This is a genomic window from Confluentibacter lentus, from assembly GCF_002806995.1.
Lineage (GTDB): Bacteria > Bacteroidota > Bacteroidia > Flavobacteriales > Flavobacteriaceae > Confluentibacter > Confluentibacter lentus.
The window spans coordinates 230,687-346,029 of sequence record NZ_NIHE01000001.1; the positions used below are offsets into that span (position 1 = coordinate 230,687).

At 34.6% G+C, this 115,343-nt stretch carries 108 protein-coding genes and 4 tRNA genes (2 of these 112 running past the window's edge); 46 read left to right on the forward strand and 66 right to left on the reverse strand.

All coding sequences use genetic code 11. The features are described 5' to 3' along the window. The 4 genes from CDH50_RS01005 to CDH50_RS01020 form a co-directional block, all read left to right on the forward strand. Positions 1-118 carry the final stretch of a Nif3-like dinuclear metal center hexameric protein gene (locus CDH50_RS01005; protein WP_100610032.1) on the forward strand. It extends 977 nt beyond the left edge of the window, so 118 of the gene's 1,095 nt are visible here — the last part of the coding sequence; its start codon lies beyond the left edge, outside the window; its stop codon occupies positions 116-118. A gap of 3 nt (positions 119-121) precedes the next feature. After that, positions 122-898 (forward strand): zinc ribbon domain-containing protein, encoded by a 777-nt coding sequence (locus tag CDH50_RS01010; RefSeq protein ID WP_100610033.1) that lies wholly within the window; start codon positions 122-124, stop codon positions 896-898. 125 nt (positions 899-1,023) lie between these two features. Then, positions 1,024-1,680 (forward strand): peptide-methionine (S)-S-oxide reductase MsrA, encoded by a 657-nt coding sequence (gene msrA / locus CDH50_RS01015; RefSeq protein ID WP_100610034.1) that lies wholly within the window; start codon positions 1,024-1,026, stop codon positions 1,678-1,680. A gap of 3 nt (positions 1,681-1,683) precedes the next feature. After that, the gene (locus tag CDH50_RS01020) at positions 1,684-2,352 is read left to right on the forward strand and encodes a hypothetical protein (RefSeq protein WP_100610035.1); all 669 of its coding nucleotides are present in this window, start codon (positions 1,684-1,686) and stop codon (positions 2,350-2,352) included. Positions 2,353-2,470: 118 nt separating this feature from the next. On the opposite strand, the gene CDH50_RS01025 is transcribed toward CDH50_RS01020, so the two are convergent. After that, on the reverse strand, positions 2,471-2,890 hold the full coding sequence (locus CDH50_RS01025; RefSeq protein WP_100610036.1) for a (4Fe-4S)-binding protein: 420 nt from the start codon (positions 2,888-2,890) through the stop codon (positions 2,471-2,473). Positions 2,891-2,981: 91 nt separating this feature from the next. Between CDH50_RS01025 and CDH50_RS01030 the strand changes: the two genes are divergently transcribed. Together CDH50_RS01030 and CDH50_RS01035 are read left to right on the forward strand one after the other, a co-directional pair. After that, positions 2,982-3,764 (forward strand): SDR family oxidoreductase, encoded by a 783-nt coding sequence (locus CDH50_RS01030; protein WP_100610558.1) that lies wholly within the window; start codon positions 2,982-2,984, stop codon positions 3,762-3,764. Positions 3,765-3,767: 3 nt separating this feature from the next. After that, positions 3,768-4,415, forward strand: a complete 648-nt coding sequence (locus CDH50_RS01035; RefSeq protein WP_100610037.1) for an O-methyltransferase — start codon at positions 3,768-3,770, stop codon at positions 4,413-4,415. 7 nt (positions 4,416-4,422) lie between these two features. On the opposite strand, the gene CDH50_RS01040 is transcribed toward CDH50_RS01035, so the two are convergent. From CDH50_RS01040 to CDH50_RS01065, 6 genes are all read right to left on the reverse strand, one after another. Continuing rightward, positions 4,423-6,672, reverse strand: coding sequence for a tetratricopeptide repeat-containing hybrid sensor histidine kinase/response regulator (locus CDH50_RS01040; protein WP_100610038.1), 2,250 nt, complete (start codon positions 6,670-6,672; stop codon positions 4,423-4,425). Between the two features lie 136 nt (positions 6,673-6,808). Continuing rightward, positions 6,809-7,096, reverse strand: coding sequence for a Sec-independent protein translocase subunit TatA/TatB (locus tag CDH50_RS01045; protein WP_100610559.1), 288 nt, complete (start codon positions 7,094-7,096; stop codon positions 6,809-6,811). A 102-nt stretch (positions 7,097-7,198) separates the two neighbouring features. Then, complete coding sequence (locus tag CDH50_RS01050) at positions 7,199-9,514, reverse strand: M1 family metallopeptidase (protein WP_100610039.1); 2,316 nt, start codon at positions 9,512-9,514, stop codon at positions 7,199-7,201. A 109-nt stretch (positions 9,515-9,623) separates the two neighbouring features. Further along, the gene (locus CDH50_RS01055; protein ID WP_100610040.1) at positions 9,624-10,127 is read right to left on the reverse strand and encodes a DUF6702 family protein; all 504 of its coding nucleotides are present in this window, start codon (positions 10,125-10,127) and stop codon (positions 9,624-9,626) included. A gap of 60 nt (positions 10,128-10,187) precedes the next feature. Continuing rightward, positions 10,188-10,994, reverse strand: a complete 807-nt coding sequence (locus tag CDH50_RS01060; protein WP_232731931.1) for a carboxypeptidase-like regulatory domain-containing protein — start codon at positions 10,992-10,994, stop codon at positions 10,188-10,190. Further along, a complete protein-coding gene (locus CDH50_RS01065; protein ID WP_100610041.1) occupies positions 10,981-11,778 on the reverse strand; it encodes a carboxypeptidase-like regulatory domain-containing protein in 798 nt (265 codons plus the stop codon). Before CDH50_RS01065 ends, CDH50_RS01060 begins: the two co-directional genes overlap by 14 nt. Before the next feature lie 123 nt (positions 11,779-11,901). Here CDH50_RS01065 and pepE point away from each other — a divergent pair, with 123 nt between their 5' ends. Beyond that, on the forward strand, positions 11,902-12,609 hold the full coding sequence (gene pepE, locus CDH50_RS01070) for a dipeptidase PepE (RefSeq protein ID WP_100610042.1): 708 nt from the start codon (positions 11,902-11,904) through the stop codon (positions 12,607-12,609). Positions 12,610-12,753: 144 nt separating this feature from the next. Here the strand turns inward: pepE and CDH50_RS01075 are convergent. After that, positions 12,754-12,826: transfer RNA gene (locus tag CDH50_RS01075), tRNA-Gly, on the reverse strand. Positions 12,827-12,937: 111 nt separating this feature from the next. Here CDH50_RS01075 and CDH50_RS01080 point away from each other — a divergent pair. Both CDH50_RS01080 and CDH50_RS01085 read left to right on the forward strand, forming a co-directional pair. After that, complete coding sequence (locus CDH50_RS01080) at positions 12,938-13,390, forward strand: GNAT family N-acetyltransferase (protein ID WP_100610043.1); 453 nt, start codon at positions 12,938-12,940, stop codon at positions 13,388-13,390. 45 nt (positions 13,391-13,435) lie between these two features. Further along, complete coding sequence (locus CDH50_RS01085; protein ID WP_100610044.1) at positions 13,436-14,221, forward strand: M48 family metalloprotease; 786 nt, start codon at positions 13,436-13,438, stop codon at positions 14,219-14,221. 41 nt (positions 14,222-14,262) lie between these two features. On the opposite strand, the gene CDH50_RS01090 is transcribed toward CDH50_RS01085, so the two are convergent. Continuing rightward, entirely contained in the window at positions 14,263-14,649 is a 387-nt protein-coding gene (locus CDH50_RS01090) for an ankyrin repeat domain-containing protein (protein WP_100610045.1), read from the reverse strand. A gap of 327 nt (positions 14,650-14,976) precedes the next feature. Between CDH50_RS01090 and CDH50_RS01095 the strand changes: the two genes are divergently transcribed. Both CDH50_RS01095 and rpe read left to right on the forward strand, forming a co-directional pair. Continuing rightward, positions 14,977-15,840, forward strand: coding sequence for a sigma-70 family RNA polymerase sigma factor (locus tag CDH50_RS01095; RefSeq protein ID WP_100610046.1), 864 nt, complete (start codon positions 14,977-14,979; stop codon positions 15,838-15,840). 195 nt (positions 15,841-16,035) lie between these two features. Further along, complete coding sequence (gene rpe, locus CDH50_RS01100) at positions 16,036-16,698, forward strand: ribulose-phosphate 3-epimerase (RefSeq protein ID WP_100610047.1); 663 nt, start codon at positions 16,036-16,038, stop codon at positions 16,696-16,698. Here rpe and CDH50_RS01105 read toward each other — a convergent pair. Together CDH50_RS01105 and CDH50_RS01110 are read right to left on the reverse strand one after the other, a co-directional pair. After that, a complete protein-coding gene (locus CDH50_RS01105) occupies positions 16,695-17,114 on the reverse strand; it encodes a CBS domain-containing protein (RefSeq protein WP_317044642.1) in 420 nt (139 codons plus the stop codon). The genes rpe and CDH50_RS01105 overlap by 4 nt on opposite strands. A 95-nt stretch (positions 17,115-17,209) precedes the next feature. Continuing rightward, complete coding sequence (locus CDH50_RS01110; RefSeq protein WP_100610048.1) at positions 17,210-18,028, reverse strand: zinc-dependent peptidase; 819 nt, start codon at positions 18,026-18,028, stop codon at positions 17,210-17,212. 339 nt (positions 18,029-18,367) lie between these two features. Here CDH50_RS01110 and CDH50_RS01115 point away from each other — a divergent pair, with 339 nt between their 5' ends. Together CDH50_RS01115 and dgoD are read left to right on the forward strand one after the other, a co-directional pair. Next, the gene (locus tag CDH50_RS01115; RefSeq protein WP_100610562.1) at positions 18,368-19,921 is read left to right on the forward strand and encodes a carboxylesterase/lipase family protein; all 1,554 of its coding nucleotides are present in this window, start codon (positions 18,368-18,370) and stop codon (positions 19,919-19,921) included. Positions 19,922-19,965: 44 nt separating this feature from the next. Next, a complete protein-coding gene (gene dgoD / locus CDH50_RS01120; RefSeq protein WP_100610563.1) occupies positions 19,966-21,264 on the forward strand; it encodes a galactonate dehydratase in 1,299 nt (432 codons plus the stop codon). A gap of 181 nt (positions 21,265-21,445) precedes the next feature. Here dgoD and CDH50_RS01125 read toward each other — a convergent pair. The 16 genes from CDH50_RS01125 to mraZ all read right to left on the reverse strand — a co-directional run bounded on the left by CDH50_RS01125 (position 21,446) and on the right by mraZ (position 38,072). Next, a tRNA-Arg gene (locus tag CDH50_RS01125) sits at positions 21,446-21,519 on the reverse strand. Between the two features lie 76 nt (positions 21,520-21,595). Continuing rightward, entirely contained in the window at positions 21,596-22,045 is a 450-nt protein-coding gene (locus CDH50_RS01130) for a GatB/YqeY domain-containing protein (protein WP_100610049.1), read from the reverse strand. A gap of 176 nt (positions 22,046-22,221) precedes the next feature. Further along, positions 22,222-24,171 (reverse strand): cell division protein FtsZ, encoded by a 1,950-nt coding sequence (gene ftsZ / locus CDH50_RS01135; RefSeq protein ID WP_100610050.1) that lies wholly within the window; start codon positions 24,169-24,171, stop codon positions 22,222-22,224. Positions 24,172-24,223: 52 nt separating this feature from the next. Then, a complete protein-coding gene (ftsA, locus tag CDH50_RS01140; RefSeq protein ID WP_100610051.1) occupies positions 24,224-25,537 on the reverse strand; it encodes a cell division protein FtsA in 1,314 nt (437 codons plus the stop codon). Positions 25,538-25,540: 3 nt separating this feature from the next. Next, entirely contained in the window at positions 25,541-26,233 is a 693-nt protein-coding gene (locus CDH50_RS01145; protein WP_317044643.1) for a cell division protein FtsQ/DivIB, read from the reverse strand. Positions 26,234-26,249: 16 nt separating this feature from the next. Beyond that, positions 26,250-27,602: a UDP-N-acetylmuramate--L-alanine ligase gene (gene murC / locus CDH50_RS01150; protein WP_100610053.1), complete on the reverse strand. Its 1,353-nt coding sequence runs from the start codon at positions 27,600-27,602 to the stop codon at positions 26,250-26,252. After that, positions 27,599-28,708, reverse strand: a complete 1,110-nt coding sequence (murG, locus tag CDH50_RS01155) for an undecaprenyldiphospho-muramoylpentapeptide beta-N-acetylglucosaminyltransferase (RefSeq protein ID WP_100610054.1) — start codon at positions 28,706-28,708, stop codon at positions 27,599-27,601. The genes murC and murG overlap by 4 nt, the downstream gene beginning before the upstream one ends. A gap of 6 nt (positions 28,709-28,714) precedes the next feature. Beyond that, positions 28,715-29,911, reverse strand: coding sequence for an FtsW/RodA/SpoVE family cell cycle protein (locus tag CDH50_RS01160; protein ID WP_100610055.1), 1,197 nt, complete (start codon positions 29,909-29,911; stop codon positions 28,715-28,717). Between the two features lie 3 nt (positions 29,912-29,914). Next, positions 29,915-31,246, reverse strand: a complete 1,332-nt coding sequence (gene murD, locus CDH50_RS01165) for a UDP-N-acetylmuramoyl-L-alanine--D-glutamate ligase (protein WP_100610056.1) — start codon at positions 31,244-31,246, stop codon at positions 29,915-29,917. A 14-nt stretch (positions 31,247-31,260) separates the two neighbouring features. Next, positions 31,261-31,614 (reverse strand): four helix bundle protein, encoded by a 354-nt coding sequence (locus CDH50_RS01170; protein WP_100610057.1) that lies wholly within the window; start codon positions 31,612-31,614, stop codon positions 31,261-31,263. 40 nt (positions 31,615-31,654) lie between these two features. Then, entirely contained in the window at positions 31,655-32,896 is a 1,242-nt protein-coding gene (gene mraY, locus CDH50_RS01175) for a phospho-N-acetylmuramoyl-pentapeptide-transferase (RefSeq protein WP_100610058.1), read from the reverse strand. After that, positions 32,897-34,360, reverse strand: coding sequence for a UDP-N-acetylmuramoyl-L-alanyl-D-glutamate--2,6-diaminopimelate ligase (locus CDH50_RS01180; RefSeq protein ID WP_100610059.1), 1,464 nt, complete (start codon positions 34,358-34,360; stop codon positions 32,897-32,899). After that, entirely contained in the window at positions 34,357-36,312 is a 1,956-nt protein-coding gene (locus CDH50_RS01185; RefSeq protein WP_100610060.1) for a penicillin-binding protein, read from the reverse strand. The genes CDH50_RS01180 and CDH50_RS01185 overlap by 4 nt, the downstream gene beginning before the upstream one ends. Before the next feature lie 64 nt (positions 36,313-36,376). Continuing rightward, positions 36,377-36,694 carry an FtsL-like putative cell division protein gene (locus CDH50_RS01190; protein WP_100610061.1) on the reverse strand — a complete coding sequence of 106 codons (318 nt, stop codon included), beginning with the start codon at positions 36,692-36,694 and terminating at the stop codon, positions 36,377-36,379. Between the two features lie 24 nt (positions 36,695-36,718). After that, complete coding sequence (rsmH, locus tag CDH50_RS01195; RefSeq protein ID WP_100610062.1) at positions 36,719-37,615, reverse strand: 16S rRNA (cytosine(1402)-N(4))-methyltransferase RsmH; 897 nt, start codon at positions 37,613-37,615, stop codon at positions 36,719-36,721. After that, on the reverse strand, positions 37,602-38,072 hold the full coding sequence (gene mraZ / locus CDH50_RS01200) for a division/cell wall cluster transcriptional repressor MraZ (RefSeq protein ID WP_100610063.1): 471 nt from the start codon (positions 38,070-38,072) through the stop codon (positions 37,602-37,604). The genes rsmH and mraZ overlap by 14 nt, the downstream gene beginning before the upstream one ends. Positions 38,073-38,364: 292 nt before the next feature. Between mraZ and CDH50_RS01205 the strand changes: the two genes are divergently transcribed. Both CDH50_RS01205 and yihA read left to right on the forward strand, forming a co-directional pair. Next, positions 38,365-39,129, forward strand: a complete 765-nt coding sequence (locus CDH50_RS01205; RefSeq protein WP_100610064.1) for an alpha/beta fold hydrolase — start codon at positions 38,365-38,367, stop codon at positions 39,127-39,129. 49 nt (positions 39,130-39,178) lie between these two features. Beyond that, on the forward strand, positions 39,179-39,784 hold the full coding sequence (gene yihA, locus CDH50_RS01210) for a ribosome biogenesis GTP-binding protein YihA/YsxC (RefSeq protein ID WP_100610065.1): 606 nt from the start codon (positions 39,179-39,181) through the stop codon (positions 39,782-39,784). A 74-nt stretch (positions 39,785-39,858) separates the two neighbouring features. Here the strand turns inward: yihA and CDH50_RS01215 are convergent, their stop codons facing one another. The 3 genes from CDH50_RS01215 to CDH50_RS01225 all read right to left on the reverse strand — a co-directional run bounded on the left by CDH50_RS01215 (position 39,859) and on the right by CDH50_RS01225 (position 44,654). Beyond that, the gene (locus CDH50_RS01215) at positions 39,859-41,283 is read right to left on the reverse strand and encodes a carboxylesterase/lipase family protein (RefSeq protein ID WP_100610066.1); all 1,425 of its coding nucleotides are present in this window, start codon (positions 41,281-41,283) and stop codon (positions 39,859-39,861) included. 112 nt (positions 41,284-41,395) lie between these two features. Then, positions 41,396-42,490 (reverse strand): ABC transporter permease, encoded by a 1,095-nt coding sequence (locus tag CDH50_RS01220; protein ID WP_100610067.1) that lies wholly within the window; start codon positions 42,488-42,490, stop codon positions 41,396-41,398. A 7-nt stretch (positions 42,491-42,497) separates the two neighbouring features. Further along, positions 42,498-44,654 carry a carboxy terminal-processing peptidase gene (locus CDH50_RS01225; protein WP_232731932.1) on the reverse strand — a complete coding sequence of 719 codons (2,157 nt, stop codon included), beginning with the start codon at positions 44,652-44,654 and terminating at the stop codon, positions 42,498-42,500. 194 nt (positions 44,655-44,848) lie between these two features. Between CDH50_RS01225 and surE the strand changes: the two genes are divergently transcribed. The 5 genes from surE to CDH50_RS01250 are packed head-to-tail and all read left to right on the forward strand — an operon-like array spanning position 44,849 to position 49,675. Further along, the gene (gene surE, locus CDH50_RS01230) at positions 44,849-45,625 is read left to right on the forward strand and encodes a 5'/3'-nucleotidase SurE (protein ID WP_100610068.1); all 777 of its coding nucleotides are present in this window, start codon (positions 44,849-44,851) and stop codon (positions 45,623-45,625) included. Continuing rightward, positions 45,618-45,902 carry a hypothetical protein gene (locus CDH50_RS01235; RefSeq protein WP_100610069.1) on the forward strand — a complete coding sequence of 95 codons (285 nt, stop codon included), beginning with the start codon at positions 45,618-45,620 and terminating at the stop codon, positions 45,900-45,902. The genes surE and CDH50_RS01235 overlap by 8 nt, the downstream gene beginning before the upstream one ends. A gap of 11 nt (positions 45,903-45,913) precedes the next feature. After that, positions 45,914-47,026 (forward strand): lipid-A-disaccharide synthase, encoded by a 1,113-nt coding sequence (gene lpxB, locus CDH50_RS01240; protein WP_100610070.1) that lies wholly within the window; start codon positions 45,914-45,916, stop codon positions 47,024-47,026. 7 nt (positions 47,027-47,033) lie between these two features. Continuing rightward, positions 47,034-47,615 (forward strand): C40 family peptidase, encoded by a 582-nt coding sequence (locus tag CDH50_RS01245; RefSeq protein ID WP_100610071.1) that lies wholly within the window; start codon positions 47,034-47,036, stop codon positions 47,613-47,615. Between the two features lie 23 nt (positions 47,616-47,638). Then, positions 47,639-49,675 carry a ComEC/Rec2 family competence protein gene (locus CDH50_RS01250; protein ID WP_100610072.1) on the forward strand — a complete coding sequence of 679 codons (2,037 nt, stop codon included), beginning with the start codon at positions 47,639-47,641 and terminating at the stop codon, positions 49,673-49,675. Positions 49,676-49,677: 2 nt separating this feature from the next. Here CDH50_RS01250 and CDH50_RS01255 read toward each other — a convergent pair whose 3' ends face one another. The 3 genes from CDH50_RS01255 to CDH50_RS01265 form a co-directional block, all read right to left on the reverse strand. Beyond that, complete coding sequence (locus CDH50_RS01255; RefSeq protein WP_100610073.1) at positions 49,678-50,232, reverse strand: thioredoxin family protein; 555 nt, start codon at positions 50,230-50,232, stop codon at positions 49,678-49,680. Between the two features lie 89 nt (positions 50,233-50,321). Further along, a complete protein-coding gene (locus CDH50_RS01260) occupies positions 50,322-52,535 on the reverse strand; it encodes an oligopeptide:H+ symporter (protein ID WP_100610074.1) in 2,214 nt (737 codons plus the stop codon). Between the two features lie 5 nt (positions 52,536-52,540). Further along, complete coding sequence (locus tag CDH50_RS01265) at positions 52,541-54,079, reverse strand: peptide MFS transporter (RefSeq protein ID WP_232731933.1); 1,539 nt, start codon at positions 54,077-54,079, stop codon at positions 52,541-52,543. A 232-nt stretch (positions 54,080-54,311) separates the two neighbouring features. Here CDH50_RS01265 and CDH50_RS01270 point away from each other — a divergent pair, with 232 nt between their 5' ends. Continuing rightward, positions 54,312-55,640 carry a hydroxymethylglutaryl-CoA reductase, degradative gene (locus tag CDH50_RS01270; RefSeq protein WP_100610075.1) on the forward strand — a complete coding sequence of 443 codons (1,329 nt, stop codon included), beginning with the start codon at positions 54,312-54,314 and terminating at the stop codon, positions 55,638-55,640. A 9-nt stretch (positions 55,641-55,649) separates the two neighbouring features. Then, on the forward strand, positions 55,650-56,570 hold the full coding sequence (locus CDH50_RS01275; RefSeq protein WP_100610076.1) for a GYDIA family GHMP kinase: 921 nt from the start codon (positions 55,650-55,652) through the stop codon (positions 56,568-56,570). 47 nt (positions 56,571-56,617) lie between these two features. Here the strand turns inward: CDH50_RS01275 and CDH50_RS01280 are convergent, their stop codons facing one another. From CDH50_RS01280 to CDH50_RS01310, 6 genes are all read right to left on the reverse strand, one after another. Beyond that, positions 56,618-58,747, reverse strand: coding sequence for a SurA N-terminal domain-containing protein (locus CDH50_RS01280; RefSeq protein ID WP_100610077.1), 2,130 nt, complete (start codon positions 58,745-58,747; stop codon positions 56,618-56,620). A 185-nt stretch (positions 58,748-58,932) separates the two neighbouring features. Then, entirely contained in the window at positions 58,933-60,225 is a 1,293-nt protein-coding gene (locus tag CDH50_RS01285; protein WP_100610078.1) for a hemolysin family protein, read from the reverse strand. A gap of 261 nt (positions 60,226-60,486) precedes the next feature. Next, the gene (lptC, locus tag CDH50_RS01295) at positions 60,487-61,041 is read right to left on the reverse strand and encodes an LPS export ABC transporter periplasmic protein LptC (RefSeq protein ID WP_100610080.1); all 555 of its coding nucleotides are present in this window, start codon (positions 61,039-61,041) and stop codon (positions 60,487-60,489) included. Next, entirely contained in the window at positions 61,042-62,403 is a 1,362-nt protein-coding gene (locus tag CDH50_RS01300; RefSeq protein ID WP_100610081.1) for a hypothetical protein, read from the reverse strand. It lies immediately after the preceding gene. Between the two features lie 28 nt (positions 62,404-62,431). Continuing rightward, positions 62,432-63,760, reverse strand: coding sequence for a hypothetical protein (locus tag CDH50_RS01305; RefSeq protein WP_100610082.1), 1,329 nt, complete (start codon positions 63,758-63,760; stop codon positions 62,432-62,434). Beyond that, on the reverse strand, positions 63,760-64,488 hold the full coding sequence (locus tag CDH50_RS01310; protein WP_100610566.1) for a type III pantothenate kinase: 729 nt from the start codon (positions 64,486-64,488) through the stop codon (positions 63,760-63,762). The genes CDH50_RS01305 and CDH50_RS01310 overlap by 1 nt, the downstream gene beginning before the upstream one ends. Positions 64,489-64,676: 188 nt before the next feature. Between CDH50_RS01310 and CDH50_RS01315 the strand changes: the two genes are divergently transcribed. Next, positions 64,677-64,749 (forward strand) — tRNA-Phe (locus tag CDH50_RS01315). Between the two features lie 41 nt (positions 64,750-64,790). On the opposite strand, the gene CDH50_RS01320 is transcribed toward CDH50_RS01315, so the two are convergent. Then, complete coding sequence (locus CDH50_RS01320; RefSeq protein WP_100610083.1) at positions 64,791-65,780, reverse strand: type I phosphomannose isomerase catalytic subunit; 990 nt, start codon at positions 65,778-65,780, stop codon at positions 64,791-64,793. Between the two features lie 162 nt (positions 65,781-65,942). Here CDH50_RS01320 and CDH50_RS01325 point away from each other — a divergent pair, with 162 nt between their 5' ends. The 8 genes from CDH50_RS01325 to CDH50_RS01360 all read left to right on the forward strand — a co-directional run bounded on the left by CDH50_RS01325 (position 65,943) and on the right by CDH50_RS01360 (position 72,422). Continuing rightward, positions 65,943-66,278 carry an arsenosugar biosynthesis-associated peroxidase-like protein gene (locus tag CDH50_RS01325; protein ID WP_100610084.1) on the forward strand — a complete coding sequence of 112 codons (336 nt, stop codon included), beginning with the start codon at positions 65,943-65,945 and terminating at the stop codon, positions 66,276-66,278. Positions 66,279-66,368: 90 nt separating this feature from the next. Beyond that, positions 66,369-67,421 carry an arsenosugar biosynthesis radical SAM (seleno)protein ArsS gene (gene arsS, locus CDH50_RS01330; RefSeq protein WP_100610085.1) on the forward strand — a complete coding sequence of 351 codons (1,053 nt, stop codon included), beginning with the start codon at positions 66,369-66,371 and terminating at the stop codon, positions 67,419-67,421. Positions 67,422-67,444: 23 nt separating this feature from the next. Then, positions 67,445-68,119 (forward strand): TIGR04282 family arsenosugar biosynthesis glycosyltransferase, encoded by a 675-nt coding sequence (locus CDH50_RS01335; protein WP_100610086.1) that lies wholly within the window; start codon positions 67,445-67,447, stop codon positions 68,117-68,119. Continuing rightward, positions 68,119-68,931 carry a purine-nucleoside phosphorylase gene (locus tag CDH50_RS01340; protein WP_100610087.1) on the forward strand — a complete coding sequence of 271 codons (813 nt, stop codon included), beginning with the start codon at positions 68,119-68,121 and terminating at the stop codon, positions 68,929-68,931. Before CDH50_RS01335 ends, CDH50_RS01340 begins: the two co-directional genes overlap by 1 nt. A gap of 37 nt (positions 68,932-68,968) precedes the next feature. Further along, positions 68,969-69,937, forward strand: a complete 969-nt coding sequence (gene arsM, locus CDH50_RS01345) for an arsenosugar biosynthesis arsenite methyltransferase ArsM (RefSeq protein ID WP_100610088.1) — start codon at positions 68,969-68,971, stop codon at positions 69,935-69,937. A 25-nt stretch (positions 69,938-69,962) separates the two neighbouring features. Beyond that, a complete protein-coding gene (locus CDH50_RS01350; RefSeq protein ID WP_100610089.1) occupies positions 69,963-70,847 on the forward strand; it encodes a sterol desaturase family protein in 885 nt (294 codons plus the stop codon). Next, positions 70,847-71,548 carry a DUF547 domain-containing protein gene (locus CDH50_RS01355; RefSeq protein WP_100610090.1) on the forward strand — a complete coding sequence of 234 codons (702 nt, stop codon included), beginning with the start codon at positions 70,847-70,849 and terminating at the stop codon, positions 71,546-71,548. Before CDH50_RS01350 ends, CDH50_RS01355 begins: the two co-directional genes overlap by 1 nt. 85 nt (positions 71,549-71,633) lie before the next feature. After that, positions 71,634-72,422, forward strand: coding sequence for a TIGR04283 family arsenosugar biosynthesis glycosyltransferase (locus tag CDH50_RS01360; protein WP_100610091.1), 789 nt, complete (start codon positions 71,634-71,636; stop codon positions 72,420-72,422). On the opposite strand, the gene CDH50_RS01365 is transcribed toward CDH50_RS01360, so the two are convergent. Together CDH50_RS01365 and CDH50_RS01370 are read right to left on the reverse strand one after the other, a co-directional pair. Further along, positions 72,419-73,150 (reverse strand): metallophosphoesterase family protein, encoded by a 732-nt coding sequence (locus CDH50_RS01365; protein WP_198513415.1) that lies wholly within the window; start codon positions 73,148-73,150, stop codon positions 72,419-72,421. The two genes, CDH50_RS01360 and CDH50_RS01365, sit on opposite strands and share 4 nt — an antisense overlap. Positions 73,151-73,236: 86 nt before the next feature. Further along, positions 73,237-74,244, reverse strand: coding sequence for a glycoside hydrolase family 113 (locus CDH50_RS01370; protein ID WP_232731934.1), 1,008 nt, complete (start codon positions 74,242-74,244; stop codon positions 73,237-73,239). A 92-nt stretch (positions 74,245-74,336) separates the two neighbouring features. Between CDH50_RS01370 and CDH50_RS01375 the strand changes: the two genes are divergently transcribed. Next, positions 74,337-75,641 (forward strand): NAD(P)/FAD-dependent oxidoreductase, encoded by a 1,305-nt coding sequence (locus tag CDH50_RS01375; protein ID WP_100610093.1) that lies wholly within the window; start codon positions 74,337-74,339, stop codon positions 75,639-75,641. Continuing rightward, complete coding sequence (locus CDH50_RS01380) at positions 75,638-77,227, forward strand: 4Fe-4S binding protein (protein WP_100610094.1); 1,590 nt, start codon at positions 75,638-75,640, stop codon at positions 77,225-77,227. The genes CDH50_RS01375 and CDH50_RS01380 overlap by 4 nt, the downstream gene beginning before the upstream one ends. Here the strand turns inward: CDH50_RS01380 and CDH50_RS01385 are convergent, their stop codons facing one another. Next, entirely contained in the window at positions 77,228-77,920 is a 693-nt protein-coding gene (locus CDH50_RS01385; protein ID WP_100610095.1) for an NUDIX hydrolase, read from the reverse strand. Positions 77,921-78,024: 104 nt separating this feature from the next. On the opposite strand from CDH50_RS01385, the gene CDH50_RS01390 reads away from it, so the two are divergent. The 5 genes from CDH50_RS01390 (at position 78,025) to CDH50_RS01410 (ending at position 84,774) form a co-directional block, all read left to right on the forward strand. Continuing rightward, a complete protein-coding gene (locus CDH50_RS01390) occupies positions 78,025-79,689 on the forward strand; it encodes a ribulokinase (RefSeq protein ID WP_100610096.1) in 1,665 nt (554 codons plus the stop codon). 8 nt (positions 79,690-79,697) lie between these two features. Then, positions 79,698-80,399, forward strand: a complete 702-nt coding sequence (locus CDH50_RS01395) for an L-ribulose-5-phosphate 4-epimerase (RefSeq protein WP_100610097.1) — start codon at positions 79,698-79,700, stop codon at positions 80,397-80,399. Between the two features lie 25 nt (positions 80,400-80,424). Beyond that, positions 80,425-81,933 (forward strand): L-arabinose isomerase, encoded by a 1,509-nt coding sequence (gene araA / locus CDH50_RS01400; RefSeq protein WP_100610098.1) that lies wholly within the window; start codon positions 80,425-80,427, stop codon positions 81,931-81,933. 26 nt (positions 81,934-81,959) lie between these two features. Then, positions 81,960-83,147, forward strand: coding sequence for an aldose epimerase family protein (locus tag CDH50_RS01405; protein ID WP_100610099.1), 1,188 nt, complete (start codon positions 81,960-81,962; stop codon positions 83,145-83,147). A 61-nt stretch (positions 83,148-83,208) separates the two neighbouring features. Continuing rightward, the gene (locus CDH50_RS01410; RefSeq protein WP_100610100.1) at positions 83,209-84,774 is read left to right on the forward strand and encodes a solute:sodium symporter family transporter; all 1,566 of its coding nucleotides are present in this window, start codon (positions 83,209-83,211) and stop codon (positions 84,772-84,774) included. Positions 84,775-84,856: 82 nt separating this feature from the next. On the opposite strand, the gene CDH50_RS01415 is transcribed toward CDH50_RS01410, so the two are convergent. From CDH50_RS01415 to CDH50_RS01445, 7 genes are read right to left on the reverse strand one after another with little or no spacing between them, the layout of a single operon-like run. Beyond that, positions 84,857-85,192 carry an L-rhamnose mutarotase gene (locus CDH50_RS01415; RefSeq protein ID WP_100610101.1) on the reverse strand — a complete coding sequence of 112 codons (336 nt, stop codon included), beginning with the start codon at positions 85,190-85,192 and terminating at the stop codon, positions 84,857-84,859. Continuing rightward, entirely contained in the window at positions 85,182-86,513 is a 1,332-nt protein-coding gene (gene fucP, locus CDH50_RS01420; RefSeq protein ID WP_100610102.1) for an L-fucose:H+ symporter permease, read from the reverse strand. The genes CDH50_RS01415 and fucP overlap by 11 nt, the downstream gene beginning before the upstream one ends. A gap of 41 nt (positions 86,514-86,554) precedes the next feature. After that, positions 86,555-87,346: an SDR family oxidoreductase gene (locus CDH50_RS01425; protein ID WP_100610103.1), complete on the reverse strand. Its 792-nt coding sequence runs from the start codon at positions 87,344-87,346 to the stop codon at positions 86,555-86,557. 4 nt (positions 87,347-87,350) lie between these two features. Then, positions 87,351-88,178 carry an amidohydrolase family protein gene (locus CDH50_RS01430; RefSeq protein ID WP_100610104.1) on the reverse strand — a complete coding sequence of 276 codons (828 nt, stop codon included), beginning with the start codon at positions 88,176-88,178 and terminating at the stop codon, positions 87,351-87,353. Continuing rightward, positions 88,175-89,035: a fumarylacetoacetate hydrolase family protein gene (locus CDH50_RS01435; protein ID WP_100610105.1), complete on the reverse strand. Its 861-nt coding sequence runs from the start codon at positions 89,033-89,035 to the stop codon at positions 88,175-88,177. The genes CDH50_RS01430 and CDH50_RS01435 overlap by 4 nt, the downstream gene beginning before the upstream one ends. Before the next feature lie 42 nt (positions 89,036-89,077). Continuing rightward, a complete protein-coding gene (locus CDH50_RS01440; RefSeq protein ID WP_100610568.1) occupies positions 89,078-89,851 on the reverse strand; it encodes an SDR family NAD(P)-dependent oxidoreductase in 774 nt (257 codons plus the stop codon). A 46-nt stretch (positions 89,852-89,897) separates the two neighbouring features. Continuing rightward, entirely contained in the window at positions 89,898-90,911 is a 1,014-nt protein-coding gene (locus CDH50_RS01445) for a zinc-binding alcohol dehydrogenase family protein (protein WP_100610106.1), read from the reverse strand. A gap of 290 nt (positions 90,912-91,201) precedes the next feature. Here CDH50_RS01445 and CDH50_RS01450 point away from each other — a divergent pair, with 290 nt between their 5' ends. Continuing rightward, on the forward strand, positions 91,202-93,148 hold the full coding sequence (locus tag CDH50_RS01450; RefSeq protein ID WP_100610107.1) for a sialate O-acetylesterase: 1,947 nt from the start codon (positions 91,202-91,204) through the stop codon (positions 93,146-93,148). A 52-nt stretch (positions 93,149-93,200) separates the two neighbouring features. Here CDH50_RS01450 and CDH50_RS01455 read toward each other — a convergent pair whose 3' ends face one another. The 13 genes from CDH50_RS01455 to CDH50_RS01510 form a co-directional block, all read right to left on the reverse strand. After that, complete coding sequence (locus CDH50_RS01455; RefSeq protein WP_100610108.1) at positions 93,201-94,781, reverse strand: aldehyde dehydrogenase (NADP(+)); 1,581 nt, start codon at positions 94,779-94,781, stop codon at positions 93,201-93,203. A gap of 25 nt (positions 94,782-94,806) precedes the next feature. Further along, the gene (locus tag CDH50_RS01460) at positions 94,807-95,682 is read right to left on the reverse strand and encodes an alpha/beta hydrolase (protein WP_100610109.1); all 876 of its coding nucleotides are present in this window, start codon (positions 95,680-95,682) and stop codon (positions 94,807-94,809) included. Next, positions 95,679-96,512, reverse strand: coding sequence for a fumarylacetoacetate hydrolase family protein (locus CDH50_RS01465; RefSeq protein WP_100610110.1), 834 nt, complete (start codon positions 96,510-96,512; stop codon positions 95,679-95,681). Before CDH50_RS01465 ends, CDH50_RS01460 begins: the two co-directional genes overlap by 4 nt. Before the next feature lie 62 nt (positions 96,513-96,574). Then, a complete protein-coding gene (locus tag CDH50_RS01470; RefSeq protein ID WP_100610111.1) occupies positions 96,575-97,924 on the reverse strand; it encodes a GntP family permease in 1,350 nt (449 codons plus the stop codon). 218 nt (positions 97,925-98,142) lie between these two features. Further along, positions 98,143-99,867 (reverse strand): IlvD/Edd family dehydratase, encoded by a 1,725-nt coding sequence (locus tag CDH50_RS01475; protein ID WP_100610112.1) that lies wholly within the window; start codon positions 99,865-99,867, stop codon positions 98,143-98,145. 35 nt (positions 99,868-99,902) lie between these two features. Beyond that, positions 99,903-101,072, reverse strand: coding sequence for an endo-1,4-beta-xylanase (locus tag CDH50_RS01480; RefSeq protein WP_198513416.1), 1,170 nt, complete (start codon positions 101,070-101,072; stop codon positions 99,903-99,905). A 332-nt stretch (positions 101,073-101,404) separates the two neighbouring features. Next, positions 101,405-101,641: a hypothetical protein gene (locus tag CDH50_RS15070; RefSeq protein WP_157804919.1), complete on the reverse strand. Its 237-nt coding sequence runs from the start codon at positions 101,639-101,641 to the stop codon at positions 101,405-101,407. Positions 101,642-101,753: 112 nt separating this feature from the next. Continuing rightward, positions 101,754-101,924: a hypothetical protein gene (locus CDH50_RS15075; protein ID WP_157804920.1), complete on the reverse strand. Its 171-nt coding sequence runs from the start codon at positions 101,922-101,924 to the stop codon at positions 101,754-101,756. A 71-nt stretch (positions 101,925-101,995) separates the two neighbouring features. Then, positions 101,996-102,475: a DUF4625 domain-containing protein gene (locus CDH50_RS01490; protein ID WP_100610114.1), complete on the reverse strand. Its 480-nt coding sequence runs from the start codon at positions 102,473-102,475 to the stop codon at positions 101,996-101,998. Between the two features lie 68 nt (positions 102,476-102,543). Continuing rightward, positions 102,544-103,362: a hypothetical protein gene (locus CDH50_RS01495; RefSeq protein ID WP_157804921.1), complete on the reverse strand. Its 819-nt coding sequence runs from the start codon at positions 103,360-103,362 to the stop codon at positions 102,544-102,546. A gap of 48 nt (positions 103,363-103,410) precedes the next feature. Further along, positions 103,411-105,774, reverse strand: coding sequence for a TonB-dependent receptor (locus tag CDH50_RS01500; protein ID WP_100610116.1), 2,364 nt, complete (start codon positions 105,772-105,774; stop codon positions 103,411-103,413). Between the two features lie 252 nt (positions 105,775-106,026). Further along, positions 106,027-106,338, reverse strand: a complete 312-nt coding sequence (locus tag CDH50_RS01505; protein ID WP_157804922.1) for a hypothetical protein — start codon at positions 106,336-106,338, stop codon at positions 106,027-106,029. 4 nt (positions 106,339-106,342) lie between these two features. Then, positions 106,343-107,257 carry an NAD(P)/FAD-dependent oxidoreductase gene (locus CDH50_RS01510; protein ID WP_100610118.1) on the reverse strand — a complete coding sequence of 305 codons (915 nt, stop codon included), beginning with the start codon at positions 107,255-107,257 and terminating at the stop codon, positions 106,343-106,345. A 138-nt stretch (positions 107,258-107,395) separates the two neighbouring features. Between CDH50_RS01510 and CDH50_RS01515 the strand changes: the two genes are divergently transcribed. After that, positions 107,396-107,776: a Fur family transcriptional regulator gene (locus CDH50_RS01515; protein ID WP_100610119.1), complete on the forward strand. Its 381-nt coding sequence runs from the start codon at positions 107,396-107,398 to the stop codon at positions 107,774-107,776. 87 nt (positions 107,777-107,863) lie between these two features. Here CDH50_RS01515 and CDH50_RS01520 read toward each other — a convergent pair. Then, positions 107,864-107,945, reverse strand: a tRNA-Leu gene (locus CDH50_RS01520). 101 nt (positions 107,946-108,046) lie between these two features. On the opposite strand from CDH50_RS01520, the gene CDH50_RS01525 reads away from it, so the two are divergent. From CDH50_RS01525 to CDH50_RS01545, 5 genes are all read left to right on the forward strand, one after another. After that, on the forward strand, positions 108,047-109,435 hold the full coding sequence (locus CDH50_RS01525) for a dipeptidase (protein WP_100610570.1): 1,389 nt from the start codon (positions 108,047-108,049) through the stop codon (positions 109,433-109,435). Positions 109,436-109,461: 26 nt separating this feature from the next. Further along, positions 109,462-110,328, forward strand: coding sequence for a DMT family transporter (locus CDH50_RS01530; protein ID WP_100610120.1), 867 nt, complete (start codon positions 109,462-109,464; stop codon positions 110,326-110,328). 212 nt (positions 110,329-110,540) lie between these two features. After that, a complete protein-coding gene (locus CDH50_RS01535; RefSeq protein WP_100610121.1) occupies positions 110,541-110,906 on the forward strand; it encodes a BlaI/MecI/CopY family transcriptional regulator in 366 nt (121 codons plus the stop codon). A gap of 2 nt (positions 110,907-110,908) precedes the next feature. After that, the gene (locus CDH50_RS01540) at positions 110,909-113,149 is read left to right on the forward strand and encodes a M56 family metallopeptidase (protein ID WP_100610122.1); all 2,241 of its coding nucleotides are present in this window, start codon (positions 110,909-110,911) and stop codon (positions 113,147-113,149) included. Between the two features lie 116 nt (positions 113,150-113,265). Continuing rightward, on the forward strand, positions 113,266-114,366 hold the full coding sequence (locus CDH50_RS01545; RefSeq protein ID WP_100610123.1) for a DUF4407 domain-containing protein: 1,101 nt from the start codon (positions 113,266-113,268) through the stop codon (positions 114,364-114,366). On the opposite strand, the gene CDH50_RS01550 is transcribed toward CDH50_RS01545, so the two are convergent. Further along, the gene (locus CDH50_RS01550; protein WP_100610124.1) at positions 114,367-114,642 is read right to left on the reverse strand and encodes a hypothetical protein; all 276 of its coding nucleotides are present in this window, start codon (positions 114,640-114,642) and stop codon (positions 114,367-114,369) included. A gap of 208 nt (positions 114,643-114,850) precedes the next feature. On the opposite strand from CDH50_RS01550, the gene CDH50_RS01555 reads away from it, so the two are divergent. Then, a complete protein-coding gene (locus CDH50_RS01555) occupies positions 114,851-115,279 on the forward strand; it encodes a YybH family protein (RefSeq protein ID WP_100610571.1) in 429 nt (142 codons plus the stop codon). 7 nt (positions 115,280-115,286) lie between these two features. Here CDH50_RS01555 and CDH50_RS01560 read toward each other — a convergent pair whose 3' ends face one another. Beyond that, positions 115,287-115,343 carry the end of a PorP/SprF family type IX secretion system membrane protein gene (locus CDH50_RS01560; RefSeq protein WP_100610125.1) on the reverse strand. The gene runs 948 nt beyond the window's last position, so the window shows 57 of its 1,005 coding nt (coding positions 949-1,005); its start codon lies off the right edge, out of view; the stop codon is at positions 115,287-115,289.

Sequence of the window (115,343 nt, forward strand, 5' to 3'; positions counted from 1 at the left end):
ACATTATGAAAGTGAGCAATTCACAAAAAATGTTTTAGTTGCATATCTTACAAAAAAAATCACTAATTTTGCAGTCGTTTTATCAAAGACAATTACCAATCCTGTTAAGTATTTTTAAAGTATGGCTAAAAAAGAACAAACTGTTGAAGAGCGCCTAAGAGCTTTATACGATTTACAACTCATCGATTCGCGCATTGATGAAATAAGAAATGTTCGAGGAGAACTTCCTTTAGAAGTGCGTGATTTAGAAGATGAAGTTGCTGGACTAAATATAAGGTTAGAGAAACTTGTATCTAGTTTACAAGTGATAGATAATGATATCGTTTCTAAAAAGAACCTTATCGAAGAATCTAAATCTTTAATGAAAAAGTATGCTGAGCAACAGAAAAATGTTAGAAATAATAGAGAGTTCAACTCGCTTACTAAAGAAATAGAATTTCAGGAATTGGAAATTCAATTAGCTGAAAAACATATTAAAGAATACAAAGCTCAAATTGAGCAGAAAAAAGAGGTTATTTCTGAAACGAAGGAACGTTTAAAAGAGCGTGAAAATCACCTTAAACATAAAAAAAGTGAACTTGACGCTATTTTAGCTGAAACTGAAAAAGAAGAGCAAGCTTTAATTGAAAAATCTCAAGATTACAAAGAACAAATTGAAGAGCGTTTAGTTGCTGCTTACGATAGAATTCGTAAAAACGTAAAAAACGGTTTAGCTGTTGTTGCTATTGAAAGAGGTGCTTCTGGAGGTTCGTTTTTTACCATTCCGCCACAAATACAAGTAGAAATTGCTTCTCGTAAAAAAGTAATTACAGATGAGCATAGTGGTAGAATTTTAGTTGATGCCGTATTGGCAGAAGAACAAAAAGAGAAAATGGCTAAATTGTTTGCTAAATTTTAATCCATTAAAAAAATTATATACTCAAAGCCTTCATAAATTATGAAGGCTTTTTTATTTGTGAAAACTTTCACAAATAAAAATAAAAAGGTTTTCTAACTTTATACGACTACATAAAAAAACTTATAATGAAGAATATTATTTCAGCCATAGCACTTACTATTTTATTCAGTTGCCAAAACAAGGCACAAAATAATAATAGCCAAAAAGTTACAGATGCTAGACCAATACAAGTCCCATTACAAAATGGCAAAGCTAGAGCTTATTTTGCCAGTGGTTGTTTTTGGTGTGTGGAAGCTGTCTATGAAAGCATACAAGGTGTCGACGAAGCTATAAGTGGCTATGCTGGTGGCCATACTGATAACCCAACATACGAAAGCAGCAATACCGGAAGAACTGGACATGCGGAAAGCGTAGAAGTTATTTATGACCCAAAAATAGTAAGTTTTGAAACTTTGGTAGATGCTTATTTCGCTTCACAAAACCCAACGCAGGTTAATGGTCAAGGTCCAGATAACGGCTCACAATATCGCTCCATCATTTTTTATCAGAATGACGAACAAAAGCAAATCATTTTAAAGAAGAAAGAAGCCTTAGCTAAAAAATTAAATGCAAAAATAGCTGCTGAAGTTTATCCTTTTCAAAAATTCTGGAAAGCTGAAGACTACCATCAAAATTATGAAAAGCTTCATCCGAACAATAGTTATATTAGAAACGTATCTATTCCCAGATTAAAACGTTTTCAAGCTAATTTCCCAAAAGAATTACTAAAAGAAAATCACTAATCAATGAAAAATGCTATTCTAATTATCTTAACAATTCTATGTGTTTCTTGTAAAGAAAACCAAAAAAACATAAGTGAAACCAAAGAATTAACCATAGCTGAAAAAATTGCTAATGCGCATGGTTACGAACATTGGAAAAACGTTTCTAAAATAGAGTTTACTTTTAATGTAGATAGAGATAGTAGCCATAGCGAGCGGTCATGGATATGGGAACCAAAGAATAACTATGTGTCATTTTTAGCAGATAAGGATTCCATTGTCAGTTATAGCAGAACCAAAATAGATTCAACAAAAATAAATTTAGATAAAAGCTTTATTAATGATAAGTTTTGGCTGCTCATACCATTTCAATTGGTTTGGGACAAAAACACAACCATTTCAGAGCCTATTAAAACGGAAGCACCCATTAGCAAAACACAAATGAATAAAATTACATTGACGTATCCAAACGATGGTGGTGGCTACACTCCTGGAGATGCTTACGATTTATATTATGGAGACGATTTTTTAATAAAGGAATGGGTGTTCAGAAAAGGAAATACTGAAAATCCATCCCTCATAAATACCTTTGAAACGTATCAAGTTTATAATGGTCTAAAATTAGCAACTGAACATAAAATGGCTAATGGTATGAATATAAACTTTACCAATATAAAAGTAACACTAGAATAATTTTCCTAGAAAATAATCCAAACTTAAACTTCAGTCGTATATCATTATAAATATCCCGCTTTAAGCGTCTATATATATTTAAAAGCTCTTTAACCCAAAGTTAAAGAGCTTTTCTTTTTCAGCCTTTAAAAGATTCCTTTATGTGGGTACCATCGCAATAAGGTTTATTGCTTGAAGCACCACATCTACAAAAAGCGGTTGTTTTATTTTTAATCTCTTTGCTGCCATTTTTATGTGTAATACTTAAAGTACCGTAAACCAATAAAGGGCCATTTTCAATAACCTCTACTTTGGTTTCCAAGTGCTCAGCTTCATTATTTTCTTCACCATTCATATAATAACCCAAAGCGCCAGACGGGCATTGCTTTATTTGATTTACCAGGGCTTCGGTTGATGCAGCATCTATAGTGATCCAAGGGCGTTCTCTAGGTTTAAATACCATTGGCAATCCTTTGGCACAAATTGCAGAATGTATACATTTCTCAGGCTCCCAAGTTATGGTAACTTCTCCGTTTGAGTATTCTTTGATTTTGCTCATTTTTAAAAGTTTAAATAAATATACAAAAAATGAATATAGAAGTAAAGGTAAATTCTACTGCCCATTTCTTATTTTTGTTGTAAACAAAATTATGAATTTAAACTTAAAGAATAAGTATGCTTTGGTTTGCGGAAGCACACAAGGTATAGGAAAAGCTACAGCAATAGCGCTAGCCTTAGAAGGTGCCTATGTTACTTTGGCAGCTCGAAATGAAGAAAAATTAAAGCTGGTTTTATCAGAATTGCCGAATCCAGAAAACCATACTTATATTGTGGCAGACTTTTCAAATCCGGAAGATTTACATTCCAAAGTGGTTTCATTCATTCAAAAAAACCATGGATTCCATATTTTAGTCAATAATACTGGCGGCCCTAAAAGTGGTACTATTTTAGACGCTTCTATTTTAGAATTTGAAAATGCCTTCACACAACATATCAAGTGCAACCATTTATTGGCTCAAGCAGTCATTCCTTTTATGAAAACGGAAGGCTTTGGTAGAATTATAAATATCATCTCAACGTCTGTGAAAGAACCCATTCCCGGACTTGGCGTTAGCAACACCATAAGAGCAGCCGTTGGCAATTGGAGTAAAACTTTAGCTAGTGAAGTTGGCGCTTTAGGAATCACGGTAAACAATGTGCTTCCTGGTTTTACTGATACCGAACGCATTGCTGAAATAATAAAAATAAAAGCAAAAAATGAAGGCACTTCCATTGAAGAAATGACTACAGTAATGAAAAACTATTCGCCCGCAAAACGATTTGCAAAACCTGAAGAAATTGCGAACGCTGTTGTTTTTTTAGCAAGTGAAGCCGCCAATTACATAAACGGTATTAACCTGCCGGTTGATGGAGGCAGAACTAAAAGTTTATAAAATATGTATTTCATCCCAGAAGAATTAGATGATTATGTTGTAAAACATTCTGAAGACGAACCAGAACTATTACAACAACTTAGTAGGGAAACTTATCAAAAAATATTGCAACCACGTATGCTGAGTGGACATTATCAAGGGCGATTGCTTAGCATGATTTCTAAATTGGTAAATCCAAAAAACATTTTAGAAATTGGCACTTATACGGGTTATTCCGCTTTATGTTTAGCTGAGGGCATGCAAACTTCAGGAACATTGCATACTATAGATATTAATGAAGAGTTAATTGATTTTCAAAGGAAGTATTTTGATAAATCTGATTACGGAAAACAAATTTTCCAGCATTTGGGAAATGCCATGGGAATTATACCAAAACTGGATAAAACATTTGATTTGATTTTTATTGATGCTGACAAAGACAATTACCCAAATTATTTTAACATCATTATTGACAAATTGAATGTTGGAGGCATTTTATTATCTGATAATGTTTTATGGAGCGGCAAAGTCATTGAACCTATAAAAAAAGATGACACTTCAACAAAGGCGTTATTAGAATACAATACACTTTTAAAAGAAGACAAACGTATAGAAACGGTTATTTTGCCGATAAGAGATGGTTTAACCATCAGTCGGAAAATAGCCTTATAAGTATTCTTTAAGAAGCCTGAGTAAACTTAGCGATTTCTCTTTGTCTGTTAATATTGGCAGAAACAATTTGGAAAAACTCATAATTATCAAAAGGCTTAGTGATAATATCGTCGTAACCTATATTTTTATGATCTACTTTAACATCTTCAATATCTGCGGCCGTTAATGCTATAACAGGGATGGTGTCATTAAATTGTCTAATGGCCATCGTAGCTTCATTTCCATTCATCAAAGGCATATTGATATCCATCAAAATAAGATCAAAATTATTATTTTTAATTTGCTCAATGGCTTCCAATCCATTGTTAACTATCGTACATAAATAACCTTCTTTATTCAACAAGTTTTTTGTTACAATCTGGTTTATTTTATTGTCTTCGGCAACTAGAATCCTACGTTTTTTAGTTTCAGCAACTAAATTGTTTTGTTTATTATCAGAATCCGAAATACTATTGGTTCTACCATTGTCTATTTCAAAATTCACATTAAAGCTAAATTTTGAGCCCTTTCCTACTTCACTTTCAAGTTCTATTTTACTTTCAAACAACTCAATCAATTTTTTCGTTATGGAAAGCCCCAAACCAGTGCCTTGATAATTGAAATTGTTTTCAGCTTCCAATTGTGAAAAATTATTAAATATGGTGTTAAACTTTTCTTCTGGTATTCCTATGCCATCGTCTTCTACTTCAAAACGCAATCCTACTTTATGGTCATCTATACTTATCAATCTAGCTCTTAAATTAATCGTGCCACTTTCTGTAAATTTCACACTGTTGCCAATTAAATTAATTAAAACTTGGGACAACCTAACATTATCACATTTAATATATTCTGGAACGTAATTATCTATAGAAATTTTTATTTTGTTGTTAGTTTCTTGAAGTCTGTATTCGAATGTATTTGCAATGCTTTCCAACAAATCTTTTAAATTGACGGATGTATTTTTCAATTCTACTTTTTGGTTTTCCATTTTACTTACTTGCAAAATATCATTTATTAAATTCAAAAGATAGTCTCCCGAATATTTTAAAGATTTTAACAATTTGGTGTCTCTATAACTCAAATTATTATTGCTAAGCAAAAGTGACGTTATTCCAACAACACCATAAAGAGGGGTTCTTAATTCGTGGGACACATTAGAAATAAATTTCGATTTTAACTCTGATGATTTCAAAGCTTGTTCTTTAGTCATTTCTAGTTCACTGTTACGAATCTCTAGGATTTTGCTTAATTTCCTTTTGGAAGTATAACTTATATATAACGTAATTAATGAAGCGAACAACAATAACAATGTGATTGAAATAATAAGGTTTATTACTTTAATATTGTTATTTGCTTGTTGTTGCTCGAGTTTTTCAATATTAGCAAGATGCGCATTGTTTTTATAATCTTCAATAAGAAATTTGGATTTAGTAACTATATCTTCTTTTAATTTCTCTTCATTTAAAAACCTATCCCTATACTTATTATGATTTATTAAAGCCAAGTAAGCTTCATCATTGTTTCCTGATTTGGCTGATGACAAAGACAACTCCTCGTACGCTTTACTTAAAAATTTTAGATTTTTATTGTCTTCCTCCAAAAATGTTATGGCTTCTTTAAATCTTGTGTTTGCATTATTATACAAATCTTGCTTAACAAAATAAAGTCCATATATATAATTGAAATACCCCTTTGAATAACTACTTGCTGTATTAATTTTTAAATTTTCTTCAACTTTCAACAAACTAATCAATGCCTGTTCTAATTGATTATTATTTATATACGCTTCGCTCAAATTAATTCTTATATCAAACAAAAAAGCTTGTGTTTGTTTCTTTTCACTATCATTAACAATGTTTAAGCCATATTTTAACGCATTATCAAAGTACGAAATGGCATTTTCAAATGCTTTATTGTTTTTATAAAGTTTCCCTAAACTGAGATAAGCGTTCGCAATTAAATAATCATCTTTTGTAAGCTTTGCAGATTTTAACATAGCCTTATAACAATTTTCTGCTGCATTATCATTTTGCATCAAATTGTAAATATTGCCCAAATTATAATTTGCAATGGCATTTCCATAACTATCATCTATAGTTTCTGATAATGCTTTAGCCTTATTGAAACCCTTGAAAGATTTTACAATATCATTCTTATCGTAATAAATTAAAGCAGTGGAATTTATACTATCAATTTGTTTGATAATTTCTCTATCTCTTTGACCAAAGGTCAACGAAGCGATAGATAGAAAACAGATTAGCAGGTTAGTTTTCATTTGTTTGTAAAATTAGATTTGGGATTACCAAAGTATTTTATTTTGCAAACAGATTTAAATAAAATCGTTAAAATGTGCCTTATAAAAGTTTAATAGATGAACGGCACTGTGTAAATAGGTATAAAAATAAAATCGCCTAAAGCTTTCGTTTTACCGAACCTGTAAAATCATCCAAATTCTCTTTTGCTTCGTTAAGCTCTTTGGTGATATCTGAAGTGAGACTAGTATCTATGCCGTTTTTCTCGGCGGTTTTTGTAATTTCATGCTTAATGTCGTTGGTAGCATCTTTGAGAACACGCATACCTTTGCCCAAACCACGAGCAATTTCTGGTAATTTATCGGCACCAAATACCATGATGGCAATAAATAGTATGAATGCTATTTCGCCGCCGCTAATAAATAATAATGTAGGTTGTAATATCACAATACAAATATATGAAGTTGCATCTACACAATAAAAAAAATCTTGTTTATTAATAAAAACATTAACAAACAAGATTTTACAAATTTGTTGCGGGGACAATGATTAACTTCCGGCCTTATCTTTAAAGGTATCGAAATCACTCTGTTGAGCCTGTTTGGGCCACGAATTATTTGAAGTATCAATATCGGCAGTTTCCAAATTAGGATCTACAACAATACCAATAATTTCCTTTTCAGAAGCTATTGCTTTATTAACTTCTTTATCATTCAGTCTCCAAACCTCAGCAGGATAGGTCTCCATTTTCGAAGTTCCATCAGCATATTTATATTCAACAATAAGAGGCATGACCAGACCCCCTGGTTTTTCAAAAGTTATATTATAGAAATATTTAGGCATTTTTAACTTACTAAGCGCTTCTCGATTAAAATTATTCATTAAATAGTCATTAAGCGCCTTTGAATTATCTGCTAAAGAACCCATTTTCAAATCATCACTATAATCTTCACTTCCTTCTTCAACCAAGTACACCAAAGGACGTAAATTGCTTTCCACAAGACCTCTTTCTCTCATATAATCCCTCATATACTTATTGGGCTTTGAGGATACATAATATTTTTTCACATCTTTTATGCCAATATCTACCCAGTCGGTTGTATAAAACCAACCACGCCAGTACCAATCTAAATCTATCGCCGAAGCATCTTCCATAGTACGGAAAAAATCTTCAGGAGTTGGGTGCTTAAATTTCCATCGATTGGCATATTCCTTAAAAGCATAATCAAAAAGTTCATGGCCCATAACCGTTTCCCTTAAGATGTTAAGAGCAGTTGCTGGCTTGTAATAGGCATTGTTGGCAAATTCACCATACTTACTGAGATTCTGGCCTTTAGTCATGATAGGGTTTATGAAATCTTGATCACCAGACATATAAGGTATAATTAAAGGTGCTGGACCCGCATCAGAAGGATAGCTTTTGTGTTGTGGTGACAGTGCTGAAGGATAACGTTTTCCAAATTCCTGTTGGGCCAGATATTCAAGAAATGTATTAAGACCTTCATCCATCCAGGTCCACCTACGTTCATCGCTATTAACAATCATGGGGAAAAAATTATGACCCACTTCATGAATAACCACTCCAAACATACCATACTTTACGCGGTCGCTATAGGTACCGTCTTCATTTGGTCTACCATGGTTCCAACAAATCATAGGATACTCCATACCTTGATTTTTGGCGTGCACAGATATGGCCTTATGGTATGGATAATCAAACGTCATATTAGAATAGGTCTTTAAAGTGCTTGCCACTACCTTAGTTGACCAATCTCCCCAAAGCGGATTACCTTCTTTAGGATACATTGAAACCGCCATAACATCTTTATCTCCTATTTTAACGGCCATCATATCGTAAACAAATTTTCTAGAAGTAGCAAAGGCAAAATCACGAACATTTTCTGCGTATAATTTCCATGTTTTCGTTTCTGTAGAAAAACTTTTTTCAGCTACTTCAGCTTCCTTTTGAGTGACAATTAAAACAGGTTCATCATAAGATTTCTTAGCTTGCTCGTAACGCTCCATCATGGTTTTAGAAAAGACATCCTTTCTATTCATCAATGTCCCAGTGCCATCCAAAATATGATCGGCAGGTACCGTAATGTTTACCTCAAAATTCCCAAATGGCAAAGCAAATTCATCATTACCAAAAAACTGCATGTTTTGCCAACCTTCAACATCGTTATATACTGCCATTCTTGGGTAAAACTGTGCTATGACATAAACCCTATTCCCATCTTTAGGGAAGTATTCATAACCCGATCGGTCTCTTAAAGGCACATGGTCATTTATGTTATACCACCATTTTATATTGAATGAAAATTTGTCACCAGTTTTCATGGGTTTTGGCAATTCAACTCGCATCATGGTATTGTTCACCATATAATTTAAAGCTGCCCCATTGGTCTCTTTAACTTCTTCAATATTGAAACCGCCATCAAATGGATCTTTCAAATAATTTTCAACAAATTCGTCCGGAAAAATGTAAGGATTAAAGCCAGTCGATTCAATTAAAGGGGTTTGAGATTTTTTCGACCTTTTATTTTGGTCTAATTGAACCCAAAGATATTTCAGCTCGTCTGGGGAATTATTTGTATAGGTGATGGTTTCGAAACCTGATAACTTAGCATTTTTATCGTCTAAAATGATATCCATTTTATAATCGGCCTGTTGTTGATAATACGATGGCCCAGGTGCCCCTGATGCTGTTCTATATTGATTAGGCGTAGCAAACTCTTCATCTAACTGCCGGAATTTATTTGTATTTGTATGTCCAGGTTTTCGTTCGGTTTTCTGCTGTTCTTGAGCAAAAATACCAGTCGCTATAAAAAAAAGCATTGAAGTATAACATAGCAATTTTTTCATTGTGATCTAAATTTATTATTGATGAATAATTCGCTTTTAAGCAAATTGATTGAATTATTTTTAGTTAAAAGTTAGGCAAAGTAATAATTTTTAAAAAACCTTCCTACCATTAATCAAAATTTAACATGGCATTATCATTTTGGGATGTTAGTAGATAATTCTTAAATATAGAATTCATTTTTAGCTTAACCATATTCTGTTGGTCTTCAAATAAATCGAATAAAACCTTATTGGTAATTTGAAAAGAATGGATGTCTTTTACTCCTTCTATTTCCAGATAAACCTTCATAACATCTAAATCAGTTTCTTTGCCAATAAAATTGAAAGTCACATCCTTTCCGTTGATTTTAATCTTGATTCTTTCAGCTAAATACTTTTTAATATGAGCATCAACAACTGCTGCGTTTTTAGTATCATCCAAGTTGATAGTTTTATCATAGCGTTGTCTTAACAGATTTTCAAAATCGTCCATAAAAATTCTTGATATTATTTGAACGGACTTCTTCTCTTTAATATAATCTACCTGAGTAACACTTAAATAAAATTTATGAATCGCAGTAAATGCCGAAACGGATAACACAACCAATAAAATCGTGACTTTTATAAGCTTCATTTATATAAATTATTTGCAAATTTACTTTTTTAAAACGTTTCTAAAAACAATACAAAACTATTAATCTTCAGTATCACTTCTATTCTCTAGATACTGTTCATATTTCATTCTTAAAAATTCTAAAATCTGAAAATCAATTTGATTTTTACACTTTTCAATAAAACTTTCATCATCTGCACAGAAATAGAAAAATTCCATTCTTAAATGTTCTTCTAAAGGATTTGAAGCAAAAAAATCATTACCCAATCGCCCTTTTATACTTTGTATTAATACTTCCCTTTCTTCAAATTTTACTCTTTCTTTTAGCATTTTGGTTCTTCCTGAAATAGCATTTATAAGAGCTGTCGCAGATATTGACCCACCTATGCCTCCTAAAGAACCTCCTCCTTTTAGTTCTAAATCTGAGGCTTCGCTCAATCGTCTTTCACTTTGCGTTGCTATTTTACCTGTATAACCCTGTATACCAACATCATAAAAATTAATGGGCGGTTCGCCTTTAATATTTTTAATATCTTTAAGTAAATCTCCACTAAGCCTATTGCCTACGGTCACTTCTCTAAGCTCATTAACATGTTCATCTAAAGTAACCTTGATTGCTTTTTGAGATAGTATATTTTTATCTACAACCACATATTTTGTTTTATGTAACATGGAAGAAAATTGTAAAGTATCATGAAATTTTGCCATAATTGTAAATTCACCATTAGCATTTGTTATGGCATAATTATAGGTAGTTTTGTTTATAATATTAATATTCTCAATTCCAATAGTGCTTTCTACAGTTCCTTTAATTTCAACAGATTGTGACATTCCCATTTGAAATGATAGCAAAATTAAAAGCAGTACAGCATGTCTATTTTTTAACATGCTGTTGCTTTAAGAACAATTCGCTTTGCCTCACTAAAAAATCAATTCTTTTAAATTCTTGTTCATCATTCAACAATTCTTGGGATAAGCCATTATTTTCAACAAAAGAAATAAATTCGTCTACATGTTCCATGGGAATACTAAATGTATCACTAATGAATTTTCGGGAATATAAGTCTAACAACAATTTGGGTTTTGCAAATTTGGGGGTATCGTCTATATAGCTACGCTTTTTAGGTTTAAAAAGCATGTTTGCTATTTTCACAAAATCAACTCCATTATAAAGTTCATGATTATTCATTACTGCATTTAATTCTCTTGAAACCTTAAAATCATTATGTCCCTTTTCGTCATACATTTCCAAAGCATTCATATTTCCTAAATCCATTTCTATCTTGGGAGGGATTACGGCATTTTCTATATCAACCACTAAGTTTCCTGACAAACCATGTCTTAATATAACCGCGTTTAATTGATTGACGTGTTCCACTAAATAAATTTTAAGTGATTTTGATTCAATCACTTCTTTTGTTATAGTGACTTTTTGGGTTTCAAATTGTAATGCAGAAATTTCAATGACATCGTTTTCAGTAACTTCTAAAAAAAATTCTCCTTTTTCGTTTGTTATCGTGCCTTTATTGGAAGATCTATTATAAATGGCAACTGCTTCTACATCATTAGCATTTGCATACATAAACCCATGAACTTCTACCCTTTTAATGGTTTGACCAATCAAGGAATTGTATGTAATCAAAAATGCTATAAAAAGTATTTTTTGCTTCAAGCCTCTAATTTATTGATACCTAAAGATAAAGAACGCTTTTCAAATCTTAAATAAAATGTAAACTCTCTATAAATTTTTGTTAAAGTGAACATTTAGTTAGCTTTACACAAAACTTGATATGGCATGAAGAATATGATTATTGCTAGCACCTCCACACTACACGGAAGCGATTATTTAGAATATCTTTTAGATGATTTAACAACACTTTTTAAAGATGCTTCTGAAATTATATTCATTCCTTACGCAAGACCAAGTGGCATTTCCCATGATGATTATACCGAAAAAGTCTCGGAAGCTTTTTTTAAAATTAACAAACAAGTAAAAGGTATCCACACATTTAAAAATCCAGTAACAGCTATTAAAAATGCGGAAGCTATTTTTGTTGGTGGCGGAAATACCTTTGTTTTACTTTATCAATTGTATAAAAATAATTTAATACCTATCTTAAAAGAAAACGTTGCTAGCGGAACACCCTATTTAGGAACCAGTGCTGGAAGTAATATTTGTGGGTTGACTATAAAAAGCACTAACGACATGCCTATTGTATATCCACCAAGTTTTAACGCCATTGGTTTAGTGCCATTTAATATCAATCCACATTATTTAGACCCCGATTACAATAGCAAGCACATGGGCGAAACTAGGGAAACAAGAATACATGAATTCCACCATTTTAACACGCAACCAGTTATTGGCTTAAGGGAAGGCAGCTGGCTTCAAGTAAAAAACAATTCCATCATTTTAAAAGGAGATTTAACCGCTAGAATATTTGAACAAAATAAAGCGGCGTACGAAGCAGCGTCTGGAACAGAATTGAATACCTTAAAATAAAAAAGCCCCACTATTTAAGTGAAGCTTTCGAGCGGGAGACCGAGTTCCCTTCGACTGCGTTCAGGATAAACTTCTCACCCTAAAATTTAATTGACTACAAAAATTTAGCATAAAAAAAGCCTCACCGTTTAAGTGAAGCTTTCGAGCGGGAGACCGGGTTCGAACCGGCGACATTCAGCTTGGAAGGCTGACGCTCTACCAACTGAGCTACTCCCGCAATTCCACCGCAAATATATATAAACTACACTTTCATTTGCAACAAAAAATGTAACTTTTAAATCCGAATTGTTATTTTGTTTAAGTTTGAAAAAATATTTATCCATTACGAATGATAGGAAATCCAAATTATAGAACTGAGTTAATAACTTCAAAAGAAGCTTGGTCCATAAGACAGCCTGTATTACGTGAAGGAAAGCCTATTGAAGCCTGTATTTTTGATGGAGACGATTTTGAAACCACCTTTCATACGGGCTTATTTGTTGATGACAATCTTATTGCAGTCGCCACATTTATGAAGAATCCCCACAAATTGTTTTTAGAAAAAAACCAATTTCAGTTACGAGGTATGGCTGTATTGAAAGAATTTCAAGGAAAAGGTTATGGCCATGAAATTTTGAAATTTGGGGAATCTATTCTCATAAAACAAGATGTAAAATTGATTTGGTGCAATGCTAGAAAAATTGCTGTCAATTTTTATCAAAAAAACCACTATACCGTAAAAGGAGACTCGTTTATTATCCCAGAAATAGGGATTCATTATGTTATGGGTAAAACTTTGTAAATCAATCATAAAAAAGCGTATTTTTATTAATATAAAAATTCTTTAATGAGAAGTAGAAATTTTAAATTCAGGTTATTGATTGGTGTTGCGATCGCTTTATTTTTTGTTTTTAAAAGATGTAGCCAACGAGAAGTGAACCCCTACACAGGTAGAACACAAACCATATCTATGAACGCAGATAAAGAAATTGCGATTGGTTTACAAAGCGCCCCGCAAATAGCTCAAGAGTATGGTGGTTTGTATCCTAACAACGAATACCAAGCTTTTGTAGATAATGTAGGCAACAAATTAGTTAACAATAGTGTTGCAAGAGACACGCCGTATAAATACGAATTTCATTTATTATCAGACCCGAATACTATTAATGCATTTGCGCTTCCTGGCGGACAAATTTTCATAACCTATGCCCTATTTTCTAAATTAGAAAATGAAGATCAACTGGCTGGTGTTTTAGGTCATGAAATTGGGCATGTTATAGGGCGACATAGTGCCGAACGTATTGCTGAAAGTGAATATTGGCAAGGTTTGGTTACCGCTGGAAATGTTGGAGCCGATATAGGAAACGTGATTGGTGGTATTGGACAAAACACGCTTCTCACCAACGGTAGGGATGATGAATTGGAGAGTGACGATTTAGGTGTTTTGTTTATGCTAAAATCTGGTTATAACCCGGAAGAAATGATTGATGTTATGGAGATACTCAAAGCGGCCGCGGGCCCCAACAGATTACCAGAATTTAAAAGCACGCACCCCGATCCTGAAAACAGAATAGAAAAAATAAAAGAAGCTATTGATAAATACAAAAAAAACCCTGAAATTCAGGGTTTGTAATGATTGACTAACTCAAATAATTTATATTATATATAAATTATTTATTTTTTCATGGCTTCTTCTAAAATAGCTTTAGCATCATTGGCTTTGTGCAATTCAGCATATTTTAGAGCCGTCATACCTTTGTCCGATTTTGCTTTTAAATCTGCCCCATTAGCGATTAATAGTTTTAAAATATCGGTTCTGTTGTATTTAGCAGCATACATAACTGGTGTCATACCTTCAGATTTTTGATTAACATCGGTACCAAGTTCTACCAATTTTTTTACTGTTTCAAAATCGCCTTTAGCAATAGATACGCAAAAAGGACTGACTTTTACTTTTGAAGAAGATTGATAGGTGTTCGGATTTTTAATTGATGTTTCGGCATGTAATGTTACTACTGAAAAACATAATGCCAGTGCAGAAATAATGATTGTTTTTTTCATGATGAATGATTTTAAATTGATTTTAGTGATTGTTTATTGATATAGTTAAGAGACGATAAAATTTGAAACCTGTTACACCAAAAAAATATTATAACACATTTTTAACATTTAACTTACATATTATTAATGTGTTAATAAAATTTAAATTCTTTTATCAAAAGAACAATTACTTGTAATTGATTTTATTGTCACAATTAATCTTTAAAAGAATATGTCTTGACCAACAAAAAAGTTAATTAAAATTTAATTTCCTGTAACATTATTTGTTGTTTGTACGTATAACTACTGAATAATAATATTCATATTAAAAACACAGGAGAACTTTAGATGAGACAACTTAAAATTACGAAACAGGTTACCAATAGAGAAACCGCTTCGTTAGATAAATATCTTCAAGAAATTGGAAAAGTTGACTTAATTACCGCAGACGAAGAAGTAGAATTAGCACAACGCATTAAAGCTGGCGATCAAGCGGCTTTAGAAAAGTTGACTAAGGCTAATTTACGTTTTGTCGTATCGGTAGCTAAGCAATATCAAAACCAAGGTTTAACATTACCCGATTTAATTAATGAAGGTAATTTAGGTTTAATTAAAGCAGCACAACGTTTTGATGAAACTCGTGGTTTTAAATTTATATCGTATGCTGTTTGGTGGATTCGTCAATCGATTCTTCAAGCGTTAGCTGAGCAATCTCGTATTGTACGTTTACCATTAAACAAAATTGGTTCTATAAATAAAATCAATAAAACGTTTGCCTTTTTAGAGCAAAGCCATGAGCGTCCACCAAGTGCTGAAGAAATTGCCAAAGAGTTGGATATGACCATTAACGATGTTAAGGAGTCTATGAAAAACTCTGGTCGCCACGTAAGTATGGATGCCCCATTGGTAGAAGGTGAAGATTCCAACTTATATGATGTATTGAACAGTGGTGAATCACCAAACCCAGATAGAGAATTATTGCATGAATCGTTACGTACAGAAATTGAGCGTGCTTTAGAAACTTTAACGCCTCGTGAAGCCGACGTTATTCGTTTATATTTTGGTTTAGGAAACCAACATCCAATGACTTTAGAAGAAATTGGTGAAACGTTTGATTTAACTCGTGAACGCGTACGTCAAATTAAAGAAAAAGCAATTCGCAGATTAAAACATACCTCTAGAAGTAAAATATTAAAAACATATTTAGGTTAGTAATTACATAGAATTACGACTAAATTAAAGTTACAAACAGTTACAACATAACTGTTCGTTTTTTGATTGATGAAAGAACCCACGGCTGATTACCGTGGGTTCGCTTTTTAGCCCATTCTTAAATCCCTCTCCAAAGGAAAGGCACTTCTAAAAGACTTTTCTATATTTGCAGAAACAAACCAATAATTCCAAATAATGGGCTCTAAACTAATAGCACCTTCATTACTGGCAGCAGATTTTGCAAACCTACAACGCGATATAGAAATGGTAAACCAAAGTGAGGCCGATTGGTTTCATATTGATGTGATGGACGGTGTATTTGTACCAAATATTTCTTATGGAATGCCTGTACTTGAATCTATTACAAAGCATACAAAAAAAACAGTTGATGTTCATTTAATGATAGTCGAGCCTGATAAATACATAAGCACGTTCAAAAAATTAGGAGCGAATAATTTAACGGTACATTATGAAGCGTGCACACACTTGCATAGAACCTTACAAGCTATAAAAGCTGAAGGCATGAAAGCTGGTGTGGCATTAAATCCGCACACAAACATAAATCTTTTAGAAGATATTATTAATGATATAGATTTAGTGCTTATTATGAGTGTTAATCCTGGTTTTGGCGGACAAAGTTTTATTGAAAACACCTATAACAAAATAAAAGCACTTAAAGAATTAATTATACGCAAAGATGCCTCGACACTTATCGAAATAGATGGTGGGGTAAGCTCCTCAAATGCCAAAGTGCTTGTTGATGCCGGAGCAGATATTTTAGTTGCCGGTAGTTTTGTTTTTAAAAGCGAAAAACCTCTTCAAACTATTAAAAAATTAAAAGAGATAACAAATTCCTAAAATTGCTTTAAAAAGTAATTTAGTAAATCGGTGCTTGTTACAATTCCTACTAAAATAGATTCATCTACAACGGGCAACGCATGAAATTCCCTTTTTGCTAAAATTTCGGTAGCTTCTTTAATAGTTGTATTACTGTCAATGCACAAGACATCTTTGGTCATAACTTGTTCAATAGTAAATGAATTATAAACAACAACCTCTATATCATGTTCATCGTTGGTTGTATCGGCATAGCTAATTTTAAGTAAATCCGCATAGCTTAACATACCTATGATAGATTCTCCTTTTACTACTGGAATATGTCTTATTTTATGCTTCTTAAAAAGCATTTCAGCTCTAGTTAAGTCATCAGACCTCGTTAAAGCAACAATGTTTGTTGACATTATTTCTGAAACTGGAGTATTTCCTATCATCATTAATAAATTTTAATTATGCACTAAAATAATACCAACAAAGGGAATAAACCATGACTTAAGTCATGTAATAAAAATAAAAACTATTAAAAAAGAGATTAATACCCAGAAATATTAAAGTTGAGCATTTGCCTAACCTTTCCATAGATTTCTGGAAATTCGGACTTAAAATCCTGAGGTGTTTCAATAAAGTTTTCGATGGCGACGGCTAAAAACTCAAACTGATTGGTAAAGGCATATTTCCGAAAGTATTTTGATGCCATCAATCTATTTCTTAAATCCTCTTCTACAGCTAACAACTGTGAAAGTTCATTAAATGAATCACTAAAAATAGTAGAGCTAATATCACGTTCTTTTATACTGTTCAAATGTATGGCATGTGTAAATTCATGAATACCTAAATTTAAATTATCATTTTTCACATCAAATCCTTGTTTAAAATCCTCCCACGACAACACTAAAGTTTGAAATTTTGGGTTAAACTCCCCTTTATGATAGGCCTTGTTGGTATTAGAATAAAATTTATTTGGGTAGACCACTATTTTTGAAATAAGGGCAATATAAAAATCCCTAAAACCAAAAGTGAGCATAACGGCTGTAGCTGATATCAAAACCTTTATATCATCGGTAATTACAAGACCATCCCTACCAATAAAGTCTTTATCCTTAATAAAGGAAGCCACGCGATGTTCAAAATAAGATTTTTGTTTATTCGATAGTTTCTTATAAAAAGAAAAATTATTTATTAAAATATGCTTTTGCTGTTCATTGAGTTTCTTTAAAAAAGGATAAAAATGAATATAAAAAGGCTTTCTGTATTTTAGAACATAAGCTACCTCAATCATTTTTGCAGCAAAATGAAAAATTAAATAAACCGAAACCGCGACAAAAATTCCTATAACTGTATTACTCCCCATAAAAATCTATGTTAAAACATTTTGAACCACCTAAATATCGGTTTACTTAAATTAAAATTACAAAACATTAGTGTAAAACCTTGCCTTAATTTTAAAGTTTAAAAAAATTCTGTAAATACACCTCTTTTAAATAACTGGTTTGCCTATAAAACAATAAAGATTTTGTTTAAAAAATGTATCTTTAAATGCAATTTTTTTATAAAAAACATTGAATAACATTACACCACAATTTAAAACTACCAAGATTTCACTATATCAAGGCATAAGTTTTTTATTATTGACCATAAAAATAAAAAGTTATTCTTGGCCAAAAACCAACAAACTAAACACATTCTAATTATGAAAAAAATCACAATCTATTTAGTGGCTATATGTATGACATTTGCTATTATATCTTGTTCCAAAGCAGAACCAGGACAAGTAAAAACAGAAGATGGATGGGTGCAAGGAACTGTCAAAGACAGTTTAACCATTTTTAAAGGCATCCCTTTTGCCGCACCACCCATTGGAGATTTACGTTGGAAAGCGCCTCAACCCGTTGAAAAATGGGAAGGCATAAAACAAACCACGGAGTTCGCTCCAGGACCCATGCAAGGCGGAAATCCACCTTCAGGAAAAAGCGAAGATTGTTTATACTTAAATATTTGGACGCCAGCCCAAAAAGCCGATGAAAAAATTCCTGTACTGGTTTGGATTTATGGCGGAGGCTTTGGTGCAGGTGCCACCTCAGAAACTGTTTATAATGGTGAAAAACTAGCAAAGAAGGGTGTTGTTCTTGTTAGTATTGCCTATCGTGTCGGCATACTTGGCTTTATGGCTCACCCCGAATTGAGTGCAGAAAACCCCAACAAGGTATCTGGAAATTATGGCCTGCTTGATATGATTGCTGGCTTGGAATGGATACAAAAAAACATCGCTGCATTTGGAGGAGACCCCAACAAAGTAACCATTTTTGGGGAATCCGCCGGAGGTATAGCCGTAAGCATGTTAAGCGCTTCGCCATTGGCGAAAGGCTTATTTCATGGGGCTATTTCACAAAGTGGCGGGTCGTTTGGGCCTTCCCGACCAACCACCTATCCCGGGGAAAATCAAAAAACATTACAAGATGCCGAAAAAGATGGCGTGGTTTATGCTGAAACCGCTGGCGTTTCCTCTATAGCTGAGCTAAGAGGCATTGTAGCAGATAGTCTTCCGGGTGGCAGAGGATGGCCCATCATTGATGGGTATGTTATACCAGATGACCAATATACCTTATATGAATCTGGGAAGTTTAATGATACGCCTATTTTGGTTGGCTACAACTCGGATGAAGGAGCCAGTTTTACCCGTACAAAAGATCCACAAGAATACATTGCCAGTGTGAAAGAACGGTATGGTGATTTTGCAGAAGACTTGCTAAAGGCCTACCCTGTTACCGACAGTACCGTTCCTAAAACTGCCCGCGACTTATCTCGTGATGCTGCTTTTGGATGGCATACATGGAGTTGGGCAAGATTACAAGCTAAAAAAGGGCAACATAAAGCCTATTTTTATTATTTTGATCAACATCCAGATTATCCTAAAGATTCTCCTCGTTTTGGTTATGGATCGCCACACGGACAAGATGTTGCCTATGTATTTATGAATTTAGATGCTTACAATCCTGAAATCACCAAAACCGATCTTGAACTTTCCGAAGCTATTGGCACCTATTGGACAAACTTTGCTAAATATGGGAGTCCAAATGGCGAGAATGTTCCTGAATGGCCCGCCTTTAGTGATGCCAATCCCGAAGTGATGTATTTGGGTCCAACACCATATCTTGGCCCCGTACCAAGTGCAGGATCACTCGAAGTATTGGATGATTATTTTGAATGGCGACGAACACCAGAAGGCGAAGCTTGGGCTAAATAAATTTAAGCATCAAAAAAATGAACCACTAAACTAATCACATGGATATGAAAAATTTAACACGCCGTCATTGGCTTAAAGGCATCTCAATGGGTGTTGCTGGCCTTTTGGTACATGAGCAGGCTACCGCCAAAAGCAGTGAAAAAATCAATTATACAACTGCTCTTATAAATCCAAAGGATGATTTGAAAATTACAAAACTAGAGATTATCCCTGTAAATACGCTTCGTACTATTTTTATAAAACTGCATACAAATGCAGGAATTGTAGGTTTAGGAGAAGGCACTGTAGAAGGCCGGATAAATACCACTATGGCTGCAATAAAAGAGTTAGAAAATTATCTTATAGGCAAAGATCCAAGGTTGGTGGCTCATCATTGGCAGGCCATTTATCGACACGCTTTCTATCGAGGTGGTATTGTTCTAACTTCGGCTCTTTCAGCTGTTGATATAGCCATGTGGGATATAAAAGGCAAAGCCTTAGGTGTTCCCGTTTATGAATTGTTGGGCGGACTTACCCGGGATCGCATACGTGTGTACGGCCAAGCTCAAACACCCGAAGAAGCTAAAAAAATTATGGCCGAAGGTTATACATCCATGAAGGTTGGCGTAACTTCAAGTCGTGGACGTTTATCTAGGTATGTGGAAAACCCTGATTTTGTTCAAGGAGTGGTTGAAAATATCCAAGCAATACGTGATGTTATAGGTCCAAAAGTAGATATGGGTATTGAACTTCATGGCGATCATGAACCCCAAACCTCCATGCTATTAATAAAGGCGTTAGAAAAATTTCAACCGTGGTTTTATGAAGAACCAATACAGTTTCAAAATTTACCATTAATGGCAGAAATGGCTAAAAAAACACATATTCCATTTGCAACTGGAGAACGTATGGTTACTAAATGGCAATTCCGTGATCTATTGGAACTTAAGGCTGCATCTTTATTGCAACCTGACATAACGCATTGTGGTGGCATTACAGAGATGAAAGCTATTGCAAATTTAGCTGAAGCACATTATGCAGGTATGTTACCGCATGCTAAAGAAGGCATGATAGGTGCAGTTGCATCTATGCATGTTGCTGCCACGATTCCTAATTTTGTATGCCATGAACTTCCCAGTCTTCAAGCCGCCCCTAATGATGGTGTGGAACGAAGTTATTTAGGCAAAAGTTACATAACCAAACCTTTAATCATGAAAAATGGTGAAATTATGATAGCTGGTAATTTTGATGGTCCTGGATTAGGTATTGCTCTAGACGAAAATATTATTGAAAATGAAAAAAACGTACCAGAATGGGAATTTCCTGAAATGTGGGATACTGATGGGTCTGTAAAAGACCATTAAAGCTTTTGTAGTCAATATTTGCCCTTGTTTGATTATAGTATTTTTATAGAATCATAGTATGTATCCCCAATTTAGAAAAGAAACGGATAACTACCATTTAAACTAAAACCTAGAGCACAAATTAGCAAACTTCTAGAAACCAAAAACCATGTAATTTTCTAATTACATGGTTTTTATTTTGTGACCGCGAAGGGATTCGAACCCCCAACCCTCAGAGCCGAAATCTGATATTCTATCCAATTGAACTACGCAGCCGAAATATTGATTATTTTTTATTCGCTATTTATTATTGTAACACTTAATATTACAACTAATATTACAACTCATATTTTTACGACAACTTAGCTTTTACAATGTTGGAAATGGTTTTACCATCGGCTTGACCTGCTAATTCTTTATTGGCCAATCCCATGACTTTGCCCATATCTTTCATGCCTTGAGCGCCGACTTGGTTTATAATGTTTACAACTACTTTTTCAACATCTTCGTCACTTAAAGCTACTGGTAAAAATTGACTGATAACTTCGGCTTCTGCTAATTCTGGTGCTGCCAAATCCTCACGTCCTTGCGCCAAATAAATGGCAGCACTGTCTTTACGCTGCTTCACTTGTTTTTGAAGTATTTTAAACTCTTGATCTTCTGTTAACTCCGCTTGCGCGCCTTCTTCTGTTTGAGCCAATAAAATAGCGGATTTTACAGCTCTTAATGCCGTTAAAGCTGTTGTATCTTTTGCTTTCATGGCGTCTTTTAATGCCGACATGATACCTTCTTGTAAACTCATAATATAAATTGTATTTAGAATGCGAAGATAATAAGAAAAAAAGATTCCTGCCTACGCAGGAATGACAAATAACTTTTGATTTATCTTATTGAGATTCCCTCCTTCTAGGTAATAAAAAACCCGAAAAGCTGAGGGATTCTTTTCGGGTTCATAACTAAGTTAGGCTAGCATATATTTTAATCTACGTTATCGTGTAAATAAGAATTGTTTGTTCTTAATTGAATATCATCATTATCATCTACGCCAATACTGGTTCTAGACATGTCTGTTTCTGATGAATGTTTGGCATCTTCAAGATTAACGCCCTGACGTTTGTAAGCAGGTACTTTTTCAAAATCATCAATTTTCGAACTATTGAATTTATAATTAAAGTCTTTCATTTTACGTCTTCGCTCTTGGGCACGCTCTTTAAGCATATCTGAAATAGGGCTATTCATAGGGTCTATCTCATCACAAATGTCTTCAGTAACCTCTTTTGCTATAATTTTCTTTTCAAAAACCACATTATAATCTTCTTCTTCAGCAATATCTTTAAGTGACACTTGTTTTTTGTTCATAGATGATTCTACTTCAATATAATCTTCTAGCGTATAACGAATATCACCTGCTTCATTAGATTCTGTTACAGTAATAAGTTCTACATAATCATTTACCGGCATTTTTTTAACCTCCTCGCTAGCTTCATACGACATCATATCATCCTCTGCAACTGCGCTGGTAAGTGGCAAATCAAAAGTGAGCGTAATTTGTTGCTCTTCTTCAACCTCAACCTCTTTTGCCTTATTTGACATTTTAGTGACAGGCTTTATAATAAAGTCATCTTCTTCTTTAATGCTTGCCTTTATTTCTTCATAAACAACTTTAATATTTTTTATAATATCGGTTGTTGGAATTAAATTGATATCTCTTAAAAAATATTCTTGCTTTGGTTTAATCTCTTGTTTTTTAGTATCTGGTTGAACCAACTCTTCGTCAACTTCAATATCTAAAGTATGGCGAACTACTGGAGTTTCTTTTTTAGTTTCAAGTTCTATAACCGGAGCAATAATTACTGGCTCTTTTTCTTTTGGGCTTAATTCCCTTTCATCAACTAAAGAGTGAATTACTTTTTTGGTTTCACTATTAGAAATTTCATCTTGTTGCTCAACGTTAAATCCCGTAGCTATGATAGTAACACCAATAGATTCTTCCAACTTTTCGTCTTCACCAACTCCCATTATAATATTAGCACCATGACCAGCTTCATTTTGGATATGATCGTTTATTTCTCCAATTTCATCAATGGTTATTTCATGAGTACCAGAAACAATAAGCAGCAATACATTTTTGGCTCCGGTAATTTTATTGTCATTCAATAATGGTGAATCCAATGCTTTTCTAATAGCTTCTTGTGCACGGTTTTGACCCGATGCTAATGCAGACCCCATAATAGCTGTACCACTATTGCTTAATACCGTTTTAGCATCACGTAAATCGATGTTTTGCGTGTAATGGTGCGTAATAACTTCGGCTATACCACGAGCAGCAGTAGATAGCACTTCATCTGCCTTCGAGAAACCAGCCTTAAAACCTAAATTCCCGTATACTTCACGAAGTTTATTATTATTAATCACAATCAAAGAATCTACAACGCTTCTTAATTTTTCAATCCCTATTTGAGATTGTTCAATACGCATTTTACCCTCAAACTGAAAAGGCATGGTTACAATCCCTACTGTTAAAATATCTAAGTCCTTAGCCATTTTAGCAATAATAGGTGCTGCACCTGTGCCTGTACCACCACCCATGCCGGCCGTGATGAAAACCATTTTGGTATTTGAATCTAACATATTGGAAATGTCTTCATAACTCTCAACAGCAGACTGCTCTCCAATTTGTGGATTTGCTCCCGCTCCTAACCCTTCGGTTAAATTGAGACCTAATTGGATTTTATTTGGGACACCACTGTTTTGAAGTGCTTGTGCATCTGTATTACAAATGTAAAAGTCTACTCCTTTAATGCCTTGTTGGAACATGTGATTGATAGCATTGCTACCACCACCGCCAACACCAATAACTTTAATGACATTTGATTGATTTTTTGGTAAATCAAATGCGATACTTTCGAATTCTTTTTTGCTGCTCATAAATTCTGTTTTACTGGGGTTTGATACTTAATATTTTAATTCTATGGATTTATTATTCTGCGTTATCTAAAAAATCTTTAACCCTTTCGGTTAACTTATCTAGAAACGAACGTCGTTCTTTTGTTGGTTTTTCAACTGGCTTCTCTTCTTGTTTTTCCTCTACAGTTTTGGGCGATAATTTTTCTTTCAGTTCTACTTTTTTTCGTTCATTACGTTTGATGCCATCTAAAACCAACCCAACAGCTGTTGCATACAACGGACTTGTTATTTCCTCATCACTATCTCCTGCCAAATGTTCATTAGGATAACCTATTCTGGTGTCCATCCCCGTAATATATTCTACCAATTGCTTAAGATGTTTTAATTGTGCGCCACCACCTGTTAAAACAATCCCGGCTATTAGCTTTTTCTTTTGTTCTTCATGTCCATAGTTTTTAATTTCCACGTACACTTGCTCAATAATTTCTACAACACGAGCATGGATGATTTTTGAGAGATTTTTGAGGGTTATCTCTTTTGGTTCTCTGCCTCTTAATCCTGGAATAGAAACAATTTCATTTTCTTTATTTTCACCTGGCCATGCAGAACCAAATTTTATTTTTAATAGTTCGGCTTGCTTTTCTATAATGGAGCAACCTTCCTTAATATCTTCAGTAATAACGTTACCTCCAAACGGAATGACGGCTGTATGCCGAATGATGCCATCTCTAAAAATGGCCAAGTCGGTAGTTCCTCCACCTATATCTATCAATGCAACACCTGCTTCTTTTTCTTCTTGACTCAAAACTGCGTTTGCTGATGCTAATGGTTCTAATGTGATACCCTCTAAATTCAAACCGGAACTTTGAACACAACGACCAATGTTTCTAATAGACGAAACTTGCCCAACGACCACATGAAAATTAGCTTCCAAACGACCACCATACATACCAATCGGCTCTTTAATTTCAGCTTGCCCATCCACTTTATATTCTTGTGGCAATACATGAATTATCTCTTCTCCAGGCAACATCACTAATTTATGTACCTGATTGATAAGTCTGTCTATATCCTCTTCATCAATAACCAAATCGGAGTTAGGCCTTGTGATATAATCACTATGTTGTAAACTACGTATGTGCTGACCTGCAATACCAACCGTGACGCCTTCTATTTTCATTTCAGCAGAAGCTTCTGCCTCTTGAATAGCTTGTTGTATGGATTGAATAGTTTGTGTAATATTATTTACCACACCACGGTGCACGCCCAAGCTTTTAGATTTGCCAATACCTAAAATTTCAAGCTTGCCGTATTCATTTTTACGACCAATCATTGCCACAATTTTTGTGGTTCCTATGTCTAATCCTACTGCTATATTATGATCCATAGTCTACGTTTTGGTACATACTACTTGATTATCAAATTGTAAATTAACTTTACTGTAATTATTAAGTGTTTTTTCTTTTAAACTCTTTTGGTAAAATGCTTTTAGGTTATTTACTTTTTTATCAAGAAAATCAACACTCCCCAATTGAACTAAAAAATGACATTGCCTCAATTTTAAATAAATAACTTTATTCTCATCTTGATGGATTTCAACAACATTCTTTTTTAAAAACTCATCACTTTCAATTTTACTTGCAACAGCAAATACATTCTTTAAATTATTTTTTTCAACATATCCCGTAACAAGTGGCACTCTGGACGAATAATTTGATGACAATGGCATATAAAAACCTTCGTCATCAATATAATACGACGCATTGGTACACACTCTAGCGATTGGTCTTTTTTGTTCGATTTCAGCGGTAAGTGTACCATTTACAGTGACATACACTTCAGCCGATTTAATCATTGGGTTAGAATTCAGGGCGCGCTCTAATACATTCAAATCTAAAGTTTCTTTAGGCATATTTTTTACATCGCCATAATTTTGTATTAACAATTTACTAACAGTTTCGTAGGTGATAAAAAGATTGTTGTCCCCAACAAATTGTATGTTGGGTTGTGATACTTTTCTAACGGCATTTCTACTGGACGCAAAAGCATACAAGAAAACCACTAAAGCTAGTAGCACTATCATTTTTATGTAATTCCAGTTAACTCGCAACGCTTAATTCTTTTTTAATTTGTTTTACTTCTTCACCGATATCACCTGCCCCAATCGTTAAAATGACCTGGGCGTGACTTTCTTGTATTTTGGAAATTAGTTCAGCTTTACTAACTAATTGTTTATTGTTATTATTTATTTTACTTAACAACCATTCTGAGGTTACACCTTCAATGGGAAGTTCCCTTGCAGGATAAATATCCAATAATAATACTTCATCAAACTGTGATAAACTTTTGGCAAAATCGTCTATAAAATCTCGTGTTCTACTGAATAAATGCGGTTGAAAAACAGCCAACACTTTTTTATCAGGATACATTTCCGCGACCGCTTGGTGCACGGCATTAATTTCTTCTGGATGATGTGCATAATCATCAATATAAACCAGATTTTCTGTTTTTATTTGATATGTAAATCGTCTTTTAACCCCTTTGTAAGATGCTAAAGCTTTGGCGAGCTGTTGGTGCGGGCAACCATATTCTACAGACATCGCCAAGGCTATTAATGCATTCGACAGATTATGTCTACCAGGCAGGTTAAATTTTAAATTTTCTAGCACTGTTTTTGGCGTCTTCACATCAAAAACATAGGTGCCGTTTTCTATTTTTATATTTTGAATAGTATAATCTGAATCATCTTCAATACCATAGGTAATACCTTTTATGGGCAATCCGTTTTTAACAAATAATTTTCCACCTTCCTTAACTCGTTTTGAAAAAGCAACAAACGATTCCTTTAAAGCTTCCGCGTTTCCATAAATATCCAAATGATCGGCATCCATAGAAGTGATGCAAGCAATGTTTGGTGATAAGGTTAAGAATGAACGATCAAATTCATCTGCTTCAACAACCGAAACCTCTGTTCCGTTTAAAATCAAATTAGAATTATAATTTTCACTAATGCCTCCTAAAAAAGCAGTTAACGGAACGTTACATTCCTTCATTAAATGCCCAAGAATACTTGTTGTGGTTGTTTTGCCATGTGTACCAGCAACAGCCAAACAAAATGTGTTCTCGGTGATTAATCCTAAAATTTGAGAACGTTTTAAAACATTAAATCCGTTATCTATAAAATATTGTAATTCAGAATGGTTTTTAGGAATGGCGGGTGTATAAACCACGAAAGTGGTCTCTGGATTTAAAAATGATAATTCAATATTTTCAACAGCATCTTCAAAATGAATTTGGATACCTAAATCTGTTAAATCATTTGTAATATCTGTTGGTGTTTTGTCATAACCTGCAACTTGCTTTTTGTTGGCTTTAAAATATCTAGCAAGCGCGCTCATGCCTATGCCGCCTATGCCGATAAAATAAACGTTATGTATAGTGTTTAGATTCATTTTTTTCCTTCAAGTAATTTTACAACTTCATCTACAATTTCATTTGTTGCATTTACCAACGCTAGTTCTTTAATATTTTTTCCTAATTGCTTTTGTTTCTCTGAAGATACTATAAGCTGAGAAAATTTATTCTCAAAATCGGCATCCAAATCTTCTTCTTTAATTATTATAGCTGCATCTTTATCTACAAGCGCCATGGCATTTTTTGTTTGATGGTCTTCGGCAACATTTGGTGATGGAATGAAAATCACTGGCTTACCTACCATACATAATTCTGAAACCGAAATAGCACCAGCTCTAGAAATCACAATATCTGCCGCCGCATATGCAAAATCCATATTGTTTAAAAACTCATAGACCTGCACATTTTTTGTGTTACCGTAAATTTTATATTGCTGATAATATAGCTTACCACATTGCCAAATAACCTGAACATTTTGGGTGCTTAGAAAGTCCAATTTACTTTCTATCAATTGATTGATTCGTCTAGCACCTAAACTTCCACCTAAAACCAAAAGCGTATGTTTACCATGTTTTAAATTGAAAAAATCTTTAGCTTCCACCGTTTTTGTATCAATATCCAACAATCCTTTGCGCAAGGGATTACCAGTTTTTATGATTTTATCTTTCGGAAAAAAACGTTCCAAACCATCATAAGCCACACATATTCTATTTACTTTTTTTCCTAATAATTTATTAGTTATTCCAGGATATGAATTTTGTTCTTGAATAAGAGTTGGTATTTTTTTAGAAGCCGCAATATTTAATAATGGCCCACTTGCAAAACCACCTGTTCCAATAACCACATCTGGTTTAAACTCATTTATAATACGTCTAGCTTTCAATAAACTACTAATCAATTTAAAAGGAAACATCAAATTTTTCATGGTTAGCTTTCGCTGAATACCAGAAATCCACAAACCTTTGATTTTATAACCAGCTTGTGGCACTTTTTCCATTTCCATTCTATCTTGGGCCCCAACAAATAAAAACTCTGCATCAGGAAAACGGGATTTTAATTCGTTAGCAATGGCAATGGCTGGGTATATGTGACCGCCGGTACCGCCCCCTGAAAGAATGATTTTATATGTTTTGTTATTTGTCATATATTCTTAAATTGTTTCCGACAGAATTTCTAACGGATTCTCTTCCATATATTCTTGTTCCTTAATCTCTTCTCGTTTGGCGCTCACGCTCAAAATGATACCTATTGCCAAACACGTCATCCAAATGGACGTTCCTCCACTACTAATTAGCGGAAGTGTTTGTCCCGTAACGGGAAACAATTCCACCGCTACTCCCATATTTATTAATGCCTGAAAAATGATGGGCAAACCAACCCCTAAAACCAAAAGTTTACCAAATACCGTATCTGATTTTTGGGCGACAATGACAATTCTGAATAATAACCACAGATATAATACTACCAAAACAACACCTCCAATGAGTCCATATTCTTCAATAATGATGGCGAAAATGAAATCGGATGATGATTGTGGCAAAAAATTCTTCTGAATACTTTTACCTGGCCCTAAACCTTGAATACCTCCTGAGGCAATGGCAATTTTTGCTTTTTCTATTTGATAGTCGGCTTCGGTATCTTCATCATTGGCATAATTTAAAATCCTGTTTTCCCAAGTAGTTACTTTCACGTTTAAGGGTCCAGTTGTTAATTTTGCAACCATCACAAAAAGCACTAAAGCAATGAGTCCAAAACCTATAATAACTCCTAAATATTTTATAGGATATCCACCAATAAACACTAATATCATCACCATTAAAAATATAATAGCCGCTGTTGAAAAATTTGATGGCAATATCAATGCTAACACAAAGAAAACGGGTATCCAAAGCGGAATGATGGTTGACGTAAATGTTATTTCCTTATCTTTTATTTTCGACATATAACGTGCCACATATACCATAAGCACCACTAAAGCAAAGGTTGATGTTTGAAACGACATGCCAACAATAGGTATTTGAATCCATCTACTCGCACTCGCACCACCCATAACGGTGCCTTGCATCATGGTTATAACCAATAAAACCAGTACAACTGGCATCATGACTAAAGACAACCCTCTAAAATATCGGTACGGAATTTTATGCACACCATAAATAATCCCGAAGCCTAAAAACAGATGCATAAAATGCTTTACAAAGAACACGAATGTATTGCCTTCTCCTCTATCGTAAGCCAAATCACTGGAAGCACTATAAACAGGCAAAAAGGACAAAATTGCCAATAAAGCAACGATGGCCCAAATAAGCCTGTCTCCTTTTATATTTTCAAATAGTGCTTTTAACATCTTTTATAAATTTCTAACGGCATTTTTAAATTGACGCCCTCTATCTTCGTAATTTTCAAACAAATCGAAACTCGCACAAGCAGGCGATAACAACACCGTATCTCCAGCCTCAGCTATTTTGTAAGCTATTTTTACAGCTTCGCTCATAAATTGTGTCTCCACAATAATATCAACCATATTGCCAAATGTGTTAAACAGCTTCTCATTATCAACACCCAAACAAATAATGGCCTTTACTTTTTCATTAACAAATGGGAACAATTCCTCATAATTATTGCCTTTATCTACACCCCCAACAATCCAAACCGTTGGCGTATCCATGCTTTCTAAGGCATAGTAAGTAGAATTGACATTAGTAGCTTTAGAATCGTTGATGTACTGCACTTTATTAATTTTCAGCACATGCTCCAATCGATGCTCCACACCTTGAAAATTCTCCAAACATTCCCTAATAGTTTGCTTTCTTATTTTCAATAAATGGGCAGCTGTTGATGCAGCCATGGCATTTTTAATATTGTGCTTACCTTCTAATGCTAGATTTGTTGTTGGCATAATTATTTGGTTATTGTCTATCGTTATTATTATGTTATTATCTTTTAAATACGCGCCATTTTCAATGATTTTTGTTAATGAAAAAGGCAATAATTTTGATTGAATTGGGTGTTCCTTTAGGTGATTATTTATGACTTCATCATCGCCATCATATATCAAATAATCATCTTTAGTTTGATTCATTGTGATCCTAAATTTAGAAGCGATGTAGTTTTCAAACTTGTAATCATATCTATCTAAATGATCGGGTGTTATGTTGGTTATTACTGCAATGTGCGGTTTAAAATCTATAATATCATCTAATTGAAAACTGCTTATTTCCAAAACATAATTTGGATAATCCTTCTCTAAAATCTGTTTTGCAAAACTGTCGCCAATATTCCCTGCCAAGCCCACTTCCAATTCTTGTTTTAAAATATGGTGCGCCAACGTTGCTGTGGTGGTTTTTCCATTACTTCCAGTTATTCCAACAATGGTTGCATTGGTATATTTGGCAGCGAATTCAATTTCAGAAACCAATAAAATCCCTTTTTCACGAATGGTCTTTACCAAAGGTGCTTTATCTGGAATTCCTGGGCTTTTCATAACTAAATCAGCGTTCAGAATTTTTTCTTCAGAATGTTTTTCATCTTCCCATTCAATCTCATTATGTATAAGAACTTCTTTATATTTTTCTTTAATTTTTCCCTTATCGGAAATGAAAACATCAAAGCCTTTTTCCTTTCCCAAAAGTGCTGTTCCAACACCGCTTTCGCCTCCTCCTAATATGACTAATCTCTTCATTTACAATTTTAGAATTACGATTTACGATTTCTCATCGTTTTAATCGAAGCAACAACTATTGATAATATTTCATTAGCCTCTTTATGTAACCTTTCCGTTTCATTAAATTCAACTTCACCTACTTCAAGTAACAACTCCAAGAAATACATGCTTTCATCTGCTTCTTCCTCTACAATTTTCAATTTATTAATGAAGTCAGCATCCGACTTTGCTCTAGAAGCTGCTCTATAGTTAGCTCCTACTGAACTTGAACACCTAATTAATTGGTTACAATAGGCATTATACTCTCTAGAAACCGGAAACTTTGCACATAACCTCCAGCAGTCTGCTGCAAATTTCTTAGTTCTATTTTTTAATATTTCCTTCATTCCTAAATCGTATATCTAAAATCGTATATCGTAAATTAGCTTATCTAATTTTCAACGTTACTATCGATATAATGGCTAGTAAAATGCTAACTATCCAAAAACGAGTGACTATTTTACTTTCATGATATCCTGATTTTTGATAGTGATGATGCAGCGGTGACATTTTGAAAATTCTCCGCCCTTCACCATATTTCTTCTTGGTATATTTGAAATAGCTCACCTGCATGACCACTGATAGATTTTCCGCTAAAAAAATACCGCATAACACAGGAACCAACCATTCTTTTCTAACCGCAATAGCTATAACCGCTATAATACCACCGATAGTTAAACTACCCGTATCACCCATAAATACTTGAGCCGGATAGGCATTATACCAAAGAAATCCAATAAGCGCACCTACAAAAGCTGCGATATATATGGTTATTTCCTCTACCCTTGGAATGTACATGATATTCAAATAATCAGAGAAGATAATGTTACCCGATACCCAGGCGAAAATCCCTAGAGTAAGCACTACAATTGCCGAAGTCCCAGCTGCCAGACCATCAATACCATCTGTTAAATTGGCACCGTTTGACACAGCAGTAATAATAAAAATTGAGATAATAATGAATATAGCCCAACCATAATCATTTAATTTCGGACTTATCCAAGTGATGATATCAGCGTAATCAAATTCATTTCCTTTAACAAACGGTATGGTTGTTTTAGTTGACTTTTGTTCTTCCTCAAAAAACGCTGAAGCAGAAATATTTGGGTCAGCCGCAAGCATCTGCCGTTGTACCTCAAGAGGTAATTTCTCTTTAATAGTGACATTCGGATTAAAATACAAAGTGGCTCCAACAATAATCCCTAGACCTACTTGCCCTAATACTTTAAACTTACCTTTTAAACCTTCTTTATCGTTTTTGAATTTTTTAATGTAATCGTCTATAAAACCAATAGTCCCCATCCAAAGTGTTGTAACTACCAACAAAATGATATACGTGTTGTCTAATTTTGCTAACAAAAACACAGGAATTAACGTGGCTAAAATGATGATGATACCACCCATGGTTGGTGTTCCTGCTTTTTCTTTTTGACCTTCCAGGCCTAAATCCCTGATGGTTTCTCCTAATTGTTTTCTTCTTAAAAAATTAATAATCCGTTTACCATAAATAGTAGAAATAAGCAATGATAAAATCATTGCCAATGCTGCCCTAAAGGTTATAAAACCAAAAAGCGATGCTCCAGGAAGCTGGAATTGTTTTTCTAAATATTCAAATAAGTAATACAGCATTTATTTTTGTAATTGTTTTAAAAATTCTTGAACTGTTTTATAATCATCGAAATCGAAACGCTCTCCTTTAATTTCTTGATAGGTTTCATGACCTTTGCCCGCAATTAAAATAATATCGTTCGGCTGTGCCATTTGACAAGCTGCTTTAATAGCTTGACTTCTATCTGTAATGGAAAGAGCCTTTTTAAAATGTTGCGGTTCTACGCCTTGTTCTATCTCTTTGATAATAGCTTCTGGCTCTTCACTTCTTGGATTATCACTTGTAAAAATAACCTTGGTACTTAATGCCGAAGCTATTTGCCCCATAACAGGTCGCTTGGTTTTATCCCTATCGCCACCACAACCCACAACCGTGATTAATTCTTCATTATTTGTACGAATGCTATTGATGGTTTCCAATACATTTTTTAAAGCATCGGGTGTATGGGCATAATCGACAATAGCCGTTATTTTTTCAGCCGAAATAAAATACTGAAACCGCCCACTAACGCTTTCCAAACCACTTATTAATCGGAGAATTTCAACTTTTTCTAGTCCCAATAATTCTGCTGTAGCATAAATAGCCAGTACATTATAGGCATTAAAGTTTCCTATAAGGCGAGTCCAAACTTCACTTTCATTCAACTTTAATAATAATCCACCTAATTGATTTTCTAAAATTTGCGCTTTATAATCCGCATAGCTTTTTAAAGCATAGGTATATTTTCTAGACTTGGTGTTTTGAAGCATGACCAAGCCATTTTTATCGTCAATATTTACAAGTGCAAAGGCTTTCGCAGGAAGACCATCAAAAAATGATTTTTTAACATCTCTATATTCTGCAAACGTGTTATGATAATCCAAATGATCATGGGTTAAATTGGTAAAAATACCTCCTTCAAAATGCAGACCTTCCGTTCTATGCTGATGGATCCCATGTGAACTCACCTCCATAAAGCAAAATTCCACGCCAGCTTCATTCATTTCCTGTAAGTACTTGTTAATAGTCAAAGAATCTGGCGTCGTATGGGTTGCTTTATATTCTTTAGTATCGACTAATATTTTTACGGTTGAAAGCAAGCCGACTTTGTACCCAGCATTTTTAAATAATTGATACAATAAGGTTGCAATGGTTGTTTTTCCATTAGTTCCTGTTACACCAACCAGTTTTAAATTAGCCGAAGGTTCTTCGTAATAATTGGAAGCCATAATAGCCAATGCCTTACTGGAACTATCAACTTCCACATAGGTTACTCCTGTAACTAATTCATCAGGCAAGGTTTCACAAATCACCGCAACTGCACCTTGTTTAATGGCTGAATCGATATATTTATGCCCGTCAGCAACACTGCCTTTAATCGCAACAAACACATCATTTTTTGTAATGTTTTTCGAGTTGAAATCAATAGCATTAATGGCTACACTTGTGTTACCGACCACAGCGTTTAGAGTGACTTTATACAATATGTCTTTTAGTGCTATCATGATACCTCTAAAACAACAGTTTGATTTTTATTTACTTTTTGCCCAGATGTAAGCGACTGTTTTTTAACGATTCCAGAACCATTTAACTTTACTTTAAGCCCCATGTTTTCCAACAATGAAATAGCATCCATTGCTGGCAAACCAACAACATTTGGCATCACCGTTTTGTAGGTTTGTGCTGCCGCATAGTAGCTTTCAAATTCCTTTTCGGCAGATGCATTTTTAACTACCAAAGATTTTACCTCATCAACAATAGGCGTGTCCGTAAATATTTTTTGAGCTATTTTTTTGAATACGGGACCAGATACATCGGCTCCATAATAACCAACACTTTTATCGGGCTCATGAATGACAACAATGCATGAATATTTAGGGTTATCCGCTGGGAAAAACCCAGCAAATGATGATATGTAGTTTATTTTATCTTTTTTAGCATAATCCTTTTGGCAAGTCCCTGTTTTGCCTGCCATAGAAAAATTTTCCGAATACAATCTGTGACCCGTACCATGATCTTTCTCTACAACATTTTTAAGTAATTGCTTAACTTTTGCTACGGTTTCCTCAGAACAGATTTGTTTATTGATGACCTCTTTTTTAAAAGGCACAATGGTTTTATCAAACTCCTTAACTTCCTTTAAAAATTGTGGTCTTACCATTTCGCCCCCATTAGCAATGGCGTTATAAAATGTCAATGTTTGCAAAGGAGTAAACGATACACCATAACCATAAGCCATCCATTGAAGTGCGATACCGCTCCAACGCCCGTTCTTTATCCTTGGGTCTGGAATGATTGGCTTGGGTTCTCCTATAAAGGGAATATCTAACTTATTATTTAGGTTCATGGCATACAATCTATCAACAAATTTTGAGGGTTGATTTCGATACGCCTTATCTATGGCTTTTACAATACCTGTGTTTGATGACACTTCAAAAGCTTTCGACAAGGTGATTTTACCATAGCCACCTTCATGTGAATCGCGCACTTTCTTTCCATAAAAAGAAATAATACCTTTTTCGGTGTCAACCACATCACTAGTGTCTACTACTTTATCCTCTAAAGCTGCGGTAAGTGCCATCAATTTGAATGTAGAACCAGACTCATGACTTTCACCTATAGCGTAATTCCGCCGTTCATAATAATAGCCATCACTATTTCTTCCTAAATTTGAAATGGCTCGAATTTCTCCGGTTTTGGTTTCCATAACTATCACACAACCATGATCTGCTTTATACTTTTCTAATTGTTCTAACAATGCATGGTGCGCAATATCCTGAATATTTATGTTTATGGTTGTATATACATCATAGCCATCCTGTGGCTCAATTTCGTTTGCATCACTTATTGGTTTCCATTGGCCTTTGCCTATTTGTTGTTTGGTTCTACGCCCATCTTTTCCTCTTAAATATTGCACACCATAAGCACCATCTATACCCGCCCTGGTTACATTGCCTTCATCATCAAACCGCTCATAACCAATGGAACGTTGCGCAATGCCACCCATTGGATGTTCGCGTTTTGTGGTTTGCTCCACAACAAGACCTCCTCTAAATGCGCCAAGGTTTAATAAAGGGAAATTCCTGATGCGTATATAATCTGAATAACTAATATTTCTAGCCAATAGATAATACCTGCTTTTATTTGCTCTGGCTTTTCTAAGTTCATTCTTATAATATTCTGAAGGCTTACCTGAATATTTAGAAAGTGAATCGCTTAACGGGTTTAAATACTTTTCAAAATTTTTATTAGACGGGGTTATCGCATCAAAACGGATGTCGTATTTAGGAATAGAGGTTGCCAACAGATTACCATCTACCGAATACACATTACCCCGGTTAGATGGAATCACAAAATCCTTTACGATACGCTGACTTGCCATAGCCCTGTATTTTTCGCCATCTACAAATTGGATATTTACTAATTTAAAAACAACACCAAGCCCGAAGATGAACATACATCCTGCTATAAAATACAATCGGTTTAATATGTTCTTTTCGTTTATTGCCAACTTTCGAACTTTAATTTTGGGATTTAACTTTTATTTTTTTTGGTGGAATTACAGATTGTGACAAGCCTTTTTCTTTCATCTTATTGGCTATCTCAGATTCCATTTTTAACCGCATTAATTTCGACCTACCATCTACAAAAGCCGAACGCATTTCTTTTGCTTCATTGTCCAAACGCGCAATCTTATAGACCTTTTTGTCTGCACTGTGGGAACTTGCAATCATGATAAGTGCTAGACCTGAAATAAAAATGATAAAACGCCAATTCTTAAAAGAGTCATCATTAACCAGAAATGTTCCTTTTAATATGCTATAGATGTTTTTTTTCATTCCTTATTGTAAAAATTAGAAATGTTATAATTTTTCCGCAATGCGAAGTTTGGCACTTCTTGCTCTATTATTATTTTTAATTTCTTCTTCTGATGGCACTATTAAACCACTTACTTTTTTTAATGGCACTTCGAACTTTCCAAATACATCCCGTTCTGGCTCTCCTTCAAATAAGCCACTTCTTATAAACCTTTTTACCAATCTGTCTTCTAATGAGTGATACGATATAAAACTCAAGCGTCCACTTGGATTTAATAAATCTGGCGTTTGTTCCAAAAACTCTTTTAAGGCTTCTATTTCTTGATTTACCTCAATCCTAATCGCTTGATAAATTTGAGCCAACACTTTATTCTCATGTTTTGGTGGCAAAAACTTTTTAAGAACGTCTTTTAATTGGGTACTGGTTACAATTTTTTCTACAGCTCTATGCTCCACAATAAGTTTTGCCATAGCGGGGGCTGCTCTTAACTCACCATATTGCCAAAACACTTGCTTCAACTTTTGCTCTTCGTAATCATTGACCACATTATAAGCAGACAAAGTGTTTTTCTGATTCATTCTCATGTCTAAATCTGCATCAAAACGCGTTGAAAATCCGCGTTCTGCCACATCAAATTGATGAGATGACACCCCAAAGTCAGCTAAAATACCATCCACTTTATTGACTCTATAAAACTTTAAAAACCGTTTTATGTGTCTAAAATTTTCATGAATCAGCTTAAACCTACTATCTTCAATTGTATTTTTAAGAGCGTCTTCGTCTTGATCAAAAGCGAACAATCGCCCATGTTCACCAAGTCGTTTTAATATTTCCTTACTATGTCCACCACCACCAAAAGTGACATCTACATAAATGCCGCCTTCTTTAATGTTCAACCCATCAACAGCCTCTTTAAGTAAAACAGGGTTATGATATTCCATGATCGTCATCATCTTGTCCCATTACTTCTTCAGCTAAATCCGCGAAATCTCCAGTCGCATCATCAATAGCTTGTTCATACTTATCTTTATCCCAAATCTCAATGATGTTTATGGAAGGCGAAATCACTACATCCTTTGTTATACCAGCAAATACCGTTAAGTCTTTAGGGATGAGCAAACGTCCATTGGCATCAATCTCAACAATCTTAGCCCCGGCACTAAAACGACGAATGAAATCGTTGTTCTTTTTCTTAAACTTGTTCAGTTTGTTCATTTTCTGCATTAAGAGCTGCCACTCTTCCATAGGATATAACTCTAAACAAGGCTGAAATACCGACCGTCTAAGCACAAATCCATTTTCCAAAATAGAAGACAATTGCTTTTTAATGCCAGAAGGCAACATAAGTCGCCCTTTGATATCTACTTTACAATCGTATGTGCCTATTAATGAATTCAAACCGTTTTTTTTCCTTTTTGGGGTTTAAGTTTCAAATATATTGAAAATTTTACCACATTTTACCACTTTATACCACTTTGTTAATAATTTTTACATGAACACTCCTTTTATCGAGGTTAATATGCCCTAAATCTCACTATGCACTTACTATCAAATTATTAGATTACTATATTTTTAAATCAAATCCACTGTTAATATCTATTTAAAGTATTTTTTTGAGAATCAATTAAACTTGCTGAAATATCAATGAAATAACTATATTTGTTTTTTAACGAAAAGGACTAACTGTTTAATGACGCATCGTTTAAAAAAAGAAAAAAACTACAGCTATATTGAAGCTGGAGAAGGCACTCCTATTATTGTTTTACATGGTCTAATGGGAGGTTTAAGTAATTTTGATTCTGTTATAAGTTTTTTTAGCAGTAAAGGTTATAAAGTTATTGTTCCAGAATTACCTATATATACCAAACCCCTTCTTAAAACCAATGTTAAAAACTTCGCAAAATACCTTTATGATTTTATAGAATTTAAAGGTTTTGAAAAGGTTATTTTATTAGGAAATTCTCTAGGAGGCCATATAGGTTTATACCATACAAAATTACACCCAGAAAAGGTAAAAGCACTTATAATTACAGGTAGCTCAGGACTTTACGAAAGCGCTATGGGTGGAGGCTATACCAAAAGAGGTGATTACGAAGTGATTAAAAAGAAGGCTCAGGACGTTTTTTATGATCCTGCTGTAGCTACAAAAGAGATTGTTGACGAAGTTTACGAAACAGTAAATGACAGAAATAAATTAATAAAGACATTAGCCATTGCCAAAAGTGCCATTAGGCATAATATGGCTAAAGATTTGCCTAAAATGACCATTCCAACCTGTATTATTTGGGGGAAAAATGATACGGTAACCCCGCCAGAAGTTGCTGAAGAATTTCATGGTTTGTTACCAGATTCCGACTTATTTTGGATAGACAAATGTGGGCATGCGGCCATGATGGAACATCCTGATGAATTTAACCAAATTCTTGATGGCTGGTTGCAAAAAAGAGGGTATTAAAAATCTAAAATTTAGATAACCCCAAATACCAAACACAAATTATATAGCCATGGATATTAAATCTGCTGAATTTGTTATGAGTAACTCTGATGTTGCCAAATGCCCTAAGGCGTTGCTCCCAGAATACGCATTTATTGGCAGAAGTAATGTAGGCAAATCGTCTTTAATAAACATGCTTACCAACAAAAAGAGTTTGGCAAAAACCTCTGGCAAACCCGGAAAAACTCAATTAATAAACCACTTTTTAATCAACAAAAACTGGCATTTGGTTGACTTACCGGGCTATGGTTATGCTCGTGTTTCTAAGTCGTCTAAAAAAACATTTCAAAAATTTATTACCCAATATTTTGGTTTACGGGAACAATTGGTATCTGCTTTTGTCTTAGTAGATATCAGGCATGAACCCCAAACTATTGATCTGGAATTTATGCAATGGCTTGGCGAAAACGGCGTGCCTTTCTCCATTATTTTTACTAAAGCTGATAAACTAAAACCAAAAGCGATAGACAACCATATTGAAGCATATAAAACCATTATGCTTGAAACTTGGGAAGATATGCCAAATTACTTCATTACTTCCGCCACGAACGATATAGGCAAAGACGCTGTTTTAAATTATATTGACGGGTTGAATGGAAACATGAAAATCCATTAAATTTTGAATTCTCAAAACGAAAAAAGGTGATACTGTTTTGAGTATCACCTTTGTTTTATCTAAATTATATGCTCTTACCTCCTTAATTTATTTCCTTTAAATTCTGGAGTTGCTGACATTTTTAAGTCCGCTTTATCACCATTTACATCCAATAACATGAATTCAGGATTGTCTTTGGTATAAGGTTTCCAAGCGCCACCATCTTTACCATTGGGATCTCCAAACTTGGCAAAGTTTGTCCAATAATCAACTATTTGATTAGCTAAAGCTTTATCACCAGATGTAAAAGGCCTCCAACTGTGCTTGAAAGAATTGAATACATACCATAAATCGGCTGAATGAAATGCGCCACTTTCATCTCCAGGCAATTGACGTTGGAACAAATAAGCATAAGTAGGTTTACTACTTTGCTCAGCTCTTAAAGCAGCAAAATCATTCACTGGTTTAGTCATATCACTTAAATCATTGGCAGTAAAACCAATCATATAGGGTATGTCTGGTATGTTATTAGCCAATGCTTCATCAGAAAATGTATTATTTAAGAAATAGCCATCAATAACTGGACTCCAGCCAACACGGGTTTTTGTGGTGTCTGCATATTTTTGAGACATACTTATGAGTTCATCAAAAGACAGCTTACGCATATCGTCTAAGGTTGATTTTTCAAAAAAGTCCATGAACTTTTTGTTATTCACTTGAGCTGTATCAAGTGGTGTTCCAGGTCTTGAACCTAAACCGCCACCACTCATGCTTATCGCTTTACTGATTAAGTTTTTTGACTGAGGAGACGCACATAACGACTGTACACTCCCTGCTCCGGCACTCTGACCAAATATGGTAATATTATTTGGGTCACCACCAAACTGTGCAATGTTTTTGTTAATCCATTTTAATGCTGCCGCTTGATCCATAAGTCCGTAATTACCTGAGACTCCATTAGGACTTTCAGCCGATAAAAGGGGGTGCGAAAAGAATCCCATCACTCCAAGACGATAGGTTACGGTTACTAAAATAACACCGCGCGATGCCCAATCTTCACCACCATCCATTTCTGGTTCAAAAGCAAAACCTTCACGATATCCACCACCATGTATCCACATAGCCACTGGAAGCTTTTCATCTAATTTACCAGCAGCTGGCGTCCAAACATTTAGATAAAGACAATCTTCACTAAACGGAACAGAACCACTAGCCTGCCATTCTTTACCGTAAAAACTTTCTGGATCCCATGTGAGTTGAGACGCAGCATCGCCATAAGCATCTGCAACTTTAACCCCTTCCCATGGAATAACGGGTTGTGGCTCTTTCCAACGCAAATCACCTACTGGCGGTGCAGCAAAAGGAATACCTTTGTAGGCAACAATGCCTTCGGTTGGTGTTAGCACACCTTGAATTTGACCACCTTCAATAGTTAATACAGGGTTTGAATCAGTTTTTTCTTTACATGACACAAATGCCAATGATAAAACTGCTAAAATGAGTAACGCTGATTTTTTCATAATAATTAGTTTAGTTTAGAATATATATTTAGTTTAAAAATGTGGTGAATCAAATATAACAATAAACAAAAGAATACCAATTATTTGGCATCATGCAAATAACATTTGAACATTATCCTTTCACATCCAATGCATCACGAAGCGCATTACCAATCAACATAAATGCCATTACCAAACTCATAATACAAAGTCCCGGTATAATAGCCAAAAAAGGTTTTCCTAAAATGATATAATTATAATGGTCTTTAATCATAGCACCCCAACTAGACATGGGTGGTTGGGCGCCAATACCTAAAAAACTCAATCCGCTTTCCACCAAAATGGCTGAAGCAAAATTAGCTGCTGAAATAACGATTACAGGCGCCATAATATTGGGCAAAATATGCTTTATTATAATTCTAAAATCGTTAAAACCCAAAGCTCTAGCGGCTGTTACGTATTGCATTTCCTTAACGCTTATTATTTGCCCTCTGACCACTCTCGCCACTTCAACCCACATGGTAAGCCCCACAGCTATAAATACCTGCCAAAAACCTTTTCCTAATGCCAATGTGATAGCAATGACCAATAATAATGTAGGTATAGACCACGTAACATTTATAACCCACATGATAAAAGCATCTATTTTTCCACCAAAATACCCTGCGATACTTCCCATGAAAATACCAATTACCAAAGATATAAATACGGCGACAAACCCAATAAAAAAAGAAATTCTAGCACCAACAAGCACTCGGCTCAACAAATCCCTGCCATATTTATCTGTGCCAAAAAGAAAGGTTTTTTGTTTTATAAAATCTTGAGGATTATTGTTTGAGAACACACTTAAAGATATTGCTTTTTCAATCCCTTTCAAACCATCGGATGCATATTCTGTATATGATAAAGTATCTTTGTTGATGGCGAAACTTGAAATAGGAATTTCTGTATCTGCGTTTTTTGTTCCAAAGAAAATTTTATCAAAAACATTTTGATCCAAATCCATCCCAGATGGAATTGTAAGCATAGAAACCGTAAATCCAGGCTTTTTGGAATGAATAGACAAATGCATTTGATTGGCATATTGCGAATTATCTGGAGCCAGTACATAAGCGAATACAGAAACCACCCCAACTAAAAGAATAAAGCAAAAACTAAAAACGCCCCAAAAGTTTTTTTTAAACTTTTGGAGCGCTAATTGTTTTAACGATTGTGATGTAAGACTCATGCTTTAGCTATTCTTTTACTTTAGCTACTTTTTTAATATTATACGATGTTTTTAAGTCTTGAAGAACATTTAAAGCTTCTTCAATATATACATCCTGACTTAAAGTAGCATGCCATCTGTCACGTTTTTCTTTTAGGCCGCCTGTATCATTCTTAAATAATTCTTTTTCGTATGCTGGTGATTCAAAAGTTAAATTCGTTTGATATTTGGCCATCTCATCAAAACGTTTTGATTCCTCATCATTTAAAGTTAACCTCTCTTTATATTTTGCATAATTTAAAGGAAAAACGGTTTCGTCAATTTGACTTTTCACCCATCTAGCATTATCTTCAATCAGCTTTAACTGGGTATTTTTAGCCATACGCTCATTACTTTTTCTAATTGTTTCTTCATAATCAAAATGATTGTCCCAAGTGGTATAGTCTGCTGAATCTATTTCATCCCATGGCAATGCATTCGATTTATCTTTTTCACCAACTTCAATAAAACTAAATTTATCCGGTACTTTCACATCGCTTTTAACACCTTCAAGCTGAACGGAACCACCACTTATTCTATAATATTTTTGTGTAGTTAATGCCAAAGCTCCTAAATCACCACTAGCATTATTTCTAACCAAATTATTAAGATTTAGTACATTTTGAACCGTCCCTTTCCCATAAGTTTGTTTACTACCTATAATAATGGCTCTTTTATAATCTTGCATAGCAGCAGCCATGATTTCGGAAGCCGAAGCCGATAATTCGTTTACTAAAATTACTAAAGGACCGTCCCAAGTGATGGACTTATCCCTGTCACTTAAAACTTCTTTGGGTTCTCCCGTAGAACGCACCTGTACAATAGGGCCATCTTTAATAAATAATCCAGCCATATCTACCACAGTTGGCAAAGATCCGCCACCGTTATCACGTAAATCCAATATAAGCCCTTGCATGCCTTCTGCTTTTAAATTCTCAATTTCACGTTTCACATCGGCAGCGGCATTTAATTTTTTATAGTCTTCAAAATCAACATAAAAAGAAGGTAGATTTATAACACCAAACTTAACACCATCTTTTTTAACTACTGAAGCTTTAGCGTAGGTTTCGTTTATTTCTACCACATCCCTAACCAAGGTAACATCTTTAATAGTACCATCTACTTTCTTAATAGTTAAAGTTACTTTGGTGTCCTTAGGCCCCTTAATATATTTAATGGCATCATTAATACGCATACCAACTAAATCTACAGGGAATTCTTCGTTTTCCTGTTTTACTTTTAAAATAACATCCTCTACTTCTAGTTCTTTACTTCGCCAAGCTGGACCACCAGAAATTAAACCTGTAATTTTAATATAGTCCATACGTTTTTGTAATTGAGCCCCAATACCTTCCAATTTACCAGACATACGTTCATCAAAATCTTCTTTGTTCTTAGGCGCTAGATAATAAGTATGAGGATCGAACTCTCCAACAATGGCATCAATGTATATAGCAAACCACTCTTCTCGTTTTACATCTTCTAAATTGTCATTAAAATAAATGTCCATAGATTTTAATGTTGCTTCTCGAGCCTCTTCTTCTATCTGGCTCTCAGTTTTCATGACATAGGATGCATCTTTTTCTTTTTTCTGTTTTTCTTCTGTGTAGATGTCATCATAATAGGATAATGCAGAGAATTTAAGCTGTTGCCTCCAACGCTCTTTCAACTCTTTCTTATTTTTTGCATACGGACTTTTCTCATAATCGGTATCAAATGCTTCTTCTTTGGAATAGTCAAAAGGCTCTGACAACACTTCACTGTACATTACTTTAGCTTCTGTAATACGCTGCATTAATCGCTCATGGGTAATATTGAAAAAAGTAATGTCCGACACTTTTAATTGATCATCAAGAGTCGTTTTAAATTTTTCAAAATCCTTATAATCAGATTCATAGAAATATCGTTTAGTAGGATCTAAACTTTCTAAAAAATTTGAAAACAATTCCTCAGAAAACGTATCGTCCATGGCTATGGGATCAAAATGTCCCTGTTGTAACACAAATGTAATTACCTGTACAAGCAACTTATCTTTATCAGGATCACTAAACGTTTTTGTTGTGAAACTGCAAGAAGCAAATGCTAGCAATAACAACAAGACTAAAGCTTTATAATTCCTTTTCAACATATTTTTCATAATTTTCATTCTATGCCTTTTTTATAAAAACGTAACTAATCTAATTTTAGTTTTTACAAAAATACATATTATATTTTTCACTAAAATAAAGAAAAAACCATGCCAATAAACTCATGCGCTACTAATTTTTTGTTAAACTAAACAAATTGAAACGTTAATCGGATTTTATGTAATTTAGCAACACTAAAAATTAAACCCTCATTATGGCAAAAAAACCACTTATTTTAGTTACCAATGACGATGGCATTAGCGCACCGGGCTTAAGAACTTTAATAAAAGTAATGAATACCCTTGGAGATGTTGTGGTAGTAGCTCCAGACAGTCCGCAAAGTGGCATGGGGCATGCCATAACCCTCGATTCCATGCTGTATGCGGAACGTGTAACTCTTGATGATGGACCGCAAAAAGAATATAGTTGCTCTGGAACACCAGCTGATTGTGTAAAACTCGCCATTAGAGAGATTTTAGACAGACGCCCAGATTTGTGCGTTTCGGGTATTAACCATGGCTCTAATTCCTCCATAAACGTCATATATTCCGGAACGATGAGTGCTGCCATTGAAGCTGGCATAGAAGGTATTCCAGCAATTGGATTTTCATTATTGGATTATGCTTGGAGTGCCAATTTTGAGGCTTGTAAAAACTTTGTAAAAACCATAACCGAAAATGCTTTAAAACAAGGACTGCCCAATGGGGTCGTTCTAAATGTGAACATTCCAAATCTTACTGAAAAACAAATTAAAGGCATTAAAGTTTGCAGACAAGCTAAGGCTAATTGGGTGGAAGAATTTGATAAACGTAAAAATCCGCAAGGAAAGGATTATTATTGGCTTTCAGGAAAGTTTGTAAATTTGGATGGCGGTGAAGATACTGATGAATGGGCTTTAGAAAATGGCTATGTATCTTTAGTGCCTGTACAGTTTGATTTAACAGCGCATCATTTTATACAAAATTTAAACTCTTGGGAATTAAATGATTAAAAAAAATATTTTTATCGGCATGTTAGTGGGGTTGATTGCCAATGCCATCGGATTGATTATTGTATCAACATTATTAGGGCAAGGTGATGATTTTATAACCGTCATTGAAAATGCCTCCAAAGAAGGTTTTTTAGGCAAACTAATTAGCCTTGGAGCTATTTTAAATTTAATCGCTTTCTTTATTTTTATAAAGAAAAAACAAGACTACAGAGCAAGGGGCGTTTTATTAATAACCATTTTAGTTGCTATTTTCACATTTGTATTTAAAATGCTATAATTATTTAATTAATGAAGTATTATATTATTGCAGGAGAAGCGTCGGGCGATTTACATGGCTCAAACCTAATGAAAGCATTACTAAAAGAAGATGTGAATGCTGATTTTAGGTTTTGGGGCGGTGACCTCATGCAACAAGTTGGTGGCTCTTTGGTTAAACACTATAAGGAACGTGCATTTATGGGGTTTGCCGAAGTCATTAAAAACCTTCCTAAAATCTATAAAGATATTTCGCTATGTAAAACGGATATTAGAAATTACAATCCCGATGTCATCATTTTTATTGATAATTCCGGATTTAATTTACGCATTGCGAAGTGGGCAAAGCAACAAAAATACAGAACCAATTATTATATTTCTCCTCAAGTATGGGCGTCTCGGGCTAGCAGAGTAAAAGCCATAAAACGGGATATTGATGCCATGTACGTTATTTTACCTTTCGTGGAAGCATTCTATAAAAAGTATGATTACAAAGTAACTTTTGTTGGCCACCCTTTAATTGATGCTATTGCCGATAGAACTCAAGTTGACGAATACGAATTTAGGGCTGCCCATGAATTAAACGAAAAACCCATTATTGCTCTATTACCGGGAAGCCGCAAACAGGAAATTAAGAATATGCTTTCTGTGATGCTAAGTTTGGTTGATAAATATCCAAATTACCAATTTGTTATAGCGGGTGCCCCTAGCCAAGATTTTGATTTTTATGCTCCATTTATTAAATCTCCAAACGTTAAGTTTATCGCTAATAAAACCTACGATTTGCTAAGTGTTTCAACAGCAGCTTTAGTGACTTCTGGCACCGCAACTTTAGAAACCGCTTTGTTTAAAGTGCCTCAAGTGGTTTGCTATAAAGGCAATAATATTTCTTATCAAATTGCCAAAAGAATAATAACCCTTAAGTTTATTTCGTTAGTGAATTTAATAATGGACAAAGAAGTGGTAAAAGAACTCATCCAAAATGAATTCAATTCCGAAAATTTAAAAAAGGAATTAGATATTATTCTTGACCCAAATGAACGAACCAAATTCTTTGTTAATTATTACGATTTAGAGAAAAAACTTGGTGGCAAAGGTGCCAGTGCAAAAACAGCTCATTTAATTTTTAAATCTTTACAAGCCTAATTTTAGCATGAATAAATTCATACTCTTTTTAATTATTATTTTTAGTTTAAGTAGTTGCAAATCTTCAAAACAAGCTATAAGCAAAAACCCAACTTCTTCAAAAATTGTTATTGGAACAAATTCCAATGAGGAAGTTTATACCGATAAATCCATTACAACAAAAAACGTCAATACAAGTTCAAAATCTGTCAACACCACAACTTCCAAAGCTTACAATATTGTTGAGTATGCCAAACAGTTTAAAGGTGTCCGATACAGATTTGGCGGTGCTACAAAAGCTGGAATGGATTGTTCTGGCTTAGTATTTGAATCTTTTAGAGCCCACGATATTATTCTTCCGAGAATTTCTAGGGACATGGCAAAAAATGGCGAAAAAATCCCATTAAGCAATGTTGGTATCGGTGATTTAGTGTTTTTTAAAACTGGGAACAGACGAGATGATATTAGCCATGTTGGATTGGTTGTCTCATCGGATGAGGATGGAAATATTGAATTTATTCACTCTACCACAAGCGCTGGTGTTATTGTATCTTCTATTACTGAAGATTATTGGGATAAGACATTTGTAGAAGCACGAAGAATTTTATAAGAAATTTTATATCTTTCGGTGAAATGAAGCTACTTAATTTCACCATAATAAAACTAACTATCTGCCTTATTACGGGCATACTCATTGGGTATTTTTTTGATTGGCCATTAACACGGACTTTGTACATTACCTCAGTACTTTTAATATTTTTATCCTTCTCTTTTTTAATTGCTAAAAAACAATTTTTAAAAACCATTTGGTTTGGTCTTTTTGCTTTTTTGACCATAATTTTTATAGGTATATTAACCATAAATGTACATGATGAAAAGAATTTTTCAAATCATTACACGCATTTTAATTCTGAAAATGATTCTTTAAAAACAATCACTTTTAGGGTTAAAGAAGTTTTAAAATCGAATGCTTATTACGATAAATACATTATAGAAATTTTAGAAATTGATAATTTAAGCGTCCGTGGAAAATTGCTACTCAACCTTCAAAAAGATTCCATTCAAATCCCCTTAAAAGTAGACGACATTCTTATTACAAAAACTGTTTTAAAAGATATTGACCCACCATTAAATCCCAATCAATTTGATTATAAAAAATTTTTAGATAAAAAATATATTTACCATCAGCTCTTTACCAACACACCATCACTTTTTAAAGTTGCATCTGAAAAAAATTCCTTTCTTGGTATAGCGAATAGCATTAGAAACCATATAAATTCAAAACTAAAAGCGTATCCATTTAATCCAGATGAACTTGCCATTATCAATGCTCTTTTATTAGGACAACGGCAAGACATCAGCGAAGAAGTTTACTCCAATTACACCAATGCCGGTGCCATACATATTTTAGCTGTTTCTGGATTACATATAGGTATCATTCTATTAATCTTAAGCTTCATATTAAAACCTTTAGAATCTTTTAAACATGGGAAACTTATAAAAACCATGTTGCTTATTTTCATGTTGTGGGGATTTGCCATCATTGCCGGACTCTCCGCATCTATATGCAGAGCCGCTACCATGTTTAGTATTGTGGCGATCGCCATGAATTTAAAAAGGCCAACGAGCATTTTCAACACCTTGTCAATATCCATATTTGTATTGCTCCTTATAAAACCCATGTTTTTATTCGATGTTGGTTTTCAATTAAGCTATTTAGCGGTTTTCTCCATTGTAATTATCGATCCTTTACTCTACAACTTATGGAAACCAAAAAATAAAATCATCGACTTTTATTGGCATACGTTAACCGTTACTGTGTCTGCACAATTTGGTATTTTACCTATAAGTTTATATTATTTCCATCAATTGCCGGGTTTATTTTTTATTTCCAATTTGGTGATTATACCTGTCCTAGGGGTTATTTTAGGTTTCGGCATCCTTATTATTTTTTTAGCCCTCTTTAATATGCTTCCCGTTTTTCTGGCAAAAACATATGGATATGCCATACAGTTAATGAATCGTTTTGTAAGTTGGATTTCTCATCAAGAACAATTTCTATTTAAAGACATCGCGTTTAGTCTCTTGTTTGTTTTCGCTTCATATTTATTAATTATTTCCTTGATACATTTTTGGAAAGAGAAACATTATAAAAATTATAGCCTCCTACTGATGGCTGTGTTGGTAATACAAAGTGCTTTCATATATACAAAATACAATAGCCCAGAAAACCAATTTATAATATTTCATAAAAGTAGATTTACCTTGGTTGGAAATGCATCACATAACGCCATTCATGCTGATAGTGATTTTGACAGCTTAACGTTTTCAAAGGACAGAATCATTAGGGATTATGTGGTTGGCAACCATATCAAAACCATTCAAAATAATTCGTTGAAACCAATTTATATGTTGAATAACAAAATACTCTTGGTAATTGATAGTTTGGGTGTTTATAATATTAAATCATTCCAACCAGATTATGTATTGCTAAGGCAATCACCACAAATAAATTTGAATAGATTGATAGATTCCATAAAACCAAAATATATTATTGCAGATGGTAGCAACTATAAATCGTATATAGAACATTGGGAAGCCATTTGCCAAAAAAGAAAGCTCCCTTTTCACCAAACAAGTAAAAAGGGAGCTTTTATTATTGATTATTAGACTTATTGACTTACCACAAATTGAGGCGTAAATGCTTTGTAGTAGGTATTGAATTTTTCTTGGGTATCAATGCTTTTATGATGATCCTGTTTAAACATTTTTAAATACAACTCCAATTGTGGAGGTGTTTGATAACCTCTAATTGGTGCTATAACATTTCCTTTTTCATCAAAAAACACAATAGTAGGATAGGCACTAATTTGAAGATAACTAGCTAATTGATGTGCAGAGTTACGGCTATTGGCCCGCGATGCATCATAATTAGGATTTTTAAATGTATTCCCGTTAAAAGTAATAACATCATTCCCTTCGCCATTAAATTTAACCGCATAATAGTTTTTATTCACATAATTGGCCACATCTTTATTTTGAAAGGTATTCTTATCTAACATCTTGCATGGTCCACACCAATTGGTGTAAACATCCATCATGATTTTTTTCGGAACTTTCTTTTGAAGTGCCACTGCTTCTTGAAGTGACATCCATTTTATTTCTTGTGAAAATCCTTTAACCGACATTAAAATGGTTAAAAGAAATATGTATTTTATATGTTTCATAAATAAATTTAATTACAAAATTTGTCTCGAAATTACAAAAAATGCTCTAAAAGTGCTTTTTTTTGATTTTATTTTAACTACTTTTCCGATTAACGGATACCGTGCATGAGTTTTTTAAATAATGGTGTTGTTAATAAAGCCACGCCACTAAGCACCAAAGAAATAATAGTTAATATCCAGAAAAATGTGCTTAAGCCTTTTTCTGCTGCTATAGTTTCCGAGTATTCACCAAACATACCTGCTAATTTCATACCTATGGCAACAGCTAAATACCAAATACCAAACATCATGGCAATCATTCGTCCCGGCACCAATTTACTTACATAAGATAAAGCGACAGGAGATATGCATAATTCGCCCATAGTGTGAAACAGATATACCAATATAAGCCAAATAATACTAACCGATGCAGTTTTTGCCCCCGGTGCAATCCCGCTAGCCCCAATGGCCACAGCTGCCATTCCTAAGCCTAACAATAACATGCCAATAGCATATTTACCATTGGCACTAGGATTATATTTACTTTCCCACCATCTTGAAAACAATGGTGCTAATGCAATAATGAATAAAGAATTCAATATAGAAAACCACGTAGCACCAATTTCAACAGCACTTTCTTTTGCCGTTACTATGGCTTGATTTTTATCGGACTCTTTAATATCATATCCAACATTATGTGTTATGAATAATTGTAACTCTGAACCTTCTCCATATGTCTGCAAATCATCCTTGCTAAGCTTTATGATTTTACTTTTTGTTTCTCCTTTAGAATTGGCAAAAACAACTTCAGCTTTATTAATTTGAACCCCTGCCCCAATTTTATCTTCTTTAAAAACCCTTGCTATTTTAGCTGAAAATAGTTCTCCCATTTCCACGTCGTTGGAATCAAAAAGCACATTATTTTTTACAACTTTATCTTTATTACTTTCTGAAATTGGATCATATAAGGAAATGGATTCGTTATCAATAATAGGTAATGGCTCTCCTTCATTAAATGATTTGGAAGTGACCACTTTTGCTGTTTCAATATCTCCATTATTATTAACATACTCGACAACGTATGATGAGGATTTAAAATCATTAGAAACTTTCCAAAGGGCAATACCCCAAACGATGATAAAACTAAAAGCTAAAATAATATTAGCCAAAGCAAACCTTTTAAAAGTTTGTTTAAACAATAAAATCAATACATACGTAATAATACCTAATGGAACAATGGTCATTAGAGAATCGACAATTTTAAAAATTAACCCCATATTTCCTTCAAGAATTCTTTGGGTATAATCTCTAGCAAATAACGTTAACGATCCTGGAGATTGTTCAAAAATGGCCCAAAAAAACATGGTGATGAATGCAAAAAAAACAATGGCCAACATCCTATCTCTTACAACGGGAATATACTTTGGTATTCTTAAAATTAAGAGCAAGATAAAAAGTCCTAAAGCTGTTAATATGATGACATTATTACCATCAAAACCATTAATATCAAAGCTGTAAAGATTTGTTGCACCTTCAGTAATTTTTGAAATTGGATCATTAAGTACCCATGTTAATCCTAAGAATGAAGACACGGCAATAATAGCCAATTCCAATTTTGTGAAAGGATTTAGTTTCCCCCCATTCGCTTCAGTTATTGATAATTCGCTTTCATTAGTTGTTTTCGCTTTTGGTTTTAAACCAATATCTCCAAATATATCTTGTGCTTTCCAGAATTGAAGCAACCCAAAAAACATAAAAATACCCGCAATACCAAATCCCCAACTCCAGCCTACTTTTTCGCCCAAATAACCACAAAGCATGATTCCAAAAAAAGCACCTGCGTTTACGCCCATATAAAATATGGTATAAGCACCATCTTTTTTTTCTGGTCTATCTTTATAAATTTCTGAAATTATGGAAGTCATATTCGGTTTAAAAAAACCACTTCCAAACACTAAAAAAGTAAGTCCTAAGTAGATGAAAAATGATGTTTCCAAAGCCATACACGCATGGCCAATAGTCATTAATAATGCCCCAACAACTACTGCCCACCTAAATCCTATAATTTTATCAGCAAAATAACCTCCCAACATGGTTGATAGATATACTAGTGATGTATATGTTCCGAAAATAGCCAAAGCATGCTCCTTTGGCCAACCCCAACCTTCATCTAAAAGTGAAGCAGTAAAAAATAGCACCAATAGCGCACGCATTCCATAATAAGAAAAACGCTCCCACATTTCGGTAAAAAATAAAACGAACAACCCAGACGGATGTCCTAAAACAGTGCTTTTAAAATATTGATCGGTTGTATTCTGACTCATGATATCTAGTGATTTAATTCTTTATCTACTCCGTGCATTAATTTTTTGATTATAGGTGAAAGAATTAATAATATTCCTCCAAAACCTATTCCTGTATAAAATAAATATTCGAAAAGTTTCAAGTAACTCTGTTTTGCCAAATTTAAGTCTGGAGCTGTTCCATTAGCTGTATCAACAGATGCTATATTTGCTAAAAGAGAGGCAATAAACTCTGAACTTGCTGTCGCCAAAAACCAAACTCCCATCATGAATCCCACAATTTTTATAGGCGACAATTTCGTGACTGCAGATAATCCAACCGGAGATAGACACAACTCGCCACAAGTGTGTAAAAAATAAGTTATTACTATCCAAAAAATAGCCACTTTACCCATTTCAGAGGCATTAATTCCCATAACCAATGCGCCAAAACCCAAACCAACCAGCATTAAGGCCGACGAAAATTTCACTGCTGTGTTCGGATTGTATTTACCAAGTTTAAGCCATAACCAAGCAAAAACTGGAGCAAGTAATATTATAAAAAGCGCATTCAAACTTAAAAATGTACCCGCTGCAATATTTCCCCTATCTAAAATTCGGTCAGCAAATAAATTCATAGAAGTGTATGCTTGCTCGAATAATGCCCAAAAAATTATCGTGAAAATAATCAGTATAGTTAGAGCTATTAAACGCTCCCTAGCTATTTTATCTAATTGTGTTACGGCATAATATACTATATAAATAAATGATATAGAACCTGCTATAATTAACAAATTTTGAACCACGCTGTGACTTTGCACCATTTGCCAAAGCAACAAGGTTGATAGCACACTTAAAATATAGATGAGCCATTCGTTTTTAATTCCTGCTGTTTTTTTTGATAACCATTCTATTGCATTTGATTCTCCTTTGCCTAACAAATATTTTCTTCCAGAAATAAATGTTATAAGTCCAAAAAACATACCAACGCCCGCGGCTCCAAACCCATAACTCCAACCATAAGTTTCACCTAACCAAACACATATAATGGTTGCCAAAAAAGACCCTAAATTAATTCCCATGTAAAATATGGTAAACCCTGAATCTCTGCGTTTATCACCCTCATGATACAATTCTCCTACCAAGGAAGAAATATTAGCTTTTAAAAATCCAACTCCTAAAATGATAAATGCTAATGACAAATAAAATACTTGAAGAGCAAAATCATCCCTTGCAATTTCTCCCGTTAAGCTTTGGGTGGCTGCATTTCCTTCATAAGCCATTCCAGCATGACCCAGAACCAACATAATACCCCCAAAAACTATGGCTTTTCTAAACCCTAAATATTTATCTGCAATAAAACCTCCAACAACTGGCATGGCATACACCAGCGCTGCATAACTTCCTATTAACAAGTTGCCATCAATGTCTGAAAACAAATGATATTTAGTTAGATAAAAAATCAAGAGCGCTTTCATTCCATAAAACGAAAAACGCTCCCACATTTCCGTAAAAAAGAGAATAAACAATCCTTTAGGATGCCCAAACAATTCTTTTTCATAAGGTTTCATCGTGGTTTCAGTCATAAAATAATTTCGATAAATTATGAATAATTACTTGTAATACTATGGAATATAAATTTTTAGCATTATAATAATCTCGTCAATTTCAAATAATCGTTGATGTATTATTAAAAGTTTTCAAGTTTACTAAAAATTATGCAAAAAAAGGCAATTTTAGTGGACAAATAAGTCAACTAAAACAAGATATTCCAATTTCATGTCAAGAATAGTATCTTTGTCCTGTAATAATGCTACTATGAGTAAAACTATTTCTGGTTTTTCTAAACTTTCTAAATCCGAAAAAATAAATTGGATTGTTGATACTTATTTTTCTAATTCTAAAGATGCCGAGCATATTTTAAAACAATATTGGAACTCTGACGAAAAACTGCAACAGCTTCATGATGAGTTTATTGAAAACACCATAACCAACTATTATCTTCCTTTTGGCGTAGCTCCTAATTTTTTAATTAATGATAGGTTTTACACCATTCCTATGGCTATTGAAGAAAGCTCGGTGGTGGCTGCAGCCAGTAAAGCTGCTAAATTTTGGATGGATAGAGGCGGTTTTAAAACTGAGGTTATTTCTACAACCAAAATTGGTCAGGTGCATTTTATGTATCACGGTAGAAAGGATATGTTGAACTCGTTTTTTATCTCTATAAAATCCAAGCTTATTGAAGATTGCAAACCCATTACCAAGAATATGGAATTACGTGGTGGTGGTATTATTAATATTGAACTCCGTGATAAAACTTCTGATATAAAAAATTATTATCAGTTACATGCTTCCTTTGAAACTTTGGATGCCATGGGAGCTAATTTTATCAACTCCTGCTTAGAGCAATTTGCTAAAACCATGAAGCGTGAAGCTTTATTATTTGATGATTTCACTGAAAAGGAAAAACAACTTGACATTGTGATGTGTATTTTATCCAACTATGTGCCAGATTGTTTAGTGCGTGCCGAAGTCAGTTGCAAAGTGGAAGATTTGAGCGATCATGATGCTTTTTCTGGAGAAGCATTTGCCGAAAAATTTCTTCAAGCTATAAAAATTGCTGAAGTAGAACCCTATCGTGCCGTAACCCATAATAAAGGCATTATGAATGGCATCGATGCGGTTGTTTTGGCAACTGGAAACGATTTTAGGGCTGTGGAAGCTGGCGTTCATGCATATGCTTCCAGAAACGGTAGCTACAGCAGCTTAACACATGCCACCATTGAAAACGGCTTCTTTACGTTTTGGTTGGAAATTCCGTTGGCATTAGGCACGGTTGGTGGATTAACCGGATTGCATCCTTTGGTTAAATTGGCCTTGGAAATGTTAGGTAAGCCAACAGCGAAAGAACTCATGCAAATTGTCGCTGTTGCTGGATTGGCACAAAATTTTGCCGCTTTACGTTCGCTTACTACCACAGGTATTCAGCAAGGACACATGAAAATGCATTTAATGAATATCTTAAATCAATTTCACGCCAATGATGCTGAAAAGGTTATTTTAATTGAACATTTTAAAACAAACACGGTTAGTTTTAGTGCTGTTTCCGATACCTTGGCGAATTTAAGAATGCGCATAGATGATTAATTTTTCAATATGAAAAATGAAACCTATTATAGCAACGGAAAACTTTTAATCTCAGGGGAATATCTTGTGCTAGATGGTGCTTTATCATTGGCTATTCCTACCATTTTCGGTCAATCATTATTAGTCGAAACTATTGATGAACCAAAAATTATTTGGAACAGTTTAGATGACAAAGGACATGTTTGGTTTGAAGATGTATTTTTAATTGAACAGATTGCTGTGTCGATGCCTAGCAATGATATTTCAAAAAGACTTTTTCAAATATTAAATACCGCTAAACAACTTAATCCGAATTTTTTAAATACCAAAAATGGATTTAAAATTACGACATCCCTAACATTCCCTAAAGATTGGGGATTGGGCACCTCATCTACCTTAATAAATAATATCGCCAATTGGGCAAAAGTTGATGCTTATACACTTTTAGAAAAAACGTTTGGAGGTAGTGGGTATGATATTGCTTGCGCACAATATAAACACCCTATTTCTTATCAGTTAGTAAATGGCAAGCCATTAGTGAATACCGCTGAATTTAATCCATCATTTAAGGAACATATTTACTTTGTGTATTTGAATAAAAAGCAAAACAGCAGGGAAGGGATTTCAAAATATAAAGATAATCGTAACAATATAAAGTCCTCTATTAGTGAAATTAATAAGATAACAACTCACATGATTTCCTGTAAATCATTAGATGATTTTGATAATTTGATTCTTGAACACGAACATATCATTTCGAAGATTATAAAACAACAACCCATAAAAACCATTTTATTTGCTGATTTTAACGGGCACATAAAAAGTCTAGGTGCTTGGGGAGGCGATTTTGTAATGGTGACCAGTAAAACCAATCCAACTGCCTATTTTAAAGCCAAAGGATTTGAAACTATTATCCCTTATGATAATATGGTTCTAAAAAATAATCCATAAAAAAAGCCTCATTAAATGAGGCTTTTTTATATGCTTTTTATGTTGTTTTATTGGACTTGTGTTTTAGCTCTATTATCTTCAATCTCTGCCGCTTCTTTTAGGGCATCGTATAATTTTGAAGACACAACATTTACTTTTTGTTGCTCCACTCTATTAGCGGCTGCTTGGTAATTATCTAATTTAGCTGCTGGTTCAACTTTAGTTACTTGAAGCATGTAAACACCAAAATCTCCCGCAATTAATTTAGACGTTTGACCTTGCTTCAAACCAAATGCAGTGCCTACTACCAATGGTTCTCTTCCTGCTCCAGTAATGGTTGGATTTTTCATATTGATGGCAGATGCTGTTTTTACTGTAGTCTTCTCTGCAGTTGCTAAAGCCTCTAAACTAGTAGCTTTTGCTCTATTTTTAATGATTTCAGCTTTCTTCTCTTTTCTTATAATTGGTGAAACGGTGGCACTAGCTTGATCTGCGCTCATAGTCCCTTCTTCATGTTTTGCAACCAATTGTACAATGGCATAACCATTAGGGATACTGAATCGTTTAACCTCTCCAATTTTAGCTTCCTCACTAAAAGCCCAACGCACTATAGGTCTTTGACTGCCAATTCCAGGAATGTTTTCATCTAAAATTTTAATACCATTTACAGGACGCACAATATATTTACTCTCTTTAGCTACAGCATCAAAATCTTTTTTCCCAATAGCAATTTCAAAATTTGATGCGTTTCTAAATACAGCATCTATGGTTTCTTCTGAAGGTTCTATTTTCTTTGCAATGGTTGCTACTTGCATGGCTTTACCTTGACCTTTTTGACCTAAAACTTCCATAATATGGAACCCAAAAGCTGTTTTAACAACTCCTAAATCCCCTGTCTTTCCATCAAATTCAAAATCATTAAATTCTGAAACCATGCTATTATATGGATGCCAATCATACTCACCTCCATTTTCAACACTTCCTAAATCAGAGGAATGTTCTTTTACCAATTCCGGAAATTTAGAACGGTCTTTTTTCACAATGCTTAGTAAACTATCAGCAAAAACTTTCGCTTGTTGTTCTGATCTTGTTACGCTAGCATCTGCACTTGCAGAACCTAAATACGGAATTAATATATGTCTTACTTTGGCAGAATCTGGCACTTGTTTTACTGCAATTAGTTTAGATACTTTAAAATAACCATTATCCTTATAAGGGCCATAAACTTGGCCTACACTTAAATTAAAAATACTATCTGCGGCTACCGCTGGCAATGAAGATTTAAATATAAAACGTTCATCAAATTTAATATCGGAATTAGCATTTACATAGTCCCCATTGTCAGTAGCATTTAAAAATCCTGGCACAGTTTCACTGGCCTTAAGACCTTCATTATATTCTTCTCTGTCGTTTAATAAGGCTTTAAGTTGTTCTTTAAGAACATTTTCATCTTCCACACTAGCTTCTTCTTTAAACTCTACATATTTAATATCTGCAGAAGCTTCAACTTGGTATTGTTTTTCATGCTTTTTTATATAATCTGAAATTTCAGATTTAGAAACAGGAACGGAACTATCATCAACTGATGAATATGGAATTTGAACAAATTTTATATCTATTTTATTGCCTTCTAACTTATGGTCTAATTCACCTTCGGCAAGTGTACCAGTTAAACCAGCTTTAACCATGTTAAAGTAATTTTGTTGCAAAGCACTAAATGCCAAAGTCTTTTCGTAGTTAACCCAACCTTGATAACCTTCTTGGGAGGTTTCCTTTAAATTAGCAATATATTCATTTAACTTACTTTCGTCAAACAAACCAGCTTCGTTTAAAAAGTCAGGACTACTTCCTAAGGCTGTTTTTAAAACATCACGCATTTGATCTTTTTCAACGGTCATGCCCAATTTTTCAAACTGGGTTTCCATAATAGCTTTTCTTACTTCTTGATCCCAAATACTGTTGATAACTTGGTTATTGGTTGCACTTGCACCAGCTTGTCTTTGGGCAGCTTCCACTTTTTGTAAAAAGTCGTCTCTAGTAACGTCTTTCCCATTTATAACACCAACGGTATTTTGGGCTTTAGCTGATAGTGCACTACCATTTTTAAATAAATCGGCTAAAACAAATGCAAATAATGCCAATGCAATAATGATTATTAAAAAAAGCGAACGTTGTCTGATTTTATTTAAAACTGCCATCTGTCATTTAAATTTTTATAAAATCCTTTTTTGGATTTAAGGTGTTGAAATCAATTAAAATTGAAAAATTTGTGTAACTATTTTATTATTTTTTTAATTTGAAAAAAATACAGTGCGCGAAAATAGCATTTTCTATTTAATAATAAAAGCAGAAAGGCGCATTAATTATGCAATGTTTTTGGAAATCAATCTTCTTCTAAAATTTTAAGTTCTACCAAATCAATTTTAGTGTTTGATGCTTCTAAAATTGTAAACTGAAAAATGTCGTTTATAACGATTATTTCGCCTTGAAGGGGTATTTCTTCTGTCTCATTAACAATCATTCCACCAATGGTATCGTAATTTTCACTTTCCGGTAAATCGATTTTATAAGTTCCATTAATATATTCAACTTCCAAACGGGCTGATAGTTTATATAAATCAGCCTCTATTTTTTCTTCAATTAAGTCAATGCTATCATGTTCATCTTCAATCTCACCAAATAATTCTTCTACAATATCTTCCACAGTCATAATACCTGAAGTTCCTCCATATTCATCTAAAACCACAGCAATACTTCTATGCTTTTTTATTAAAATATTAAGCACTTCGTGAATAAAAACCGTTCCTGGAACAAACTCAACTGGAACCAATACCGATTTTATGGTTTTTGGTTTTTTAAACAATTCGAAAGAATGTACATATCCTAAAATTTCGTCAATAGTATCTTTATAAACTAAGATTTTTGTACAACCTGTTTCAGTAAAAAGCTCATTTAACGTTTTGATACTATCATTGATTTCTACAGCGATTATCTCGGTTCTGGGCACCATAATGTCTCTTGCTTTTAGTTCAGAGAATTCTAAGGCATTTTGAAATATTTGAATTTCAGTATCCATTTCTTCATGTTCTTCAACAAACTCCATTTGCTCGCTTATATAATTGCCCAATTCTACTTTTGTAAATGCAAATTGTATTTGATCGCCTTCTGTTTTGAATACATGTTTTAAAACAAAGTCTGATATCCAAATAATAAAATCTGATAAAAACGTAAATAACACATAGAATACATAAGCAGGAACAGCCAATAATTTAAGCAATGAATTGGAATAAATTTGAAAAAATACTTTAGGTAAAAATTCAGAAGTAATTAAAATAAGCAAGGTTGATAAAACGGTTTGCGTTAATAAACTTAAATCGTTTAGCATATAATTTAAAAACCCAGAAGACGTTGGCAACATGGATTGAAACCAACTTACCAACAAATCTCCCATAAAAAATCCATAAATAACCAGTGCTATATTATTGCCAATAAGCATGGTTGTAATAAATTTTGAAGGTTTGGCAGTAATTTTGGTTAATATTTTAGCCAAAATACCTTCCTGTTTTTTCTCAATTTCAATATGAATTTTATTGGAAGATATGTAGGCAATCTCCATGCCTGAAAAAAAAGCGGAAAGAATTAATGTTAAAATGATAATTAAAACATAAATACTCATTTATTTTGAATCGTTTTTATTATCATATTTTTTAATAAATCTTCTTCTAAAGAAAAATATAAAAATAGCTAATCCTGCCAATAATAAAGAGATATACGATTTACTATGCCCCCAATTAATAATCGCATCATATAAAAAAAGACCTGCAAAAATTAAATAGGCATATTGAAAAAACTTGGAAAATTGCATGAGTGATATTTTTTTGTAGCGTAAAGATACTAAAAAATGACTTTCCTTAAATGAAGTCATTTTATTTAAGACTTATTCATCAACAGTAATAAGTCCATCTGCTTCTATAATCTCTACATTTGTAAATTTAGAATCCGAATCAAACCCAGCACTATTTATTTTATCAAATCCCATTTTAAAAATTGCAGGTTTGTTGGTAAACAACCATTCTTTATCTTGGTCGTAATATAATTGCTCAGCAAATAAGGTGTCATTTTTATAGGTTGACAACTTTACGTTCCCTTGCAAGTCTAAAAGGTCTGTATATGAATATGAAATGGCATAATCAGCCACCACAACGGTTTTATTGTTTTCTTCATCAAAAACCTCTAAATAAATACCTTCTGGAAACTCAGTAAAGGGAAAATCCCTATTGGAATAATCTAACATTTTAGAGCTAATTAGAATGGCTTTCACCCTGCCGGAATCGGTATATTTTAAATTAAATGTATCTGCAATTCCAATGGGTTCATTTTCTGAAATCCCAATTTTTTGGACTTCCTTAAAGTTGTCCTTGCATGAAAAAAACATAGTCACAGTAAATACTGTGACTATGCTTAAAATAGTATGTTTTTGTAAAAATTGCATTTATAGTTTTGGAACGGTAACTGAAGCTCCAATCCAACATCCAATATTAATAGTCTGACCCTCATTTCCTGCAGTGAATATATCAGATTTAGAAGGCGCTCTACCTATATAACCTTCTACATATTTTGCGCCTGCACCGCCTGCTTTTCTAGCCTCCTCTGCTGCTAACCAATATACGGCTCTTTTATTAAATTGTGTGTCGCCACAATCATTAGCACTAGCCGCATACATAGCAGCAATCAATAAATGAGGGTTCAAGTTTGAAGGGTTAAATTTTAAAGCATTTCTATAATAACCTCTTGCCTGTGCATACCTACCTTTGGCTTTAAGTTTAGAACCAATTAAGCTATATAATTTGGCCTTTTTAAAGTTATCTGTTTCTAGGCTTATCGCTTGCTCATAAAATTCAATAGCTTCATTAGATTTATTCTCTTTATCTTTTAATATGCCCAAGAAATATGCAGAGTTAGCCGATGGGCTCAACTCATGGTATGCATTAACAATTGCAAAGTATAAAGGACTATCTGTACATTCTTTCTCAGACATTTTACCAGCAGCTCTTTGTAACCAAAGGGCATTTGTTTTATTTTGCTCAAACCCTTTTTCATATAAAGGAACTAAGTTTTCACAATTAGCTCTCTCACCTAATTTTTGATCAATACCTGCAGAAATCAAATCGTAGTTAGCTAAATTGCTCTCATACGAGGCTTTGTATTGCTCTTCCCTACCTGTTAATGCTGTGCCTGCCTCTTGCTTATTAATAAGTTCATTTAGCTTTTCAGAAAAATTCTTAACCTCTTCTTCAATTTTCTCTACAATATCATCATATTTATTAAATAAATCCTCAGCTGGTTTTGTACCCGCATCATATAAATCTACCATTAACGAAAAGTAAGTGTATAAGCTTTGTGGATGAGTAAATGTTGCTTTATCTGCTTTATAAGCCGCATCAAAACAATCATATAACTCAGCATTTGTCTTACCTAATGCATCTTTATATTCATACATTAATTGGCATCCTTTTGCTGCATACTGGCCTTTTGGTGTATCGTTAGGAAAATGTTCTCCTCTTTCTTCCCAAAGCTTTACAAGATCATTTATAAAAGCTACTTTTTCAGCTCCTGAAGATTTTTCAATTTTATCTTGAAGAATACTTTCTCCATAAACATAAATTCCTCTGTGAAATTTAGGGTTTCGTTGCCTTAACTCCATAAATGGTTTGTATGCTGCTTCAAAATTCTTTGTTTTGGTATAGTCGGCCATCAAAGATAAAGTAACCATATCTTCTTCATTCTGCTGAGAGAAACCTATATTAAACCCTAAAAAGAGTAATGCGAATAATAATGTAATGTTCTGTTTCATGATATTAAATTTATACTATAATTGTTTGTTAGTCATATTTACTTCTTCTAAACCATCTATCGTTCAAAGATAAACTTATTTGAAAGTTTATAAAATTCTCTTGTATTAAATTACTATTAGTTGTACCACGTTTACCAATTTCAAAACCTAAGTTTGCATTAGAGAACATACTACCTACTGGTATGCCTACTCCAAAAGATATGCCAAACTCATTAATTGATTCGTTATTTATATTTAAACCTGTTTTTTCATAATGCAAACCACCCCTATAAACCAATCGTTTAAAATAACTTGACATGGAAGTCTCGTAAGAAGTGTAATCTGGTATATAAAACCCTCCCAAAGAATAAGAGTAGCTATCTTCGTAAGTTGTACCGTTATTACTATATAACGCATTGTAAAAATTACTAGTATTTTGAGAAGCAAATTCTGCTCCCACAAACCATTTTCTAACTTCCCCAATACCAAAACCAAATGAAAACTTAGATGGCAGCACTAAATCTGTTTCCTGAAGTCCCAACTGGTTTAAATCAACATCTATGGTATTATTTACAAATTCTTGCCCTGTAGAGGATGATATTGTAATGGTTGAGAAAGACCGTTCGTTGCTTGATGTTAAACTACTTTGTGGTGTATATGTTATTCCGCTAACCAACTCTAATTTATTATTTAACATAGTTTTATACGACAAACCTAAATTAATATTTAGCCCACTTAAATCGGATCTATTATTTTCCCTAGATTGATTTAACACAGGAATTCCTTCGCTATCGTAAAGAAATTCAATATTGTTATTTTGAATACTCCCAAAATTATAATGGGCATCAATACCTATACTGAATCCCTTTTTTATTAAATATCCTAAACCAAAGTAAACTTTATTTAAACCGCCTTGCCCACTAAATCTGTTTGAAATATCACCGTTACCATTTAAAGATTCCAATCTGTAACCTACAGACGTATAAGGCAAAAGCCCTAAGCCTAAACCAAATCTCCCAATAGGTAGGGACATTGCTAAATAATCAAATGATGTTGTTGCCGAATTGTCGCTACCGCTATCGCTCTTTAACCCAATACTAGAATAGCTTCCTCCAACAGTGAATTTAACTGGTCTACTTTCACCATCAAAAGGATATAAACTTACATTATCCGTCGCATAAGATGCCGGGTTTCTTAAGTTTACATGAATACTGTCTGTATAAATACTTAAACCTCCCATGCTTCGTTCTTCTACTGTGCCCTTAAACTTTAAACTACCAATTCCATAAAATGAATAAGGTGATGCTGTACCGCGCTGTTGCGCATAAGATTGAAATGTTGAAACCGCAATAAAAACTAATACCAGTTTTTTAATCATTAGTTTGAATTAAATTGTAAAATATAGTTCAGTCCCTCCAAAAGAAAATTGGAGTTGGCAAATATGCTACTTTTTAATTGTTTAGACAAGAAATTAGCATCACCACCTGTTAAAATAACTGTTAAATCTGAATATTTTTCTTGGTATGCTTCAATATTTCCATCAATTTCTTTTAAAACACCATTGATAACCCCTGAATGTATTGAATTATTTGTAGAGCTTCCAATGATATTTTTGGGCATTTCTTTTTCTAACAAAGGTAAATTAGCTGTAAAATTATTCAACGATTTATAACGCATTGAAATTCCTGGAGAAATAGCACCGCCTAAATAGGCGTTTTTAGCAGTTACAAAATCATAGGTTATACAGGTCCCTGCATCAATAATAAGCACATTGTTACTTGGAAAATGCATAATTGCAGCAGAAACCAATGCTATTCTATCTAGACCCAAGGTGTTTGGAGTATCGTAAAGATTAATAAAAGGTACTGCCGTTTTATAATTTAACTCCAACAAATCAAAGTTTTTTCTAATATACTCCAGATCTTTTTCTTTTAATTTTCCAACGGATGCTATGATAGCTTTCTCAATAGGATTGTATTCTTTCCTTAAAATATCTATATGTTTTACAATAACATCTAGTTTAATATTCTTTTTAACCACCAACTCACTACCTTGAAATACAGCCAGTTTTACAAAAGAATTACCAATATCAATTATTAAATTCATCTTTAAAAATAAAGCCATAAAAATACAAAACCATCAAACAATAATTTATCGTTAATCAAAATATTATTCAAATAGCAAATGGTGGCAGTCAAACAATTAACAACAGATAATAACAACCGAAACCATTTTTTATAAATTTTCCTTTGGGAATAATAAAAATGCATATATATTTGCATCCGCTTTGGCGAGGTACCTTAGCTCAGTTGGTAGAGCAAAGGACTGAAAATCCTTGTGTCCCTGGTTCGATTCCTGGAGGTACCACAAAAAAATCCCGAAACTTCATTGTTTCGGGATTTTTTGTTTTATAACGACACTTCTAATATCCGAGATTTCTTTTCGGCTCTAAGTTTCACGTAATCAATTGCTGCTGGCAACAAAATGGTTTCTCCTTTATTTAAACTGAAAGTCACATTTGCATATTCTAAAACCGCATCGCCTTCCACACACATATATATAATAAAAGAATCTAAGTGTGAATAATCCATTTTCATCTCGCCCTCTATTTCAATAATATTGGTTTTAAAATAAGGGGAATGCACCAATTTGCAAGACTTATTCAATTCAGCCTTATAGTTGGTTTTATAAGTATTGTGAAAATTATAATCAATGGCATCTACGGCTAAAGCGGTATGCAATTCTCTTGTTTCACCTGTTTTAGCATCCACTCTATTGTAGTCGTAAATTCTATAAGTGATGTTGGAAGTTTGCTGTATTTCAGCCAACAACACACCTGCACCAATAGCATGAACACGCCCTGTTGGTATGTAAAAAGCATCGCCCTTAGCTACTTTTTCAATATTCAAAATATCGGTTACCGTCGAATTGTCCACATGTGCCACATAATCTTCTTTAGTAACATCTTTATTAAAACCTACAATTATTTCAGCAGCTTCATCAGCTTGCATAATGTACCACATTTCATTTTTACCAAAAGAATTATGGCGCTCCTTAGCCAGTTCGTTACTTGGATGTACTTGAATGGATAAAGGTGTTTTAGCATCTAAAAATTTAATCAGTAACGGAAACTCATCACCAAACGCCTCATAAACTTTGCCGCCAACAAATGCTTCTTTATAAGCTTTTATTAAATCCCTTAAGGTTTTACCTTCTAAAACCCCACCAGAAACTTTTGTTTCATTATCTTCAACATCCGAGATTTCCCAAGACTCTCCAATAAAATCTTCATCATACTCTTTATTAAGCACGGTTTTCAACTTATCTCCTCCCCAAATACGATAGGTGTAAATGGGTTGAAATTTTAAAGGATATAACTGTGAAGCATCTAATACCATAATGGAAACATTTAATTCATCTATTTAAAGGCACAAAAATACCATAGCCATCGGTGTAATCCTAATTAGATTAAAAATAATAACATTCCTTTATGTTAAGTCGTTTTGTTTTTTTCGACCTAAGCATTTAGATGTTTATCTTTAGAACAAAAAAAACACATCATGCAAAAAACCTATTACGACCCAGCTGATTTAAAAAAATTTGGTAAAATTTCTGAATGGAATGAAGAATTAGGCGCAAAATTTTTTGATTACTATGGAAAGGTATTTGAAGAAGGCGCACTTACCGAACGTGAAAAATCGTTGATTGCCTTGGCGGTTTCACATACCATTCAATGCCCTTATTGTATTGATGCTTATACAGGTGATGGATTACAACGTGGCATTACCAAGGAAGAAATGATGGAAGCCTTGCACGTCGCAGCTGCCATAAGAGGTGGTGCATCGTTGGTGCATGGTGTGCAAATGATGAATAAGGTGAATAAATTGGACGTTTGAGTTGAAGTGAGACAGAAGACGGAAGACCTATGACCGATGACCCCAACACCCTAGACCTAAGGCCCAATACCTGTTACCAAAACCCATTTCATGTTAAAATCGTTACATAAACGCCACAGCGAACTTGCTAATTCAAAAAGACAGTTAGAAATATTATCTAATGGTATTTTTAAAAGTGGTGACTTACCAACTTTTAAAAGTAAAATTTCAGAAACAAATCAGTTTCCGTTAAAAGCCAAAAAACTAGAAATCCTTCAAATAAATGTTGGTTATATGTGCAACCAAACCTGTTCGCATTGTCATGTTGATGCAGGGCCAGACCGTAAGGAAATCATGACTCGTGAAACCATGCAGCAAATTTTGGAAGTTATAAAACAAACTGGCGCTCATACTCTAGATTTAACTGGTGGTGCTCCAGAAATGAATCCTGATTTCAGATGGTTTGTGGAAGAGGCTAGTAAAGTTGGCGTCAAGGATTTTATTGTCCGTTCCAATCTTACCATCATTACAGCCAATAAAAAGTATTGTAATTTACCTGAATTTTTTAAAAAACACAACATACATGTGGTAAGTTCCATGCCACATTGGACCAAAGGAAAAACAGATAAACAGCGTGGCGATGGTGTCTTCAATAAATCTATAGAAGCTTTAAAAATGTTAAACGCTATTGGCTACGGCATGCCAAACAATCATTTAAAATTGGATTTAGTTTACAATCCTTCTGGGGCATTTTTGCCTGGAAATCAATCGTCACTAGAAAAAGATTTTAAAAAGGCTTTGAAAGAAGATTTTAATATCCAATTTCATAAGTTGTTTGCCCTTACCAATTTACCAATCAGTCGCTTTTTAGATTATTTGATTGCTTCCGATAATTACGAGGATTATATGTATGCCTTGGTAGAAGCTTATAATCCTATAGCTGTTGCTAACGTCATGTGCACCAACACCCTGTCTGTAAGTTGGGACGGCTATTTATACGATTGCGACTTTAACCAAATGCTGAATTTGCCTGTAAATAGTAAAGCAAAACATATTTCAGAATATAATGAAGCATTGTTGGAAGGACGAGACATTGTCATTTCCCAACATTGTTATGGATGTACCGCTGGTGCTGGAAGCAGTTGCCAAGGTAGCGTAGCCTAGTTAATAATTTCAAAAGAAACAACATGGGTATCTTAAGCAATAGCGATACTAGTGACAATCAAGACATGGTTTCCAATGCTCATTTCCCAACGTCTAAAAACGCGTTAATAATCTTTACCAGAAATCCAGAACTTGGTAAATGCAAAACAAGGCTTGCCGAAACCATTGGCGATGAAGCCGCATTAGAAATATACAAACAGTTACTAATACATACATCCGATGTTGCCAAAAGCATCACGACAGATAGATTTGTTTTTTATTCGGAGGCCATTCAAAAAAATGATATTTGGGATGAGGACATTTTTAGAAAAAAATTACAAATTGAAGGTGATTTAGGCGAAAAAATGGAACATGCTTTTTTAGATTTATTTCAAATGGGTTTTGAAAAAGTAGTCATTATTGGCAGCGATTTATTCGATTTGAAACCACTTCATATCAATTCAGCGTACCAAAATTTAAACAGCAATGAAGTTGTTATAGGCCCCGCAAAAGATGGCGGCTATTATTTATTGGGATTATCTAAAATGAATGCCGCTCTTTTTAGAAACAAATCATGGAGCACTTCCAATTTATTGGAAGAAACTTTAAGTGAATTAAGAGAAAACAACATCAAATTCACTACTTTAGAAACCTTAAACGACATTGATACTTATGACGATTTGATTACTTCAAATCATAACAAAAAGCACCATAATTAATGATTAAAGACATTCAAGAAACCGTAGATTATTTACACGGCAAAGGTTTTGAAAATCCAGAAATTGGTATCATTCTCGGTACTGGTCTGGGGCAATTGGTCAATGAATTAGACATATTAAAAGAAGCCAGTTATAATCACATTCCAAACTTTCCGACCGCTACTGTTGAATTTCATAAAGGGAAACTCATTTATGGCATATTGGAAGGTAAAAAAGTGATTGTCATGCAAGGGCGTTTTCATTTTTACGAAGGCTATTCGTTACAAGATGTGACGTATCCTGTACGTATCATGGAAAAATTGGGCATAAAAACCTTATTGGTTTCCAATGCGGCTGGTGCCATCAATCTTAATTTTAAAAAAGGCGAACTCATGCTCATTGAAGACCACATCAATCTTCAAGGAAACTCCCCTTTGGCTTTTAAAGGTGTTGAACATTTAGGCGAACGTTTTGCTGATATGAGCGCGCCGTATGATGCCGACATCAATTCGAAATTCAAAAACATTGCCAAAGCACATAATATCAGATTGCACGAAGGTGTTTATGCCAGTGTGGTTGGGCCCCAATTGGAAACCCGCGCCGAATACCGCATGTTAAAAATTTTAGGCGCTGATGCCGTTGGCATGAGTACCGTTCCAGAAATTATTGTCGCCAACCATTTAAAATTAAGAGTCGCTGCCGTTTCTGTTTTAACGGATGAATGTGACCCCAATAATCTAAAACCAGTGAATATTTCAGAAATCATTGCCATGGCAGAAAAAGCAGAGCCAGATATGATTACACTTTTTAAGGAATTGATTAAAATATTATAACGTCATTTTATTCCTCGCAATGACACAATAACATAAAATGAGCTATCTAGAAACAACCCATAATCTATATAAAGAAGCAGCCTTAAAACCAGATGTTGGCCTTTGCTGTACCACAAACCCCATCTGGGAATTACCGGGATTAAAAATTCCGAAAATCATGCAAGAGATGAATTATGGTTGTGGTAGCACCGTGCATGCTCGCGATTTAACCAACAACCCAAAAATGCTCTACGTAGGTGTTGGCGGTGGTATGGAATTATTACAATTCGCTTACTTCAATCGACAAAAAGGAGGCGTTGTTGGTATAGATGTGGTTGATGAAATGCTCGAGGCTTCCCGTAAAAATTTTTTGGAAGCAGAAACTGTAAATCCATGGTTTAAAAGTGAATTCGTGACACTTAAAAAAGGCGATGCCATGAATCTTCCTGTGGAAGATAATAGCATTGATGTCGCTGCACAAAATTGTTTGTTCAATATTTTTAAAGCTGAGGATTTAAAACAAGCCATTGCCGAAATGTATCGTGTTTTAAAACCGCATGGCAAACTCGTTATGAGCGACCCAACTTGTGAACAACCCATGAATAATGAACTAAGAAATGACGACAGACTTCGTGCTTTATGCTTAAGTGGTAGTTTACCAATAGTTGACTATATAAAAATGCTGACCGACGCTGGTTTTGGCACCATTGAAATCAGGGCCAGAAAACCATATCGAATTTTAGACCCCAAACATTATGCAACAGACGAACTGATTTACATAGAATCCATTGAAGTAGCCGCCATAAAAGACCCCATGCCTGCTGATGGCCCTTGTGTTTTTACTGGCAAAGCTGCCATTTATTATGGAGATAATCCGTTTTTGGATGATAAAAAAGGACATATATTATTAAAAAATCAACCGCTGGCTATTTGCGACAAAACGGCTCAAGCCCTTAAAGATTTAAATAGAGACGATATTTTTATAAGTGAATCTACCTATCATTATGATGGTGGCGGGTGTTGTTAGACGATAATCGCTATTAATTTATTCAATGGAAAAATACATCGACATCATAAAAAATGCCTATTCTGGTTACTGGAATTATCTCAAACATGAGTTGATTTCCATTAACCATTGGGATAATTATTTTTATGGGTTAATTGTTATTTCGCTAGTGGTTTGGCTCCTTGAAATTTTCTTTCCTTGGCGTAAAGACCAAGCTGTTTTCAGGAAAGATTTTTGGTTAGACACCTTTTACATGTTCTTCAATTTCTTTTTACTTAACCTTATCGTCCTTATTGCGCTTTCAAATACGGCTGAAGCTATTTTTAACGATGTTCTAAAAACCGTCGGGTTATCACTTTCAAGTTTTCAATTAGTTGATTCCAACAACTTACCAACATGGCTAGGTTTGTTTATTTTTTTTGTGGTGAACGATTTTGTACAATGGAACACCCATCGTCTACTGCACCGTGTGCCTTTTTTATGGAATTTTCACAAAGTGCATCACAGCGTTAAAGAAATGGGATTTGCTGCCCACTTACGTTACCATTGGATGGAACCGGTAGTTTACAATTCGTTGCGTTATATTCCCCTTGCTATTATTGGCGGATTCAACGCGCAAGATGTGGCCATTGTCCATTTTTTTAATATCGCCATCGGACATTTAAATCACGCTAATTTGGGTTGGAATTACGGTATTTTTAAATACATTTTCAACAATCCAAAAATGCATATTTGGCACCATGCTAAAGAACTTCCAAAACATGCTAAATATGGTGTTAATTACGGACTCACCTTAAGTATTTGGGATTACCTTTTTAAAACCAGCCATGTGCCTTATGATGGTCGTGACATTGAACTAGGTTTTAATGGTGATGAGGATTTTCCAAAAGATTTTATGAATCAGGAACTCTATCCACTAAACAAAAAGTAATGCAAAAAACAGTTGCCATACTCATTTTTATCACTTTAGGTTTTTCGCTTCAAGCTCAAAATGTGGACCATTCTGAATGGACTTCCATTTTAAAAAAATACGTGTCTGAAAATGGCCAAGTCGATTATAAAAATCTTAAAAAAGATAGAAAGCTTCTAACGGACTATATATCACACTTAGATAAAAATACACCAAAAGATAATTGGGAAAAAGAAGATAAATTAGCCTATTGGATCAATGCTTATAATGCCTTGACAGTAGATTTAATTCTTCAAAACTACCCAATAAAAAGCATCAAAGACATTAAAAATCCTTGGGAGCAACGCTTATGGAAATTAGGAAACACATGGTATAATCTAGATGAGATTGAACATGACATTTTAAGAAAAATGAACGAACCTAGAATTCATTTCGCCATAGTTTGCGCCTCTTATTCTTGTCCGAAATTACAAAACGAAGCCTTTGTTGCTTCAAAATTGGACATTCAATTAACAACAGCTACCAAAACATTTTTAGCTGACAAAAATAGAAACGAACTCTCTGAAAACAGTTTAAAAATTTCAAAAATATTTGATTGGTTTTCTAAAGATTTTAAACAAAATGGCACTGTGATTGATTTTATAAATCAATATTCAGATATTAACATTTCAAAAACCGCCAAAGTAAATTATAAAGATTATAATTGGGCATTAAATGATTAAATCAATTGTCATTCCTGCGTAGGCAGGAATCCACTTGGTGTTAGTTAGATTTAAAAGATTCCTGCTTTCGCAGCAATGACAGCTGATGAACTATAAAATATCAATCATTATCCCCATCCTAAACGAAGCAGAAACTATAGGAAATCTGATAAATTTTCTTTCTGTCAATTCAACAGAAGAAAACATATCGGAAATCATTGTAGTGGATGGCGGAAGTACGGATGGTTCCCAACATATAGTCAATAATTTTGTCACTTCGAGTGATTCTGAACGTAGTGAAGAATTGTATCGAGAAGCCACTAAAAAAGGTCTCGATACTTTTTTGAAAAACAAAAACACTCGACCTGACATTTTCCTTTTAAATTCCGAAAAAGGTCGTGCCAAACAAATGAATTTGGGTGCAAAAAATGCCTCAGGAAACATCCTTTATTTTTTGCATGCCGATTCATTTCCACCTAAAGATTTCGACCAATTCATTATTGAAAAAATAGAAAAAGGACATCAAGCTGGTTGTTTTAGAATGCAATTTGATAGCAATCATTGGTGGTTAAAACTGGCTGGTTGGTTTACGCAATTCAATTGGAAAATATGCCGTGGTGGCGACCAAAGCCTGTTTATTACTAAAGAACTTTTCAATGATTTGGGCGGTTACAATGAAACTTATATTATCTGTGAAGATTATATCCTGATAAACAAATTATATGAGAGAACCCCGTTTACGGTTATCAATAAGAAACTGAAAACCTCAGCAAGATTATATGAAAAACATGGCGTTTTTAAACTACAATATCACTTTTGGGTCATTCATGTGAAAAAATGGTTTGGTGCAAATGCTGAAACACTTTACAAATATTATAAAAAACATATTTGCTAACTTTTATTTCTACCCATTTCGTTTGGGTATAACGTCTTTACTACATCACTCTGAAAAAATGCTTTGGTATCGATATTCATTCCCGTAAGTTTTCCGTAAAATGTAGCACCTGTATCTACATTCCAAACATTGGCAGCATGCATGGGTTCGTAAGAATTAAAATTGATGGTTGGGGTATGACCTATGAAAATTTCGCTGTAATGTTTCAATCGGTTGGGGTATAATTCGGAATGGACTTCTATATTTTTATCCAATGCCAAAGCCATTTCCCAAAGTGTCCGGTCAAAATAAAACGTCTCTCTAAAAACTTCTTTTTCTACACCATGCATGGATGTAAAACCAGCATGAATGAATAGCCTGTTTTTATCATCTATATAATAAAGTGGCATGTTTTGAAAAAATTGAAAATGCTGCTCTTTGTCTTCTTTAGAAAAACCCGTGTAACTTTCCATAGTTTCTTTGCCGCCGTGAATATACCAAGTGGGGTTAACGTAATCTGATTTCAACCATTCCTCGCACCAAACATCATGGTTTCCTTTAATAAAAATGCAATTTATTTTTTCTGAAAGTTCTATTAAAAATTGAATGACTTGAGCCGATTCGCTCCAACCATCTACATAATCTCCTAAAAAAATAAGTGTGTCTTCATCTTGTATTTCCAGCATATTCAATACCTGAATCAAAGCTTTAAATCCGCCATGAATATCTCCAATAACAAATGTTCGCATAATCTCTTTTTTACAAAACTAAGAGATATTGCCCAAAATGATAAATACAGAGATTAAGTTTATATTAAAAAGGAAATGTTATAAACTCAATATTTGGAATACCAATCCCTTAAAATAGCTTGAGCTGGTTTGTTTTGCGGTGAAAATTGAGAAGCATCTTCGCCTCCAGTACGTTCAGCATCATGAAACCATTTCCAGACAAAGCCACCAGCAAACCAGTCTTCATTCCAGAAAGTTTCCAAAAGTGCTTGCGTGGCATTCTTTTGAGCTTCAAAATTTACAACGGTCATATCCCTATCGCTTCGCCATGGCTGTTTTCCAGAAAAATCGACACTTCTATAACCATATTCGGTGAATAAAATAGGCTTGTTGTATTTTTTAGAAAATGCGTGAATGGTGTCTTTATGTTGCACCCAGCCTAATTTGCAAGCTTCAACGGTTGGTGTTTTTAAATCGCTCACTGGAAAATAAGCATCAATGCCAATATAATCCAATTGGTCCCAAAAAGGCGTTCTATCATATTCATTCCAATTGGCGGCATACGTTAATTTTCCTTTGTATATTTTTTTAATCTCAGTTATCAACTGTTTCCAATACTCTGGACGGTGATCAATAAAACCCTCCAATTCGGTGCCAATACAAAAAATATCGGCATGAACTTCTTCGGCTACCGAGGCAAAATCTAAAATATAGTCGGCATATGATTGTTCCAATAGTAACCAATCTTCTTCTTTTTCCATTTTAATCAAGCCTGTAAATGTACCTCTAGCCACCCAAATTTGAGGTTTCAGCATAATTTTTATACCACGTGCTTTCAAGCTTTCAATGTATTGCTTGACACCTCTTTTAGATTCTCCAAACCATTGATTATTTCTGTTGTAATGAATCTCTGGGTTATCAATATTTCTAATAAAAGCAAAAGGCATGATGGAGGCATAATTAGCATGAATATTCACCACGGGGTCTATATGCGTGGCGTTGATAGTATCTCTGGAAGACACAAAACTAACTCCATTGATTTTTTCTGGCTTGGCGGGAGCCATCGCGCAAGCACTCAATAAAAAAATGGCAAACAGCCCAAAAAATTTTCTCATACCTAAAATTTAATGTTTAAATTTAAACAAAATGAATTTATAACATAAGTTTTTAACAAACCCATCGACAAACCTTCTACTAATCACATTTCATGGAACACGTTGTTATTATTGGTAATGGTATTTCTGGCGTGACGGCAGCCCGACATATTAGAAAACGTTCCAATAAAAAAATCACCATCATTTCAGCTGAATCTGAGTACTTCTTTTCCAGAACCGCATTGATGTATGTGTATATGGGACACATGAAATTCGAGCATACCAAACCTTACGAAGATTGGTTTTGGAGTAAAAATCGGATTGACATCAAAAACGGCTTTGTAGAAACCATTGAAACAGCGACCAAAACCCTTCATTTTTCGGATGGAGAAACACTTCAATACGACAAATTAATCATTGCAACTGGGAGCAAATCCAATAAATTTGGATGGCAAGGTCAAAATTTAAAAGGGGTGCAAGGACTTTACAGCAAACAAGATTTAGAAAATTTAGAAGTGCATGCACCAAACAACACCATTTGCAAACGTGCGGTGATTGTTGGCGGTGGTTTGATTGGCATTGAATTGGCTGAAATGCTCAATTCCAGAAATATTCCTGTGACGTTTTTAGTCCGTGAAAGTAGTTTTTGGAACAGCGTGTTACCTGATGGCGAAAGCCAAATGATCAACAGACATATTAAAAATCATCATATTGATTTACGATTATCTTCTAATCTAAAGGAGATTGTTTCTGATGAACAGGGCAAAGTAAAATCCGTAATTATTGAAGAGACTGGCGAAGAAATTTCCTGTGATTTTGTGGGTTTAGCAGCGGGTGTTTCACCAAACATCGATTTTATTAAAGAGTCTGATATCGAAACCAATAAAGGTATTTTAGTGAATCGGTTTTTAGAAACTAATATCCCCGATGTGTATGCCATTGGCGATTGTGCCGAACAACGTGAAGCCATCGGCAATAGAAAATCTATCGAAGCCGTTTGGTACACGGGACGGATGATGGGTGAAGTTGTGGCACAAACTATTTGCGGACATAAAATACCTTATAATCCCGGACATTGGTTCAATTCTGCTAAATTTTTTGATATTGAATATCAAACCTACGGTTGGGTTCATGGCTCCAAAACAAAACCAGATGATGAGGCACATTTCCATTGGAAACATGAGGACAACACCAAATGCATTACCATCGCTTTTAATAAAAACACCAATGATTTTTTGGGTATCAATACTTTTGGCATCAGAATGCGTCACGAAGTTTTTGATAAGTGGTTGACGGAAAAACGAGCTCTGGATTATGTTATTAATCATTTACCGGAGGCTAATTTCGACCCAGAATTTTACAAACATTATGAGCAAGGCATTCAAAAGGCCTATAAAACCCAATTACAAACTGTATGAGCGATAATCTAAAACAAAGCATGTCTTTAGCAAAACCAGATGCTCAAGACCTTTCCGTAAAACAAAAAATAGCACTGGCTATTGGTTTTACTGGATGTTTCATTTTAGTGCTTGCGCTTTTTAATACCCATTTTTCGAATAAAAGCTTGTTTTTAACCCTTTCCATGGTATTGATTACTATTGGTACCATTATTTTTTCCAATGATGCGTATTTGAACACCTCCAAAGGCATAAAAAATGACGGTGTTTGGTTTAAATCCATTTCATCACGAGGTGTTTTAGGGTGGCTTACGGGGATATTCTTAACGTTATTTTATATCGTACTTTATTTTTATCCACACTATTTGGGCTTAGCTTCTGATGGAGGAAATAACACTGGATTAATCGCGCTATTTGACCCATTAAGTCAATTATTAAGCGGAAGACCGGCAAGTCAATGGTTTGTTTATGGCACACTTTATACCGTTGCCATCCTGATTTTTGGTTACAAGTTCATGTTGAAATATCGCGATAATAAGTATGAGAAACTGCGAACCGTTTCTGTGATGTTTTTTCAATTGGCGTTCGCTTTTTTAATTCCTGAATTGATGTATCGCTTGAATTCAGATGTACCCTATTACGATTTAAAAAGTATTTGGCCTTTAAATTATTATAATTTTGAACGCTACCGAGTCAATCAATTTATAGATGCTGGCGATGTTGGTTTGGGCTTATTGATTTTCGGGATTGTTTCCATCTTAATAATTACCCCAATTCTCACTTATAAATACGGAAAACGTTGGTATTGCTCTTGGGTTTGCGGCTGTGGTGCCCTGGCAGAAACGGTTGGCGACCCTTTTAGACAATTAAGTGATAAACGTCAAATCGCTTGGAAAATAGAGCGTTGGGTAGTGCATAGCGTTTTAGTATTCGTGGTGTTGATGACAACGGCAGTAGTTTATTCGTATTTAGGTGAAGATTCCAGTAAATACTGGTTGACTAGAAAATTGTTTTTAGGCTTGGTAACGGCATTGTTAACACTCGTTTTTATTTTAACGATGGTTTTCAAACGTCATGAATTGGGCAAGGATGCCCGTTATGGCGCTATGGGTTATTTTGTAATCATCATATTTTTAATCGGACTGCATTATTTTAGTACCAACAATACTCTATTTTTGTTCAAATCCGAAACCTTAAGAACCACCTATGCGTTTTTAATCGGTTCTATTTTTTCTGGAGTTATTGGCACTGGTTTTTATCCGATTTTTGGAAGTCGGGTTTGGTGCCGATTTGGTTGCCCCATGGCAGCTATTTTAGGTTTTCAACAACGTATGTTTTCTAAATTTAGGATTACTACCAATGGCGGACAATGTATTTCTTGTGGCAATTGCTCCACCTATTGTGAAATGGGTATTGACGTACGTGCGTATGCTCAAAAAGGAGAAAATATTGTTAGAAGCAGTTGTGTCGGCTGTGGTATTTGCAGTGCGGTTTGCCCTAGAGGCGTACTGAAATTAGAGAACGATTCCATGAAAGGACGCATCAATCCAACGGAAATTTTATTGGGTAACGATGTGAATTTAATGGATTTGGTGAATCAGAAATAACTAGATTTTAAAATTAAATCCTTCTAAAACCTTTTCATCATACTTTACCTTATCAAACGTATATAAATACGCCCCTTTTTTTGATGCATTGGTATCCTTTTCGTCCAATCTAACCAATATACCAAAGGAGTTTATTTTATTGATAAAGTTTCGTTTATCTAATTTTTTATTGAGGATAGACTCGTATAATTTCTGTAATTGACGCATGGTGAATTTTGGAGGTAACAACTCAAAACCAATCGGTTTGCTTAAAGCCCTGCGTTTTAATCTGGCAATCGCTTTTTCAACCATTTTATTATGGTCAAAAATTAAATCAGGTGCTTTATCCAAACTAAACCACTGTGCCGAATGGTTTTGAATAAGTTCTTTATCATGCATCGCGATGTCAATTAAGGCATAATATGCCACAGATAAGGTTCGCGCCACAGGATCTCTATCCACTTTACTGAACGTGTAAAGCTGTTCCATGTAAATAGTTCTTAAACCTGTAAGGTCGTATAAAATCCGAATAGCAGCTTCATCTAAATTTTCTTCTTCTTTTAAAAAACCGCCCATTAAGGACCATTTTCCCAATTCTGGTTCAAAATCCCTTTTAATCAGTAAAATTTTTAATGCGCCTTTATCAAATCCGAAAATGATACAATCTACCGCTATTAAAATTTTATCTGTGTTGCTATAAATGTTAGATGGCATACCTTAATTTTTAATCCAATGTAATAAAAAAATTATTAAAAAGTGTTTTTTTTACACTTATATAATTTTATATTATATTTGTTCCTACTCAAAGATTTTTTTTAATGAAAAGTTATGTTATAGGATTAGATTACGGATCGGATTCAGTACGAGCCGTATTAATTGACTCAGAAAATGGAAAAGAAATAGCCTCAGAAGTACAGTGGTACTCCCGTTGGAAAAAAGGTGCATATTGTAATGCATCGATAAATCAGTTTAGACAACACCCTTTAGACCATATTGAAGGCTTGGAAACAACCATCAAATCAATAGTTTCTAAAAGTAAGGTAGATGCACAATTAATTAAAGCCATCTGTATTGACACCACTGGTTCTTCACCTGTTCCAATGACAGAAGATGGTACCCCACTGGCTTTAGTGAAAGGTTTTGAAGAAAACCCGAATGCCATGATGGTGTTGTGGAAAGACCATACGGCGATTGGTGAAGCCAATGAAATTAACGACTTAGCTGCTAATTGGGGCGGTGAGGATTTCACAAAATATGAAGGTGGTATTTACTCGTCTGAATGGTTTTGGGCAAAAATATTGCATGTCATCCGTGAAGATGAAGCCGTTAAAAATGCGGCGTTCACTTGGATGGAACACTGCGATTTAATGACGTATTTGCTGATTGATAACAAGGATTTGAAATCCTTTAAAAGAAGCCGTTGTGCCGCTGGACATAAAGCCATGTGGCATGAAAGCTGGGGCGGTTTGCCTGATGATGCCTTTTTGAATCAGTTGAATCCTTACTTGGTAAAATTAAAAGGACGACTTTATAAAGACACTTACACTTCTGATGAAATTGCTGGGAATCTGAGTCAAGAATGGGCTGATAAATTAGGTTTATCAACCAATACAGTCGTTGCCGTTGGTACTTTTGATGCACATTCTGGAGCCGTTGGTGCGAAAATAGATGAAAACACCTTGGTTCGCGTTATGGGAACCTCCACCTGTGATATTATGGTGTCTCCAAAAGAAACCATTGGCACAAAAACCGTTCCTGGTATTTGTGGCCAAGTAGATGGTTCGGTCATTCCTGGACTGATTGGTTTAGAAGCTGGTCAATCTGCTTTTGGTGATGTATTGGCTTGGTTTAAAGATGTACTATATTGGCCCGTTGATAATTTGGTGTTAGCATCCAATATTTTAAGTGCTGAACAAAAAGCGGATTTAAAAGAAGAAATTGATGCCAACTTTATTAAAAGATTAAGTGAGCAAGCGGCGGCTATTCCGTTATCGGAAAGTATTCCAACCGCTTTAGATTGGATTAATGGTCGTAGAACCCCTGACGCTAATCAGGAACTTAAAGCAGCAATGTCTAATTTATCATTAGGCACCAGAGCCCCTCATATATTTAAAGCATTAATCAATGCGATTTGCTTTGGCTCTAAAAAAATTGTGGATAGATTTGAAGAAGAAGGTGTGCGTATCGATACCGTTATTGGTATTGGTGGTGTGGCTAGAAAATCGCCTTTCATCATGCAAACCTTGGCAAATGTTTTAAATAAACCGATTAAAGTGGCGGAATCTGATCAAGCACCCGCTTTGGGAGCAGCGATTTATGCAGCAGTAGCAGCAGGCATTTACCCGAACGTTATTGAAGCCAGTAAACACATGGGAAGCGATTTTGAAGCAGAATATTTACCTGAAAACGATAAAATTGAAGATTACAAAGTGCTTATGGATTCCTATTCAGAATTAAGTGCTTTTATTGAATCCGTAAACTAATATTAAACATGAGTTCAAAATATAAAGATTTAAAGCAAGAATGCTACGAAGCCAATATGCAATTGGACGCCTTAGGTTTGGTAGTCTATACTTTTGGAAATGTGAGTGCGGTTGATAGAAAAAATGGTGTTTTTGCCATCAAACCGAGTGGCGTGCCTTATGAGGTTTTAAAACCTGAAGACATTGTTATTTTAGATTTTGATAACAATATTATTGAAGGTACCATGCGACCTTCATCAGACACTAAAACACACTCCTATCTTTACAAACATTGGGAAGACATTGGTGGTATTGCGCATACGCATGCCACATATTCTTGTGCTTGGGCACAATCGCAATTAGATATTCCTATTTTTGGAACGACTCACGCCGATCATTTAACATCTGATATTCCTTGTGCGCCGCCGATGAGCGACGATTTAATTCAAGGAAATTACGAACATAATACGGGTATTCAAATTCTAGATTGTTTTAAAAACAAAGGCCTTTCTTATCAAGAAGTCGAAATGATTCTTATTGGAAACCATGGCCCTTTTGCTTGGGGAAAAAACGCTGCCAAAGCTGTATATAATAGTAAAGTGTTGGAAGTCGTTGCCGAAATGGCTTATTTAACCCGACAAATAAATCCGAATGCCCCAAGACTTAAAGATTCATTAATCAAAAAACATTATGAGCGTAAACACGGAAAAAATTCCTATTACGGTCAATAACTAACTATAATTCAAACTATTAAAAATGATAGATATATCTAAAAAAGAAATTTGGTTCGTCACAGGTAGTCAACATTTATACGGAGAAGAAACCTTAAAACAAGTCGCTTTAAATTCTCAAGAAATTGTTAAAGGCTTAAATGCGACGTCTCATATTCCAGTAAAAATTGTTTTTAAACCTACCGTAAAAACCCCTAGTGAAATCACTAATATTTGCCAAGAAGCAAATGCTGAAAAAAATTGTATTGGTTTAATAACTTGGATGCATACCTTCTCCCCTGCTAAAATGTGGATTAATGGTTTAACTATTTTGAACAAACCAATTTGCCATTTACACACACAATTTAATGCTGAAATTCCTTGGAAAACAATCGATATGGATTTTATGAATCTAAATCAGTCCGCTCACGGCGATAGGGAATTTGGATATATCATGTCTAGAATGCGCAAAAAACGTAAAGTGGTTGTTGGTCATTGGCAAAGCGAACGCGTTCAGAAAAAATTAGGAATTTGGTCTCGTGTGGTATTAGGCTGGGATGATTTACAGAATTTGAAAGTTGCTAGATTTGGAGACAACATGCGTGAAGTTGCAGTAACCGATGGCGATAAAGTAGAAGCACAAATTCGTTTTGGCATGTCTGTTAATGGTTATGATTCTTCAGATATTGTAAAGCATATCGATAAAGTTTCAGAAAGCGATTTAAACAAATTATTGGAGGTTTACGAGTCTTCATACGACTTAACACCATCACTTAAAAAAGGCGGCGACAAAAGACAATCTTTAGTGGAAGCTGCTAAAATAGAATTAGGATTGCGTTCCTTTTTAGATGAAGGTGGATTTAAAGCATTTACAGATACTTTTGAAAATTTAGGTGCCTTAAAACAATTACCAGGCATCGCTGCACAACGTTTAATGGCCGATGGTTACGGTTTTGCTGGAGAAGGCGATTGGAAAACAGCAGCTATGGTAAGAGCATTAAAAGTGATGAATTACGGCTTGGAAGGTGGCACGTCTTTTATGGAAGATTACACGTATCATTTCACACCTGAAAAATCATATGTATTAGGTTCTCACATGCTTGAAATTTGTCCGTCTATTACCGATGGAAAAACATCATGTGAAGTACATCCGTTAGGCATTGGCGGTAAAGAAGATCCTGTGAGATTGGTATTTAATTCGCCTGCTGGTGATGCTATCAACGTATCGTTAGTTGATATGGGCAACCGATTTAGATTGATTGTCAACGAAGTAGAAGCTGTAAAACCGATGGCAGATTTACCAAAACTTCCTGTTGCCAGAGTATTGTGGGATGCTAAACCCAATTTAGAAGTGGCAGCAACAGCTTGGATTTTGGCAGGTGGTGCACATCATACCGTTTACAGTCAAGCCATAACTACCGAATATATGGAAGATTTTGCCGATATTGCTGGTGTAGAATTATTGGTTATCGACAACAATACATCCGTAAGGGAATTTAAAGATAAAATCAATGCCAACGAAGCCTATTATAATATGTTTCAGCATCGTTTATAATTGTTTAACTAAAACACCACAAACAAATGAGTACATTAAAGCGTAGTTTTTATGTAGTAACCTTAGTAGGCTTTGCCTTATTAAGTATTCAATGTAAAAATGAAAAAAAAGCGGACACTAATATGACACCTGTCGAAGAAATGAAAAATTTAGTCACCATTACAAAAGAATCTTTTGGAACAACAACAGATAGCATTGCTGTAGATAAATTCATTTTAAAAAATGAAAAAGGCATGGAAATAAGTATCATTACTTATGGAGGCATCATCACATCTTGGACAGCACCAGATAAAAATGGAGAATACAAGGATATTGTTTTAGGTTTTGATAGTATACACAAATATCAAATGCCGGGTGTGCCGTATTTTGGAGCTTTAATTGGTAGATTCGGTAACAGAATTGCAAATGCTAAGTTTTCATTGGATGGCACTGAATACACGTTGGCTGCCAACGATGGTAAAAACCATTTACATGGTGGTGTTAAAGGATTTGACAAAGTGGTTTGGACTGCTGCAGAAGAATCAACAGACAGCACAGCATCTTTAGTTCTAACCTATTTAAGTAAAGATATGGAAGAAGGTTACCCAGGTAATTTAGAGACCAAAGTAACTTATACGCTTAGTAATGATAATACGCTAGATGTTGTTTACGAAGCTACCACCGATAAAAAAACTATCGTAAATCTGACCCAACATTCGTATTTTAATTTATCTGGTGATTTCTCTAAAACTATTTTAGATCATGAAATCACAATTAACTCAGATAAATTGGTTCCAGTTGATGCTACTTTGATTCCAACTGGACAATTAACTGATGTTACAAATACACCTTTTGATTTTAGACAAGCCAAAACTATTGGTAAAGATATTGGCGTAAAAGATGAACAGTTGAAAAGAGGTGGTGGTTACGATCATTGCTGGGTACTTAACAACCAAAATGAAGGCATGAGATTAGCTGCAACAGCTTACGACCCTACGAGCGGCAGATTATTAGAAATTGCTACTGATGAACCTGGCATTCAACTTTATACTGGTAATTTTTTAGATGGTACATTACCAAGTAAACAAGGTGGAACTTATGCTCACAGAACAGGTTTTTGTTTAGAAACACAACATTATCCAGATTCACCAAACCAAAAAGATTTCCCATCAGTTGTTTTAAGTCCGGGAGAAAATTACATGTCTAAAACTACTTTCAAATTTTCTGTAAAATAAAAAGAATTAAGGACGTATATTGCCGACTTTTATACTAACTAACCAATAAAATAAATAAATTATGGGAATTATATCTTTTGCTGCTTTCACTTTGCTAGTTGCTGTTATTGCATGGTGGTCTACTCGAAAAACTGATGAGAATACCTCAGACGGCTATTTTTTAGGAGGAAGAAGTTTAACTGGCCCTGTCATCGCTGGCTCTTTATTACTTACCAATCTATCAACCGAACAAATTGTAGGCATGAATGGTGTGTCATTTAGAGATGGTCTGCCCATTATGGCATATGAAGTTGTTGCTGCCATAGCTATGGTTTTTACAGCTTTTGTATTACTTCCCAAATACTTAAAAGTAGGTATAGCGACCATACCTCAATTTCTTGAAAAAAGATATGGTAAAACTACCAAAACTATAGTATCACTTTTATTTTTATTAGGATATGCCATCTCCATGCTTCCAACCGTTTTATATTCTGGGGCATTAGCTATAAATAGTATGTTTGATATTCCCCAAATGCTAGGAATGGAACCCATACCTGCGCTTTGGGTTACCGTTTGGGCTATTGGCATCATAGGCGGTATTTATGCTATTTTTGGAGGATTAAAAGCAGTTGCTGTGTCCGATTCCATTAATGCCATAGGTTTAATTATAGGTGGTTCTTTAATTCCTATTTTTGGATTGATGTATATTGGTGATGGTAATGTATTTACTGGATTGCATACATTAACTACTGCTTTACCTGAAAAGTTTGTTATTATTGGAGGCCCAGATTCTGATGTGCCTTTCTGGACATTGTTTACAGGTATGATTATAGTAAATTTTTATTATTGGGGAACTAATCAAGCGATTATACAAAGAGCGCTTGGTGCCAAAAACTTAAAAGAAGGTCAAAAGGGATTATTATTAGCCGCTTTTATTAAAATATTAGGACCTTTTATAGTGGTTCTACCAGGTATTATAGCTTTTTATATTTTTAATGGTGATATCCCGAATGCCGATGAGGCTTACCCCATGTTGGTAAAAAGAGTACTTCCAGCGGCCTTTATAGGTTTCTTTGCTGCTGTTCTTTTCGGAGCTATTTTGAGTTCTTTCAACAGTGCTTTGAATAGTTCTGTAACGTTGTTTGGACTTGATTTTTATAAAGAATACATTAATAAAGATGCTTCTGAAAGACAAACCGTAAAAGCGGGTAAAATATTCGGAGCTGTTTTAGGCATTTTCTCGATGGCCATTGCACCTTTGTTATATGGTGTAGAAGGTGGCGTTTTCACCTATCTTCAGGAATTAAATGGAACGCATAGTGTGCCGATTTTAGCCATTGTAATCGTTGGTATTTTTTCAAAGAGAGTTACCGGAAAGGCTGCCAATTTAGCTATTGTATTTAGTGCTGTTACTTATTTAATTACTTTATATGTGATTAAACCAGACATTAGCTTCTTGCATCTTATGGGTATCTTATTTGTTTTAACTATAGCACTGATGTACATTATTAGCTACTTCAAACCAAGAGAAACCGATTTCTTTGATGAATATACTAAGCAAGTAGATATTTCCCCTTGGAAATATTTAAAACCTGTTGGTTATGCTATTTGTGCTCTTGTTGTTTTACTTTATATATATCTTTCTTAGAAGATTATTTAATAAAATATTCGGCATAAAAAAGCCTTTAATTTTAAAATTAAAGGCTTTTTTATATTTTAAACTTATTCAGTTATAACTTAAAAATCCTATCTAAAAGAAGCCATTTTTCATCTTCACTAGCCATTGGGACTTTTTGCTGATAGTTCCACATAAGTGTTTCCCATTCCTGTACTTTAGGGTTATTGGCATCCATTTCTGCCTTTTTCTGGAATGAAAAAGTCTCGTTGACTTCCATAATCATAAACAACCTATTGCCGTTATTATAGATTTCCATATTAATTATTCCCGAATCTTTTATACTTTTTATGATTTCTGGCCATACCTTTTTATGATATGCTTTATATTCTGTTATTAGTTTTTCATCATCTTTCAAATCACAGAACAAATAATATTTTTTAGTTCCCATGGCTTTTAAATATATTCTTATATACCATCATACCATAATATCCAACAATTAAAAAACAAATGGATGGCAGCAAAAAAGAGAAATTAACTTCTGGAACTCCTAAAATAAGCGTATCGGTATAACCTATACCACCTATATCCAAGATCAATCCTTGTAACGTTGGCATCAGTGCACCACCAACAATAGCCATGACTAAAAAGGCGGCACCAAATTTAGCATCTTCACCCTGTCCTTCTAAAGCAATACCGTAAATTGTTGGGAACATGATAGACATAAAAAATGATATACCAACCAAGGCATATAATCCAATCATCCCAGTGACAAAAATAGTAACCATTGTACAAACCAAAGCACCTACTGAAAAATAAAACAACAATCTCCCACTATTAATATATTTCAACAAAGCAGTACCTATCCATCTACCAACTAGAAAAATAACTAAAGCCGCAATGCCATAAGAAACTGCCGATTGATTATCAATACCAATGGATTCAGCATATTGATATAAATAGGTCCAACACATAATTTGCGCCCCTACATAAAATGCCTGAGCAATAACCCCCCATACAAATTTTTTGGATTTAAATAATCTACCAATAGATTGCCCTATGTGAACCTTGGCTTCTTGATCTTTGTTTTGCGGCATTTTTATTAATGCTATTAACACGAAAAAGCCAATAACAACCAAACCTAATAACACATAAGGATTACGGATTATTTGTAAATCTGAGGTACGAACTGTTGCTTTTGCCGTTTCACTTAATGTTTCGTAAACGGAAGCTCCATCCGCATTTAAATCGTCCGATTGTAAAAATCCTAAGATGAATTTTTGTGCAATTATTAATCCGCCTAAAGCCCCTATTGGATTGAATGCCTGAGCCAGATTAAGACGTTGGGTAGCTGTTGCTTCGTCCCCCATGGACAATATGTATGGATTGGCCGTGGTTTCTAAAAATGCCAATCCGAATGTTAAAATGTACAACGCTGCCAAGAAAAAACCAAAGGCTTCAAATTTTGCAGCAGGATAAAATAGCAATGCACCAAAAGCATATAAAGCCAATCCTAACAAAACCCCTTTTTTATAAGAATATTTATTTACAAAAATAGCTGCTGGTAAAGCCATGGTAAAATAACCGCCATAAAAAGCCATTTGAACTAAGGATGCTTGAAAATTATCCAGTTCTAATACTTTTTTAAAAGCCGAAACCATGGGGTTGGTAATATCGTTAGCAAAACCCCAAAGTGCAAAAAGCGAGGTGATTAAAATAAACGGTAAAATAATAGATTTAGCAACAACGGGGATTTTGGTTGTTTTATTCATAGTAGTTTAGTTAGTTAATTGGTTTAGTGGTGTTGGTAACATTATTCTGTTAATAATGAACGGTCTAAATGGACATAGCCCCCATCAACAGTTATAAATTGTCCTGTGGTGTGTGATGACCTATCGGAAATGGCAAATAAACAAGTATCCGCTATTTCCTGTGGTGTGGTCATTCTATTTTCCAATGGAATTTTCTTGACAATGGCTTGTAATTTTTCTTGACCATTTTCCAAGGTTTTAATCCAGGTATCGTAGGCTGGTGTCCAACTTTCAGCAATAATGATGGCATTGACGCGAATGCTGTCTTTAATTAAATCTACCGCCCATTCCCTGGTGAGTCCTAAAATACCGCCTTTTGAAGCAGCGTATCCGGAGGTTCTCCCTTGTCCTGTAAGTGCTACTTTAGAACCTATGTTCAATATATTCCCTTTAGATTTTTTGATGTAAGGCAAACAATATTTCGTCATAGCAAAAAAGCTAACAAGGTTCAGTTGCAAGGAATCAATAAACTCCTGAATCGATGCATCTAATCCTGCGCCATCATTCACCCCAACGTTATTAATCAAGGCATCAATACGACCATATTTTTCTCCTATGATTTTTGCTGCCCTTTCAATCTCTTGTGGATTTTTCAAATCTGTTTTAACAAAAAGCGCATCAATACCTTTGTCTTTCAATTCTTTTTCATATCCATAACCACGATCGTTTCGACAAACAATGACCGGAATGGCACCCTCATTTGCCAAGGATTGTACAATCGTTTCACCTATACTACCTTTTATTCCTGCTGCGCCCGTTACAACGACTACTTTATCTTTTAAATATAAATCCATATCATTAGAGATTATAAAAATTTATGGCATTGGTTCCCATAATTTGTGCTTGTTCACTGGAACTTAATGTTGATATAAAATTTGTGACTAAACTCTTTACTTTTGAATAGTTTCCAGCCACCAAACATACGGGCCAATCGGAACCAAACATTAATCGTTCTGCACCAAAAGCTTCTAAAACCAATTCCATGTATGGCTTGATTTGTTCTGGTGTCCATAGCTTATAATCGGCTTCAGTAATCATTCCAGAAAGTTTGCAAGTCACATTTTCATACTTGGCAACTTCCTTCATTAAAGTAGCCCAACCATCATAAAAACCATCTTTGATATAGGGTTTTGCAATGTGGTCTATCACAAATTTCTGATTCGGAAATTGCTTTACAAACTCTAAAGTGGCACCAAGTTGGTGTGGAAAAATTAATATATCATAAGTGAAATTAAATTTTTTCAACAAGGACATACCTATTAAAAATTGAGGGCGAAGCAAAAAATTAGGGTCGGTTTCTCCTTGAACCACATGGCGAAATCCTTTGAGTTTTTTGTATTGAGAATAGGTTTCTAAAGTAGTTTCAATAGTACTGCTTCGTAAATCGACCCAACCTACAACGCCTTTAATAAAATCATGTTCTGAGGCTAATTTCAATAGAAAATCCGTTTCAGCGAGCGTTTGATCTGCTTGAACGGCAACACAGCCATCAATGCCATGTTCTTTATAAACGACTTCTAAATCTGAAGGCATAAAATCCTTCCGAATAACAGCCATATTATCATCTATCCATGCATGTTTTATAGGTTCGTAATACCAAAAATGTTGGTGACTATCTATAATCATTTTTCTTGATATGCTTTTACGTTTTGTCTTGAAACCCCTAATCCCTCAATGCCTAATTCCATAACATCGCCTGGTTTCAAATATAATGGAGGTTTTAAACCTAGTCCAACACCAAATGGCGTTCCTGTTGAAATCACATCGCCTGGAAGCAAAGTCATAAACTGACTGATATAACTAATGGACGTTTCAATATTAAATATAAAATCGGATGTAGAGCTATCTTGCATGGTTTTGCCGTTTAGTTTTAACCACAGATTCAAGTTATTTGGGTCTTTTATTTCGTCAGTTGTGGCCAAAAATGGCCCTAATGGCGCAAATGTATCGCATCCTTTTCCTTTACACCATTGCCCTTCTCTTTCAATCTGAAAAGCACGCTCACTAATATCGTTATGCAATACATATCCGGCAATATGATCTATCACCTCATCTTTTGAAATATAAGACGTTTTTTTGCCAATAACGACAGCCAACTCAACTTCCCAATCCGTTTTTTCACTTCCTTTTGGAATTATGACATCGTCATTTGGGCCAATGATTGCTGTAGTAGATTTGAAAAACAACACAGGTTCGTTTGGAACTTTCATACCAGCTTCGGCAGCGTGTTGCGCATAATTTAAACCAATACAAAGAAGTTTTGATGGTCGACAAACTGGTGAACCTAAACGCGTTTCCTCAGAAATTGATGGACATTTAATTTCATTATCCTTTAACCATTTTTTTAATCGCTCAATGCCATTAGTTTCAAAAAAAGTCTCATTATAATCTTCTCCAAAATTGGATACATCTATTTTAGTGCCATTCTCTAATTGAACGCCTGGTTTTTCCTTACCTACTTCTCCAAATCGTATTAATTTCATTTTTAGTTGTTTAATCGTTGATTCGTTTAATCGTTAATCGTATTATCCGTTTAATTTTATAAATCCACCATCAATTGGGAAATCAGTTCCCGTAATAAAAGAGGCTTCATCAGAACATAAATATAGTGCTAAATCTGCTACTTCCTGCGGAACGCCCATACGACCAATTGGTTGCGCTTTAGATAGTTTTTCAAACATCTCCGTTTCTTTACCGGGATAATTATTCTTTAAAAACCCATCCACAAAAGGCGTGTGAATTCTTGCTGGTGAAATAGAATTGCATCGAATACCGTAACCAATATAATCTTTTGCCACGGAATAGGTCATGGTAAGCGTGGCGCCTTTAGACATCGAATAAGCAAATCTATCCGAAACCGCCACCGAACCCGCAACCGATGCCATGTTTATAATAACCCCACCCTGTTTTTTCATATGAGGAATGGCACAAAATATACAGTTATAAACTCCTTTAACATTCACATTATAGACTTTATCGAAATCGGCTTCTAATGTTTTTTCTATATTTCCAATATGGGCGACCCCAGCACTATTTATTAAAATATGGATGCTGTGTTTTTCGGAAATTTTGTTGATGACCTTACTAACGTCTTCTTGATTTGCCACGTTACACGCATGAATTTCAGCTGAACCGCCATCTCTTTCAATGTCTTCTTTAGTGATGTTTCCATTATCGGCATTCAGTTCTAAAATATGCACATACGCACCTTGAGATGCCAAAGTTTTTGAAATCGCTTTGCCTATACCGCTGCCACCACCAGTAACTATAGCTGTTTTATTTTTTAGGCTAAACTTCATGTTGGTCATTCCATATCTAAAATGAGTTGTACAATATACCGTTTTACTAACTATTAAAATTTACCATGGCTTTGATGACCTTTGTTTTTGGATCTAGCCAAGAATCGAAGTTGGAAATCATATCGTTAAAACTTACTTGATGGGTTACAAAAGCGTTGGTTGGAAACTTATCGAGATTATTTATAACAAATTCAAAATCTTCTAAAGTCGCATTTCTACTGCACATAATAGTGGATTCTTTGGCATGGATTGATGGATGGCTAAAGGTCAATTCACCTTTTGACAATCCTACCAATATATACCTTCCGCCATGCGACATATAACTAATACCACCCTCTAAGGCTCTTTTATTTCCTGTAGCATCAAAAACAACTGCGGCCAAATCGCCATTGGTTATCTTTGACACTTCTTCAACGGCCGTTTCAGAAACTTTTACCGTATGCTTAACACCGATTTCATTTTTTACAAATTCCAATCTTGCTTCATCAACATCTAAAGCAATAACTTCGGCGCCCTTAATTTGAGCCAATTTCATTAAACCAATACCAATAGGCCCACAACCAATAACAACAATGGTTTCTCCTTTTAGTACATTGGCTCTTCGAATAGCATGTGCGCCAATAGCCAATGGTTCTACGATGGCCATTTCTTCATAGGAAAGATGGTTAGCAGGAAGTAGCAAATCTGTTCTTACGGCAATTTTTTCTTGCATGCCACCATCAGTATGCACTCCCAAAACTCTTATGTTGGTACAACAGTTGGTTTTTCCTTGTCGACAAGCAACACAGTTTCCACAACTGACATAGGGCATGACGATAACGCTATCGCCTACTTTTAAATTTTTAGGATTCTCACCAATTTCCAATATTTCGCCGGCTAACTCGTGTCCCAATATTCTTGGATAGGTAAAAAATGCTTGATTACCAGAATAAGCATGCAAATCTGTGCCGCAAATGCCTACTCTATGTATTTTTATAAGGGCTTGATTATCTTCTTTTACAGGGATTTCCTTTTCTTTTAAGGCAAACTTGTTTGGTTCTTCACAAACGATATATTTCATTTTTTTATTTCTTGGTTATCTAAATATGATTTCCCTTTCAATTTACGTGAAGTTTAAAGGGAGTTTTTATCCTAACTTTATCTAAAGTCACGATTTGTAAAATTAACTAAATTATTATGCAATGAACACAAAATTTACAAGAAATTCCCCAACTAATACAACCCTTTAAAAACGTAATGCTCATGGTTTTATGTTTTCTACAAAGGATACATTTTAACCCATTTGTTTAAAGTTATTTTTATATTTTGCATCAAATAAGCCAATATTTTAAACTAAGTTACTAAACTGATATGAAAAAAATTTTAACATCCCTACTCTTAATTTTTAGCTTTTATTCTTATGCTAATATTGAATTACCCTTGTTGTTTTCTGACAATATGGTTTTGCAACGTAATAAACCTATTCCTATTTGGGGCTGGGCAGATGCTAATGAGAAGATTGAGATTCGCTTCAACAGGCAAATTATAAAAACCAAGGCCGATAAAAATGGCAAATGGGAGGTTAATTTAAAGCCTGAAACTGCTGGCGGCCCTTATAGCATGTCTATCCAAGGGAAAAACCCCATAACCTTAAAGGATATTTTAGTGGGTGAAGTTTGGGTTTGCAGTGGCCAATCCAATATGGAGTTCACAGTTAGCCAATCCATGAATGCCCAACAAGAAATGAATGACGCAAACTATCCAATGATACGTCAGTTTTTGGTTGAAAATGACGTTGCTACAACTCCTAAACAAAAATTAAAAGGAGGTAAATGGGCTGTTTGCAATACTAATACCGTTGGCAATTTTTCGGCCGTAGGTTACTTTTTTGCTAAAAAAATATATAGTGAATTAAAAATCCCTATTGGCATAATACATACCTCTTGGGGCGGCACTTGCGTTGAAACTTGGACCAGCAAAGAAGCTTTTGAAAGCAGTGATGAATTTAAAGATATGATTGCAAATATGCCAGATATTAAGACCGATGCTATTTTAGAATTTCAAGTAAAATCTATTTTAGAAAAAGTAGAAAAAATTCAAGGTTCAAAAATAAGTATGGATAATGAAGGTGCCTTCAAAAATCCTGATTATGATGATATTAGTTGGCCAGAAATGAATGCTCCTGGTCTATGGGAAAGCCAAGCCTTAGGAAATTTGGATGGAATAGTTTGGATGCGTAAAACATTTACAATATCTAAAGATGATGCCAACAAAGAAGCCTTTTTAGAATTGGCAAAAATTGACGACATAGATATTACCTATATAAATGGTAAAGAAGTAGGGACAACTAATCTATATAATTTAAAAAGAGCCTATAAAATACCGACTGGTGTATTACAGGAAGGCATCAATACCATTGCCGTTAGAATTATTGATAACACGGGTGGCGGTGGCATTTACGGGGAAGCATCCGATTTAAAATTAACCACTCAGAATGACGTAATTACTTTAACTGGAGCATGGAAATACCAAGTGGTTGATGTTTTAACATCTATATCCCCAAACAGTTACCCATCATTATTATTCAATGCTATGGTTAATCCATTAATTCCATATGCCATTCAAGGTGTATTGTGGTATCAAGGAGAGGCTAATGCTGGAAGAGCAAAACAATACAAAAAAGCATTCCCGTTAATGATAGCAGATTGGAGACAAAAATGGAACCAAGGTGACTTTCCATTTTATTTTGTACAATTATCTACGTTTGATGAATTTGGAGGAAACAGTAATAAGGGAAGTAAATGGGCCGAACTTAGGGAAGCACAAACATATACTTTACAAACAGTTCCGAATACAGGTATGGCTGTGACAATAGACGTTGGAGATGCTAAAGATATTCATCCTACAAATAAACAAGATGTTGGAAAAAGGTTGGCTGCTATTGCGTTAAATAATGTTTACAAAAAAGATGTTGTTTTTAACGGCCCTACTTATAAATCGATGGAAATTAAAGACAATCAAATCATTTTAACTTTTGATAATATAGGAAGTGGTTTAATGACACCTGATAAATATGGTTATATAAAAGGATTTGAAATTGCTGGGACAGATAAAATCTTTCATTATGCTAAAGCATTTATAAGCAATAATAAAGTCATTGTTTATCATGATGAAATTAAAAACCCGGTTTCTGTTCGCTATGGATGGGCAGATGATGCTGGCGATTGCAATCTTTATAATGAAGAAAAATTTCCTGCTTCACCATTTAGAACAGATGATTGGAAAGGTATTACTGAAAATGAAAAATATCAATTTTAATAAGTAACTATTACAAAAAAAGCCAAGAATTTAATTCTTGGCTTTTTTGCTTTTACCTCTTATATTCACCATCAACAAGTCTCATTATTCCTAATGGATTTTCGGTTTTTAATTCTTCTGGCAATAAATGTTCAGGAAAATTTTGATAGCATATTGGACGCGTAAACCGATATATAGCAGCCGTACCGACAGAAGTGGACCGGCTGTTTGAAGTTGCTGGAAAAGGCCCTCCATGCACCATAGCATGGCACACTTCTACACCAGTAGGAAAGTTATTAATTATCAACCTACCAACCTTCTGTTCTAATATTTCGATTAAATCGGTATAATTATTTAAATCATTTTCAGTTCCAAAAAGTGTTGCCGTTAAATGGCCTTTCATTTTTTTTGCTGAAGCCAACAACTCTTCTTTAGAGTCTGCAATCACACTAATTGTTGATGGCCCGAAGTTTTCTTCTTCTAGGTAATCCCTTAAAATAAAACTTTTAGCTGTGGTTTCAAATAGATGGGCACTTCCTTTAAATCCTTCTATACTTGATTTGCCCTTAGCTAATAATTTCACTTCAAGTTTATTACTAGCCAAATGCTCAATACCGTTATCGAATGCCGATTTAATTCCTTTATTCAACATCGCTTTAGCTTCTGTTTCTTCAAAGTGTTTGGCCGTCTGCTTCTGAAAGTTTTGCAAGTTTTCATCGTTATTCAAAAAAACCAAGCCAGGGTTTGTACAAAATTGTCCTGCCCCAAGGGTTACAGAATCCGTTAATTCTTTAGCAATCTCTTCAGAACGCTCTTTTAATGCTTCAGGTAAAATAAAGACTGGGTTTGTACTTCCCATTTCAGAATAAACCGGAATAGGTTCTTTCCTGTTATTTGCAGCATTAAAAATAGCCATGCCACCTCTAGTAGATCCAGTAAATCCGATGGCCTTAATTTGTGGATGCATGACAATGGCCATTCCGACCTCAACAGAAGCCCCATGGACCATGGAGAAAACGCCTTTTGGCATATTGCTTTTTTCAGCTGCCTTATTTATTGCCATAGATACCAACTCACAAGTTCCAGGATGTGAAGGATGTCCTTTTACAACCACAGGGCATCCGCTTGCTAAAGCTGAAGCGGTATCTCCACCAGCAACTGAAAATGCCAATGGAAAATTGCTGGCCCCAAATATACCGACCGCCCCTAAAGGTTTTTGCATATAACGAAAATCAGATCTTGGTAAGGGTTCCCTATCTAGCAGAGGCGTATCTATTCTGGCATTCACCCAAGAACCTTCTCGTAAAACAGTCGCAAATAATTTTAATTGACCCATAGTTCTGGCACGTTCACTGACAATTCTACCTGCTGGCAAACCGGTTTCTGCAGAACAACGTTCTATTAAAACGTCTCCAAGATTTAAAATTTCATTAGCAATCGTATCTAAGAACAATGCTTTTTCTTTTCCGCTTTTTTTACGATAAATCGCGAATGCTTCATGTGCTTTTGATGCTGCTTCATTAACTTCATCTATTGTGGCTTCATAAAAAGTGGTTGGTAATTCGGAAGCATCCGAAGGATTGATACCTTTAAATGTTGTTTTTCCTTCTGATGAAATTGTGCCTGCTATATAATTCTTTCCTGTTAATTTCATTTTATAGGTTTTAAATTATTGATTCTTATTTGGATTTAATATCGCCCCACAACCATCGCAAGGCTTCTGGAAGCACACTGCCTCCATGTTTACCATTGTGAGCACCGGTTCCTGTCACGAAAATATAATCATAAGATTTGTATTCTAATGAGGATGCCATTTGCTGGTTGGCAAGCCACCAATTTCCGTGTTCATTATTTAAATCGTTAGAGCCATCTTGCAGATACACCTTAATATCTTTTTTAGGTGTTTTTCTAATCATGGCTTCATAATGATGTCCGCCACGGATGTTTGTAAAACTTCCAAAGTGGCTCATGACCTTACTAAAATAATCTGGTCGTTCCCAAGCTGCCGTAAAGGCACAAATACCCCCAGAAGACAATCCACAAATGGCTTTCATTTGTGGATTGGTGGAGATATTATATGTTTTGCTTAATTCAGGTATTAATTCTTCTATAAGAAACCGTGCATAGGCATCGGTAAGACTATCATATTCAATGCTTCGGTTACTCGCCCTAAAAGGGTTTTCGGGCAATTCTGAACTCATGTGACCTGGGTTTATAAATAACCCAATAATCACTGGTATGTCTTTTTTGTGGATGAGATTATCAAACACGATTGGCACTCTAAAATCGCCTGCTTCATTCACATAAGCATGGCCATCTTGAAAAACCATTAATGCAGCAGCTTCGTTGGGGTTATACTGCACAGGAATATACATGTAGTATTCCCTAATGGTGCCATCAAAAATGGTGCTCTTCCAGACTTGTTTTGTTACCATGCCTTTCGGAACACCATCATGCCGTTTAGAGTCTTCATTAAAACTATATTCACTTTCTTGTCCGAAACCCATGTTCAGAGTCAGGAGCAAAAAAACAAATACAGTTTTTATGGGTTTCATCTCACATAGTTGATTAAAGTTCCAATATGATCGATAGTAATTTGAATTTCATCACCACTTTGTAATGTAAACGCCGTTGTTGGTACAATACCAGTTCCTGTCATTAAAAAACTTCCGGTAGGGAAAGAACATTCTCTGTATAAATAAGACACCAAATCTTCAAACTTGCGTATGATTTTATTAATTTCTATTTTATCTTCAAAAACAACTTCTCCTTTTCTAAGGATTTTCATCGCAATTTTAGTATCGGTTGGAAGCGCTTCTTTTGTTAAAAACACACAGGGCCCTAAACCAGCACACGCATCAAATGTTTTTGCTTGTGGAAGGTATAAAGGATTTTCACCTTCAATACTTCTAGAACTCATATCATTACCAATGGTATAACCAATTATTTTACCAGAAGACGTAATAGCTAATGTTAATTCTGGTTCTGGCACATCCCAAGTAGAATCTTTTCTAATATTTACTTTTCCACCAGAAGGCACGGCTCTATTTACGGTTGCTTTAAAAAACAATTCTGGTCTGTCTGCATTATAAACACGCTCGTAATAATCGCCGCCGCCAGCACCTTTGCTTTCTTCCTGTCTTCCTAATTTACTATTGAAATAGGTAACGCCACTTGCCCATAATTCTTGGCTTTTCATTGGCACCAACAAATCATTTGCTAAAATATCTTGTGCGTTGTTAATTGGTGACCCTTTTCTAGCAATATCTTGCGCTTTATCATACAAATTGTCATTGTTAAAAAAATCATCCCAATTTTCATTTACTAAGTAAAATGAGTTTTCGGATTGAACTAAAATTCCTTTTGTAGTGTTGTAAATTTTCATTAGTCTATGTTTATTGTTTTAATTGTCGGATTAAAAAAATTCTTTTATAATTAGATGAATACTTAATTTAAAATCAAATAGGTTATAAATAATAATACAGCTGCTGAAGTTCCTAAAACGGCTGTTCCCAAACTATGAAGACGATAACCCGTTTTCACATCCATGCCTGATAATTGGGTAACTACCCAAAAGAAACTATCGTTAACATGTGAAATGACTGTAGAGCCAGCGCCAATGGCAATAACCACCATCGCTTTTTGCATTTCGGTCTCAAAACCTAAAGTTGACATCATAGGCGCCAAGATAGACGCTGTTGTTATCAAGGCCACTGTTGATGACCCTTGTGCTGTTTTAATAGCTGCAGCCAATAAAAATGGCAACCAAATACTTATATGAACGTTTGATAATGTTTCTCCTAAAGTAACGGCAATTCCTGAATCGCGTAATACTTGTCCAAAAATCCCACCGGCACCTGTAATCAATAAAATGGACGATGCATCAACTAAAGCTTTCCCAATCCACCCATCTGTTGAAAACATATTGGTTTCTAATTTTTTAGGAAGCGTTAAAGATAAAAAACATCCTATTAATAATGCCATAAAAGGCGCTCCCAAAAAGGTTAAAATTTTGATAAATATTGGAAAGGACTCATAATCTTCAGGTTTATAACCATATACAGACGACAATAATGAACTGATAACAATTAAAATGATAGGTACAAAAATAGGAATGAAAGATTTTAGGGCACTTGGTTTTGACTTTAATCGTTCTAATATTTCTTCATCAGATACATCAGGACTTGGGTCTATATAGGTTTTTGAAACATATTTATTGACAAAAATAAGACTGATTGCCAATGCCCCCAAACTGATAAAAATACCAAATAACATAACCAAACCTAAATCGGCTTTCAAATAATGAGCCGCCGCAATAGGCCCTGGTGTGGGTGGCACTAGCGTATGCGCTGCAGTTAAACCCAAGGCTAAAGCAATAGCCGAACCTGCTAATGAGATGCCTGCTTTTTTAGACAAGCTTTTATTTAAAGGAGATAGTAACATAAAGCCGCTATCCGCAAAAACGGGAATAGACACAAACCAGCCAATAATTCCCATGGCGAATGGAATTTTTTTCTTCCCAGTAAACTTTAATACTTTTTCCGCTAAGGCATAAGCGCCACCCGAATTTTCTAAAAAAGCACCAATAATAACCCCTAGAATGATAATCATGCCGATGCCGCCCATGGTATTGCCAAACCCATTATTAACAGAAGTAATAATTTGGTTTAAAGGCATTCCAGAAACGATTCCGTAAAGAATAGCCACTAAAAGCAATACTACAAATGGATGCACTTTTAATTTTGTGGTTAGCAAAATGATTAAGGCAACACTTCCTAATAAATAAATAACGACCATTTAGTTGTTGGTTAGTTGGTTGGTTTTTTAGTATGTTTAATACCCGTTGGGCGTAATTAACTAGAAACGTTTTTTGATTAAAAAGTTAATATAACTAGAAACTAAATGTCAGTCTGAGCGCAGTCGAAGACCTCGTAAACAAGCACTTCGACGCGCTCAGTGTGACAAATTTAACATCATTGACATTTATTCTAGTTAATTACACCCAACAGTTCTATTTAATGCAAATCTCTATCAACTTTAGAGCCTGAACCACCTACAAGCACATCTAAATCAGCTCCCAGTTCAGCACCTTCCACATGGTCTAAATAAATACGCACATAACCTCGTGTCGCCATAGGTTCTGGTGCTATCCAAGCTGCTTTTCGTTTGGCTATTTCTTCATCGGAGATATTAAGTTGTAACAATCTTTTCTCCACATCCAAGGTAATCATGTCGCCATTTTGAACAATGGCAAGCGTTCCTCCAATGGTTGATTCAGGAGATACGTGAAGTACCACCGTTCCATAAGCTGTTCCGCTCATACGTCCATCAGAAATACGAATCATATCCTTCACCCCTTTCATTATCAATTTTGAAGGTAAATCTACATTCCCCACTTCAGGCATTCCAGGATACCCTTTTGGACCTACACCTTTAAGTACAATCACACTATCTTCATCAATATCTAAATTCGGGTCATCGATTCTATGGTGATAATCTTCCATACTTTCAAAAACAACAGCTTTACCTGTATGGTTCATCAATCGTTTGGTTGCTGCCGAAGGCTTAATAACCGCACCGTTTTCACATAAATTTCCTTTTAAAACAGCAATTCCCGCATGTTTTTGCAACGGCTTGTCTATTTTGGCAATAACTTCTTCATTGTAGCATATCGCTTTCGCATAATTCTCCTTAAAGGTTTTTCCGTTTGCTGTGATGATGTCTTGGTGCAATAAATCGCCCAATTCTTTCATAACTACAGGCAAGCCTCCTGCATAAAAGAAATCTTCCATTAAGTATTTTCCTGATGGCATCAAATTAACCAACAAAGGTATTTGACTACCCACACTATCAAAATCCTCTAATTTTAAATCGACTCCAATACGGCGTGCAATGGCGATTAAGTGAATGATTAAATTGGTAGAACCACCAACAGCGGCATTGGTTACAATGGCGTTTTCAAATGCTTTTCTGGTAAGGATTTTAGATAAGGTTAAATCTTCTTTCACCATTTCTACAATACGACGACCAGATAATTGTTGCATCACTTTTTTACGGGAATCTGCCGCTGGAATGGATGAAAAGCCCGGAAGTGTTAAACCCAATGCTTCACACATCGTTCCCATAGTTGAAGCCGTTCCCATCGTGTTACAATGACCTATACTTCTAGCCGCACAAATTTCGGCTTCTTGCATCGCTTCCGCATCAAAATCTTGTGTCTTTTGTTTTTCTTTAATCATCCAGTTGAAAGAACCAGACCCAATGGTTTCACCTCTAAATCTGCCATTTAACATCGGCCCACCTGGCACTACAATGGTTGGTAAATCTACACTACACGCACCCATAACGGTGGATGGTGTTGTTTTATCACAGCCTGTTAAAAGCACAATACCATCTAGTGGATTGGCTCTAATAGATTCCTCAGTATCCATACTCGCCAAATTACGGAACAACATCGTGGTTGGTCTCATAATGGTTTCGCCTAAAGACATTACGGGGAATTCCAAAGGAAACCCACCCGCTTCAAGAATACCACGTTTTACAACCTCAGCAACGTCACGTAAATGGCCATTACATGGCGTTAAATCAGACCACGTATTGCAAATACCAATCACGGGCTTGCCTTCAAAATAATCATTTGGATACCCTTGGTTTCTTAACCATGAACGGTGTACAAACCCCATTTTATCATTGCCTCCAAACCATTCTTGGCTTCTTAATTTTTTTTTATCTTCACTCATAATACGTGTACAACAAATTTTGAAAAACTAGTGATTTATTTATTTTTTTTAATGTTTAAAATAGCATTTAAAGCAGGTTTAGGCTTTTTATTTCTATCATACAATAGCGGATAATTGGTTCTGCCAAAAATAGGATAATCATTTTTCCAAGACATCCCATCGTGTAAGCCCCATACCGTCACCCTATCAATTTTATCTCTTTTTCTGTAGAAGATTTCAAATAATTCGGCATATCTATTTGCTAATGCTTCTTCTTCCGCTACTGGAAGTCCGTGTTGATACGGGTCTAAATATGTTTTGAATTCTTCCAACTGAAACTGAGGATGCAACATCCCCGTACCAATAATTTGCCCTTCCTTCGTTAGTGGCAACACATCCACATCCAATTCGGTAATCATCACTTTCACGCCAAGCGACGCAAAAGAATCTATGGCAGCTTCAATATACTCGGTTTTTGGGTAATTCAATCCCCAATGCCCTTGAATACCAATACCATCAATTCTTATATTTTCCTTTTTTAACATTCTAACCATGCGCATAATCCCATCTCTTTTTTCTGGTCGCCATGCATTAAAATCGTTATAATATAATTCGGTATTTGGCGCATATTCACTAGCATACTTAAACGCATTTTTTATCAGTTCATCACCATTTCCAACGCTTTTTACCCAAGCCGTTTCGCTTCTGTAAGAACCATCATTATCAATAACTTCGTTCACCACATCCCAAGCCCGTACTTTACCCGCATATCTACCAGCAACGGTTTCTATATGTTGTCGCAAACGCTCTATTTGTGCTTCGGGTGTATTCGGATTTCCTTTGTCGTCATGAAAAAACCAAACAGGTGTTTGGTTATGCCATATTAAAGTATGACCCACAATAAACAAGTTGTTTTTTTGTCCGAATTCCACAAAATCATCGGCATCTTTAAAATTATAAACCCCAGGTTCTGGATTTACAACCTCAGCTTTCATCACATTTTCAGGCGTGATGCTATTAAATTGCTGTACAATGATGTTTTGGGATATAGAATCAAGTCCAGAAGACACCTCAACATTTAGCGCGCAACCCATTAAAAAGGCCTCTTTATAAGCTTCTTTTAAGGCTACTTGATTTTCGCTTGGTATCTCTTTTTTAGGGTTGGAACAACCAACTAAAATCAATACGGACGAACAAATCATCAAAAAGAATATGGAAATTTTCATAAAAGAGAAATTATCACAATAGATTTTGCGTAAATATAAAAAAATTAAATTCAAACGGTAGAAGTTTAAGCTTCAATAAAATTAAGCCAAACAAACCCTACATTTAAGTTTTCCATTGACTTAATAAGTAGAAAGTCAAAATATTGCTAAAAATAATTATGAAAAGTGAATTGTGTTAAAGGCATTGCAATTACAATCGTATTAAATAAGTCACTGCCATTAAAGCATAATGATATTTGTCAACAAAATAACCGGTTAGGGAAGCGGCAAAACCACTTCCCTTTGAGCTAAGGATATTGTGTATGTATTCATTGCTCACGGTTCTAAATTAATTAATCTGCATTTAGTTTTAGTACATTATCAGGTTGGTCTACAAGTAAGTTTGTCCAATAATCCACTTTTTGTTCGCTCCAATCTGGAAAGCGGACGTGCAACAATTCATGTACAATATCATCTTCCTGCAAAGGTCGGGTGTGGTAAATAACCCCTACCCGATTTGTGAAATCAATTTCTATTCCCACGAATTCATGACCAGGCATATCGCCTTTCAAATCATCTAGAACTTGCATTTCATCAATTGGTTCACATAGAATAATCCAATGATGAATGCCTAACAATGATTGCCACTTTTCAAGCGGGTTCGATACTTTTCGAACACTAATTTTGCTACATGTATTATTACTACTTAAGCCGTTCACCTTGCTCTTTGGATAATACTCGCCAACAGTCGTGGGTGCCGTTTGGGGATTTTGCAACTGCGAAGTAGCGGTTGTTTTTTTGCTGAATCCCGTATTCTTTCGATTCAAACTTTGATTTACTTTTTACGTCATAAAAACTTAATGATTCTTCCATAGTTTTAAATATTATGACCGATGGAACAAGCGATTTCCACTTGTCTTTCACGGTCTGGTTTAGATGCTTTATTACTCAATAATTTTTATATCTATGGATGTTCTGCTTTGCCATCCTGTTTGGTCTATTACTGAAAATTGGCAATGGTAATCTCCCGTGTCTATATCGTTTGGGATTGCTAAAGACACGTTTATTTCATAAGAGGTCTTTCCGCCTTCTATGCTATAGTTCTGCATAAATATTAATGGTTTGATAGCCTGTTTTATAGGGCCTAAAGTACATGGCGTTCCTTGGTCATCGTGGGTATGGTGATCAAAATTATGGTGGATATCCAAGCTATAGGAAGCCAGTTCTTTATTGTCCGTTACTTTTGCTTTAAAATTGTAGGTCTCCCCTTTTTGCAATTGCGTGCAAGCTTGAGGGAATCCACCAGCATAATTTATGGTAATGGTAGGTTTTTCTTCATCCTTATCCATGCTATCATCGCTAGAACAAGAAACGATGGGTAATAATAAAAATAGGCTGTAAATATATTTTAATGCTGTCTTCATTTTTTTGTTTTTAAACCGCATAGCTTCATAAAAAACTATGCGGCGTATTATGATTTGGTATTTTAACCTTAATGAATACTAAATGGAACAGATAGCTTAAAAGGTTGGCCTCCACCTGTTTCTTTCACATAAATGTTCAACCAATAATCTCCTACTGGAAAATCTGGATTTATAGCCATGTGCGTATGGATATGAGACTTGCTTTGATTTTCATAAAGATTTTTAGGAAGTGTTACTACAATATTATCCCAGCTACCAGCAGGCACATTTTGTCCATCTCGCCACTCTTCAAACCATAGTTCAAATTTCACCTCATCAACTTTATTATTTCCTGCATCATAATCAAATTCTATATGTAAATCGTCACTTCCTGCATCTACTTCATTGTCATGCCCAACCTCAACATTTGAGAAATTTTTAACAATCTCAAATTCTTTAGTTATGGAACTTTCAGAATTATCTTCTTCTATAACCGTAATTTTTAAACTATAAATTCCTTTTGCAGGTCTTAATGCTGGGGAAAGTAAATTGTTAGGGTCAAAATATATGTGATAATGTACATGCGGATTTATTTGCCCTTCATAATAATCTTCTGGAACCAAATGGTCTAACACTTGCCATCTTATCTCTCCACTACTAGGGTTGCTTACATTTACCGGTTTAATATCATAGTAGATTTTTTTCACCTTGCTATTTCCCGTGTAATCAAATACCGTATGCAAATCCACATTTAGTTGCGGCACTTTAAAATCAAGATTCCCAATTTCAATATTTTCAAATCTTTGCGGATTTATATCCGCATTTAAATCATCGTCGTCATTGCTACAAGAGAATAAAAAGAGCCCTAAAAAAGCGGCGACTGCTAAAAGTTTAAAATTTGTTTTCATAAAGTTTGTTTTCATTTTTTTGTTTTGATTGTTAATAATGTTTGTTTGTTAAAAAGATATGGTTAAGGACAAAGAGATGTTTCTCCCCGCTTCGGGAACATCAATAAGTCTGTAAAAACTGGTGTGATTGAAATATTTGGTATCTAACACATTATTCAGCTTTAAGCGTAATTGAGCGTTTGATTTCATCATGTTGAAATGACTCATTACAGACAGATTTAAAACCTGAAACCCTGCTGTTTTTTCTTCTGGCGGAACAATCTCATCTTGAGCAGCCGTTATCCTGTAATCCACGATGAGTTGCGGTTTTTCAAAGAATAAAAACTTTTTAAACTGATAGCTTGCGGAAAATAAGGTGGACAACGGCGGTGAAAAAGGCAATGTAAAGCCCTTTTTTGCACCACTTGTTTGTCTGGAATATACATACTCTACAGAGGCATCCAATTGTAGATCATGAAACACAGTGGTACTAGCTCTCACTTCACCGCCCATCCTAAAAACCTTGCTTTGGGTGTACTCATATATCTGCAAAGTTTCAAAGTAATTTGGGGTCGGGTTTAAATAGATGAAATTGTCAAATAGATTCACAAACGGACTTATCCCCACACTAAATTGTTTAACGGTATGGTCTATATCAATATCCAATTGATAGGTTTCTTCAGCATCTAAATCAAGATTGCCTCGCTCATAGCGATACATGTGATAGTTAACCCCATCGGAAGCCAATTCATTTGCCAAAGGCATTCTAAAGCTTTTGCCTATATTTATTTTATAGGTTGTATTATTTTGGATGTAACTTAATCCAACCGAAGCGCTCACGTTGCCAAAATCCAAACGCTTATCCTGTGCTCTTTGCAGATAGATAGAGGACATTGAACCATCTTCATTTATTCTGATGGAAGGATACCAATCAAAGTACGCTTTAGTATCTATAAACCCAAAGTCATAACGCAAACCCGCCTGAACATGTAAATTAGGATTGATTTCAAATTGGTTATAAGCAAATGCGCCAGCCGTAAAACGATTAAATTCTGGAATTAAAAACCCCCAACCATCAATAGTATTTTGCTGAAACTCCAAATTCACGCCCGACTGAATGATGTGTTCTTTATTCATTTGGAAAGCATCCCTGATATTTAAGGAAAAGGTATTCTTATGAAACTCCCGTTCTTTGCTATCGTTGGGTTTGGGCATATACCCATGCGGCACTGGCTCTGAATGTTCCTCACGGTGGTTATTTTGAAAACCAGTCTCCACATACCAGGTACGCCTATTGGCCGTGATAATCGTGTTGTTGGTAATTTTGAAATGATTCACTTTATGGTAGGGAAGATCAACATCTCTGGTTGAGCTATCGTAGTCAATTCTGGAGGTTCTCACTTCAAGACCGTGGGCATTCGCGAAAAATCCGTTCTTAGCATACACATTACTAAAAAAGGTTTCAGATTTTATATTATCTGCAATATACCCCACACTAAAGCTTGCGTTGGCCTCCATGCCAGCGGTGTTTCTTAAATGGTTTTCATGCAGTTCAAAAATGTAGTTTTCATAGTTTATCTTATCTGTCGGAACTTTATAATCACCATAATCACGAAAGGTTAACCGTCCTCTATAAAACCATTCTTCCTTTCTAGCTTGGATTCCTGTTGAAACTCCGAATAAATTATTATTAGTTTCTCCCAACAGATTCACTTCTCCACTAAATGAATTTTCTAAAGGAGCTGCGGAAGGTTTAATATTGACCACGCCAGCAATGGCATCAGACCCATATAATAAGGATGCAGACCCTTTTATGATTTGTATGGTTTCAATACCGTATTGATCAATTTCTAAACCATGGTCGCTCCCCCACTGTTGGGCTTCATGCTTTATGCCATTTTGAACCACGGCTACCCTGTTAAATCCGAGTCCTCTAATAACTGGCTTAGACTGTCCAGAACCAATATTTATGGCACTCACTCCAGGAATTTTACTCAAGGTTTGCATCAAGCTATTTTCCCTGTTGGCTTCCATAAACTCTTTGGATGCTTCCACGGTAACCAAAGGCTGTTCTTTTGCTAATTTCTCTTTGGTTTTCCCCAGTAATTCTACTTCTTCGAGTACGGTGTTAGATTCCTTTAAGGCAACTATCACTTTTTCGGAATTACCATTTACCTCTAAATCGAAAAATTCTGGCGTGTATCCCAAATGCGTTACTTTAAATGTATGAAACCCTTCACTTACATTTTTTAGCGTAAACGCCCCATCGTTTGATGACACCGCAAACAAGCCCTCCCCAATAATAGTAGCCCCAACAATAGGGCTTTGGGTTTGGGCATTTATAACGGTGCCTTTAATGGTAAAGGTTTTTTGCGCAAATGATAGCGAGCATAGGCTGAAACTTAGCCCTGCCCACAGTAATTTATGGAACATAATGAGATACTATAAGATTTGAATACTTGCCCGAAGACATGGGCCGTGATTTATCCTAAACATGGGATTATATGAGATTGAAATCAGTTGAAGCTCAAAACTTCTTACTGATGATACATCTATATCAGATTACAAGAAACAGATATAAACAACACACCTGTCTTGTCATTAAGCATTTGGTATTCAAATACTTTAAATGACTTATAACCTGATTGACCCAATCAATCTTAAATAATACATCTACAGGAAAAATTATAGAAAAAAAGGCGGAGGCCGGGAAAAGAGCTGATTTGAAACAATACTATTAGAGATAATAAAATTATAGGTTTTGCTTATTTCTCTTCTAACAATATATTCTGTATTTTCAATTATGAATTCCTGCAAATCGGGAGTAAGTGCCGGAGTTAAGTTATTTGCAATAACATGGTCACATATAGCACACTGCACAGCATGGCCCTTCTCATTTTCATGGGAAAGCGCATGAAGTCCCAGCATTTTCATTGAAAGAAAAAGAGCTAGGAGTAAAAAGGCCATACTATTTTTTAACCAACCATTTTTCATCACTTTTCTAATTGTTGAACGATTGTGCCGTTAATTCCATATTCACCATCGCCCCAGTCACATTGCCACTATTAACTGCAAACGAAACAGAGCGAAACCTATTGGTGCTATCACCACAGGCAAATACGCCTTCAATAGTTGTTTTATAAAAATCATCTACCCGAATATACCCTTGCTCTGTTATTTCACAGCCCAAATGCTTAGGAATATCAGAATGTTGTTCAAAAGGAATGCCAGCATACATGGCATCAAACGGTTCTGTTTTTTGGTCTTTAAATACAATGCGCTTTAGGTTTCCGTTTTCGTGAACTATTTCAGAAATCTCGGTAGTAACAATCTTAATGTTATGTTTTTTAAGTTTTTCCATTTGTTCTGAAGTGAAATCAGCTTCACCTCGCGTTAAAATGGTAATATCTTTAGTAAGGTTGTTTACCAATTGCGCCAAGTGATTTGCTTTCTCTCCATTTGCCATAATCGCCGTTTTCTGATTACGAAATTCATAGCCGTGGCAATACGGACAATGAATAACCGAAATGCCCCAACACTCTGAAAACCCTTTAATATTTGGCATGATGTCCTTTATTCCAGTTGCGAAAATCAACTTTTTAGCAATAAAAGATTTACCAGAAGCAGTTACTATTTCAAATCCTCCATCTTTTTTACCACCAGAAATGGCCATATCATTTAAAAAATGAACTGTTTTGTATTGTTCTACTTGCTGTTTTGCCACCGTCATTATTTCAAGAGGCGTTTTCCCGTCTTGGGTTAAAAAATTATGGGAATGTGGTGTTTGCTTATTACAAGGATTACCGCTATCAATAATTAAAACGTTTCTTAAGGAACGCCCTAATGACATCGCTGCTGAAAGCCCAGCATAGCTGCCTCCAATAATAATCACATCAAATTCTTTAATCTCCTTCATAACAATAACAACATAGTTAATTCATCAATTTTTATAGGCATTACAATATAAAGCCTTTCAATTTTTTGTCAAAAATAGTAATTAATTGTATTATTGCAACACAATCGCATTTATTTATTGCGATTATGTCGTATTAAAATGAAAAGAAGACAAACCGAATCTAAAATGGGCATTTTAAATGCTTTAAAAAAAGCAAACTCCGCTTTAAGCCATGATATGTTAGAAACGCTTATAGATACGCCTATTGACCGAGCCACCATCTATCGTGTTTTAAATAGTTTTTGTGAGGATGGTTTGGTTCATAAAACCCTTGGAGACGATGGGAAACAATACTTTGCACTTTGCGGTCATTGTGCGGAAAACGAACATGGACATAACCATACCCATTTTCACTTTCGTTGCTTAAATTGTGGAAAGGTAGAATGTTTAAAAAGCGATGTACACATTCCGCTGCCGACAGGATATACTTTTGAAAATTTCAATGGTTTTATTACAGGAAGATGCTCTATATGCATCTAATTTCTTAAAATTTAAAACTTTTAATTACACTTTCAAAAATTCCTAAAACAAAAAAAGCTCCTTGTTTCCAAGAAGCTTTCTGTTTAGTACGGGCGGGGAGACTCGAACTCCCACACCTCGCGGCACTAGATCCTAAGTCTAGCGTGTCTACCAATTCCACCACGCCCGCAAAAGGACTGCAAATATAATCAAGATTTTTAAATGGCAAACTTCTAAGATTAAAAAACATTCTTTTTTTATACTTTTGAAAAAATGAATTTTATAAACATCATGAACCAGATTCAATCTTACATAAACCAACACAAAGACCGATTTATAAACGAACTTTTCGAACTTTTAAAAATACCATCGATAAGTGCCGATTCCGCTTATAAAAACGATTTACTAAAAACTGCCGAAGCCGTAAAAATAAGTTTAGAAAAAGCAGGGTGTGATACCGTTGAAATATGTAAAACAGATGGCAACCCTATTGTTTATGGCGAAAAAATAATTGATAGTAACTTACCTACGGTTTTAGTTTACGGACATTACGATGTACAACCAGCAGATCCTTTAGATTTATGGGATTCACCCCCTTTTGAACCCATCATAAAGAAAACGGATTTACACCCTGATGGTGCTATTTTTGGAAGAGGTTCTTGTGATGATAAAGGGCAAATGTATATGCATGTGAAAGCTTTGGAATTCATGGTAAAAACCAATCAATTACCTTGTAACGTAAAATTTATGATTGAAGGCGAAGAAGAAGTTGGAAGTCCAAATCTGGCCGTTTTCGTGAAAAACAATCAAGAAAAATTAAAGAATGACGTGATTCTTATTTCCGATACTGGGATGATTGCCAATGACATTCCTTCTATCACTACGGGCTTACGCGGACTGAGTTATGTAGAAGTAGAAGTTACAGGCCCCAACCGTGATTTACATTCTGGGTTATACGGTGGTGCCGTGGCAAACCCTATCAATATTTTAACAAAAATGATTGCATCGCTTCATGATGAAAACAATCACATCACCATCCCTGGGTTTTATGACAAAGTTGAAGAACTTTCAAAAGAAGAACGTGCCGAGATGGCAAAAGCGCCCTTCAACTTAGAAAACTATAAAAAAGCCTTGGATATTGAAGCCGTTTATGGGGAAACTGGTTATACCACCAATGAACGAAACTCAATTAGGCCTACTTTAGATGTGAATGGTATTTGGGGTGGTTATACAGGTGAAGGTGCCAAAACGGTTATTGTCAGTAAAGCCTATGCAAAAATATCCATGCGATTAGTCCCGCATCAAGATTGGATTGAAATCACCGAATTATTTACCAAACATTTCACCAACATGGCTCCAGAAGGTGTAAAGGTAAACGTAAAACCGCATCATGGCGGACAAGGTTATGTGACGCCTATTGACAGCATTGGCTACCAAGCGGCAAGCAAAGCTTATCAAGATACATTTGGAAAAACACCTATTCCACAACGCAGTGGCGGAAGTATTCCTATTGTATCGCTTTTTGAACAAGAATTAAAAAGCAAAACCATTTTAATGGGCTTTGGTCTGGATAGCGATGCCATACACTCACCAAACGAGCATTTTGGTGTTTTTAATTATTTAAAAGGCATTGAAACCATTCCGTTGTTTTATAAGTATTTTACGGAGCTTTCTAAATAAATTTTGGTTTGTAGCTAAACATATAGATGAAAAACCAACATACCAAAAACCTTATTTTTCTTTTTGTAGCCACCTTATTTGGAAGTACCTCTGGTCCACTAGGTAAATTTATAGACTTACCGCCGCCGGTTAGTATTTGGTGTCGGTGTATCTTGGGCGGCATCTTTTTATATGCTTTTTGCTACTTCAAAAAAGTTAATCTAAAAATTTATTCGAAACGGGATTTTTTAACCATTTTGATCAGTGCCTTATTTTTTGGTGCCCATTGGATCACCTATTTCTACGCCCTAAAATTATCGAATGTTGCCATTGGGATGCTCTCGTTATTCACCTACCCTATGATCACCGCATTAATAGAACCTCTTTTTATTAAAGTGAAATTCGACCCAATGTACATTATTTTGAGTCTTATGGTACTTGTTGGCTTATATATTTTAGCTCCTGAATTTAATCTTGAAAATTCCCATGTTGGTGCCATTTTGTTTGGTGTATTATCGGCGCTCTTATATTCTATTAGAAATATTATTTCTAAAAAATTAACCAGCCATTATTCTGGCTCTAGTATTATGCTTTATCAAATTTCCATACTGAGTGTATTATTGCTTCCCTCGTTATTTTTCATGGATATATCAAATATCACAAACCAAATTCCTTCTTTAGTCATGTTAGGATTGTTAACAACGGCTATTGGTCATACTATGATTGTAAGCAGCTTTAAACACTTCTCGGTAAGTACAGCGAGTATTATTACCAGTATTACACCCATTTTTGGAATCATTTTGGCTTTCATATTTTTAAATGAAACTCCTAACCTCAACACATTTATTGGTGGTTCTCTGATATTAGCAACCGTTGTTATTGAGAGTATTCGTTCTCAAAAAAAGAATTCTTAATTTTAATAATCTTGTCAGTTCGAGTGATTTTCACCCAAAAAATAATGGGTGAAAATTGTATCGAGAACACGTTTTTACTTTTCTAACGGTTCTCGATACAATGCTACTAATTCGCATCACTCGAACTGACAGAAAAATTATTTTTACTCTACGCTTGTAGAATTAAAATATTTGTTCTATGTTTGTAGAACATAATCTAATTTTGTAGAAGAATGCAATTATCAAAAACCGAAGAAGAATTAATGAATTACCTCTGGAAGCTAGAAAAAGCCTTTATGAAAGACTTGCTTGAGGCTTATCCAGAACCCAAACCGGCAAGTACCACCGTGGCAACGCTTTTAAAACGCATGACAGACAAAGGGTTTATTGATTATAATGTATATGGAAATTCAAGGGAATATTACCCGTTGGTTAAAAAGAAAGATTATTTCTCTAAACATGTAAACGGCCTTATAAAGACCTTTTTTAACGATAGCGCTTCTCAGTTCGCTTCGTTTTTTACCAAAGAAACCAATTTAACCAAAGAAGAATTGGAAGATTTAAAAATGCTTATAGATAAAGAACTCAAAAACAAATAGATATGGAATTCTATATTTTAAAATCGGGCACCTGTTTAGCAATCTTCTATGGCTTTTATAAGTTGGTATTAGAAAAAGAAAGCTTTCATGTTTTCAAACGTTTTTATTTATTGGTTTCGGCAGTTTTAGCATTCGTTATTCCGTTAATCACTTTTACAGAATATATAGAAGTTGTTCCACAAGAAATGCCTTTATTTTTTCAAGAATCCTCCATAACCCATACTGTAATAAAAGCAAAACCCATAAACTATATGCCCATTATTTTATGGAGCATATACTGTTTAGGTGTTTTGCTTTTTAGCTTTAAATTCTTAAAAAATTTATCAGGAATCATTTATAGAATAAAACGAAACCCAAAGTTTAAAAACCAAAGTTTCATTAATGTGTTGCTGCAAGATTTAGTCATTCCGCATACTTTTTTAAGTTACATATTTTTAAATAAACACAAGTTTGAAATGCATCAAATTCCCAAAGAAGTATTGCTTCACGAAGAAACCCATGCTAAACAAAAACACAGTTTAGATGTACTTTTTATTGAAATATTACAAATACTGTTTTGGTTCAATCCATTAATATATTTCATAAAACATAGTATCAAATTAAACCACGAATTTCTGGCAGACCATGCCGTTTTAAAACAAGGTGTAGCCTCATCAACTTACCAAAACATTTTATTGGCATTCTCATCTTCCGATAGCTATCGGGATACACCAGAACCTCGATTGGCAAACGCCATCAATTATTCATCTATCAAAAAACGATTTACAGTTATGAAAACACACACATCCAAACAAGCCTTTTGGCTTCGAAGTTTAATTTTATTGCCCTTACTAGCTCTATTGATTTACAGTTTTAGTGAAAAGCAGATTGTTGAAAAACCATTTGTTGTTCAACAAAACACATTAGCCAATGGTGTAACAGAAACTATGATGAAAGAGTATCGAGACTTCATCAATGACTTTGAAAGTTCAAACAGGATAATTTATCCTAAATATTTAAGAGCCGTAGCTATTTATGATTTAATGACCGAGGAGCAACGTAATTCAGTAAAAAAATATCCTGAAAATATTATTTCCAATCTCTCGAATATAAAACCAAAAACGCCTACTGAAGCAGAATTCAATTCTTGGAAAGACTCAAACAAATTCGCAATTTGGATTGACGGAACTCATGTGAAAAATTCAGAACTGAATAATTACAATGCTTCAGATATTAAATACTTCACTAACAGTTTTGTGCATGACAATGCAAGAAGCGAAAAATTTCCCCAGCCTTATCAAAATCATTTATATACAGAAAAAGGGTTTGATACGGCATTTACTAATGCAGAAAAAGATCATTCTGTTTTAGACGAAATTAAAAAAGAATTATTAAAGGGTGCTTCACAAGAGGAAATTGAAGAATATAATAACCTAATTAAACAACTCAATTCTAAACCAGAAAAGGAACGCATCATTAAAGTAAAGGATAAAAATCGTATTGAATACATCTATGGCTTAATGACTGATGAACAGAAAAAAGAGAATGAATCGTTTCCTGATTTTTTAACCGTAGCGCCACCACCTCAGCCTTATCAACAAAAAGCAAAAAACGGAAATGATATTTATATTGCAATAAATGAAATAGGAATTCTTATTGTAAACAAAAATATAGTTCAAATTAGAGACCTTAAAGGGTTTTTAAACGACTTAACTAAAGACCTAACCAAAGAAGAAAAAGAAAAAATTGCAGTAAACTTAGTAAGTTATGAAGCTCCGGATGAAGTTTTAACTCGAGTTAAATCAATTTTAAGAGAATCGGTGTTTTTAAAAATAAATATAACTAAATCTCAACAAAAAGTTATTGAAATGCCAATGAGTTCACAAGAACAAAAGGCTAATAAAAAAATAATTGATGATTACTTGAAAGAACATCCTGAAGCTTTGAGAAAAATAAAGTCTAAATCAGGCGAAACTATAGAAATCGTTGAAATTCCTAATGATTCTATTCCGCCACCACCGCCGCCAGTTGAAAAAGAAACAGATGACCATTCAAAAGAATCATTGGAAGCCAGAAAAAAATTTTTGGGAAAAGCACATATTTATGGAGAAGCCATGCAAGGTTATTTTAAAGAGAAAAAAGGAAACCTTGATGATTTAAAAAAACAGTATAAAGAGGTTATGGAATTATATAACTCGTATCAAAAACTTTTGGGAAAAGAGAATGTGTTGCCCCCGCCTCCACCGCCACCTGCAAAAAATTAATAATCTTAAAAATAAACCCACAGCCAAGCTTAACCCTTGGCTGTTTTTTTTACCCATTATGTAACATTTAGCATACTTTAACGTTCTAATAACCAATCAATCAAATCACAAACGTTATGTTAAAGCAATTCTTCATTATTTGCTCGGGTTCAGACACCGATATTTTAGAAAGCTGTTCTAAAGGCGAACAAAATAAATATGCCGGTATTGGCGCCACCGTTTTCTTTACAGCCGTTATGGCTTTTATAGCGGCCAGTTATGCGCTTTATACGGTTTTTGATAATCTGTATTCGTCCATATTTTTCGGACTTATATGGGGATTTCTCATTTTTAATTTAGACCGTTTTATCGTGTCTACCATTAAAAAAACAGGCAATTTTATGGATGAATTCATACAAGCCACACCTCGAATTATATTGGCTGTGATTATTGCTGTGGTGATTTCAAAACCTTTGGAACTTAAAATTTTTGAAAAGGAAATCAATCAGGTGCTATTAGAACAAAAAAACGACTTAACGCTTGCCAATAAAAACCAGATTGCTGAACAATTCACGCCAACCATTACGGGTTTGGATGATGATATTAAATCCCTTCAACAAGAGATTGCTACTAAAGAAGCGGAAGTGAATGCGTTGTACGATACCTACATAGCAGAAGCGGAAGGAACCGCAGGCACCAAACTATTGGGCAAAGGACCTGTTTATCAAGAAAAACGAGACAAACATGATGCCTTATTAGCAGAATTACAACAATTAAAAGCAGATAACAAATTAAAAATGGACGCTTTTGAAGTTCAAAAAACAGATTTAAAAAACACTTATGACACCGAAGTACAAAAAACACAACCTATCATCAATAATTTTGATGGTTTAATGGCACGGGTTAACGCACTTGGCGAATTGCCTTGGTTACCGTCGTTCTTTATTTTTCTATTATTCTTAGCCATTGAAACCTCGCCTATTTTTGCGAAACTTTTATCACCTAAAAGTGCCTACGATTTTAAATTGGAAGACCAAGAAACTGCCATTAAATCAAATGTGCTTCAAAACAAAAACCAACGAGAAGCGATGCTTAAAACCGATTTCGCCATCAACGACCGAATTTACAAGGATATTGAAAACGAAGACGAATTATACAATTATAAACGCAAAACGGCTAGAGAACTTATGCAGCTTCAAGCCGATGCGTTCTTTAAACAACAAAAAAATGTACTGTGATTAAGCGGCTTCCGATCTAAAATGATGGTATAAATCCTCACAACCATTGCCAATAATAGTAAACTTTTTGTTTTTAATAATCGCTTGATTATGAAGCTCTGCCATGGCATTAACACCATATTTGTCCATACTCACAATATCCTCAATATTTATGGTGAGAGCGTTTACTTCTCTAAAAATATTCCTGAATTCGTCATGAAACACATGTATGGTATTTCTATCGAGAATTCCTTTCATTTTAAAAAAATTGTTGTAATTGCTAATTGATAAGTTCATAATATTTATTTTAAATATTAAACAATAAATCAGTGCTATTAATTGATTATCATATAAATATATATTTAAAAATAAACTTAAACCAATTTAATCGATGAAGCTAAAACTACATTAGTCGAACAATTTAAATCTGTCAAATAAATCGATATACAGCTACTTTAAAAGTTTGATTTTATTATTTTTACCTCAACAAATATTAAAATCAGCCATGAAAAAGTTTTTACTCCTATTCTTTATTTTATCATTTTACAATGGTATTGCACAAACTGAAGAGAAAGACAAAAAGGATATTCTTACTGTTTTAAAAGACCAAAGAATCGCTTGGTCCAATGATGATTTGGAAGGCTATATGGAAGGTTTTTGGAAAAACGATTCCCTTAAATTATATGGCCCAAATGGTATCACACGGGGTTGGGATAATCTGTTTGAAAAATACAGAAGAAACTATCCAGATAAAGACCACACAGGCATATTAAGCTATAAAGTAAACGATATCTCAAAAATTAGTGATGGTAACTATTATGTTTTGGGAGAGTACCATATAAAACGAAACGCAGGGAATATCGATGGTTTTTTTATGTTACTTTTTAGGAAAATAGAAAATGATTGGAAGATTGTTGTTGATACCTCCAACTAAGATTTTTTTAATTTACAGCAGGACAATTACAATCGTATCGTACCTTTCTACAATTAAAGTTATA

Excerpts from the sequence above, each read along its gene's own strand:
- murD (WP_100610056.1), bottom strand. The coding sequence starts at position 31,246 with ATGAAGAGATTAGTCATATTAGGAGGAGGCGAAAGCGGTGTTGGAACA.
- CDH50_RS01545 (WP_100610123.1), top strand. The coding sequence starts at position 113,266 with ATGTTAAAGCAATTCTTCATTATTTGCTCGGGTTCAGACACCGATATT.
- CDH50_RS01025 (WP_100610036.1), bottom strand. The coding sequence starts at position 2,890 with ATGAGCAAAATCAAAGAATACTCAAACGGAGAAGTTACCATAACTTGG.
- CDH50_RS01170 (WP_100610057.1), bottom strand. The coding sequence starts at position 31,614 with ATGAAGGAAATATTAAAAAATAGAACTAAGAAATTTGCAGCAGACTGC.
- CDH50_RS01405 (WP_100610099.1), top strand. The coding sequence starts at position 81,960 with ATGAGTACATTAAAGCGTAGTTTTTATGTAGTAACCTTAGTAGGCTTT.
- CDH50_RS01030 (WP_100610558.1), top strand. The coding sequence starts at position 2,982 with ATGAATTTAAACTTAAAGAATAAGTATGCTTTGGTTTGCGGAAGCACA.
- CDH50_RS01435 (WP_100610105.1), bottom strand. The coding sequence starts at position 89,035 with ATGAAATTAATACGATTTGGAGAAGTAGGTAAGGAAAAACCAGGCGTT.
- CDH50_RS01060 (WP_232731931.1), bottom strand. The coding sequence starts at position 10,994 with ATGTTAAAAAATAGACATGCTGTACTGCTTTTAATTTTGCTATCATTT.
- CDH50_RS01540 (WP_100610122.1), top strand. The coding sequence starts at position 110,909 with ATGGAATTCTATATTTTAAAATCGGGCACCTGTTTAGCAATCTTCTAT.
- murC (WP_100610053.1), bottom strand. The coding sequence starts at position 27,602 with ATGAATCTAAACACTATACATAACGTTTATTTTATCGGCATAGGCGGC.
- CDH50_RS01085 (WP_100610044.1), top strand. The coding sequence starts at position 13,436 with ATGAGAAGTAGAAATTTTAAATTCAGGTTATTGATTGGTGTTGCGATC.
- fucP (WP_100610102.1), bottom strand. The coding sequence starts at position 86,513 with ATGAATAAAACAACCAAAATCCCCGTTGTTGCTAAATCTATTATTTTA.
- CDH50_RS01360 (WP_100610091.1), top strand. The coding sequence starts at position 71,634 with ATGAACTATAAAATATCAATCATTATCCCCATCCTAAACGAAGCAGAA.
- CDH50_RS01245 (WP_100610071.1), top strand. The coding sequence starts at position 47,034 with ATGAATAAATTCATACTCTTTTTAATTATTATTTTTAGTTTAAGTAGT.
- CDH50_RS01260 (WP_100610074.1), bottom strand. The coding sequence starts at position 52,535 with ATGAGTCAGAATACAACCGATCAATATTTTAAAAGCACTGTTTTAGGA.
- CDH50_RS01285 (WP_100610078.1), bottom strand. The coding sequence starts at position 60,225 with ATGAGTATTTATGTTTTAATTATCATTTTAACATTAATTCTTTCCGCT.
- CDH50_RS01225 (WP_232731932.1), bottom strand. The coding sequence starts at position 44,654 with ATGAAAATTATGAAAAATATGTTGAAAAGGAATTATAAAGCTTTAGTC.
- araA (WP_100610098.1), top strand. The coding sequence starts at position 80,425 with ATGATAGATATATCTAAAAAAGAAATTTGGTTCGTCACAGGTAGTCAA.
- CDH50_RS01020 (WP_100610035.1), top strand. The coding sequence starts at position 1,684 with ATGAAAAATGCTATTCTAATTATCTTAACAATTCTATGTGTTTCTTGT.
- CDH50_RS01525 (WP_100610570.1), top strand. The coding sequence starts at position 108,047 with ATGAACCAGATTCAATCTTACATAAACCAACACAAAGACCGATTTATA.
- CDH50_RS01410 (WP_100610100.1), top strand. The coding sequence starts at position 83,209 with ATGGGAATTATATCTTTTGCTGCTTTCACTTTGCTAGTTGCTGTTATT.
- CDH50_RS01480 (WP_198513416.1), bottom strand. The coding sequence starts at position 101,072 with ATGAAAATTTCCATATTCTTTTTGATGATTTGTTCGTCCGTATTGATT.
- CDH50_RS01080 (WP_100610043.1), top strand. The coding sequence starts at position 12,938 with ATGATAGGAAATCCAAATTATAGAACTGAGTTAATAACTTCAAAAGAA.
- CDH50_RS01160 (WP_100610055.1), bottom strand. The coding sequence starts at position 29,911 with ATGTTAAAAGCACTATTTGAAAATATAAAAGGAGACAGGCTTATTTGG.
- CDH50_RS01370 (WP_232731934.1), bottom strand. The coding sequence starts at position 74,244 with ATGAGAAAATTTTTTGGGCTGTTTGCCATTTTTTTATTGAGTGCTTGC.
- CDH50_RS01325 (WP_100610084.1), top strand. The coding sequence starts at position 65,943 with ATGCAAAAAACCTATTACGACCCAGCTGATTTAAAAAAATTTGGTAAA.
- surE (WP_100610068.1), top strand. The coding sequence starts at position 44,849 with ATGGCAAAAAAACCACTTATTTTAGTTACCAATGACGATGGCATTAGC.
- CDH50_RS01490 (WP_100610114.1), bottom strand. The coding sequence starts at position 102,475 with ATGAAGACAGCATTAAAATATATTTACAGCCTATTTTTATTATTACCC.
- CDH50_RS01105 (WP_317044642.1), bottom strand. The coding sequence starts at position 17,114 with ATGATGATAGGAAATACTCCAGTTTCAGAAATAATGTCAACAAACATT.
- CDH50_RS01275 (WP_100610076.1), top strand. The coding sequence starts at position 55,650 with ATGAAAAATGAAACCTATTATAGCAACGGAAAACTTTTAATCTCAGGG.
- CDH50_RS01180 (WP_100610059.1), bottom strand. The coding sequence starts at position 34,360 with ATGATAGCACTAAAAGACATATTGTATAAAGTCACTCTAAACGCTGTG.
- CDH50_RS01235 (WP_100610069.1), top strand. The coding sequence starts at position 45,618 with ATGATTAAAAAAAATATTTTTATCGGCATGTTAGTGGGGTTGATTGCC.
- CDH50_RS01530 (WP_100610120.1), top strand. The coding sequence starts at position 109,462 with ATGAAAAACCAACATACCAAAAACCTTATTTTTCTTTTTGTAGCCACC.
- CDH50_RS01455 (WP_100610108.1), bottom strand. The coding sequence starts at position 94,781 with ATGAAATTAACAGGAAAGAATTATATAGCAGGCACAATTTCATCAGAA.
- CDH50_RS01280 (WP_100610077.1), bottom strand. The coding sequence starts at position 58,747 with ATGGCAGTTTTAAATAAAATCAGACAACGTTCGCTTTTTTTAATAATC.
- CDH50_RS01250 (WP_100610072.1), top strand. The coding sequence starts at position 47,639 with ATGAAGCTACTTAATTTCACCATAATAAAACTAACTATCTGCCTTATT.
- murG (WP_100610054.1), bottom strand. The coding sequence starts at position 28,708 with ATGACAAATAACAAAACATATAAAATCATTCTTTCAGGGGGCGGTACC.
- CDH50_RS01465 (WP_100610110.1), bottom strand. The coding sequence starts at position 96,512 with ATGAAAATTTACAACACTACAAAAGGAATTTTAGTTCAATCCGAAAAC.
- arsS (WP_100610085.1), top strand. The coding sequence starts at position 66,369 with ATGTTAAAATCGTTACATAAACGCCACAGCGAACTTGCTAATTCAAAA.
- pepE (WP_100610042.1), top strand. The coding sequence starts at position 11,902 with ATGAAGAATATGATTATTGCTAGCACCTCCACACTACACGGAAGCGAT.
- CDH50_RS01215 (WP_100610066.1), bottom strand. The coding sequence starts at position 41,283 with ATGAAAAAATCAGCGTTACTCATTTTAGCAGTTTTATCATTGGCATTT.
- CDH50_RS01440 (WP_100610568.1), bottom strand. The coding sequence starts at position 89,851 with ATGAAGTTTAGCCTAAAAAATAAAACAGCTATAGTTACTGGTGGTGGC.
- CDH50_RS01220 (WP_100610067.1), bottom strand. The coding sequence starts at position 42,490 with ATGAGTCTTACATCACAATCGTTAAAACAATTAGCGCTCCAAAAGTTT.
- CDH50_RS01035 (WP_100610037.1), top strand. The coding sequence starts at position 3,768 with ATGTATTTCATCCCAGAAGAATTAGATGATTATGTTGTAAAACATTCT.
- CDH50_RS01395 (WP_100610097.1), top strand. The coding sequence starts at position 79,698 with ATGAGTTCAAAATATAAAGATTTAAAGCAAGAATGCTACGAAGCCAAT.
- dgoD (WP_100610563.1), top strand. The coding sequence starts at position 19,966 with ATGAAAAATTTAACACGCCGTCATTGGCTTAAAGGCATCTCAATGGGT.
- CDH50_RS01320 (WP_100610083.1), bottom strand. The coding sequence starts at position 65,780 with ATGGTATTAGATGCTTCACAGTTATATCCTTTAAAATTTCAACCCATT.
- CDH50_RS01310 (WP_100610566.1), bottom strand. The coding sequence starts at position 64,488 with ATGAATTTAATAATTGATATTGGTAATTCTTTTGTAAAACTGGCTGTA.
- CDH50_RS01145 (WP_317044643.1), bottom strand. The coding sequence starts at position 26,233 with ATGATAGTGCTACTAGCTTTAGTGGTTTTCTTGTATGCTTTTGCGTCC.
- mraY (WP_100610058.1), bottom strand. The coding sequence starts at position 32,896 with ATGCTGTATTACTTATTTGAATATTTAGAAAAACAATTCCAGCTTCCT.
- CDH50_RS01500 (WP_100610116.1), bottom strand. The coding sequence starts at position 105,774 with ATGTTCCATAAATTACTGTGGGCAGGGCTAAGTTTCAGCCTATGCTCG.
- CDH50_RS15070 (WP_157804919.1), bottom strand. The coding sequence starts at position 101,641 with ATGCAAGTTCTAGATGATTTGAAAGGCGATATGCCTGGTCATGAATTC.
- CDH50_RS01495 (WP_157804921.1), bottom strand. The coding sequence starts at position 103,362 with ATGAAAACAAATTTTAAACTTTTAGCAGTCGCCGCTTTTTTAGGGCTC.
- CDH50_RS01355 (WP_100610090.1), top strand. The coding sequence starts at position 70,847 with ATGCAAAAAACAGTTGCCATACTCATTTTTATCACTTTAGGTTTTTCG.
- CDH50_RS01375 (WP_100610093.1), top strand. The coding sequence starts at position 74,337 with ATGGAACACGTTGTTATTATTGGTAATGGTATTTCTGGCGTGACGGCA.
- CDH50_RS01090 (WP_100610045.1), bottom strand. The coding sequence starts at position 14,649 with ATGAAAAAAACAATCATTATTTCTGCACTGGCATTATGTTTTTCAGTA.
- rpe (WP_100610047.1), top strand. The coding sequence starts at position 16,036 with ATGGGCTCTAAACTAATAGCACCTTCATTACTGGCAGCAGATTTTGCA.
- CDH50_RS01390 (WP_100610096.1), top strand. The coding sequence starts at position 78,025 with ATGAAAAGTTATGTTATAGGATTAGATTACGGATCGGATTCAGTACGA.
- CDH50_RS01380 (WP_100610094.1), top strand. The coding sequence starts at position 75,638 with ATGAGCGATAATCTAAAACAAAGCATGTCTTTAGCAAAACCAGATGCT.
- CDH50_RS01205 (WP_100610064.1), top strand. The coding sequence starts at position 38,365 with ATGACGCATCGTTTAAAAAAAGAAAAAAACTACAGCTATATTGAAGCT.
- arsM (WP_100610088.1), top strand. The coding sequence starts at position 68,969 with ATGAGCTATCTAGAAACAACCCATAATCTATATAAAGAAGCAGCCTTA.
- CDH50_RS01190 (WP_100610061.1), bottom strand. The coding sequence starts at position 36,694 with ATGAAAAAAAACATCTATAGCATATTAAAAGGAACATTTCTGGTTAAT.
- CDH50_RS01300 (WP_100610081.1), bottom strand. The coding sequence starts at position 62,403 with ATGAAACAGAACATTACATTATTATTCGCATTACTCTTTTTAGGGTTT.
- CDH50_RS01255 (WP_100610073.1), bottom strand. The coding sequence starts at position 50,232 with ATGAAACATATAAAATACATATTTCTTTTAACCATTTTAATGTCGGTT.
- CDH50_RS01430 (WP_100610104.1), bottom strand. The coding sequence starts at position 88,178 with ATGATTATAGATAGTCACCAACATTTTTGGTATTACGAACCTATAAAA.
- CDH50_RS01305 (WP_100610082.1), bottom strand. The coding sequence starts at position 63,760 with ATGATTAAAAAACTGGTATTAGTTTTTATTGCGGTTTCAACATTTCAA.
- CDH50_RS01475 (WP_100610112.1), bottom strand. The coding sequence starts at position 99,867 with ATGAGTGAAGATAAAAAAAAATTAAGAAGCCAAGAATGGTTTGGAGGC.
- CDH50_RS01265 (WP_232731933.1), bottom strand. The coding sequence starts at position 54,079 with ATGACTGAAACCACGATGAAACCTTATGAAAAAGAATTGTTTGGGCAT.
- CDH50_RS01335 (WP_100610086.1), top strand. The coding sequence starts at position 67,445 with ATGGGTATCTTAAGCAATAGCGATACTAGTGACAATCAAGACATGGTT.
- CDH50_RS01115 (WP_100610562.1), top strand. The coding sequence starts at position 18,368 with ATGAAAAAAATCACAATCTATTTAGTGGCTATATGTATGACATTTGCT.
- ftsZ (WP_100610050.1), bottom strand. The coding sequence starts at position 24,171 with ATGAGCAGCAAAAAAGAATTCGAAAGTATCGCATTTGATTTACCAAAA.
- CDH50_RS01095 (WP_100610046.1), top strand. The coding sequence starts at position 14,977 with ATGAGACAACTTAAAATTACGAAACAGGTTACCAATAGAGAAACCGCT.
- CDH50_RS01555 (WP_100610571.1), top strand. The coding sequence starts at position 114,851 with ATGAAAAAGTTTTTACTCCTATTCTTTATTTTATCATTTTACAATGGT.
- CDH50_RS01515 (WP_100610119.1), top strand. The coding sequence starts at position 107,396 with ATGAAAAGAAGACAAACCGAATCTAAAATGGGCATTTTAAATGCTTTA.
- CDH50_RS01050 (WP_100610039.1), bottom strand. The coding sequence starts at position 9,514 with ATGAAAAAATTGCTATGTTATACTTCAATGCTTTTTTTTATAGCGACT.
- CDH50_RS01010 (WP_100610033.1), top strand. The coding sequence starts at position 122 with ATGGCTAAAAAAGAACAAACTGTTGAAGAGCGCCTAAGAGCTTTATAC.
- CDH50_RS01460 (WP_100610109.1), bottom strand. The coding sequence starts at position 95,682 with ATGAAACCCATAAAAACTGTATTTGTTTTTTTGCTCCTGACTCTGAAC.
- CDH50_RS01550 (WP_100610124.1), bottom strand. The coding sequence starts at position 114,642 with ATGAACTTATCAATTAGCAATTACAACAATTTTTTTAAAATGAAAGGA.
- CDH50_RS01415 (WP_100610101.1), bottom strand. The coding sequence starts at position 85,192 with ATGGGAACTAAAAAATATTATTTGTTCTGTGATTTGAAAGATGATGAA.
- CDH50_RS01470 (WP_100610111.1), bottom strand. The coding sequence starts at position 97,924 with ATGGTCGTTATTTATTTATTAGGAAGTGTTGCCTTAATCATTTTGCTA.
- CDH50_RS01350 (WP_100610089.1), top strand. The coding sequence starts at position 69,963 with ATGGAAAAATACATCGACATCATAAAAAATGCCTATTCTGGTTACTGG.
- CDH50_RS15075 (WP_157804920.1), bottom strand. The coding sequence starts at position 101,924 with ATGGAAGAATCATTAAGTTTTTATGACGTAAAAAGTAAATCAAAGTTT.
- lptC (WP_100610080.1), bottom strand. The coding sequence starts at position 61,041 with ATGCAATTTTTACAAAAACATACTATTTTAAGCATAGTCACAGTATTT.
- CDH50_RS01130 (WP_100610049.1), bottom strand. The coding sequence starts at position 22,045 with ATGAGTTTACAAGAAGGTATCATGTCGGCATTAAAAGACGCCATGAAA.
- CDH50_RS01270 (WP_100610075.1), top strand. The coding sequence starts at position 54,312 with ATGAGTAAAACTATTTCTGGTTTTTCTAAACTTTCTAAATCCGAAAAA.
- CDH50_RS01450 (WP_100610107.1), top strand. The coding sequence starts at position 91,202 with ATGAAAAAAATTTTAACATCCCTACTCTTAATTTTTAGCTTTTATTCT.
- msrA (WP_100610034.1), top strand. The coding sequence starts at position 1,024 with ATGAAGAATATTATTTCAGCCATAGCACTTACTATTTTATTCAGTTGC.
- yihA (WP_100610065.1), top strand. The coding sequence starts at position 39,179 with ATGGATATTAAATCTGCTGAATTTGTTATGAGTAACTCTGATGTTGCC.
- CDH50_RS01510 (WP_100610118.1), bottom strand. The coding sequence starts at position 107,257 with ATGAAGGAGATTAAAGAATTTGATGTGATTATTATTGGAGGCAGCTAT.
- lpxB (WP_100610070.1), top strand. The coding sequence starts at position 45,914 with ATGAAGTATTATATTATTGCAGGAGAAGCGTCGGGCGATTTACATGGC.
- CDH50_RS01185 (WP_100610060.1), bottom strand. The coding sequence starts at position 36,312 with ATGTTCATCTTCGGGCTTGGTGTTGTTTTTAAATTAGTAAATATCCAA.
- CDH50_RS01535 (WP_100610121.1), top strand. The coding sequence starts at position 110,541 with ATGCAATTATCAAAAACCGAAGAAGAATTAATGAATTACCTCTGGAAG.
- CDH50_RS01425 (WP_100610103.1), bottom strand. The coding sequence starts at position 87,346 with ATGGATTTATATTTAAAAGATAAAGTAGTCGTTGTAACGGGCGCAGCA.
- CDH50_RS01365 (WP_198513415.1), bottom strand. The coding sequence starts at position 73,150 with ATGCGAACATTTGTTATTGGAGATATTCATGGCGGATTTAAAGCTTTG.
- CDH50_RS01340 (WP_100610087.1), top strand. The coding sequence starts at position 68,119 with ATGATTAAAGACATTCAAGAAACCGTAGATTATTTACACGGCAAAGGT.
- CDH50_RS01445 (WP_100610106.1), bottom strand. The coding sequence starts at position 90,911 with ATGAAATATATCGTTTGTGAAGAACCAAACAAGTTTGCCTTAAAAGAA.
- CDH50_RS01110 (WP_100610048.1), bottom strand. The coding sequence starts at position 18,028 with ATGGGGAGTAATACAGTTATAGGAATTTTTGTCGCGGTTTCGGTTTAT.
- rsmH (WP_100610062.1), bottom strand. The coding sequence starts at position 37,615 with ATGGAATATCATAACCCTGTTTTACTTAAAGAGGCTGTTGATGGGTTG.
- ftsA (WP_100610051.1), bottom strand. The coding sequence starts at position 25,537 with ATGGATCATAATATAGCAGTAGGATTAGACATAGGAACCACAAAAATT.
- CDH50_RS01055 (WP_100610040.1), bottom strand. The coding sequence starts at position 10,127 with ATGAAGCTTATAAAAGTCACGATTTTATTGGTTGTGTTATCCGTTTCG.
- CDH50_RS01385 (WP_100610095.1), bottom strand. The coding sequence starts at position 77,920 with ATGCCATCTAACATTTATAGCAACACAGATAAAATTTTAATAGCGGTA.
- CDH50_RS01040 (WP_100610038.1), bottom strand. The coding sequence starts at position 6,672 with ATGAAAACTAACCTGCTAATCTGTTTTCTATCTATCGCTTCGTTGACC.